At 69.8% G+C, this 114,661-nt stretch carries 102 protein-coding genes, 1 tRNA gene and 4 pseudogenes (2 of these 107 only partly in view); 52 read left to right on the plus strand and 55 right to left on the minus strand.

Going from position 1 to position 114,661, the window contains the following annotated elements:
* The 5 genes from mmsA to B5557_RS31250 form a co-directional block, all read right to left on the minus strand.
* On the minus strand, nt 1-1,260 hold the 5' portion of the coding sequence (mmsA, locus tag B5557_RS31230; RefSeq protein ID WP_079662579.1) for a multiple monosaccharide ABC transporter ATP-binding protein. It extends 291 nt beyond the left edge of the window; 1,260 of the gene's 1,551 nt are visible here — the first part of the coding sequence; its start codon is at nt 1,258-1,260; the stop codon falls past the left edge of the window.
* A gap of 30 nt (nt 1,261-1,290) precedes the next feature.
* A complete protein-coding gene (chvE, locus tag B5557_RS31235) occupies nt 1,291-2,397 on the minus strand; it encodes a multiple monosaccharide ABC transporter substrate-binding protein (RefSeq protein WP_079665107.1) in 1,107 nt (368 codons plus the stop codon).
* A gap of 144 nt (nt 2,398-2,541) precedes the next feature.
* Complete coding sequence (locus B5557_RS31240; RefSeq protein ID WP_079662580.1) at nt 2,542-3,513, minus strand: hypothetical protein; 972 nt, start codon at nt 3,511-3,513, stop codon at nt 2,542-2,544.
* A 136-nt stretch (nt 3,514-3,649) separates the two neighbouring features.
* Nucleotides 3,650-4,654 carry a zinc-dependent alcohol dehydrogenase gene (locus B5557_RS31245; protein ID WP_079662581.1) on the minus strand — a complete coding sequence of 335 codons (1,005 nt, stop codon included), beginning with the start codon at nt 4,652-4,654 and terminating at the stop codon, nt 3,650-3,652.
* Nucleotides 4,651-5,808, minus strand: a complete 1,158-nt coding sequence (locus tag B5557_RS31250; RefSeq protein WP_079662582.1) for a mandelate racemase/muconate lactonizing enzyme family protein — start codon at nt 5,806-5,808, stop codon at nt 4,651-4,653. Before B5557_RS31250 ends, B5557_RS31245 begins: the two co-directional genes overlap by 4 nt.
* A 257-nt stretch (nt 5,809-6,065) precedes the next feature.
* On the opposite strand from B5557_RS31250, the gene B5557_RS46360 reads away from it, so the two are divergent.
* Nucleotides 6,066-6,926 (plus strand): SCO2400 family protein, encoded by an 861-nt coding sequence (locus B5557_RS46360; RefSeq protein WP_079662583.1) that lies wholly within the window; start codon nt 6,066-6,068, stop codon nt 6,924-6,926.
* A 136-nt stretch (nt 6,927-7,062) separates the two neighbouring features.
* Here the strand turns inward: B5557_RS46360 and B5557_RS43960 are convergent, their stop codons facing one another.
* The gene (locus B5557_RS43960) at nt 7,063-7,230 is read right to left on the minus strand and encodes a hypothetical protein (protein ID WP_159424454.1); all 168 of its coding nucleotides are present in this window, start codon (nt 7,228-7,230) and stop codon (nt 7,063-7,065) included.
* Between the two features lie 402 nt (nt 7,231-7,632).
* On the opposite strand from B5557_RS43960, the gene B5557_RS31265 reads away from it, so the two are divergent.
* The 5 genes from B5557_RS31265 to yjfF all read left to right on the plus strand — a co-directional run bounded on the left by B5557_RS31265 (nt 7,633) and on the right by yjfF (nt 13,605).
* Complete coding sequence (locus tag B5557_RS31265; RefSeq protein WP_079662585.1) at nt 7,633-8,679, plus strand: LacI family DNA-binding transcriptional regulator; 1,047 nt, start codon at nt 7,633-7,635, stop codon at nt 8,677-8,679.
* A gap of 136 nt (nt 8,680-8,815) precedes the next feature.
* The gene (locus B5557_RS31270) at nt 8,816-9,823 is read left to right on the plus strand and encodes an ABC transporter substrate-binding protein (protein WP_079665108.1); all 1,008 of its coding nucleotides are present in this window, start codon (nt 8,816-8,818) and stop codon (nt 9,821-9,823) included.
* A 94-nt stretch (nt 9,824-9,917) separates the two neighbouring features.
* Nucleotides 9,918-11,462 carry a sugar ABC transporter ATP-binding protein gene (locus B5557_RS31275; RefSeq protein ID WP_079662586.1) on the plus strand — a complete coding sequence of 515 codons (1,545 nt, stop codon included), beginning with the start codon at nt 9,918-9,920 and terminating at the stop codon, nt 11,460-11,462.
* On the plus strand, nt 11,459-12,580 hold the full coding sequence (locus tag B5557_RS31280) for an ABC transporter permease (RefSeq protein ID WP_079662587.1): 1,122 nt from the start codon (nt 11,459-11,461) through the stop codon (nt 12,578-12,580). Before B5557_RS31275 ends, B5557_RS31280 begins: the two co-directional genes overlap by 4 nt.
* Nucleotides 12,580-13,605: a galactofuranose ABC transporter, permease protein YjfF gene (gene yjfF, locus B5557_RS31285; protein WP_079662588.1), complete on the plus strand. Its 1,026-nt coding sequence runs from the start codon at nt 12,580-12,582 to the stop codon at nt 13,603-13,605. The genes B5557_RS31280 and yjfF overlap by 1 nt, the downstream gene beginning before the upstream one ends.
* A gap of 68 nt (nt 13,606-13,673) precedes the next feature.
* On the opposite strand, the gene B5557_RS31290 is transcribed toward yjfF, so the two are convergent.
* Entirely contained in the window at nt 13,674-14,084 is a 411-nt protein-coding gene (locus B5557_RS31290) for an ATP-binding protein (protein ID WP_079662589.1), read from the minus strand.
* A gap of 182 nt (nt 14,085-14,266) precedes the next feature.
* Between B5557_RS31290 and B5557_RS31295 the strand changes: the two genes are divergently transcribed.
* Genes B5557_RS31295 through B5557_RS31305 form a run of 3 tightly spaced genes read left to right on the plus strand, consistent with a single transcriptional unit; the run spans nt 14,267 to nt 15,818 of the window.
* On the plus strand, nt 14,267-14,809 hold the full coding sequence (locus B5557_RS31295; RefSeq protein WP_079662590.1) for a GntR family transcriptional regulator: 543 nt from the start codon (nt 14,267-14,269) through the stop codon (nt 14,807-14,809).
* Nucleotides 14,806-15,600 (plus strand): GntR family transcriptional regulator, encoded by a 795-nt coding sequence (locus tag B5557_RS31300; RefSeq protein ID WP_079662591.1) that lies wholly within the window; start codon nt 14,806-14,808, stop codon nt 15,598-15,600. Before B5557_RS31295 ends, B5557_RS31300 begins: the two co-directional genes overlap by 4 nt.
* 2 nt (nt 15,601-15,602) lie before the next feature.
* Entirely contained in the window at nt 15,603-15,818 is a 216-nt protein-coding gene (locus B5557_RS31305; RefSeq protein WP_331716804.1) for a hypothetical protein, read from the plus strand.
* Between the two features lie 37 nt (nt 15,819-15,855).
* Here the strand turns inward: B5557_RS31305 and B5557_RS31310 are convergent, their stop codons facing one another.
* Nucleotides 15,856-16,302 carry a MarR family winged helix-turn-helix transcriptional regulator gene (locus B5557_RS31310; protein ID WP_079662593.1) on the minus strand — a complete coding sequence of 149 codons (447 nt, stop codon included), beginning with the start codon at nt 16,300-16,302 and terminating at the stop codon, nt 15,856-15,858.
* A 109-nt stretch (nt 16,303-16,411) separates the two neighbouring features.
* On the opposite strand from B5557_RS31310, the gene B5557_RS31315 reads away from it, so the two are divergent.
* Nucleotides 16,412-17,431 carry an NADP-dependent oxidoreductase gene (locus B5557_RS31315; RefSeq protein ID WP_079662594.1) on the plus strand — a complete coding sequence of 340 codons (1,020 nt, stop codon included), beginning with the start codon at nt 16,412-16,414 and terminating at the stop codon, nt 17,429-17,431.
* Between the two features lie 122 nt (nt 17,432-17,553).
* Here the strand turns inward: B5557_RS31315 and B5557_RS31320 are convergent, their stop codons facing one another.
* A complete protein-coding gene (locus tag B5557_RS31320) occupies nt 17,554-18,726 on the minus strand; it encodes a serine hydrolase domain-containing protein (RefSeq protein WP_079662595.1) in 1,173 nt (390 codons plus the stop codon).
* Complete coding sequence (locus B5557_RS31325; RefSeq protein ID WP_079662596.1) at nt 18,723-21,347, minus strand: M14 family zinc carboxypeptidase; 2,625 nt, start codon at nt 21,345-21,347, stop codon at nt 18,723-18,725. Before B5557_RS31325 ends, B5557_RS31320 begins: the two co-directional genes overlap by 4 nt.
* Nucleotides 21,348-21,570: 223 nt before the next feature.
* On the opposite strand from B5557_RS31325, the gene B5557_RS31330 reads away from it, so the two are divergent.
* Nucleotides 21,571-22,386, plus strand: coding sequence for an EI24 domain-containing protein (locus B5557_RS31330; protein ID WP_079662597.1), 816 nt, complete (start codon nt 21,571-21,573; stop codon nt 22,384-22,386).
* Here the strand turns inward: B5557_RS31330 and B5557_RS31335 are convergent.
* The gene (locus B5557_RS31335) at nt 22,364-23,620 is read right to left on the minus strand and encodes a pyroglutamyl peptidase (protein ID WP_079662598.1); all 1,257 of its coding nucleotides are present in this window, start codon (nt 23,618-23,620) and stop codon (nt 22,364-22,366) included. The two genes, B5557_RS31330 and B5557_RS31335, sit on opposite strands and share 23 nt — an antisense overlap.
* Nucleotides 23,621-23,740: 120 nt before the next feature.
* On the minus strand, nt 23,741-24,697 hold the full coding sequence (locus B5557_RS31340; RefSeq protein WP_079662599.1) for a LysR family transcriptional regulator: 957 nt from the start codon (nt 24,695-24,697) through the stop codon (nt 23,741-23,743).
* A gap of 49 nt (nt 24,698-24,746) precedes the next feature.
* On the opposite strand from B5557_RS31340, the gene B5557_RS31345 reads away from it, so the two are divergent.
* Both B5557_RS31345 and B5557_RS31350 read left to right on the plus strand, forming a co-directional pair.
* On the plus strand, nt 24,747-25,136 hold the full coding sequence (locus B5557_RS31345; RefSeq protein WP_079662600.1) for a RidA family protein: 390 nt from the start codon (nt 24,747-24,749) through the stop codon (nt 25,134-25,136).
* Between the two features lie 25 nt (nt 25,137-25,161).
* Nucleotides 25,162-25,500, plus strand: coding sequence for a YrdB family protein (locus B5557_RS31350; RefSeq protein WP_079662601.1), 339 nt, complete (start codon nt 25,162-25,164; stop codon nt 25,498-25,500).
* A 39-nt stretch (nt 25,501-25,539) separates the two neighbouring features.
* Here B5557_RS31350 and B5557_RS31355 read toward each other — a convergent pair whose 3' ends face one another.
* Nucleotides 25,540-26,121 carry a TetR/AcrR family transcriptional regulator gene (locus B5557_RS31355; RefSeq protein WP_079662602.1) on the minus strand — a complete coding sequence of 194 codons (582 nt, stop codon included), beginning with the start codon at nt 26,119-26,121 and terminating at the stop codon, nt 25,540-25,542.
* A gap of 107 nt (nt 26,122-26,228) precedes the next feature.
* Here B5557_RS31355 and B5557_RS31360 point away from each other — a divergent pair, with 107 nt between their 5' ends.
* The gene (locus tag B5557_RS31360; RefSeq protein ID WP_079662603.1) at nt 26,229-28,652 is read left to right on the plus strand and encodes a beta-glucosidase family protein; all 2,424 of its coding nucleotides are present in this window, start codon (nt 26,229-26,231) and stop codon (nt 28,650-28,652) included.
* A gap of 145 nt (nt 28,653-28,797) precedes the next feature.
* On the opposite strand, the gene B5557_RS31365 is transcribed toward B5557_RS31360, so the two are convergent.
* Together B5557_RS31365 and B5557_RS31370 are read right to left on the minus strand one after the other, a co-directional pair.
* Nucleotides 28,798-29,775, minus strand: coding sequence for an aldose epimerase family protein (locus B5557_RS31365; RefSeq protein WP_079662604.1), 978 nt, complete (start codon nt 29,773-29,775; stop codon nt 28,798-28,800).
* A gap of 37 nt (nt 29,776-29,812) precedes the next feature.
* Entirely contained in the window at nt 29,813-30,715 is a 903-nt protein-coding gene (locus tag B5557_RS31370; protein ID WP_079662605.1) for an SGNH/GDSL hydrolase family protein, read from the minus strand.
* 263 nt (nt 30,716-30,978) lie between these two features.
* Here B5557_RS31370 and B5557_RS31375 point away from each other — a divergent pair, with 263 nt between their 5' ends.
* Entirely contained in the window at nt 30,979-31,473 is a 495-nt protein-coding gene (locus B5557_RS31375) for a DUF3145 domain-containing protein (RefSeq protein ID WP_079662606.1), read from the plus strand.
* Nucleotides 31,474-31,542: 69 nt separating this feature from the next.
* Here the strand turns inward: B5557_RS31375 and B5557_RS31380 are convergent, their stop codons facing one another.
* The 5 genes from B5557_RS31380 to B5557_RS31400 form a co-directional block, all read right to left on the minus strand.
* Nucleotides 31,543-32,823, minus strand: coding sequence for a beta-ketoacyl-[acyl-carrier-protein] synthase family protein (locus tag B5557_RS31380; RefSeq protein ID WP_079665109.1), 1,281 nt, complete (start codon nt 32,821-32,823; stop codon nt 31,543-31,545).
* 79 nt (nt 32,824-32,902) lie between these two features.
* Nucleotides 32,903-33,151 (minus strand): acyl carrier protein, encoded by a 249-nt coding sequence (locus tag B5557_RS31385; protein WP_057583001.1) that lies wholly within the window; start codon nt 33,149-33,151, stop codon nt 32,903-32,905.
* Nucleotides 33,152-33,231: 80 nt separating this feature from the next.
* Nucleotides 33,232-34,233 (minus strand): ketoacyl-ACP synthase III, encoded by a 1,002-nt coding sequence (locus tag B5557_RS31390; protein ID WP_079662607.1) that lies wholly within the window; start codon nt 34,231-34,233, stop codon nt 33,232-33,234.
* Between the two features lie 9 nt (nt 34,234-34,242).
* Nucleotides 34,243-35,163, minus strand: a complete 921-nt coding sequence (locus B5557_RS31395) for an ACP S-malonyltransferase (protein WP_079662608.1) — start codon at nt 35,161-35,163, stop codon at nt 34,243-34,245.
* Nucleotides 35,164-35,252: 89 nt separating this feature from the next.
* Nucleotides 35,253-36,458, minus strand: coding sequence for a PucR family transcriptional regulator (locus B5557_RS31400; RefSeq protein WP_079662609.1), 1,206 nt, complete (start codon nt 36,456-36,458; stop codon nt 35,253-35,255).
* 105 nt (nt 36,459-36,563) lie between these two features.
* Here B5557_RS31400 and B5557_RS31405 point away from each other — a divergent pair, with 105 nt between their 5' ends.
* Entirely contained in the window at nt 36,564-37,217 is a 654-nt protein-coding gene (locus B5557_RS31405; RefSeq protein ID WP_079662610.1) for a pirin family protein, read from the plus strand.
* Here B5557_RS31405 and B5557_RS31410 read toward each other — a convergent pair whose 3' ends face one another.
* Both B5557_RS31410 and B5557_RS31415 read right to left on the minus strand, forming a co-directional pair.
* Nucleotides 37,218-38,042 (minus strand): serine hydrolase domain-containing protein, encoded by an 825-nt coding sequence (locus B5557_RS31410; RefSeq protein ID WP_079662611.1) that lies wholly within the window; start codon nt 38,040-38,042, stop codon nt 37,218-37,220.
* Between the two features lie 30 nt (nt 38,043-38,072).
* On the minus strand, nt 38,073-38,543 hold the full coding sequence (locus B5557_RS31415) for a GNAT family N-acetyltransferase (RefSeq protein WP_079662612.1): 471 nt from the start codon (nt 38,541-38,543) through the stop codon (nt 38,073-38,075).
* 97 nt (nt 38,544-38,640) lie between these two features.
* Between B5557_RS31415 and B5557_RS31420 the strand changes: the two genes are divergently transcribed.
* Nucleotides 38,641-39,105, plus strand: coding sequence for a MerR family transcriptional regulator (locus B5557_RS31420; RefSeq protein ID WP_079662613.1), 465 nt, complete (start codon nt 38,641-38,643; stop codon nt 39,103-39,105).
* Nucleotides 39,102-40,118 (plus strand): aldo/keto reductase, encoded by a 1,017-nt coding sequence (locus tag B5557_RS31425; protein ID WP_079662614.1) that lies wholly within the window; start codon nt 39,102-39,104, stop codon nt 40,116-40,118. The genes B5557_RS31420 and B5557_RS31425 overlap by 4 nt, the downstream gene beginning before the upstream one ends.
* Nucleotides 40,119-40,183: 65 nt before the next feature.
* On the opposite strand, the gene B5557_RS31430 is transcribed toward B5557_RS31425, so the two are convergent.
* The 3 genes from B5557_RS31430 to B5557_RS31440 form a co-directional block, all read right to left on the minus strand.
* A complete protein-coding gene (locus B5557_RS31430; RefSeq protein WP_079662615.1) occupies nt 40,184-41,038 on the minus strand; it encodes a DUF4429 domain-containing protein in 855 nt (284 codons plus the stop codon).
* 58 nt (nt 41,039-41,096) lie between these two features.
* Complete coding sequence (locus tag B5557_RS31435) at nt 41,097-42,314, minus strand: alpha/beta hydrolase (protein ID WP_079662616.1); 1,218 nt, start codon at nt 42,312-42,314, stop codon at nt 41,097-41,099.
* Between the two features lie 108 nt (nt 42,315-42,422).
* Nucleotides 42,423-43,049: a TetR family transcriptional regulator gene (locus B5557_RS31440; protein WP_079662617.1), complete on the minus strand. Its 627-nt coding sequence runs from the start codon at nt 43,047-43,049 to the stop codon at nt 42,423-42,425.
* Between the two features lie 66 nt (nt 43,050-43,115).
* Here B5557_RS31440 and B5557_RS31445 point away from each other — a divergent pair, with 66 nt between their 5' ends.
* Nucleotides 43,116-44,735 carry an MFS transporter gene (locus tag B5557_RS31445; protein WP_079662618.1) on the plus strand — a complete coding sequence of 540 codons (1,620 nt, stop codon included), beginning with the start codon at nt 43,116-43,118 and terminating at the stop codon, nt 44,733-44,735.
* A 227-nt stretch (nt 44,736-44,962) separates the two neighbouring features.
* Nucleotides 44,963-45,271 (plus strand): small hydrophobic protein, encoded by a 309-nt coding sequence (locus B5557_RS45430; RefSeq protein ID WP_079662619.1) that lies wholly within the window; start codon nt 44,963-44,965, stop codon nt 45,269-45,271.
* 9 nt (nt 45,272-45,280) lie between these two features.
* Here the strand turns inward: B5557_RS45430 and B5557_RS31455 are convergent.
* Nucleotides 45,281-45,997: pseudogene (locus B5557_RS31455) on the minus strand (potassium channel family protein); the annotation flags it as partial.
* 76 nt (nt 45,998-46,073) lie between these two features.
* The gene (gene aceE, locus B5557_RS31460; protein WP_079662620.1) at nt 46,074-48,821 is read right to left on the minus strand and encodes a pyruvate dehydrogenase (acetyl-transferring), homodimeric type; all 2,748 of its coding nucleotides are present in this window, start codon (nt 48,819-48,821) and stop codon (nt 46,074-46,076) included.
* 371 nt (nt 48,822-49,192) lie between these two features.
* On the opposite strand from aceE, the gene B5557_RS31470 reads away from it, so the two are divergent.
* The 6 genes from B5557_RS31470 to B5557_RS31495 all read left to right on the plus strand — a co-directional run bounded on the left by B5557_RS31470 (nt 49,193) and on the right by B5557_RS31495 (nt 53,812).
* On the plus strand, nt 49,193-49,630 hold the full coding sequence (locus B5557_RS31470) for a DUF3052 domain-containing protein (protein WP_057583034.1): 438 nt from the start codon (nt 49,193-49,195) through the stop codon (nt 49,628-49,630).
* Nucleotides 49,631-49,760: 130 nt separating this feature from the next.
* Nucleotides 49,761-50,219, plus strand: a complete 459-nt coding sequence (locus B5557_RS31475) for a peroxiredoxin (protein ID WP_079662622.1) — start codon at nt 49,761-49,763, stop codon at nt 50,217-50,219.
* Nucleotides 50,220-50,380: 161 nt separating this feature from the next.
* Complete coding sequence (locus B5557_RS31480; RefSeq protein ID WP_079662623.1) at nt 50,381-50,956, plus strand: TerD family protein; 576 nt, start codon at nt 50,381-50,383, stop codon at nt 50,954-50,956.
* 132 nt (nt 50,957-51,088) lie between these two features.
* Complete coding sequence (locus tag B5557_RS31485) at nt 51,089-51,664, plus strand: TerD family protein (protein ID WP_079662624.1); 576 nt, start codon at nt 51,089-51,091, stop codon at nt 51,662-51,664.
* A 127-nt stretch (nt 51,665-51,791) separates the two neighbouring features.
* A complete protein-coding gene (locus tag B5557_RS31490) occupies nt 51,792-52,940 on the plus strand; it encodes a DUF475 domain-containing protein (RefSeq protein WP_079662625.1) in 1,149 nt (382 codons plus the stop codon).
* A gap of 134 nt (nt 52,941-53,074) precedes the next feature.
* Nucleotides 53,075-53,812, plus strand: a complete 738-nt coding sequence (locus B5557_RS31495; RefSeq protein WP_079662626.1) for a TerD family protein — start codon at nt 53,075-53,077, stop codon at nt 53,810-53,812.
* A gap of 60 nt (nt 53,813-53,872) precedes the next feature.
* On the opposite strand, the gene B5557_RS31500 is transcribed toward B5557_RS31495, so the two are convergent.
* Entirely contained in the window at nt 53,873-54,616 is a 744-nt protein-coding gene (locus B5557_RS31500; protein ID WP_079662627.1) for a TerD family protein, read from the minus strand.
* A gap of 186 nt (nt 54,617-54,802) precedes the next feature.
* On the opposite strand from B5557_RS31500, the gene B5557_RS31505 reads away from it, so the two are divergent.
* Genes B5557_RS31505 through B5557_RS31515 form a run of 3 tightly spaced genes read left to right on the plus strand, consistent with a single transcriptional unit; the run spans nt 54,803 to nt 59,543 of the window.
* Complete coding sequence (locus B5557_RS31505; RefSeq protein ID WP_079662628.1) at nt 54,803-55,969, plus strand: HpcH/HpaI aldolase/citrate lyase family protein; 1,167 nt, start codon at nt 54,803-54,805, stop codon at nt 55,967-55,969.
* A 26-nt stretch (nt 55,970-55,995) separates the two neighbouring features.
* Nucleotides 55,996-58,743 (plus strand): phosphoribosyltransferase, encoded by a 2,748-nt coding sequence (locus B5557_RS31510; protein WP_079662629.1) that lies wholly within the window; start codon nt 55,996-55,998, stop codon nt 58,741-58,743.
* The gene (locus B5557_RS31515) at nt 58,743-59,543 is read left to right on the plus strand and encodes an HAD family hydrolase (RefSeq protein WP_079662630.1); all 801 of its coding nucleotides are present in this window, start codon (nt 58,743-58,745) and stop codon (nt 59,541-59,543) included. Before B5557_RS31510 ends, B5557_RS31515 begins: the two co-directional genes overlap by 1 nt.
* Nucleotides 59,544-59,564: 21 nt before the next feature.
* On the opposite strand, the gene B5557_RS31520 is transcribed toward B5557_RS31515, so the two are convergent.
* Nucleotides 59,565-59,789 carry an FmdB family zinc ribbon protein gene (locus B5557_RS31520; protein ID WP_079662631.1) on the minus strand — a complete coding sequence of 75 codons (225 nt, stop codon included), beginning with the start codon at nt 59,787-59,789 and terminating at the stop codon, nt 59,565-59,567.
* Nucleotides 59,790-60,026: 237 nt separating this feature from the next.
* Between B5557_RS31520 and B5557_RS31525 the strand changes: the two genes are divergently transcribed.
* From B5557_RS31525 to B5557_RS31535, 3 genes are all read left to right on the plus strand, one after another.
* Entirely contained in the window at nt 60,027-62,291 is a 2,265-nt protein-coding gene (locus B5557_RS31525; protein WP_443031289.1) for a transglycosylase domain-containing protein, read from the plus strand.
* A 50-nt stretch (nt 62,292-62,341) separates the two neighbouring features.
* Complete coding sequence (locus B5557_RS31530; protein WP_079662632.1) at nt 62,342-63,622, plus strand: hypothetical protein; 1,281 nt, start codon at nt 62,342-62,344, stop codon at nt 63,620-63,622.
* Nucleotides 63,623-63,745: 123 nt separating this feature from the next.
* A complete protein-coding gene (locus B5557_RS31535; protein ID WP_173877752.1) occupies nt 63,746-64,921 on the plus strand; it encodes an amidase domain-containing protein in 1,176 nt (391 codons plus the stop codon).
* Nucleotides 64,922-64,942: 21 nt separating this feature from the next.
* Here the strand turns inward: B5557_RS31535 and B5557_RS31540 are convergent, their stop codons facing one another.
* From B5557_RS31540 to B5557_RS31550, 3 genes are all read right to left on the minus strand, one after another.
* A complete protein-coding gene (locus B5557_RS31540) occupies nt 64,943-65,446 on the minus strand; it encodes a DUF4383 domain-containing protein (protein WP_079662634.1) in 504 nt (167 codons plus the stop codon).
* A gap of 106 nt (nt 65,447-65,552) precedes the next feature.
* Nucleotides 65,553-66,947, minus strand: a complete 1,395-nt coding sequence (locus B5557_RS31545) for a hypothetical protein (RefSeq protein ID WP_079662635.1) — start codon at nt 66,945-66,947, stop codon at nt 65,553-65,555.
* 74 nt (nt 66,948-67,021) lie between these two features.
* On the minus strand, nt 67,022-67,834 hold the full coding sequence (locus B5557_RS31550; RefSeq protein WP_107472657.1) for a DUF4097 family beta strand repeat-containing protein: 813 nt from the start codon (nt 67,832-67,834) through the stop codon (nt 67,022-67,024).
* 233 nt (nt 67,835-68,067) lie between these two features.
* Here B5557_RS31550 and B5557_RS31555 point away from each other — a divergent pair.
* Nucleotides 68,068-68,142: transfer RNA gene (locus B5557_RS31555), tRNA-Val, on the plus strand.
* Between the two features lie 39 nt (nt 68,143-68,181).
* On the opposite strand, the gene B5557_RS31560 is transcribed toward B5557_RS31555, so the two are convergent.
* Together B5557_RS31560 and B5557_RS31565 are read right to left on the minus strand one after the other, a co-directional pair.
* Nucleotides 68,182-68,511, minus strand: a complete 330-nt coding sequence (locus tag B5557_RS31560) for a hypothetical protein (protein ID WP_079662636.1) — start codon at nt 68,509-68,511, stop codon at nt 68,182-68,184.
* A gap of 108 nt (nt 68,512-68,619) precedes the next feature.
* Entirely contained in the window at nt 68,620-69,003 is a 384-nt protein-coding gene (locus tag B5557_RS31565) for a thiol-disulfide oxidoreductase DCC family protein (protein ID WP_079662637.1), read from the minus strand.
* Nucleotides 69,004-69,077: 74 nt separating this feature from the next.
* On the opposite strand from B5557_RS31565, the gene B5557_RS31570 reads away from it, so the two are divergent.
* On the plus strand, nt 69,078-69,620 hold the full coding sequence (locus tag B5557_RS31570; protein WP_079662638.1) for a GNAT family N-acetyltransferase: 543 nt from the start codon (nt 69,078-69,080) through the stop codon (nt 69,618-69,620).
* Here the strand turns inward: B5557_RS31570 and B5557_RS31575 are convergent.
* Nucleotides 69,610-70,515 carry a ketopantoate reductase family protein gene (locus B5557_RS31575; protein ID WP_079662639.1) on the minus strand — a complete coding sequence of 302 codons (906 nt, stop codon included), beginning with the start codon at nt 70,513-70,515 and terminating at the stop codon, nt 69,610-69,612. The two genes, B5557_RS31570 and B5557_RS31575, sit on opposite strands and share 11 nt — an antisense overlap.
* Before the next feature lie 97 nt (nt 70,516-70,612).
* Between B5557_RS31575 and B5557_RS31580 the strand changes: the two genes are divergently transcribed.
* Nucleotides 70,613-70,843 (plus strand): DUF2277 domain-containing protein, encoded by a 231-nt coding sequence (locus tag B5557_RS31580; RefSeq protein WP_079662640.1) that lies wholly within the window; start codon nt 70,613-70,615, stop codon nt 70,841-70,843.
* 61 nt (nt 70,844-70,904) lie between these two features.
* On the opposite strand, the gene B5557_RS31585 is transcribed toward B5557_RS31580, so the two are convergent.
* From B5557_RS31585 to B5557_RS31610, 6 genes and pseudogenes are all read right to left on the minus strand, one after another.
* Nucleotides 70,905-71,516, minus strand: coding sequence for a DedA family protein (locus B5557_RS31585; protein WP_079662641.1), 612 nt, complete (start codon nt 71,514-71,516; stop codon nt 70,905-70,907).
* A gap of 225 nt (nt 71,517-71,741) precedes the next feature.
* Nucleotides 71,742-72,197 (minus strand): DoxX family protein, encoded by a 456-nt coding sequence (locus B5557_RS31590; RefSeq protein WP_079662642.1) that lies wholly within the window; start codon nt 72,195-72,197, stop codon nt 71,742-71,744.
* A gap of 102 nt (nt 72,198-72,299) precedes the next feature.
* Complete coding sequence (locus tag B5557_RS31595) at nt 72,300-74,180, minus strand: FAD/NAD(P)-binding protein (protein ID WP_079662643.1); 1,881 nt, start codon at nt 74,178-74,180, stop codon at nt 72,300-72,302.
* Between the two features lie 164 nt (nt 74,181-74,344).
* Nucleotides 74,345-74,611 (minus strand): annotated as a pseudogene (locus B5557_RS31600) (alkaline phosphatase D family protein); the annotation flags it as partial.
* A gap of 13 nt (nt 74,612-74,624) precedes the next feature.
* Complete coding sequence (locus B5557_RS31605; protein WP_079665112.1) at nt 74,625-75,926, minus strand: RNA-guided endonuclease InsQ/TnpB family protein; 1,302 nt, start codon at nt 75,924-75,926, stop codon at nt 74,625-74,627.
* A gap of 130 nt (nt 75,927-76,056) precedes the next feature.
* Nucleotides 76,057-76,701 carry an HNH endonuclease family protein gene (locus B5557_RS31610; protein ID WP_079662644.1) on the minus strand — a complete coding sequence of 215 codons (645 nt, stop codon included), beginning with the start codon at nt 76,699-76,701 and terminating at the stop codon, nt 76,057-76,059.
* A 379-nt stretch (nt 76,702-77,080) separates the two neighbouring features.
* On the opposite strand from B5557_RS31610, the gene B5557_RS31615 reads away from it, so the two are divergent.
* Together B5557_RS31615 and B5557_RS31620 are read left to right on the plus strand one after the other, a co-directional pair.
* Nucleotides 77,081-77,662, plus strand: coding sequence for a TMEM165/GDT1 family protein (locus B5557_RS31615; RefSeq protein WP_079662645.1), 582 nt, complete (start codon nt 77,081-77,083; stop codon nt 77,660-77,662).
* A gap of 235 nt (nt 77,663-77,897) precedes the next feature.
* A complete protein-coding gene (locus B5557_RS31620) occupies nt 77,898-78,548 on the plus strand; it encodes an HAD family hydrolase (RefSeq protein ID WP_079665113.1) in 651 nt (216 codons plus the stop codon).
* A gap of 43 nt (nt 78,549-78,591) precedes the next feature.
* Here the strand turns inward: B5557_RS31620 and B5557_RS31625 are convergent, their stop codons facing one another.
* Entirely contained in the window at nt 78,592-79,725 is a 1,134-nt protein-coding gene (locus tag B5557_RS31625; protein WP_231976095.1) for a peptidoglycan-binding domain-containing protein, read from the minus strand.
* 181 nt (nt 79,726-79,906) lie between these two features.
* Here B5557_RS31625 and B5557_RS31630 point away from each other — a divergent pair, with 181 nt between their 5' ends.
* The gene (locus B5557_RS31630; protein ID WP_079662647.1) at nt 79,907-81,952 is read left to right on the plus strand and encodes an MFS transporter; all 2,046 of its coding nucleotides are present in this window, start codon (nt 79,907-79,909) and stop codon (nt 81,950-81,952) included.
* A 9-nt stretch (nt 81,953-81,961) separates the two neighbouring features.
* On the opposite strand, the gene B5557_RS31635 is transcribed toward B5557_RS31630, so the two are convergent.
* Together B5557_RS31635 and B5557_RS31640 are read right to left on the minus strand one after the other, a co-directional pair.
* A complete protein-coding gene (locus B5557_RS31635; protein ID WP_079662648.1) occupies nt 81,962-82,474 on the minus strand; it encodes a GNAT family N-acetyltransferase in 513 nt (170 codons plus the stop codon).
* Nucleotides 82,475-82,478: 4 nt separating this feature from the next.
* Entirely contained in the window at nt 82,479-82,862 is a 384-nt protein-coding gene (locus B5557_RS31640) for a dihydrofolate reductase family protein (protein ID WP_231976096.1), read from the minus strand.
* 113 nt (nt 82,863-82,975) lie between these two features.
* Here B5557_RS31640 and B5557_RS31645 point away from each other — a divergent pair, with 113 nt between their 5' ends.
* Nucleotides 82,976-83,692 carry a hypothetical protein gene (locus B5557_RS31645; RefSeq protein WP_079662649.1) on the plus strand — a complete coding sequence of 239 codons (717 nt, stop codon included), beginning with the start codon at nt 82,976-82,978 and terminating at the stop codon, nt 83,690-83,692.
* A 3-nt stretch (nt 83,693-83,695) separates the two neighbouring features.
* Nucleotides 83,696-84,379 carry a hypothetical protein gene (locus tag B5557_RS44540; protein ID WP_180291675.1) on the plus strand — a complete coding sequence of 228 codons (684 nt, stop codon included), beginning with the start codon at nt 83,696-83,698 and terminating at the stop codon, nt 84,377-84,379.
* Here B5557_RS44540 and B5557_RS31655 read toward each other — a convergent pair.
* Nucleotides 84,368-84,799 (minus strand): J-domain-containing protein, encoded by a 432-nt coding sequence (locus B5557_RS31655; protein ID WP_079662650.1) that lies wholly within the window; start codon nt 84,797-84,799, stop codon nt 84,368-84,370. The two genes, B5557_RS44540 and B5557_RS31655, sit on opposite strands and share 12 nt — an antisense overlap.
* A 117-nt stretch (nt 84,800-84,916) precedes the next feature.
* Between B5557_RS31655 and B5557_RS31660 the strand changes: the two genes are divergently transcribed.
* Complete coding sequence (locus B5557_RS31660; RefSeq protein ID WP_079662651.1) at nt 84,917-85,303, plus strand: hypothetical protein; 387 nt, start codon at nt 84,917-84,919, stop codon at nt 85,301-85,303.
* Between the two features lie 43 nt (nt 85,304-85,346).
* On the opposite strand, the gene B5557_RS31665 is transcribed toward B5557_RS31660, so the two are convergent.
* Nucleotides 85,347-86,018, minus strand: a complete 672-nt coding sequence (locus B5557_RS31665) for an O-methyltransferase (protein WP_079662652.1) — start codon at nt 86,016-86,018, stop codon at nt 85,347-85,349.
* Nucleotides 86,019-86,470: 452 nt separating this feature from the next.
* Here B5557_RS31665 and B5557_RS31670 point away from each other — a divergent pair, with 452 nt between their 5' ends.
* The gene (locus tag B5557_RS31670) at nt 86,471-88,570 is read left to right on the plus strand and encodes a bifunctional glycosyltransferase 87/phosphatase PAP2 family protein (protein ID WP_079665114.1); all 2,100 of its coding nucleotides are present in this window, start codon (nt 86,471-86,473) and stop codon (nt 88,568-88,570) included.
* A gap of 167 nt (nt 88,571-88,737) precedes the next feature.
* On the opposite strand, the gene B5557_RS31675 is transcribed toward B5557_RS31670, so the two are convergent.
* The 3 genes from B5557_RS31675 to B5557_RS43965 form a co-directional block, all read right to left on the minus strand.
* Nucleotides 88,738-89,913 carry an acyltransferase family protein gene (locus tag B5557_RS31675; RefSeq protein ID WP_231976097.1) on the minus strand — a complete coding sequence of 392 codons (1,176 nt, stop codon included), beginning with the start codon at nt 89,911-89,913 and terminating at the stop codon, nt 88,738-88,740.
* Nucleotides 89,914-89,978: 65 nt separating this feature from the next.
* Nucleotides 89,979-94,115: an FG-GAP-like repeat-containing protein gene (locus B5557_RS31680; RefSeq protein ID WP_079662653.1), complete on the minus strand. Its 4,137-nt coding sequence runs from the start codon at nt 94,113-94,115 to the stop codon at nt 89,979-89,981.
* On the minus strand, nt 94,099-94,389 hold the full coding sequence (locus B5557_RS43965; protein WP_143688260.1) for a hypothetical protein: 291 nt from the start codon (nt 94,387-94,389) through the stop codon (nt 94,099-94,101). Before B5557_RS43965 ends, B5557_RS31680 begins: the two co-directional genes overlap by 17 nt.
* Nucleotides 94,390-94,746: 357 nt before the next feature.
* Between B5557_RS43965 and B5557_RS31685 the strand changes: the two genes are divergently transcribed.
* Both B5557_RS31685 and B5557_RS46365 read left to right on the plus strand, forming a co-directional pair.
* The gene (locus B5557_RS31685) at nt 94,747-101,073 is read left to right on the plus strand and encodes an RHS repeat domain-containing protein (protein WP_231976098.1); all 6,327 of its coding nucleotides are present in this window, start codon (nt 94,747-94,749) and stop codon (nt 101,071-101,073) included.
* A 793-nt stretch (nt 101,074-101,866) separates the two neighbouring features.
* A complete protein-coding gene (locus B5557_RS46365; RefSeq protein WP_079662655.1) occupies nt 101,867-102,376 on the plus strand; it encodes an SMI1/KNR4 family protein in 510 nt (169 codons plus the stop codon).
* Nucleotides 102,377-103,256: 880 nt separating this feature from the next.
* On the opposite strand, the gene B5557_RS31695 is transcribed toward B5557_RS46365, so the two are convergent.
* Nucleotides 103,257-103,679, minus strand: coding sequence for an ATP-binding protein (locus B5557_RS31695; RefSeq protein ID WP_443031290.1), 423 nt, complete (start codon nt 103,677-103,679; stop codon nt 103,257-103,259).
* A 78-nt stretch (nt 103,680-103,757) separates the two neighbouring features.
* Between B5557_RS31695 and B5557_RS31700 the strand changes: the two genes are divergently transcribed.
* Nucleotides 103,758-104,585, plus strand: a complete 828-nt coding sequence (locus B5557_RS31700) for a helix-turn-helix domain-containing protein (protein ID WP_079662656.1) — start codon at nt 103,758-103,760, stop codon at nt 104,583-104,585.
* Nucleotides 104,566-104,760 carry a DUF397 domain-containing protein gene (locus B5557_RS31705; RefSeq protein ID WP_079662657.1) on the plus strand — a complete coding sequence of 65 codons (195 nt, stop codon included), beginning with the start codon at nt 104,566-104,568 and terminating at the stop codon, nt 104,758-104,760. Before B5557_RS31700 ends, B5557_RS31705 begins: the two co-directional genes overlap by 20 nt.
* Here B5557_RS31705 and B5557_RS31710 read toward each other — a convergent pair.
* The gene (locus B5557_RS31710; RefSeq protein WP_079662658.1) at nt 104,744-105,913 is read right to left on the minus strand and encodes a steroid 3-ketoacyl-CoA thiolase; all 1,170 of its coding nucleotides are present in this window, start codon (nt 105,911-105,913) and stop codon (nt 104,744-104,746) included. The two genes, B5557_RS31705 and B5557_RS31710, sit on opposite strands and share 17 nt — an antisense overlap.
* 174 nt (nt 105,914-106,087) lie before the next feature.
* On the opposite strand from B5557_RS31710, the gene B5557_RS31715 reads away from it, so the two are divergent.
* Nucleotides 106,088-107,323, plus strand: a complete 1,236-nt coding sequence (locus B5557_RS31715; protein ID WP_079662659.1) for a cytochrome P450 — start codon at nt 106,088-106,090, stop codon at nt 107,321-107,323.
* A 151-nt stretch (nt 107,324-107,474) separates the two neighbouring features.
* Here B5557_RS31715 and B5557_RS31720 read toward each other — a convergent pair whose 3' ends face one another.
* On the minus strand, nt 107,475-107,897 hold the full coding sequence (locus B5557_RS31720; RefSeq protein WP_079662660.1) for a transglycosylase SLT domain-containing protein: 423 nt from the start codon (nt 107,895-107,897) through the stop codon (nt 107,475-107,477).
* 327 nt (nt 107,898-108,224) lie between these two features.
* Nucleotides 108,225-108,755: pseudogene (locus B5557_RS31725) on the minus strand (ECF transporter S component); the annotation flags it as partial.
* 83 nt (nt 108,756-108,838) lie between these two features.
* On the opposite strand from B5557_RS31725, the pseudogene B5557_RS45435 reads away from it, so the two are divergent.
* A pseudogene (locus B5557_RS45435) lies at nt 108,839-109,039 on the plus strand (phosphotransferase); the annotation flags it as partial.
* A gap of 69 nt (nt 109,040-109,108) precedes the next feature.
* On the opposite strand, the gene B5557_RS31735 reads toward B5557_RS45435, so the two are convergent.
* Nucleotides 109,109-110,134 (minus strand): MBL fold metallo-hydrolase, encoded by a 1,026-nt coding sequence (locus B5557_RS31735; protein WP_079662661.1) that lies wholly within the window; start codon nt 110,132-110,134, stop codon nt 109,109-109,111.
* An 85-nt stretch (nt 110,135-110,219) separates the two neighbouring features.
* Between B5557_RS31735 and B5557_RS31740 the strand changes: the two genes are divergently transcribed.
* Together B5557_RS31740 and B5557_RS45440 are read left to right on the plus strand one after the other, a co-directional pair.
* A complete protein-coding gene (locus tag B5557_RS31740; protein WP_079662662.1) occupies nt 110,220-111,677 on the plus strand; it encodes an aldehyde dehydrogenase in 1,458 nt (485 codons plus the stop codon).
* A 132-nt stretch (nt 111,678-111,809) separates the two neighbouring features.
* Nucleotides 111,810-112,019, plus strand: coding sequence for a ferredoxin (locus B5557_RS45440; RefSeq protein WP_231976099.1), 210 nt, complete (start codon nt 111,810-111,812; stop codon nt 112,017-112,019).
* 238 nt (nt 112,020-112,257) lie between these two features.
* Here B5557_RS45440 and B5557_RS31750 read toward each other — a convergent pair whose 3' ends face one another.
* Nucleotides 112,258-112,914 carry a TetR family transcriptional regulator gene (locus B5557_RS31750; protein ID WP_079662664.1) on the minus strand — a complete coding sequence of 219 codons (657 nt, stop codon included), beginning with the start codon at nt 112,912-112,914 and terminating at the stop codon, nt 112,258-112,260.
* Between the two features lie 231 nt (nt 112,915-113,145).
* On the opposite strand from B5557_RS31750, the gene B5557_RS31755 reads away from it, so the two are divergent.
* Together B5557_RS31755 and B5557_RS31760 are read left to right on the plus strand one after the other, a co-directional pair.
* Nucleotides 113,146-114,618, plus strand: a complete 1,473-nt coding sequence (locus B5557_RS31755) for a glycosyltransferase family 4 protein (protein ID WP_079662665.1) — start codon at nt 113,146-113,148, stop codon at nt 114,616-114,618.
* Nucleotides 114,612-114,661 carry the 5' portion of a class I SAM-dependent methyltransferase gene (locus tag B5557_RS31760; protein ID WP_079662666.1) on the plus strand. It continues 694 nt past the right edge of the window, so only the first 50 of its 744 coding nucleotides appear in the window; the start codon lies at nt 114,612-114,614; its stop codon lies beyond the right edge, outside the window. Before B5557_RS31755 ends, B5557_RS31760 begins: the two co-directional genes overlap by 7 nt.

The following is a 114,661-nucleotide window of genomic DNA, read 5'->3' on the forward strand; positions in this document are numbered from 1 at the left end:
CTTCTGCTGGTTGCCGCCGGACAGCTTGCCCACCGGCTCGAAGACGGTCGGCGCCTTGATGTTCATGGACTTGCGGTAGCCCTCGGCGACCTGCCGCTCCTCCTGCTCGTCGACCACGCCCCGCTTGGCGACCTTTTTCAGGGCGGTCAGCGAGATGTTGCGGTTGATCGTGTCGATGAGGTTGAGGCCGTAGTGCTTGCGGTCCTCGGTGACGTACGCGATCCCGTGGCCGATCGCCTCGGCGACCGTCTTCGTGCGGATCTCCTTGCCGTCCTTGAGGACCGTCCCGCCCGCGTGCCGGCCGTAGGTGCGTCCGAAGACGCTCATGGCGAGCTCGGTGCGGCCGGCGCCCATGAGGCCGGCGATGCCGACGATCTCCCCGCGGCGCACCTGGATCGACACGTCGTCGACCACCTTGCGCTGCTGGTCGATCGGGTGGTGCACGGTCCAGTCGCGGATCTCCAGGGCCGGGGCCGCGTCCTTCTCCGCCTCGTGCGGGGTGCGCTCGGGGAAGCGGTGGTCGAGGTCGCGGCCGACCATGCCGCTGATGATCCGGTCCTCGGTCGTCTCCGCAGACTTCACGTCGAGCGTCTCGATGGTGTGCCCGTCGCGGATGATCGTCACCGCGTCCGCGACCTTGCGGATCTCGTTGAGCTTGTGGGAGATGATGATCGAGGTGATGCCCTGCTTCTTCAACTCCAGGATGAGGTCCAGGAGTTTGCCGCTGTCCTCGTCGTTCAGGGCCGCCGTCGGCTCATCCAGGATGAGCAGCTTCACCTTCTTCGACAGGGCCTTGGCGATCTCCACGAGCTGCTGCTTGCCCACGCCGATGTCGGCGACGCGGGTCTCCGGGTGGTCGCTGAGACCGACCCGGCGCAGCAGCTCCGTGGCGTGCCGCAGGGTCTCCCGCCAGTCGATGAACCCGCCCTTGGCGTGCTCGTTGCCGAGGAAGATGTTCTCCGCCAGGGAGAGATACGGCGACAGCGCCAGCTCCTGGTGGATGATGACGATGCCGTGCTGCTCGCTTGCCCGGATGTCCTTGAACTGGACGACCTCTCCCTCGAAGAGGATGTCGCCTTCATAGGTTCCGTGCGGATGGACGCCGGAGAGCACCTTCATCAAGGTGGACTTCCCGGCACCGTTCTCACCGCAAATGGCATGGACCTCGCCCTGACGGACGGTCAGTGTGACATCCGACAGCGCTTTGACGCCGGGAAAGGTCTTGACGATCGAGCGCATTTCCAGGACGGGTCCCGCCATGGTCGTGCCTTCCAATCCTTAAGGGTCGACTTACTTGAGCTGGTCCGCCGTGTAGTAGCCGCCCTGGACGAGCTCCTTCTCGTAGTTGGTCTTGTCGACGCCGACCGGCTGCAGCAGGTAGGCGGGGACGACCTTGGTGCCGTTGTCGTACGACTTGGTGTCGTTGATCTCGGGCTTCTTGCCGTTGAGGGAGGCGTCGACCATGTCCGTGGCGACCTGGGCGAGCTTGCGCAGGTCCTTGTAGACGGTCATCGACTGCTGGCCCGCGATGATCGACTTCACCGAGGCGAGCTCGGCGTCCTGGCCGGTGATGACCGGCAGCGGCTTGGCCGCGGTGCCGTAGCCGTCCGACTTCAGGGCGGCGATGATGCCGATGGAGATGCCGTCGTAGGGCGAGAGCACCGCGTCGACCCGGCCCTTGGTGTACGCCGAGGTGAGGTTGTCCTCCATGCGCTTCTGGGCGGTGGCGCCGTCCCAGCGCAGGGTGGTGACCTGGGTGAGCTTGGTCTGGCCGGACTTGACCACCAGCTTCTTGCTGTCGATGTACGGCTGGAGCACGCTCATCGCACCGTTGAAGAAGTACTTGGTGTTGTTGTCGTCGTTGGAGCCGGCGAAGAGCTCGATGTTGAACGGACCCTTGCCGCTCGCCAGGCCCAGCTTGTCGACGATGTACTGGCCCTGGAGCTTGCCGACCTTCTCGTTGTCGAAGGACGCGTAGTAGTCGACGTTCTTCGTGCCGAGGATCAGACGGTCGTAGGAGATGACCGGGATCTTGGCGTCGGCGGCCTGCTGGAGGACGTTGTTCAGGGACTTGTTGTCGATGGCGGCGACGATCAGCGCCTTGACGCCCTGGGTGATCAGGTTCTCGATCTGGGAGACCTGCTGGTCGGGGTCGTCCTCGCCGAAGACCAGCTTGGTCTTGTAGCCCTTGGCCTTCAGGTCCTTCTCGACGTTGGCGCCGTCGGTGATCCAGCGCTCGGAGGACTTGGTCGGCATCGCGATGCCGATGGTCCCGCCCTTGGAGTCGCCGGCCTTCTCGTCGCTCCCGCCCTCACCGGACTGCCCGCAGGCGGAGAGGGTGAGGGCGAGGGAGGCGGCTCCGGCTATGGCGGCGAGGGCGGCTCTGCGGTTACGCATGATCATCATCCTTGATGTGTGTGCAGGGGATCGGTCTCGCGGTGCCAAGGGCGCTCCCGGCGGTGAAGCCGGGAAGACCGAGAAGAAGATGTGTGGGATTCTGGGTGCCTGTGGTGGCTTCTGTGAAGCAAGGTTTCCGGAACGTTATGACTGGGCGTCGAACCTGTTCAGTTCGCCCGGCAGACGAGAGCCGAGAGGCGCCATGTCGCCGTCCGCTCCGTGCCGCGCGAGCAGGTCGAGGGCGAGCCGTCCGCGCCGCACCCGTTCCCGGGCGGTGGAGAGCGTCAGGTCCCGCATGTGGTGGCCGTACGGGTAGATCCCCGGGGCCTTGGACAGGCCGAACTTCAGGTAGAGCGGTGCGCCGCGCCGGATCAGCTCGGCGACCTCGTACATCCGGATGTAGCCGCCGAGATCGTCGGGGGCCTCGATGTACATGTCCATGGGGGCGGCCGACACCCGGCGGATCTCGGTGAGGTGATCCAGCGTCAGGTCGCTGGGCACGTTGATCGAGTCGCCGCCGAGCCCCTCGTACACCGCGTACGAGGCCGGGTTGACGGGGCCGATGAGCGCCGACACCTTCAGCGTGGTGTCGGCCGGGATGATGCCGGCCCGGCGGGCGCGGTGCAGCGTCCACAGCACGCCCTCGTCGGCGACGAGAAGGCACTTGACGCCCAACTCCGTGGCCCGGACGGCGTCTTCGACGCATCCGGCGACGGCGTCGTACCCGCGGGCTCTGAGGCCCCCGCCGCGCGAGTCGGTCCGGGTGGAGCCGCCGATGTCCCAGGTGCCACGCGGCCCGGTGAACAGGCAGAGCTCGATGTCGCGCTCGCCGGTGGCGTCGACCATCTCGGTGATCTCGGCGTCGGAGAGCATCCACACGCCGCTGCCCTGGCTGATCCGGTGGATCGGCACGTCGAGGCGGGAGGCTTCCTTGAGGATGACGGCCAGCGCTTCGGGACCCTCGCACGAGGGGACCTCGGTGCGCCAGCGGCCGCCGCCCGGGAAACTGTGGGCGGAGGCGTCGGCGGGGTCGAGTGCGGGCGCGCCCAGGCCGAGCGTGGTGAGCGCCTGCTCACCGGGTCGACGGGGGGCCGTGGCGGAGGCGTCGGTCGTCACAAGCTGTCCTTTGTGTTCGATATATCGGACGAGGTTCGCGGCTCAAGGCGTGCGGGGTGCGGGTGCGGGGTTGGGATGTACGCCGGTACGGGGGCCGTCAGATCACCCCCGTACCGGCGTACGGCTAGGGGGTGGCCTAAGGCCGGAGCAGCACCTTGCCCACCTTCGGATCGCCGGATCCCACCAGCTCGATGGCCTCGGAGAACGCGGCGAGCGGCAGCTCGTGGGTGACCAGCGGCAGCGGATCCAGCAGACCGGCCCCGAACACCCGAACGGTGTGCGACCAGGCGTCCGGCGGCGCCCCGAAGACGGTGTGCACCTCCAGCTGCCGTACCACCAGGTCCGTCGGGTCGAGCCCGTCGGCGCCCGCCGCCGGGATGCCCGTGAGGACCAGACGTCCGCCGCGCCGCAGCAGCGAGGCGGCCGTGCGGGCGGCGGAGGCCGAACCCGCGGTCTCGATGACGACGTCGAAGTCGTCGGGGAGCTCCTGGTGCCGGGTGCGGAAGTCGGTCGCCCCGAACTGCCGGGAAAGCGTCTCCCGGTCGTTTCGGGTGCCCACCACCAGCAGCTCGGCCGGCGAGCCCGCCTTCAGGAACTGGACGGCGAACATGCCCAGGGTGCCGGTGCCGACCACGGCCACCTTCTCGCCGGGCAGCGCGTGCGCCTTGATCGCGGCGGCCGCGATGCAGGCGGCGGGCTCCAGGAGCGCGGCGGCCGTGAGGTCGGCGTCCTCGGGGAGCACGTGCAGCAGCCGGGCCGGCAGGGTGAGGGTGGCGGCCATCGCCCCGGGCTGGGTGAAGCCCGTCTCCTCGTAGCCGTCCGTGCACAGCGTTGTCTCGCCCGCGTGGCAGCGGTCGCAGACCTGGCAGTTGCGGAAGCCCTCGCCCACCACCTTGCGGCCGACGAGCGACGCCGGGACCCCGGCGCCGACCGCCTCGACCGTCCCGGACCACTCGTGGCCCGGGGTCAGCGGGTAGCGGACGTACCCCTCCGGCCGGTTGCCCTGGTACACCTCACGGTCGCTGCCGCAGATGCCGGTGGCGTGCACACGCACCAGCGCCTCGCCGGGCTCCGGCTGCCGGGGCTCGTGCGGGACGAGCCGGTGCTCGCCCGGCGCCTCGACGACGACGGCGGTGCTCACTTGCCGGCCTTGGGCTTGCGCTGCTCCCAGCCCTCGGCCCACAGGTCGAAGCGGGCCTGCTGCTGCGGGAACTCGGCGGCGGCGTCCACGTCCAGCTCGACGCCGAGGCCGGGCTTGTCGGAGAGGTGGAAGTAGCCGTCGATCACCTCGGGCGCGCCCTTGACGACCTTCTTGATCTCCGCGTCCGCGAAGTCGTTGAAGTGCTCGAGGATCTTGAAGTTCGGGGCGGTGAACCCGACCTGGAGGGAGGCCGCGGTCAGGACCGGGCCGCCGACGTTGTGCGGGGCGACGAGCATGTAGTGCGTCTCGGCGGTCGCCGCGAGCTTGCGCGTCTCCCAGATGCCGCCGATGTGGCCGACGTCCGGCTGGATGATGTCCACGGCCTGGCTCTCGAAGAGCTCACGGAACTCGATCCGGTCGTGGATGCGCTCACCGGTGGCGACGGGGATGTCGACCTTGGCGGCGACCTTCTCCAGCGCCTTCAGGTTCTCCGGCGGGCAGGGCTCCTCCAGCCAGGCGGGCTTGAACGGCGCGAGCTCGTTCGCGAGCCGGACGGCGGTCGAGGGGGAGAAGCGGCCGTGCATCTCCAGCATCAGCTCGGCGTCCGGCCCGATGGCGTCGCGCACGGCCTCGATGAGGGAGACGGCGTACAGGGTCTGCTTGTGGTCCAGTTCGAAGTGGCCGGTGCCGAAGGGGTCGATCTTCAGCGCCTTGTAACCGCGCTCCATGACCCCCTGCGCGGCCTTGTGGTACGCCTCCGGCGTCCGCTCGGTGGTGTACCAGCCGTTGGCGTACGCCTTGACCTTGTCGGTGACCTTGCCGCCGAGCAGCTGCCAGACCGGCACCCCGAGGGCCTTGCCCTTGATGTCCCAGCAGGCCATCTCGACGACGGCGATGCCGGACATCACGATCTCGCCGGCGCGCCCGTAGTCGCCGTACTTCATCCGGCGGGTGAGGTCCTCGACAGCGAACGGGTCGGAGCCGAGAATGTGGTTGGCCTCGGCCTCCTTCAGGTAGCCGATCAGCGCGTCGGTGTGGCCCAGCATGCGGGTCTCGCCGACACCCGTGATGCCCTCGTCGGTGTGCACCAGGACGTAGGTCAGGTTGCGCCAGGGCGTCCCTACCACGTGAGTGCTGATTCCGGTGATGCGCACGGAAGTTACCCTTCGGCTGTTCGAGATTTCGTCACATGTTCGAAATGCTGGGCAGACAGTAAGTTTCGCGCGACGGGGGTGTCAATGGGTCGAACGAGTAACGGTTTCGACACTTTCGCGGGCCCTTGCGAAAGTCGAAGGGTCGACGGTGTGTGACAGCTCACTCAAGTCGCCGCGCCGGTATGGCCGGTTTCCCACACAACTTTCACAGCCGGGCCTGGGAACGTGACCGTCCGGGAACTTAGTCTTCCCGCGTCATGGACTACTGCCACCCGTGCCGAAGGCACCTCAACGGCGCCCTCGTCTGCCCGGGGTGCGGCGCACCTGCTCAGCAGCTACGCGCGTATCAGCCCACCGCGTACGAGCCCGAACCCGAGCCGTATGCGCCGGAACCGTACACGCAGGGGCCCGAGCCGTATCCGCTGGACGCGTCGGCGCACGAGGCGCCCGGCGGCCCGGACGGTCACGGTGATCATGAAGACCACGACGATGACGATCGCGACGATCATGACGATCGCGGAGTCGACGCCGGCGAGCCCCAGGGGCGCGCCGCGCGCCGCCGTGGGCAGGGCCGGGGTACCCGGCGGGGCCCTGAAGGCACGGCTGCCGCATCGGACGCGAGCCGTCGCGACCGCAAGGCCTCGGCCCACCGCCGGCGCCGCAAGCGCGTGGTGCTGATCACCGCCGGCTTCGTCCTGGCGGCGGGCGGCCTGAGCCTGGCCGAACTCGGCGTGGACGCACCGGGGTTCTCCTCGCCCCACAACCCCGAGGTGGCCGGGGGAGAGTCGTCCGAGGTCGACGGGGAGGCGGGGACGGTGCCGGAGCCGAGCGCGTCCGGGCGGCCGCTGGACGACAGGACGGACCCGGGCGAGGCCACCCCCTCCTCCTCGCCGAGCCCCTCCGCCTCCCCGTCGGCGTCGGAGTCCACGAAGGACGGCAAGGCCACGCGGTCCCCGGACAAGGAAGCCCAGTCGGCCACCCTCCCGGCCTCCTCCGGATCGACCACCCCGTCGGACCCGGACTCCGGCTCGAACCCCACACCGACCGCCGCCCCCACCGCGACCCCACAACCCTCCCCGACCGAAACATGCACCCGCTTCCTGTGGTGGTGCTCTTGAGCCCTCTCCTGCCCGAGGGCAGGAGATTCCGGTCCGTGCCACTACGCGGCACCTTCCCGCCCGTCCGGCGGTAGCTCCCACGACTCCGTTGTCGGACACGGCGATCTCGGCCATGCTGCTGCGCCCCTCCGGGCCGCTACGGGCAGGTGAGCCGTCGGGCGGATGCCGGCCCGGTTGGACGTTCGTCCAGGCCGGCGTTGCCGATGTCCAGGACGGGGTGGCCGATGTCCAGGACGGGGTGGTCGATGTCCAGGACGGGGTGGGGGATGTCCGGGAAGGGGGTTGATGTCCTGGGGTCGCGCACATCGGCTGGGCGTGGACTGAGGTCGCGTGCGTTGCCGTCGTGTGGGCCGTCGTCGGGGCGCTGCTTGGGGCGCTGCTCGGGGTGGGTGGCCCGATCGGGCCTTCAGGGCTCTGACCAGGGAAGATGCGCCATAGTTGTCATGCGCGTTATGGAACCGTGACGACCTTCCGGTGCAGCCCTCTTGACCGCCATGAATTGTTAGCGCTCACAATGACCTCCGCTTCACCAGTCAGCGTCCGACGCGAACACGGGAGTTACGAGCGGTGTGCCCCTAGTGTTTCAACTCGCCTTCATTCCCCGTGCCGTTGCACTCACCGGAACCTCGGCGTGACGTCGGCGGCGCGGGATCATCCAGCCCCATCACAGGACTTATCGGCAGACCGGCGCCAAGGAGGTGCGGCCGTGACACACACTCAGCTTCGGCCGCCCACCATGGCCGACGTGGCACGCCAGGCCGGTGTGTCCCACCAGACCGTGTCCCGCGTGCTGGGAGACCACCCCAACGTGCGGGACGAGACGCGGGCCCGGGTGCTGCGTGCGATCGAGGAGATGGGCTATCGCCGCAACTCCTCCGCACGGGCCCTGGTGACCCGGCGTACCCGGACACTGGGCGTGGTCGCCTCCGACACCACCCTCTACGGGCCGGCCAGCACACTGTTCGCGCTCGAGGAGGCGGCCCGCGCCGAGGGCTATCTCGTCTCCACGGTCAGTCTGCGCAAACTGACCATGGAGAGCCTGTCCGAGGCGCTCGACCACCTCAGCGAGGGCGGGGTGGAAGGCGTGGTCGCCATCGCCCCGCAGCGGTCGGCGGTGGACGCCCTGGCCGAACTCCGTCACCCGTTCCCCGTGGTGATCGTGGGCAGCGGTCCGGGAGTGGACATCCCCGGCGTCAGTGTGGACCAGCACCTCGGCGGGCGGCTGGCCACCGGCCACCTGCTGGCCGCGGGCCACCGCACGGTCTGGCACCTCGCCGGGCCCGAGGACTGGCAGGAGGCGGCCGACCGGGCCGCCGGCTGGCGGGCGACCCTCGAAGCGGAGGGCATCGAGCCGCCCATGCTGCTGCGGGGGGACTGGAGTCCGCTGTCGGGCTACCGGGCGGGCCAGGAACTGGCCGGCTGGGTGGGCCGCGGGCTGACCGCCGTCTTCGTCGCCAACGACCAGATGGCACTGGGGGTGTTGAGGGCCCTGCGGGAGGCGGGGGTCCGAACCCCCCAGGACGTCGCGGTGGTCGGCTTCGACGACATCCCGGAGTCGGAGTTCTTCGCTCCTCCGCTCACCACCGTCCGGCAGGACTTCGTGGCGGTGGGCAAGCAAGGCATCGCACTGCTCCTGGAGCTGATCGAGGGCCGCCCGCCCGCCACCCCCTCCAGGATCGCGATCGAACCCCAACTCGTGGTGCGCGCCAGTACGTTCCCGTACGCGGCCCAGTCGGAGCGCGCACCCCTTTGACCCCATCGGTCGGACACACCTGCCCAGCGGTGTGGCCGACATCTCGAACGATGATCGACAGGCTGGACGCAGTATGGCCGGTCCCATCGAGTACCAGCAGGTCCGTCCCCGGGCCGGCTCTTCAAAGGAGAAGAACATGCTCAGCAGAAGAAACTTCCTCACCGCGGCGGTCGGCGTGGCGGCCGTGGGCGGTCTGGCGGCCTGTGCCAAGAAGGACGACAGCTCCACCGGCTCCACCTCCGCGGGCGGCAGCAAGGCGATCACGCTCGGCTTCTCCCAGGTCGGCTCCGAGAGCGGCTGGCGCAGCGCCAACACCACCTCGGTGAAGGACGCGGCCAAGGAGGCGGGCTACAACCTCAAGTTCTCCGACGCCCAGCAGAAGCAGGAGAACCAGATCTCCGCGATCCGCAACTACATCGCGCAGAAGGTGGACGTGATCGCCTTCTCGCCGGTGGTCGTCACCGGCTGGGACGCGGTGCTCAAGGAGGCCAAGGCCGCGAAGATCCCGGTGGTCCTCACCGACCGCTCCGTGGAGACCTCCGACCAGTCCCTGTACGTCACGCTGGTCGGCTCCGACTTCACCGACGAAGGCCGCCGCGCCGCCAAGATCCTGGAGAAGGTCATCGCGAAGGCCGGGCTCAAGGCCCCGGTGAAGATCGCCCAGTTGGAGGGCACCACCGGTGCCGCCCCGGCGATCGAGCGCGCCAAGGGCTTCAAGGAGATCATGGACGCGGAGCACAAGGCCGACTGGAAGATCGTCGTCAGCCAGACCGGTGACTTCACCCGCGCCGGCGGCAAGCAGGTCATGGCGGCCTTCCTGCAGTCCAACCCGGACATCAACGTGCTCTTCGCGCACAACGACGACATGGCCATCGGCGCCATCCAGTCCATCGAGGCGGCCGGCAAGAAGCCCGGCAAGGACATCCTGATCGTCTCGATCGACGGCGTGAAGGACGGCTTCGTGGCCATGTCCGAGGGCAAGATCAACGCCATCGTCGAGTGCAACCCGCTCCTCGGCCCCCAGCTGATGGACGTCGTGAAGAAGGTCAAGGACGGCCAGACGGTTGAGCGCTGGATCAAGACCAAGGAGGGCGACTTCATGCAGGACCAGGCCAAGGCCGCGCTCCCGAGCCGCAAGTACTGACCGACGCACCCACCGGCAGGGAGCCTCCGGCCGACCGAGTGCCCTCGGTCCCGGGGCTCCCTGCGGGCCTGAACCAATCTCAAGGAGCACTGCCATGGCAGAGCCGCGGCCCGTCCTGGAAATGGCGGGCATAGTCAAAGAGTTTCCGGGGGTACGGGCTCTGTCGGACGTCGACTTCCGGCTCTTCCCCGGCGAGATCCACGCCCTGATGGGTGAGAACGGGGCGGGCAAGTCCACGCTGATCAAGGTGCTCACCGGCGTCTACTCCCTGGACGGCGGCACGATCACGCTGGATGGCCGGTCCGTACGGATCGCCAGCCCGCTGCAGGCCCAGCAGGCCGGTATCAGCACCGTCTACCAGGAGGTCAACCTCTGCCCGAACCTGTCGGTGGCGGAGAACATCTTCATCGGGCGTGAACCCACCCGCATGGGCCGCATCCAGTGGAAGCAGCTGCGCCGGCAGGCGGCGGAGCTGGTGGACCGCCTCGGACTCGACATCGACGTCAGCCTCCCGCTGTCCTCCTACCCGCTGGCCGTGCAGCAACTGGTCGCGATCGTCAGGTCGTTGGGCACCGGCGGCGGGGACGGCGACGGCGGGGGCCCGGCCACCAAGGTGCTGATCCTCGACGAGCCGACCTCCAGCCTCGACCGCGACGAGGTCCTCCAACTGTTCGCCCTGATGCGGCGGTTGAAGGACGAGGGCGTCGCGATCCTGTTCGTCTCGCACTTCCTCGACCAGATCTACGAGGTCTGCGACCGGATGACCGTCCTGCGCAACGGCACCCTGGTCGGCGAGCACATGGTGTCCGACCTCGACCAGGTCGGACTCGTCCAGCTCATGCTCGGCAAGGCCATGGGCCAGCTGGACGAGCTCCACGAACACCAGCTGCGTTCCGACGCGGGCGAGACGCTGGTCCAGGCGGACGGTCTCGGCAGGACCGGCGGCATCGCCCCGTTCGACCTGGAGATCAAGAAGGGCGAGGTGATCGGGCTGGCCGGCCTCCTCGGCTCGGGCCGTACCGAACTCGCCCGGCTGCTCTTCGGCGCCGACCAGCCGGACAGCGGCAAGGTGACCATCGAGGGCAAGCAGGTCTCGATGAGCGCCCCGAACGACGCGATCGGCGCCGGCGTCGCGTTCTGCTCCGAGAACCGCAAGAGCGAGGGCCTGGTGCCCGATCTGACGGTGCGGGAGAACATCATCCTGGCCCTGCAGGCCTCGCGCGGCTGGACCCGGCCCATCCCGGCCTCCCAGCGCGACGAACTCGTCGCCAAGTACATCAAGGCGCTGGACATCCGCCCCGCCAACCCCGAGGCCAGGGTCGGCCAGCTCAGCGGCGGCAACCAGCAGAAGGTGCTGCTGGCCCGCTGGCTGATCACCAGTCCGAAGCTGCTGATCCTGGACGAGCCGACGCGCGGCATCGACATCGGCGCGAAGGCGGAGATCCAGAAGCTCGTCGTCTCCCTCTCCGAGGACGGCATGTCCGTCCTGTACATCGCGGCCGAGCTGGAGGAGGTACTCCGGCTCAGTCACACCATCGGAGTGCTGCGCGACCGCCGGCTGGTGGCGCAGATCGCCAACGGGCCGGAGATCACCACCAGCCGGATCCTGGAGACCATCGCGAGCGGAGAGCACCAGTGACCACGTCGTCGACCCCCTCTTCCCGGTGGCGGGCGCTGACCCGCCACCACCTGTTCTGGCCGGTAGCGGTCCTCGTCCTCCTGCTGCTCATCAACGTTCCCTTCACACCCGACTTCTTCTCGATCAAGATGGCGGACGGCCACCTCTACGGCAGCCTCGTCTCGATCGTGCTGTTCGGCTCGCCCCTCATCCTGGTGGCGGTCGGCATGACCCTGGTGATCGCCACCGGCGGCATCGACCTCTCCGTGGGCGCCGTGGTCGCCATCACCGGAGCACTGGCCTGCTCGTACATCAGCGACCAGTCCGACCAGGGTGCTCTGTCCGGGGTGCTGCTCGCGATGGGCCTCGGGCTGCTGGCCGCCGTCGTCTGCGGCCTGTGGAACGGCTTCCTGGTCGCCCGGATGGGCATCCAGCCGATCATCGCCACCCTGATCATCATGGTTGCCGGCCGCGGTGTCGCCCAGCTGATCACCGACGGCCAGATCATCACCATCAACAGCGAGCCGTACAAGCTGATCGGCGGCGGCTACTGGCTGACGCTGCCGTTCTCGATCTTCGTGGTGGCCGCGGTCGTGGCCATCACCGTGGCGCTGACCCGCCGCACGGCGCTCGGCCTGCTGGTCGAGGCGGTCGGCGGCAACGCCGAGGCCAGCCGGCTGGTCGGCATCAGGTCCCGGCGCATCAAGATCATGGTCTATATGTTCTGCGCCCTGTGCGCGGGCATCGCGGGCCTGATGATCAGCTCCAACACCTCGGCCGCCGACGGCAACAACGCCGGCCTGTGGATCGAACTCGACGCGATCCTCGCCGTGGTGATCGGCGGCACCTCGCTCCTGGGCGGCCGGTTCTCCGTCGGCGGCACGGTGGTCGGCGCCCTCGTCATCCAGACGCTGACCACCACGATCTACACCATCGGCGTGCCGACCCAGACCAACCTGGTCTTCAAGGCCGCCGTCGTCATCGTGGTCTGTCTGCTGCAGTCCCCGAAGTTCCGCGCCAAGGTCTTCGGCGCCAAGTTCGCCGCCAGGTTCGGCGCGAAGGCGGGCGCCAAGCCGGCCGAGGCCAAGGCGGACACCGCCGCGGCGACCGAGGCCGCCCCCAAGATGGAGGTGTCGTGATGACCACGACCACCCAGAGCCCCCCGGCCGCCCCGGACAGCCGTACCCCGTCCAAGGCCGCGCGGCTGCTCGGCGACCGGCGGCTGCCCGTCGCGGTGACGGCCCTGCTCTTCCTGCTGATGTACGTCGGCGGTCTGGCCCGGTACCAGTACTACGGCTTCGGTGAACCGCAGGTCTTCCTGAACCTGTTCATCGACAACGGCTATCTGCTGGTCGCCGCGGTCGGCGTCACCTTCGTCATCCTGTCCGGCGGCATCGACCTGTCCGTCGGCTCGATGATCGGCTTCACGACGATGTTCACGGCCTGGCTGGTGGAACGTCAGGGACTGCCGCTTGTGCTGGTCGTCCCTATGGCGCTGGCCGTGGGAGCCTTCGGCGGCTTCCTCATGGGCTATGTGATCCACAACTTCGAGATCCAGCCGTTCATCGTGACCCTCGCCGGCCTGTTCCTGTTCCGCGGCCTGTGCCTGGTCATCAGCAAGGAGTCGATCTCCATCAGCGACTCCACGGTGAGCAGCATGGCGACGGCGCAGGTGTCGCTGGGGATGGGATTCCTGTCGATCGGCGCGATCGTCTCGCTGGTGGTCCTCGCCGTGGCGTTCTACGTCCTGCACTACACCCGCTTCGGGCGCCGGGTGTACGCCATCGGCGGCAACGAGCAGTCGGCCATGCTGATGGGTCTCCCGCAGGGCGGCACGAAGATCGCCGTGTACACGGTGAGCGGGTTCTGCTCGGCGCTGGCCGGACTGCTCTTCACCCTGTACATCCAGTCCGGTGACCCGTTGCACGCGACCGGCATGGAGCTCGACGCGATCGCCGCGGTCGTCATCGGCGGCACGCTGCTGACGGGCGGCTCCGGCTATGTCCTGGGCACCCTGTTCGGCGTTCTCGTCCTGGGCCTGATCAAGAGCATCATCCAGTTCGAGGGCACGCTCAGCTCCTGGTGGACGAAGATCGCCACCGGTGTGCTGCTGTGCGCGTTCATCCTGGTCCAGCGCTTCATGACGACCCGCAAGAAGACCTGAGCGAGAGAGAGGACCTGACCGAGCCAGCAGCGACGCGCCCGGCCCGACGGCCGGGCGTCGTCGCGCCGTCAGAACGTTCCGGGTCGGCTCTCCGACTTGTCCGACTTGAAGGCGACCCACACGGTCTTGCCGATGGCGTGCTCGGTGACACCCAGGTCGTCCGCCAGTTCGCGGACCAGATGCAGGCCCCGGCCCGAGCAGGCGTCCGGGTTCGGCGGGGGCGAGGGCGCGGGACGGTCTCCGGTGTCGCGCACCGACAGGCGGATCAGCGGGCCGTCGAGGGTGAGGGTCACGCAGTACTGCCGGCCCGGAGGGACGCCGTGCAGCAGGGCGTTCGTGGCGAGTTCCGACGCGCACAGCTTTATGTCGTCCAGCCGGTCCACGCGGCCCCAGTCGGTGAGGACCTGGTGGACGAAGGTGCGGGCGGCCCGTACCGAGGCGCGCGAGCGGGGAAAACGACGTTGCCGTGACAAGGGCACGGGGGCACCTCCGGTGGTTCTGGGGCGTCCTGCGGCGATACCTTACTGTTGTTCGCGAAAGGCGACAAGGTGGTGCAGGGTAGCTGAGGGTGGCTCGGGGTGGCGGTCTACGGATGAGGCGGGTCGCCTACCGTGTAGGGCGGCAGGGTCGGAAGAACGGTCGGCCGTAACAGGAGGACGTCGTGGGTGCGAGCGGTTGGGTCAGCACGTCGTTGCCGTATCTGACGCCGTGGGGGACGGGGCAGGGCGACCCCTGGGCGGCCGAGGCCGCGGCCCGGGGCCGGCGCGGCACCCAGCGCATCGTGCACGCCGGCGAGGTGCCCGCCCCCGCGGACGTGGCGGCGCTGTTCGACGTCCCGGAAGGCGAGCCGGTCGTCGTGCGCCGGCGTCTGATCCTCCTCGACGACGAGCCCAGCGAACTGACCGACACCTACTACCCGGTGGCCATAGCCGGCGGCACCCGGCTCGCCGGCACCGCCAAGATCCCCGGCGGTGCCCTCGCGCTGCTCGCCGAACTCGGCCACGTCGGCGTCCTCGTCCGGGAGGACGTGACGGCCGGGATGCCCGACGAACAGGAGCGCCAGGCCCTGGGCACCGCCCGCGAGGAGCCCGTCCTGCGGCTCGTCCGGCTCACGCTGGACCGCGACGACCGGCCGATCCAGGTCGACCGTATGGTGATGCCGGCCCTACGGCAGAGGCTGCGCTACCAGATCAGGATCGGATGACCGTGCCCAAGGCAGAACCGGAAGCCGTCGACCGCCGATCCCTGCACGAACGGATCGCGGCCGATCTGCGCGACGACATCATGAGCGGAGAGCTCGCCCCCGGCGCCAACCTGCCCACGACCGCCCAGCTCAAGGAACGCTTCGAGGCGTCCGGCGCGACGGTCCAGAAGGCCCTGCAACTCCTCAAGGACGAACGCCTGGTGGTCGGCAGGGCGGGCGCCGCGGTCACCGTCCGTGAGCATCGCCAGCGCACGGTCCGGCCGGCCGCGCTGATGATCCCGGGCGGTCCAGGAACGCCCTACCGCTGGCTCGCCGAGGCCGCCAAGCACGGCACGCACGCCCGTACCGAGCTCATCGACGTCACGGAGACCTGCCCGCCCGCCGACGTCCGCGCCGCCTTCGGCCTCCCGGCCGACGGCCTGGCCGTGCTGCGCGGTCAGATCCTCCTCGTGGACGACGAACCCGCCGAACTCGTCGAGTCCTACTACCCGTTGGACATCGCCCGCGGCACGCCCCTCGCCGAGCGCCGCCGCATCAAGGGCGGCACCCCCGCCCTGCTGACCGACCTCGGTCACCCGCCCCGCCGCAGCACGGACCGTGTCTCCGCCCGCGTCCCCACCCAGCGGCAGTACCGGGCCCTCCACCTCACCAGCAGCATGCCGGTGCTGCGTACACTGCGGGTCGTCCACAGCGACGACGACCGTCCCGTCGAGGTCACCGTGATGGTGAAGGCGGGTCATCTCTACGAGCTGCAGTACGAGTTCACCGGTGAAAGAGGGGGAGAGGCGTGATCGTGCTCGTTCTTGTGGGGGTGCTCGTGCTCGTCCTGGGCGGCTGCGCCTGCGTCTGGTGGACGGCCCGAGGTGACGCGCCGCGCTGGGCCCGCGTCGTGTCGGCGGCGACTCTCGCCATGGGCACCGTGGCCGGCGCGTTGACCAGCAAGAACCGCAAGTCGTCGAGCGGGAACACGGTCTCGGACTCGGGCGGGGACTCGGGCTCGGACAGCTGAGGCGCGGCCCACGGGCCGGGCCCGCGGCTCACGCCTCTTACGCCGCCAGCATCCGCTGGAGCATCCCCCGCAGCAGCACTCGCTCCTCCTCGCCCAGCCCCGCGAGCGGCTCCCGGGCGAACCGCAGCGATTCGCGCAGCCCCTTGGCGATCCGCCGGCCCTCATCCGTCGCCGCCGCCAGCTTCACGCGCCGGTCGGCCGGATCGGGACGCCGCTCGACCAGGCCGCGGGACTCCAGCCGGTCGACGATGCCGGTCACGTTGGACGGCTCGCACTTCAGCTTCTGCGCCAGCTTGCGCATGGGAAGCGGCTCCAGCGAGAGCAGACTCAGCAGCCGGGCCTGCGCGCCGGTGAGGGCGTGACCGGCGGCGGCTTCCTCGTAGTCCTCGTGGAAACGGGCCACGACCTCGCCGATCAGCTCGACGACCTCCATGGTCAGCGCGTCGGGACGGGGGCTCGGGGAAGTCGGATGCGAGGTGGCCATGGTTTCAGGGTACCCGGTTTACTTGACAACCTGAAATATTCATGGGCATGGTTGTTTCAGGTAGTGAAGCATCTGTAAGCGTGCGACATTTGTGAAAGGCAGCCCCCTCATGACCGACTCCGCCCTCCCCACCACCAGCCGCGAGTGGCGTCTGCTCAGCCGTCCCGTCGGCTGGCCGAAGCCCGAGGACTTCGAGCTGGCCGAGGCGGACATCCGGCAGCCCGGCCCGGGCGAGGTGCTGGTGCGCAACGCGTACGTCTCCGTCGACCCGTACATGCGCGGCCGCATGAGCAGCGCCAAGTCCTACGTCGCCCCCTTCGAGCTGGGCAAGGCCATGCAGGGCGGCGCGGTCGGCGAGGTCGTCGCCTCCGACGCCGACGGCATCGCGGCCGGCGACCACGTCCTGCACTTCGGCGGCTGGCGCGAGTACGCCACCATCGACGCCAAGCAGGCCGTCAAGGTCGACCCCGAGGCCGCGCCCCTGTCCACCTACCTCGGCGTCCTCGGCATGACAGGCCTCACCGCCTACGCCGGTCTGCTGCGCACCGCCTCCTTCAAGGAGGGCGACTCCGTCTTCGTGTCGGGCGCGGCCGGCGCCGTCGGCAGCCAGGTCGGCCAGATCGCCAAGCTCAAGGGCGCCTCCCGGGTCATCGGCTCGGCCGGCTCCGACGACAAGGTCAAGCTCCTCGTCGAGGAGTACGGCTTCGACGCCGCCTTCAACTACAAGAACGGCCCCGTCGCCGAGCAGCTGCGCACCGCCGCCCCCGACGGCATCGACGTCTACTTCGACAACGTCGGCGGCGACCACCTGGAGGCCGCCATCGGCTCCCTCAACGTGCACGGCCGGATCGCCATCTGCGGCATGATCTCCGTCTACAACAACACCGAGCCCGCCCCCGGCCCGAAGAACCTCGCCCGCCTCATCCAGACCCGCGGCCGCGTCGAGGGCCTCCTGGTCGGCGACCACTACGACCTCCAGCCGCAGTTCGTCCAGGAGGTCGGCGCCTGGGTCCGCTCCGGTGAGCTGAAGTACCGCGAGACGGTCGTCGAGGGCATCGAGAACAACCTGGAGGCGTTCCTCGGGGTCCTGCGCGGCGACAACACCGGAAAGATGATCGTCAAGCTCTGACCGTCTCCCGCGTCGCTCGCACCCGACGAGCCCGCACACGCCGAAGGCCGCACCCCTGAACGTGGGGTGCGGCCTTCACCGGTATCTCAGCGGGCTCATTGCCCGCGGTGCCCGCTCGGCGGTCAGTGCGCCGACGCCGCCCGGTGGACGGCCCCCGCAAGCCGGTCGTTCTCCGGCGCCGCCCCGCCAGGGAACGCGAACCGGCGCCGCGTGTAGCCGTAGGCGAGCCCGCTGCGCGGGTCCGCGAACGCCTGGCAGCCGCCCGCCCCGGAGTGCCCGAACGCCCCGGCGCCCAGAAACGGGTGCCAGACGTCCGCGGTGGCCTGGAAGCCCAGCCCGAACGCCTTGTGGGTGCGCGCCACCACGTCGTAGCCCACGGAATGCAGCTGCCCGAACTCCGCCGCCGTGTCCTCCTTCAGCAGCGGCGCCTTCCCGTCGACCTCGCTGATCGCCGCCGCGTACATCCCGGCCAGCCCGCGCGCCGAGGCGACCCCGCCCACCGAGGCCGGCCCCTTGGCTCGGATCAGCGGATCGTTCGGCAGGAGTTCCAGGTCGGTCGGCTCGGCGGGGTGACGGTTGAAGGCGATCGCGGCCAGGGTGTGCGGCCCGCCGGGCAGCGAGTCCAGCAGCGCCCGCTGCTCGGCGGTCGGCGCCATCGGCTGCGCGGTGCGGAAACGCGGCTCGTGCACCGCCGGCAGCCCCAGGAAGAAGTCCAGCCCGTACGCGACGCGCACCCGCTCCTCGTACACCTCCTGGAGCGTGCGGCCCGTGGCCCGCCGGACGACCTCGCCGGTGAGCGCCCCGATGACCAGCGCGTGGTAGCCGAAAGCGGTGCCCGGACGCCAGAACGGACGCTGGTCGGCGAGCCGTTCGGCGATCTGCCGGTCGTCGGCCAGCTCCTGCGGCGAGAACCCGCCGTCGGTGCCGATCACCCCGGCCCGGTGCGCCAGCAGCTCGCGCAGGGTCAGCGCGCCCTTGCCCTCGGCGGCGAACTCCGGCCAGTAGTAGGTGACCTTGCGGTCCAGCTCCAGGGTGCCCTCCTGCACCAGCAGCGCGACCACCAGATGGGCGGCGCCCTTGGTCGACGAGTAGACGCCGTAGAGGGACTCGGGGCCGGCACCGTCCCCGGGCACCCACAGGTCCACGACCCGCCTGCCGTGCACGTACGCGCACAACTGGCCTTCGTAGTCGGGCTGTTCCTCCGCGACGAACGCGGCGAACTCCTCCCGCACCGTTTCGTACCCGTCGGCGACGGTGCCGTGGATCTCCTTCGTCGTCCGATGCAACCGAGTCATCCGCTCTCCTCAACCGGCCCGCTGCTCGCGTGCGCCTGTGCCATGGTGATCAATGCCTGTGCGACCTGCGGAAACTCTCCCTTGGGATGGTCCCGGAAGAGAGGTTCCGTGCCGAACAGGACAGCGTGCGGCCCGCTCACGACCGACGCCTGCCCGGCCGCGGCGGCGGGCCCGCCCCAGCCGTCGGGCCGAGGCCGCCAGTGCCCGGAGACGAGCGGGTTCTGGGCGGCGTACGACTGCTCGACGCGCACCCCGGGGCCGAGACCGGTGAACCAGACCGGCGCGTAGACGAAGGAGTGGTCCGGGGCGGCGGCCGTGACCGGGCCGCCCCGGTTGACGACCCGCACCACGCCGTTGGCGTCCCCGTTGCCCGCGACGGCCGTCACCTCCAGCAGCCCGGACCCGGTACCGACCGCCGCCCCGTCGACACCCCGCCCGACCAGCCCGTGACCGGCGAGGAAGGCGTCGAGGGCGGTGCGCGCGGACGCGCCGAGGGCGGCCCGGTCGAGCCCGGCCGACACGAACAGCACATCCACCGACGACCAGTCGAAGCCCGCGTTCAGGACGGCCGTGGAGACCGGCGTGACCTCGAAGCCCATCTCCCGCAGCGCGAACAGCTCACCCGCGGTGACGGCGGCGGCGACCCGCACCGAGTGCAGGGCGGTCGTCGGCCCGGTCGTCGGGTCGGCGGTCGTCACCGCGGTGAAGGAGACGTCGTACGACCGTGCCGCCGCGACCGCCCGGCCGCGCGCCGACGCGGGCACGACGACACTCCCGTCCGCAGCCCGTCGTACCGAAACACCTTGCTTCAGAAGGGAGTTGAGGGCGGCGACCGCGTTCGGGTCGTCGAGCCGCAGCCGCAGATCGCCGCGCGGGGCGACCGTGCCGACCGGGGCCGCGGCGGTGACCGGGCGCAGGGCGAGCCCGGACAGCCCGCCGGCCGTCACCGGCACCACCTGCGCGCCCCACAACCGTCCCAGGCTCCAGCCCGAGATGTCGTACATCACCGACACCTTGTCGCTGATGTCCCGCCCGTCGGCGAGCAGCACGTTCGCCAGCCCCCGCTTGGGCTGATGCAGGTCGACGACGTACGAGCCCTGCGGATACGTCCGTCCGCCGAGCCGGAAGGCCCGCGCCGCGCGGGTGACGCGGACGTCGTTGGCGAGGAGATGACCGACGAGCCGGGCCGTGGCCGTGGCTCCCGCCCCGTTCCCCGTCCTCGCCGGCAGGACGTAGGCGCGCGGGAACGTGGTCGTGTAGACGTCCTCCGGTCCGATGCCCGGCACCCCGGGGACGGTCTGCGCCGACACCGGCACCTGTGCCGCGCCCGCGGCCCCGCGCCGGAAGACCTCGATCTGGTCGGCGATCAGCGAGGTGCGCCGGGTCCGCACGAAGTCCAGGGTGGCGCGCAGGGCGGCCCCGGCGACGTCGACGTTGACGGCGGACCGCCGGCGCAGCTCCGCCACCGGCAGCGAGTCGTAGGCGGCGTTGTTGACCGTCATCGGGATCTCCACCGTGTGCGCGGCGACCGTGCCGTGGAAGGCCGCGTACTGCGGGGTGAAGATCGGGGGCCAGTCGTCCCAGCCCTCCGCCTGGTCCCGGAACGGGATCTGGGCGGGCTGCACGCCGTCCTTGTCGGGCGTGTAGCCGAGGCCGTTGACGGCGGACTCCATGCCGAGCGCGTTGGCGTAGGTGTTCTTCAGGAAGAGGTCGTACTCGTAGTTCTCGCCGTGCGGCGGCGTGGTCGGCTCGATGAGGGTGCCGTTGACGTAGCCGTGCAGGTCCAGCATGACGGCGGGCTGTTTGTCGATCTCGATCCGCCGCATCGCGCGCGTCTCGGGCTGCGAGCCGGTGACGAAGTCCCGGTTGAGGTCGAAGCCGTTGGCGTTCGCCCGGGTGCCCGCGATCCGGCCGTCCGGGTTGGCCGTGATGTTGAAGTAGAGGCGGCTGTGGGCGAGGAGGTCCTTCGTCCTCGCGTCGTTCGCGGTGGCGAGCCGCTCGACGAGGGCGAGGGAGGCGTCCGTGCCCTCCCACTCGTTGCCGTGGATGTTGTTGTTGAAGAACACCGGCGTCTTGTAGCCGGCCTTGATCTCCGGGCTCCTGGCCGCTGTGGCGGGCGCGTTCTCGATCAGCTCGCGCATCCGCTCCTGGGCCCGCGCCTGACGAGCGGTCTCGGGGGCGGTCACGGTGACCAGGTAGAGCCGGTGCCCGCCCGCCGAACGACCCGTCACCTCGACGCTCACCCGGTCGCCGAGATTCTGGAGGGCGTTGAGTTTCGGGGCGATGGCGTGGTAGGGCGTGAGGCCGAGCTTGAGGGACTTGTCGGCGGGGTTCTCGGGGTCGGGGGCGAGGGCCTGTCTGCGCGGGTAGCCGCGGGTGGCGCCGGTCTTTTCCGCCGCGGAAGCGGCCGGGGTGCCCGGAGTGTCGGGGGCGGCCAGGGCGCGCAGGGCCGCACTCTTCGGTGCTGCGGCGGCCGTGCGGTCCAGGCCGGAACCCTCGCGGGTCACGGGCTTCGGATCGGCCCCTGCCGAGTGGGGGGTGAGCAGGAGTGAGCCCGTCGCGGTGAGCGCGAGGGCGGTGATCAGAACAGGTCGGGCAGGGTAGGTGCTCGTGGTGCGCACGTGTACCTCCTCTGGACTTGCCGAGATCGTTGCTTCCGGAGATCGGTACGGCGAGGTGTACCTGTTCGACTCAACTGCAACAAGAGGGCGTTGGTGTCACCGATACCCCGGATGGCCTAGGAGGGTCCGCAAGTCCCGCCGCCTGTCCGGCGGTTGGGGGCGGCGGCCCGTCGAGGACCGCGGCGGAGACCGGGCGCGGCGGCCCCGAGGTAAAGTTTCGGCCATGCGCGATCTCGGGGTGGGTTTCAAGTACCTCCTGGAGGGCCAGCGATGGGTGGCCCGGCACGGCAGGCAGTACGGGTGGGGGCTGGTCCCCGGCCTGATCACCCTCGTCCTCTACGCGGCGGCCCTGGTGGCGCTCGCCGTATGGGGCGAGGGCTTCGTGGGCTGGGCGACGCCCTTCGCCGACGACTGGTCCAGCCCCTGGCAGCGCCTCTTCCGGGGCTTCCTCACCGTCGTGCTGTTCGCCCTCGCCCTGCTCCTCGCCGTCCTCACCTTCACCGCCGTCACCCTCCTCGTCGGCCAGCCCTTCTACGAGAACCTCTCCGAGAAGGTCGACCAGGACGTCTCGCCCGACGGCACGTCCCCCGAGTCCGGGCTGCCGCTCTGGCGCGAACTGTGGATCTCCGCCCGCGACAGCACACGCATCCTGGTCCGCGCGCTGCTGTGGGGCGTACTGCTGTTCGCCCTCGGGTTCATTCCGGTCGCCGGACAGACGGTCGTCCCCGTGCTCGGGTTCTTCGTCACCGGCTTCTTCCTCACCGAGGAACTCACCGCCGTCGCCCTCCAGCGCCGAAACGTCGACCTGCGCGCCCGCCTCACCCTGCTCCGCTCCCGCAAAACCCTGGTCTGGGGCTTCGGCACCCCCCTGGGTCTGGCCTTCCTGGTCCCCTTCGTCGCGGTGTTCCTGATGCCGGGCGCGGTCGCGGGCGCGACGCTGCTGGCGCGGGAGCTGCTGGGCGAGGAGACCGACGACGGTGACGAGGACACCGCCGAGGACCCCGAAGGGCAGGACGTCACCCAGCGGTCGTGGCGTTGACCGCGACGGTCAGGATCGCCCGTACCTGAGTGATGATGTCCTGCCGGTTCTGCAGGAACTGCGGGTCCGTGACCGTCCCGGTCGCCGGGTCGGTGTTGCCCGTGCCGAACTGCAGCACCGGCGTGTGCACATGACCGCCGGGCAGGGTGTCGTGCAGCCCGAGACGGTCCCGCAGCAGGGTGGCCCGGTAGGCGATCTCGTTGGACAGGTAGTTCCCGCCGCCTCCGGCCCGCGCCGTGGAACCGGCCGTCGGCACGTCCGGCCGTACGACCGGATCGGTGGCGCCCGCCGGGATCTCGGTCACCTCGGTGTGGTCGTACACCGGGAAGCGTCCCGTGTTCGCGGCCACGATCTCCTGGTACGGCAGGGTGGCCGTCGTCCACTGCGGCTGTGAGGCGGGATCGGCGACGGGCACGGTCTCCGTCCGGCTGATGTTGTCGTTGTCGGGGAACCCGCCCCGCCAGGCCCCGTTGGTCCGCTCCACGTCGAACCGCCCGACCCGCCCCTGACTCACGGTCGTGAAGAGATCCACCTGCTTCAGATACGGCCGCAGCGCCCGCTCCACGGTGCCGTCCGCGAAGTCCTGCCAGCGCACAGGGAAGACGACGGTCTCGACCCGCGCGGGCCCCTTCGCCGTCTCGATCACCGTTCCGTCGAGCGCGAGCGCGCCGGCCCCGGAGGGATTGGAGATCCGGATGTCCCGGTCCAGCGTGAACGGGTCGAAGCCGGTGACGAGCACGCGCCTGAGGCCCTTGCCGTGCTGCGGGTAGCGGACGTCGGTCTGCCCGCGCGAGGTGCGCTCCAACGCATCGATCAGCGCGGCCCGCTGCTGATCGCTCAGCGCGAACTCCGGCTCCCAGGTGCGCACGTCACGGGTCATCCCGAGGCGCGCCCAGTACAGCGGCCGGTCGTCGTCCCGGGCCAGGTCCCCGCCCGCCGGCCCGCGCCCCTGCGCCCGGTCCACGGCCCGCCGCCACAGCGCCGACCCCTCCTGTACGACGATGCGGCGGGCCCGCGCATAGGAACGGGCCCCCTCCAGTGCGCGGGTGAGCCGTGGCGCCACGTCGTCGAACCCGGACCGTTCGAGGATCTCCTGCGGTACGGCCTTGTCGAGCCGCTGCTCCTCCACGGTGGGGGAGGGGGCGGTCCCGGCGGCGGTCGCCGTGGTGGGGGCCGCGAAACCGGCCAGCAGCGCCAGTCCGAGTACGCCGATCCGAACGCGTATGGAATTCAAGGGAGTTCAGGTCCTTCCGTCGCCGTCGTGGGGGAGCGTGGTGCGGACGGCCGCAGTATCGCCCGACGGAAGTGGTCTACGCCATGGGGCGGGTGTGCCAGGTGTGCATCGAGTGCGCACCTACCCGGGGACGGGGATACGAGCCACCGCCTCCCGCAGCGCCCCGACGAACGCCTCCACGGCGGGCGTCAGCGCCCGCCCCCGCGCCGTCGCCGCGTACACCGCGCGGGCCGGGGCTCCTTCGTCGAGGACCGGCAGCAGCGCGATGTCCGGGCGTACGGACTCGGCGGCCAGGGCGGGGACCAGAGTGACTCCGAGGCCTGCGGCGACGTACCCCTGCTTGGCGGTCCACTCGCCGACGACGTGCGTCACGCGCGGGCGGAAACCCTGGCGCAGGGCCGCGTCCAGGAGGGTGCCCTCGGGGCGGGAGCTGCCGGAGATCCAGTCGTCCTCGGCGAGTTGACCGAGCCGCACCGGGCCCTCACGGCCTGCGAGGGGGTGGTCGGCCGGGACGGCGACATACAGCGACTCGTCCAGGAGATGGTGGAGTTCGTACGACTCCAAGGGCGCACGGCCGGTCGTCGAGACGACCGCCAGGTCCAGATGGCCCGCGGCCAGCCGGTCCAGGAGGCCGGGCGTGAGGCCCTCCTCGCGGGAGAGCCGGACCCGGGGGTGGCGGGCCCGGAACGCCGCCAGCGCGTGCGGCACCAGCGCCGCGTCGGCCGTCGCGAACGCCCCGAACCGCAGCCGCCCGCCCGCCACTTCACGCAGGGCCGCCAGTTCGCGTGCGGCGCCGTGCAGCGTCTCGGTGACCGTCTCCGCGTGCGGGACGAGCAGCCGGCCGGCCTCCGTGAGCCGTACGCCGCGCGGCAGCCGGTCGAAGAGCAGGGCCCCGCCGAGCGCCGTCTCCAGCGAGGAGATCTGCCGTGACACCGCCGACTGCGTCCACCCGAGCGCCCGCGCGGCCACGGTGAACGAGCCGTGCCGGGCGACCACCAGGAACACCCGCAGCCAGACGGTGGAGAGGTCCGGTACCGGCGCGCCTGCTGTGGGATGCTGTTTCGGCATGGGAGCCATGCTAGACATTCGCTTGTCGCATCGCGGCCGGCAGGCTTAGCGTCATCCCGTGAAGGTGACCCTGGACAACCCGGCCGACGCCCCCCAACCCGCCAGCCCCTACTACTCCCAGGTCGCCCGCGTCGAACACGCCGACGGCAGTGCCCTGTTGTTCGTCTCCGGCCAGATCGCCGAGGGTGCCACCCTCGCCGAGCAGACGCGCGGCATCTTCGAGGCGCTCGACGCCCTGCTCCGCGCCCACGGCGCGGCGCTGTCGGACGTCATCAACATCCGCACCTACCTGACGGACATCACCAAGCTGCAGGAATACGGCGCCGTACGGCGGGAGTTCCTCACCGGGGCGCCGCCGACGAGCATGACCTTCGAGGCCTCGCGGCTGTTTCGGCCCGAGGCGCAGATCGAGATCGAGGTCGTCGCCGCCGTGCCCGCCCCGGAGTGATCCCTTCCGGGCGATACTGCAGCCCATGAAGGCAATCAAGGCAGCGAACCTCGGCGTCCTGTTCCTCATCGAACTCGGCGCCCTGGTGGCCGTCTCCTACTGGGGCTTCACCCGGGACGTGGCCGCCCCGCTCGCCTGGCTCCTCGGCCTCGGCGCCCCGGCCGTACTGATCGTGCTGTGGGCGCTGTTCGGCTCCCAGAAGGCGTCGTACAAGACACGAGGCGCGGTCCGCGTCGGCTTCGAACTGCTCTGGTTCGGGGCCGGTGTGGCCGCGCTGTTCGCGGCCGGAGCCATGGCCTGGGCGATCGCCTTCGCCGCCGTGTGCGCGGTGAGCAAGACGCTCGCCGTCATCTGGCGTCAGTAGCAGGGGAGTTCGGCGCCGGGGAGCTCGGAGCAGGGGAGTTCAGACCTCCTCGCCAAGGAGCGCCAGGAAATCCCGGAAAGCCCCCGGCATGTCCACCGACTCCGGGTCCAGCAGCCACTGGTACTGCAGACCGTCCATCACCGCGACGAGCAGCGGAGCCGTCCGTTCCGGGGTCAGCCCGTTCGGCAACCGCTCCCCGTACTCGGCCCGCAACACCGCCGCCATGCTCTCCCGTACCTGCCGATACCGCCCGGTGAAGTACGCCCGCGCCGGATGCCCCTCCGTCACGCTCTCGCCCAGCAGTGCCGAGAACGTCTGGATGATCCCGGGCCGCATCGCGTTGTACTCGACCAGCGAGGCCAGCAGATCCACCCGCCACTGCGTGGCCGGTACGGCATCCCACTGGTCGCGTTCCTGGAGCACCGCCACCAGCAGCGCGTCCTTCGTCGGGAAGTGGTGCAGCAACCCCTGCTGGGTCAGCCCGACCCGCTCGGCGACCGCCGCCAGGCTCGCTCCCCGGTAACCGCGCTCGGCGATCACCTCCAGGGCCGCCCGAACGATCTCGGCCCGCCGCTCCTCGCTCCTGGTCGTCCTGGCGCTCATGCCGTCACGGTACGGCATCCGGCCCAGAAGATATAACGACAGAATATCGAAACCTACCGTCCTACAGGTGACTCGTGCACGATGGGGCACGCAAGGAAAGCCGCGCGCAACGAGGAGGCCCCGCCATGGCGGAAACCGGAGCGGCCGTCGAGGCGGCCCTCGGCAAGCTCGACCTGGACGCCAAGGCCCGTCTGCTGTCCGGCCAGGACATGTGGTCCCTGCCCGCCCTGCCGGAGATCGGTCTGAAGTCGCTCGTCATGTCGGACGGACCGATCGGCGTCCGGGGGGTGCGCTGGACCGCCGACGACCCCTCCATCGCCCTGCCCTCCCCGACCGCCCTGGCCGCCACCTGGGACCCGGAACTCGCCCGCCGCGCCGGCACCCTGCTCGCGCAGGAGGCCCGCCGCAAGGGCGTCGACGTCCTGCTCGCCCCCACCGTCAACCTGCACCGCTCCCCGCTGGGCGGCCGGCACTTCGAGGCGTACAGCGAGGACCCGTACCTGACCGGCCGTATCGCCACCGGTTACGTGACGGGCGTGCAGGAAGGCGGCGTCGGCACCACCGTCAAGCACTTCGTCGCCAACGACGCCGAGACCGACCGCTTCACCGTGGACAACCTGGTCGGCGAGCGCGCCCTGCGCGAGCTGTATCTCGCCCCCTTCGAGGCCGTCGTCGAGAACGCCCGCCCGTGGGGCATCATGACCGCCTACAACACGGTCAACGGCACGACGATGACCGAGCACCACCGCCTCGTGAACGAGGTCCTGCGCGGCGAGTGGGGCTTCGACGGCTTCAACGTCTCCGACTGGATGGCCGCCCGCGACACGGTCGGCGCCCTGAAGGGCGGCCTCGACGTCGCCATGCCGGGCCCGCGGACCGTCTACGGCGAGGCCCTCGCCCAGGCCGTCCGCGACGGCCACGTCGAGGAGTCCGAGGTCGACGAGGCCGTACGCCGCGTCCTGCTGCTGGCCGCCCGCGTCGGCGCCCTCGCGGACGTCGCCCCGGCCGTCGCCGAGCCGCCCGCCCCCGTCGACGGCGAGGCCCTGGCGCGTGAACTGGCCCGCCGCTCCTTCGTCCTGGTCCGCAACGAGCACGAGGCGCTCCCGCTGCGGCCGACCGGCACCGTCGCCCTCATCGGCGCGGCCGCCCGCGACGCCCGGGTCCTCGGAGGCGGCTCCGCCACCGTCTTCCCCGCCCGCACCGTCTCCCCCCTCGACGGCCTCACCGCCGCCCTCCCCGACGGCGCACTCACCTACGCCGTCGGCGCCGACCCCACCACGGAACTCGCGGTCGCCGACAAGGGCTTCGCGCTACGGGCCGTCTGCCGGGACGTGGACGGAAACATCCTCGGGACCGGTTCCGCACCTAACGGCCAGATCCAGTGGATGGGCGCGGACCTCCCCGAGGGCGTCACCCACGAGCGCCTCCACACCGTCGAGCTGACCGGCACGTTCACCCCGCGCGACACCGGCCCGCACACCTTCGGCGTCAAGGGCACCGGCGCCTTCCGGCTCGCCGTCGCCGGAACGACGTACTTCGACGACGTCCAGCTCCCCGCCGACGACACCGACCCCTTCGAGGCGTTCTTTGGCTCCCCGGTGCCCCACGCACATCCCGAGCTGACCGCCGGCGAACCCGTCGAGGTCTCCCTCACCCATGTCTTCGCGGTTCCTGAGGAGTTCCCCTTCAAGGTCGTCGCCTTCGCGCTCGCCCATCTGGAGCCGCAGCGCGACGCCGACGAGTTGATCGCCGAGGCGGTCGAGGCGGCCAGGGCCGCGGACACCGCCGTCGTTGTGGTCGCCACCACCGACCGCGTCGAGTCCGAGGGCTTCGACCGCAAGGACCTGCGCCTGCCCGGCCGGCAGGACGACCTCGTCCGCGCCGTCGCCGCCGCCAACCCGAACACCGTCGTGGTCGTCAACGCCGGCTCCCCGGTGGAGCTGCCGTGGCGCGAGGACGTCGCGGCCGTCCTGCTCACCTGGTTCCCCGGCCAGGAGGGCGGCGCGGCCCTGGCGGACGTGCTGACCGGCGCCCACGAACCCGGCGGCCGGCTCCCCACCACCTGGGGCTCCCTCACCGACGCCCCCGTCACCCAGGTCACCCCGACGGACGGTGAACTCCCGTACACCGAGGGCGTCTTCATCGGCTACCGCGCCTGGGAGAAGGAGGGCAGGACCCCCTCGTACCCCTTCGGGCACGGTCTCGGCTACACCGACTGGACGTACGAGTCGGTCGACATCGCGGCCTCCACGGTCACGGTGCGTCTGCGCAACACCGGCCGGCGGCCGGGCCGGGAGGTCGTGCAGGTCTACCTCGCACCCACCGGCACGGCCCCCGCGCCCGACCGCCCGGCCCGCTGGCTGGCCGGCTTCGCCGCCGTGGAGGCCGGCCCGGGGGAGAGCACCGAGGTCACCGTGGACATCCGCGACCGTGCCTTCGAGGTGTGGGACGAGGCGGACCACCGGTGGTCCTTTGTGAAAGGTTCGTACGAAATCCAGGTGGGCCGCTCGATCGCGGACCGCAGGATCACCGCGACGATTACCGTGTGATCAGGCGCTCGTCGCCCCACGAACAGCCCCGGTCCAGGACCTGACCCCCGGACCGGGGCAACATCTTTTTCTACAACTTTTTCTGCATCGTTCTCTGCATCGTTCTGTGCATCTTGTTTTCTACGGGTTTTCTCTACCGGACTCTCTACCGGACCGAGAAGCCGTACACCGTCTCCGAGCGGTACACGTCCCCCGGCCGCAGCACCGTGCTCGGGAACTCCGGCCGGTTCGGCGAGTCGGGGAAGTGCTGGGTCTCCAGCGCCACACCCTCGCAGGGCACGAACGGCTCGCCGAGGTGGTCCGCGGTGTACACCTGAAGCCCCGGCTCGGTCGTCGATACCGTCAGCACCCGCCCGGTCGCCGGATCGTGCAGTTCGGCCACCTCCTCCGCCACGTCGGTGACGCCCTTGTCGAGCACGAAGTTGTGGTCGTAGCCGGACCCGGTCTTGCGGGCCGTGCGGAAGTCGTGGGGGCCGCCCTCGACCGGCGCGAGTTCCCCGGTCGGGATGAGGTCGGCGTCGACCGGCGTGTACCGGGAGGCCGCCAGCCGCAGTTCATGGCCGGTGGCGTCCCCGCTGCCCGGCCCACCCAGGTTGAAGTAGCTGTGGTTGGTCAGGTTCACCACCGTCGGCGCGTCCGTGACCGCCTCGTACACGAACCGCAGCGCCCCCGACGCGTCGAGGGTGTACGTCGCCGAGACCTCAAGACGGCCCGGGAAACCCTCCTCGCCGTGCGGGCTGACCCGGCTCAGCCGCAGCCCGTGCTCCACCGGCTCCACGTCCCACACCCGCTTGTCGAAGCCCCGTGCGCCGCCGTGCAGGGAGCCCGGCGCGTTGTTGGGCTCCAGCGCGTACGTCACCGCGTCCAGCGGGAAGCGGGCGTGCGCGATCCGGTTGGCGTACCGCCCGATCAGCGCGCCGAGATAGGGCTCCGGATGCGTGAGATAGCCGTCCAGGTCCGCGAAGCCCAACACCACGTTCGCCGTCCGGCCATCCCGGTCCGGAACGTCCACGGACTGCACGATTCCGCCGTACGACAGGACCCGCACCCGCGTGCCCGCCCGCTCCAGGGTCCAGCGGTGCACCGGAGTCCCGTCGGAAAGTGTCCCGAAGTGTTCGCTCATGAGCGAAACCCTAAGTCACCGGACCTCCGGACCCTCGTTACGAAGCCTTCGCCGTCACCCCGCGGTAGGCGATCTCCGCGAGCCGCGCCTGCCCGTTCTTGCTCGGATGGAACCAGTCCCAGTGGCTCAACTGATCCGTGCCGAACCGGTAGTCGTACACCGCGCCGCCGTCGAACCGGCACCGCACATCCTTCGCGCAGACCTCCTTCAGCACCGTGTTGTAGTCCTCCACCCGCTTCTGCACGGTGTCCCGCCGCAGTGTCGCCGCAGAGTCCAGCGCGTCCGCGTCGCCCAGCATCGACGGGCAGATGCCCAGCTTCCAGATCTGCTTGCCCAGCGCGTTCGTCCGCCCCTGCGACCACAGCCGCTTCAGGTTCGGCACGCTCGCCACATACACCTGCGTCTTCGGCAGTGCGCGGCGCAGCGTGCTCATCGCGTCCTCGAACTGGGTCCGGAAGTCGGCCACCGACGTCATCGCCGAGGTGGAGTCCCGGCAGGCGTCGTTCGCGCCCGCCATCACCGTCACCAACTGCGGCTTGTCGGCCGCCGCCTGCGTCATCTGAGCCGGCAGGTCCGCCATCCGCGCCCCGCTGGAGGCGTGGTTCCAGCTGTGCGTGGCCGCCTTCGCCGCGCCCAGCAGGCGTACGGCGAGACTGTTGACCTCGGTGCTGCTGCCGGTCGCCCAGGACACCTCGGGGCAGTCCGCGAGGACCGTACACGCGTCGAAGCCGCGGGTGACCGAGTCGCCCACCGCCGCGACCGAGTCGGGGCTGGAGTCCCACACCGAGGCCGGCGACGGCGACGGCTTCGCCTGCCGCGCCTGCGTGCCCGCGGCGGCGGGGCTGTCGCCGCCCCCCAGAGCGTCACATCCGGCCAGGCCCAGTACGGCCGCCGTGGTGCCCGCGAGCACGGCTCGCGTGTGCCGGTATCGCTTTCGCATCCGCTGGTGTTCCCCTCGCTCCTCGAACAACGCCCCCCTATGACAACGCGCGGGAGTTCCCGGCGAATCATCACCCACAAGATGGAACGCTTCCCGCCCGTACAGGCGTCCTGCCGAGTGAATGGCGGTGGTTTCACGGCACTGGGACCGACGGTACGTCACACTCCTTGCGCCGCCGCAGGGTAGCCTCGCCATCAACGCGGCTGTCCGCCACCGCCGCCACGCCAGCCTGCAAGACTGTCCCGCTCTGCCCGGAGGTCCCGGTGACGACACGTGGAGTTCTGTACGTGCACTCCGCGCCGCGCGCGCTGTGCCCGCACGTCGAGTGGGCGGTGGCCGGGGTGCTCGGCACGCGCGTCAGCCTCGACTGGATCCGGCAGCCCGCCGCGCCCGGCACCTGGCGCTCGGAGTTCTCCTTCAAGGGCGAGGCCGGCACGGCGTCCAAGCTGGCGTCGGCGCTGAGAGGCTGGCACCTGCTGCGCTTCGAGGTCACCGCCGAACCCTGCGCCACCGCCGAGGGCGAGCGCTACAGCTGCACCCCCGACCTCGGCATCTTCCACGCCGTCACCGGCATCCACGGCGACATCCTGATCCCGGAGGACCGGCTGCGCGCGGCCCTGCTGCGCAGCAGGCGCGGCGAGACGGACCTGGAGAGCGAACTCTCCAAACTCCTGGGCAAGCCGTGGGACGACGAACTCGAGCCGTTCAGGTACGCGGGCGAGGGAGCACCGGTGCGCTGGCTGCACCAGGTGGTCTGAGCCACGTTCCGGACACGTGAAGGGCCCCCACCGGCCGGTGGGGGCCCTTCAGTTGCGTACAGGCGTTTTTCAGACCGAGCGGAACGCCAGGACGACGTTGTGGCCGCCGAACCCGAACGAGTCGTTCAGGGCGGCGATACGGCCCTCGACGGGCAGCTTGCGGGCCTCGCCGCGCACGATGTCCGCGTTGGCCTCGGCCTCGGGGTCGAGGTTCTCGACGTTGATGGTCGGCGGGGCGACCCGGTGGTACAGCGCGAGGACCGTCGCGACGGACTCGACACCGCCCGCGCCGCCCAGCAGGTGACCCGTCATCGACTTGGTGGCGGAGACCGCCATGTGGTCGGCGTCGTCGCCGAACACCTTGCGCAGCGCCTTCAGTTCCGCCACGTCACCGGCCGGCGTCGACGTCGCGTGCGCGTTGACGTGCACGATCTCCGCCGGGTCCAGGTCGGTGTTGTCCAGCAGGTTCTGCAGGGCGTGCGAGATGCCGCGGCCCTCGGGCTCCGGCTGCACGATGTCGTGCGCATCGGCGGAGATGCCCTGGCCGACCGCCTCGGCGTACACCCGCGCACCGCGCCTGGCGGCGTGCTCGGCGGACTCCAGGACGATCACGCCGGCGCCCTCGCCGAGGACGAAGCCGTCACGGGCTACGTCGTAGGGACGCGAGGCGCCCTGCGGGTCGTCGTTGTTCTTGGACATCGCCATCATGTTGCCGAACGCGGCGATGGGCAGCGGGTGGATCGCCGCCTCCGTGCCGCCGGCGACGACGATGTCGGCGCGGCCGGTGCGGATCATCTCGATGGCGTAGCCGATGGCCTCCGCGCCCGAGGCGCACGCCGAGACCGGCGTGTGCACGCCCGCGCGGGCGCCCACGAGCAGACCCACGTTGGCGGAGGGGCTGTTCGGCATCAGCATGGGAACGGTGTGCGGGGAGACGCGGCGGACGCCCTTCTCCTTCAGCACGTCGTACTGGTCGAGGAGGGTGGTCACGCCACCGATGCCGGAGGCGATGACCGCGCCGAGCCGGTCGGCGTCGACGTCGCCCTCGCTGCCCGCCTCGCCGGCCTTGCCGACGAAACCGGCGTCCTTCCAGGCTTCCTGGGCCGCGATCAGCGCGAACTGCGCCGAGCGGTCCAGCTTGCGGGCCTGCGGCCGCGGAATGACCTCAAGAGGCTCCACCGCGACCGGGGCCGCGATACGGACGGCCTGCTCGGCCGCCCACTCCTGCTCCAGGGCCTTGACACCGGACTTGCCGGCGACCAGACCCTCCCAGGTCGAGGCTGCGTCGCCACCCAGCGGTGTGGTTGCGCCGATACCGGTGACGACCACGGTGCGATTGGTCGGGCTCACGGATTCTTTCTCCAACATTGCGAGGATTCAACGGCGCCACCGCCGGGTGGCGGGGCAGTTCAGCCCAGGGATCGGCTGATCAGGCCTGGTGCTTGAGGATGTAGCTCGTCGCGTCACCGACGGTCTTGAGGTTCTTGACGTCCTCGTCCGGGATCTTGACGTCGAAGCGCTCTTCGGCGGCGACGACGACCTCGACCATGGACAGCGAGTCGACGTCCAGGTCGTCGGTGAAGGACTTGTCCAGCTGGACGTCCTCAACCGGGATGCCGGCGATCTCGTTCACGATGTCGGCGAGACCGGCGACGATCTCTTCCTGAGTGGCGGCCATGTGGGCGCTCCTTCGTAGATATCCAGAGGGTGTGGCAGTGGTGCTTCCCGTACCGGACCAGGTGATCCGGCACGGAGTGCCTAGGGGAGGGTAACGACAGTGGCGGCGTAGACGAGACCCGCCCCGAATCCGATGACGAGCGCGGTGTCGCCGCTCTTCGCCTCGCCGGTCGCCAGAAGCCGCTCCATCGCGAGCGGGATCGAGGCGGCCGAGGTGTTGCCGGTGGTGCGCACGTCACGGGCGACGGTGACGGACTGCGGCAGCTTGAGAGTCTTCACCATCGAGTCGATGATCCGCTCGTTGGCCTGGTGCGGGATGAAGACGTCCAGTTCGTCGGCGGTGATGCCGGCGGCGTCCAGCGCCTCCTTGGCGACCTTCGCCATCTCGAACACCGCCCAGCGGAAGACCGCCTGGCCCTCCTGCGTGATCGCGGGGAACTTGGCGACCTCGCCGTCGCGGTAGTCCGTCCACGGCACGGTCTGCTTGATGGTGTCCGACTTGTCGCCCTCGGAGCCCCAGACCGTCGGGCCGATCGCCGGCTCCCTGGACGGGCCGACCACGACCGCGCCCGCACCGTCGCCGAACAGGAAGGCCGTCGCGCGGTCCTCCAGGTCGGTCAGGTCGGACAGCCGCTCGACACCGATGACCAGCACGTACTCGGCGGAACCCTCCACCACCATGCCCTTGGCGAGGGTCAGGCCGTAGCCGAAGCCCGCGCAGCCGGCCGAGATGTCGAACGCGGCGGCCTTGTCCGTGCCGAGCTTGTCGGCGATCTCGGTGGCCACGGCCGGAGTCTGCTTGAAGTGCGAGACGGTCGACACGACCACCGCGCCGATCTGCGCGGCGGTGATCCCGGCGTCGGCGATCGCCTTGCCGGACGCCTCGACCGACATGGCGGCGACGGTCTCCTCGTCGTTCGCCCAGTGCCGGGTCTCGATGCCGGAGCGCGAGCGGATCCACTCGTCGGAGGAGTCGATCGTCTCCAGGATGACCTCGTTGGGCACGACCCGGGTGGGCCGGTAGCCGCCCACGCCGAGGATGCGCGCGTACGGGGCGCCCTTGCTGGGCTTGATCTTCGCCATCAGGGCTCCTTAGGCGACGCCGAACTCGGCGATGAGCGCACGAGCGGCGTCCAGGTCGTCAGGGGTCTTCAGCGCCAGCGTCCGCACGCCGGGCAGGGCGCGCTTGGCGAGGCCGACCAGCGTGCCGCCGGGGGAGACCTCGATGATCGCGGACGCGCCGAGCTCCTTGAAGGTCTCCATGCACAGGTCCCAGCGGACCGGGTTGGCGACCTGGCCGACCAGCCGGTCCAGGATCTCGGCGCCGGTGGCGACGGCCTGACCGTCCTTGTTGGAGACGTAACGGAGCTTCGGGTCGGCGGGGGCGAGATCCGCGGCGGCTTTGGCGAGGGTCTCCACGGCCGGAGCCATGTGGTGCGTGTGGAAGGCGCCGGCGACCTTCAGCGGGACGACCTTGCGGACGCCCTCGGGCTTGTTCTCGTTCAGCGCGGCGAGCTGCTCCAGCGTGCCCGCGGCGACGATCTGGCCCGCGCCGTTGATGTTCGCCGGGGTCAGCCCCAGCGTCCGAAGATGCGCGACGGACACCTCGGGGTCGCCGCCGAGCAGCGCCGACATGCCGGTCTCGGTGATCGCGGCGGCGTCGGCCATGGCCAGGCCCCGCTTGCGGACGAGGGTCAGCGCGGCGGTGTCGTCGAGGACGCCGGCGAAGACGGCGGCGGTGAACTCGCCGACGCTGTGGCCCGCGACGGCGCCCGGCGTCACCTCGTCACCCAGGGCCGCTGCGGAAACGATTCCGGCGGCGACGAGCAGCGGCTGCGCGATCGCGGTGTCACGGATCTCGTCCGCATCGGCGTTCGTGCCGTAGTGCACCAGGTCGAGGTCGGCGGCCGCGGACAGCGCCGCGAGGCGGTCGGCGACACCGGGGAGGTCGAGCCAGGGAGTCAGGAAGCCGGGCGTCTGGGCGCCCTGGCCGGGAGCGACGAGTACGAGCACTCTCACACTCTCTCTTGGGGACGGCCAAAGCCGCCCGTGGGGACAGGGACGAAGAACGGCAGGGGGTTTTGTGGAGTTCGAACAAAAGCCTAGGTCTGAGGTTCGCCATCGACCAGACGCCCCAGGATCAGCGCGATCCGGAGCGTGAACGCGGAGCGTACATCCGAAGGCGACCAACCGGTGACGTCAGTCACACGTCGAAGCCGGTAGCGCACGGTGTTCGGATGAACGAAGAGCATCCGTGCGGCCCCTTCGAGGCTGGACGCCTGTTCGAGATAGACGGAGAGCGTCTCCAGGAGGGCGGACCCGGCCTCCTCGAGCGGTCTGTAGATCTCCTCCACCAACTGCTCACGCGCACCGGGATCTCCGGCGATCGCGCGCTCCGGAAGCAGATCGTCCGCCAGCACCGGCCGGGGCGCGTCCTGCCAGGCGGAACAGGCCTTGAGCCCGGCGGCGGCGGCCTGCGCGGACCGGGTCGCGGCCAGCAGGTCGGGCACGACCGGCCCGGCGACGACGGGACCGGCGGCATACGGCCCGATCAGCGACTTGGCGACGCCGAGCGGATTGTCGCTCCCGCCCGCGATCACCACGAGCCGGGAACCGAGCACCCCCGTCAGCACCTGGAGCTTGGCGTGTCGCGCCGCCCGCCGGATGGCCTCCACCGTCAGCTCGGAGTCCCCGTCGGGCGCGGTCCCGAGGAGCACGCACACATGCTCGGGCGCGTTCCACCCGAGGGCGGCGGCCCGGCTCACGGCCCCCTCGTCGGCCTCGCCGCTCAGCACGGCGTTCACGACGAGCGACTCCAGCCGGGCGTCCCAGGCGCCGCGCGCCTCGGCCGCCTGGGCGTAGACCTGGGCGGTGGCGAAGGCGATCTCCCGGGCGTACACCAGGAGCGCCTCGCGCAGCACGTTCTCGTCGCCGGGGGCCGCGACCTCGTCGATCGCGGACTCCATGACCTCGATGGTGGTCCGCACCATCTCGACGGTCTGCCGCAGCGTGATGGCCCGCGTCAGTTCACGCGGTGCCGTGCCGAACACATCGGTGGAGATCGCCTGCGGGGCGTCCGGGCGCCGGAACCACTCGGTGAAGGCGGCGATACCCGCCTGGGCGACCAGCCCGATCCAGGAACGGTTCTCCGGGGGCATCGCCCGGTACCACGGCAGTGTCTCGTCCATCCGCGCGATGGCCTGGGCGGCGAGACTTCCGGAGGACTTCTCCAGCCGTTTCAGCGTCGCGGGATGGGAGTGGACGGCGCGCGCCACGGTATCGGGGCGACTCGTTTCGGGTTCGGGCACGTGGACAAGACTGCCTTATCGCTGTGCTCGCCTGCGCCGGTGGGTCGTGTCGTCCTCGAACGCCGGACGGGCCGGTTTTCCACTCCCCGGGTCTACGGTGGTCCCGTGATGGACGTACGGCGCGCCGACGAGCGCTACCCGGGCGGGGACCAGGCCGCCGGCATCGAGTCGTGGCACGCCTTCTCCTTCGGCCCCCACTACGACCCCGACCACCTTCGCTTCGGCCCGCTGATCGCCTGCAACGAGGAGCGCCTCGCTCCCGGCGCCGGCTTCGACGAGCACCCCCACAGCCACACCGAGATCGTCACCTGGGTGGTCGAGGGCGAGCTCACCCACCGCGACTCGGCCGGCCACGAGACCCTGGTCCGCCCCGGGGACGTCCAGCGGCTCAGTGCGGCGGGCGGCGTCCGGCACGTGGAACGCAACGACGGCTCGACCCCCCTCACCTTCGTCCAGATGTGGCTGGCCCCCCTGGACCCCGGCGGCGACCCGTCCTACGAGATCGTCCACGGCATCGCGGACTCGACGCCGTACGCCGTCCCGGAGGCCGGTGCGATGCTCCACGTTCGGCGCCTGGCCGCGGGCGAGCGCACGGCCGTACCGGACGCGCCCTACGTCTACGCACACGTCGTACGCGGCGAAGTCCGGCTGGACGGCGTGAGGTTGGGCCCCGGCGACGCCGCGCGCATCGAGGACGCGAAGGACCTGGAGGCGCTGGGGGTGACGGAGGCGGAGCTGCTGGTGTGGGAGATGTCCTAGTTACCGGAGTTCCGCGAGCACCGCGTCCGTGAACGGCGGCCAGGCCTCGACCGCCCAGGGGCCGAAGGCGCGGTCGGTGAGGGCGACGCCCGCCGCCCCCGCGTCCGGGTCGATCCACAGGAACGTGCCGGACTGGCCGAAGTGGCCGAAGGTGCGGGGGGAGGACGAACTGCCCGTCCAGTGCGGGGACTTGGAGTCGCGGATCTCGAACCCGAGACCCCAGTCGTTGGGGTTCTGGTGGCCGTAGCCCGGCAGGACGCCCTTGGTGCCGGGGTACTGCACGGTCATCGCGGCGGCCACCGTGCGCGGGTCCAGCAGCCGGGGCGCCTGGACCTCCGCCGCGAACCGCAGCAGGTCCGTCACGGTCGACACCCCGTCCTTGGCCGGAGAGCCCGCGCCCTCCAGGGACGTGTCGGTCATCCCCAGCGGCTCCAGCACCGCCTGCCGCAGGTATTCGGCGAACGGGATGTCCGTCGCCTTCGCGAGATGGTCGCCGAGCTGCTCGAACCCGGCGTTGGAGTACAGCCGCCGCTCCCCGGGGGGCGCGGTCACCCGGTGCTCGTCGAAGGCCAGCCCGGAGGTGTGCGCGAGGAGGTGACGGACCGTGGACCCGGGCGGCCCGGCCGGCTCGTCCAGCTCGAGCGCCCCCTCCTCGTACGCGACGAGCGCGGCGTACGCGGCGAGCGGCTTGGTGACCGAGGCCAGCGGGAAACGCCGGCCGACGGGGCCATGGGTCCCCAGGACCGTACCGTCGGCCCGCACGACACCCGCCGCGGCGGAGGGAACCGGCCAGTTTTCGATCAACGCGAGGCTCTTCAACGACATGCCGACGAGCCTAGGGCCTGCCCGAGACGCTCACAGCAGCAGCTCCATCAGCGGGTCCGGCTTGGGCTTGAAACCGAGGGAAGCGTAGAGCGGCGCCGCGTCGGCGGAGGCCGTGAGGTGGACCTTCGACGCGCCCCGCGCGCGGAACCACTCCAGCAGCGCGTCCATGCAGGCGCGCGCGTACCCGCGGCGACGGGCGTCCGGATCGGTGGCGACACTGAAGACGTACCCGGTGATCCCGTGCGGGTCGCCGGCCCGCCCGATGCGGTACTCGATCGTTCCGACGACCAGCGCGGCCAGCGCCCCCGCCCGCTCCGGGTGCTCCACGACGAACGCCGCGAAGTCCCCGTCGGGCTCCGCCAGCCGCTCCCGCAACGTGGGCATCGACTCGACATGCCAGTCGGTGGACCCGTCCACGGGCCACATCGAGTCGATCATCACTTGACGCAGCCGCAGCAATTCGGCGGCGTCCTCGGGCAGGGCACGGCGTACGAGGCTCATGCCCCGCACGCTAACCAGTGTGATCAAGCGCCGTCCCCCGGTTTTCTTACCGTTTCCGCTTGCTTGGAGCGCACTCCAAGGCCATAGCGTTGGGGTCATGACGGTGATGGAGACCACGGGAACCAGGACCGACAGCTGCGCCGCCCCGCCGCACCCGCATCGGCGACCGGCAGGGCAGGACAGCTACACGATCAGTGAGGTCGTCGCCTTCACGGGCCTGACGGCGCACACCCTGCGCTGGTACGAGCGGATCGGCCTGATGCCGCACGTCGACCGCTCGCACACCGGTCAGCGCCGCTACAGCAACCGCGACCTGGACTGGCTCGACTTCGTCGGCAAGCTCCGGCTCACCGGCATGCCCGTCGCCGACATGGTGCGGTACGCGGAGCTGGTGCGCGAGGGCGACCACACGTTCACCGAGCGCTTCGAACTGCTCGAGTCGACCCGCCGCGACGTCCTGGCCCGGATCTCCGAACTGCAGGACACCCTCGCCGTACTGGACCGGAAAATCAGTTTCTATGCGGACGCCGGGCGCGTCTACGAGAAGGAGAAAGTCGGATGACCGACAGCACGATGCCGACGGCACGACTCGGCGCGGACGGCCCCGAGGTCGGCGTCCAGGGCCTGGGCTGCATGGGCATGAGCTTCGCGTACGGTCCCGCGGACGCCAAGGAGTCCCAGGCCACCCTGGAACGCGCCCTGGAACTCGGCGTCACCCTCTACGACACGGCCGACGCGTACGGCGCGGGCGAGAACGAGAAGTTCCTCTCCCCGTTCTTCAAGGCGCACCGCGACGAGGTCGTGATCGCCACCAAGTTCGCCCTGGCGGTCCACCCGGACGACCCGACCCGGCGGATCATCCGCAACGACGCTCCCTACCTGCGCAGTTGCGTCGAGGCGAGCCTGAAGCGGCTGGACGTCGACGTCATCGACCTCTACTACATGCACCGCCGCGATGTGAACGTGCCGATCGAGGAGACCGTCGGCGTGATGGCCGAACTGGTGCGCGAGGGCAAGGTGAAGCAGCTGGGGTTGAGCGAGGTGACGGCCGCCGAGCTGCGCGCCGCGCAGGACGTCCACCCCATCGCGGCCGTGCAGTCGGAGTGGTCGCTGTTCAGCCGGGACATCGAGGCCCACGTGGTGCCCGCGGCCCGCGAACTGGGCGTGACCCTGATCCCGTACTCCCCGCTCGGCCGGGGCTTCCTCACCGGCTCCTTCACCAACGCCGACCAGGACCTCACCGCCGACGACTTCCGCCGCCAGCAGCCCCGCTTCACCGGCGAGAACGCCGCCGCGAACGTGACGCTCCTGGACCCGATCCGCACGGTGGCGGAGGCCCACGACGCGACGATCGGACAGATCGCCCTGGCCTGGGTCCAGCAACAGTCCCAGGTCCACGGCCTGCCGGTGATCCCGATCCCGGGCACCCGCAAGCCGGGCCGGGTGGAGGAGAACGCGGCGGCGACCACCATCGAACTGACGCAGGAGGAACTGGCCCTGCTGGAGCCGATCGCAGGCAAGGTGGCAGGCGACCGCTACGCCGACATGAGGTTCACCTCCGCCGGACGCGAGTAGAGCTGCCTGGGGAAAGGGGCAAGCGGCAAGGGAGAGAAGGGGCAAGGGAGAGAAGGGTGCGGCCCCTAGAGCTCGGCCAACAGCTCGGCCTTCTTCGCGGAGAACTCCTCGTCCGTGACGAGCCCCGCGCTGTGCAGTTCCCCGAGATGCCGGATCCGTTCGGCGATGTCGCCAGGATCCCGGCGGGGCGCAGCCGCCGCCGGGATGGCCGCCGCAGTCCCGCGCCCGCGGACCGCGGCCAGGACCGCCGCCGCGAACGGCAGCGACTCGTGCACCGGCCCGTACCCCAGCCCGAAGACGACCGTCGCCGGATCCTGGTCGGCCTGCACCGGCGCGGGCTCCCCGTTCAGCAGCCGTAGATGCCCCTCGAACACCTCCGGCGACCGCCATTCGACCCCGCTCAGCTCGGAGACGGCGAAACTCTGGTCGCCCGCCTTCCACTTCGCCGACGACGCGCCCGTCCAGAACCACCGGAAGCGCACGGTACGCCCGTCGAACGAGGCCTTCCCGTCGTACGCCTTGAAGGACAGCGGCGCCTCGGGAGCGTCCACCAGGAAACGATCCGCCGGACCGGAGTCGGTCAGTCGTGACTTCAGCTCGTCCGCGTAGTACTCGGCGAGCGTCTCGCGTTCGGCGGGCAGTACCAGCCGGTACGGGTCGCACCCTTCCTTGAGCTGCCCCGCCGCGGCCTCCATCAACGGGTCGGCTCCCGGCCGCGGCTCCGCGTGCAGGACGACCGTCCCCCGCTTGCCGGGGGCCAGCGTCACCCGGCCGACGGCCGCCAGCGGAATCCGGCGCTCTCCCAGCGCCGACAGCAGCTTGGGCGTGCGCAGCCCCCGTTCGTAGCGGATGAGGACGGAGTCGGACTCGAACTCCCAGGCGGCATGAAATCCGGCCAGTACGTCACCCATGCGGCTCATCGTATGCGGGACACCCATTTCTCGTCCCCTCTCCGCGCGCGCCGTAATTCCTGTGTCTCTACGCGCGTCCGGCCTTTGTCGTGTCGGACAAACCCGTCGTGCAGGCATCGTCGTCGTGGGCGCACTCCACCGAGCGGTACGAGCCAGTGCCGATCTCGGCGAAGTTGCGCAGGCTGTCCGTACCCGGTTGGAAGTAGCCGCCGTGGCCCTTGGCGTCCCGTGCCGACAGCACCCGGGCGCCGAAGGCCTCCGCCATCGGGTCCTCCCCGTGCCCGAGGCCGCCGACCTCCAGGTGCGGAATGTCCTGGATCCAGTCGTCGGCGTCCCGCATCGCCCACACCCGGGCGTCGGTGTCCAGCTCGGCCGCCTTCTCCACCCGCATGCCGGGGCTGCCGGCCACCGCTATGTCGGCCACCCGGTCCGGCATGGCGTGCGCGGCGACCCCGCACACCACGGAGCCGTAGCTGTGGCAGAACATCGAGACGGGCGCGCTCCCGGGCAGGGCGTCCAGCAGGGCGTTCAGCCGGACGGCGCCGCTCTGGGCGCGCATCGCGGTGGCCGAGTCGATGCCCAGGCCGTCGGGGGAGGTGTAGTCGGCCCAGGCGATCACGGCCGTACGCGTCGAGGGGCTCGCCTCGCGCTCGGCCGCGTAGAGGGCCTGGGCCATGCCGACGGGCGCCGAGTACTTGCGGTTCGTGCGCTGGAAGGTGAGCAGGTCGGTGTCGACGCCGGGGACGACGACGGAGATCCGCTCGGCCTTGTCGAGGCTGCCGAACACCTCGGCGACCCGGCCGGAGCCGTCGGGGTCGAAGGCGAGGATCTGCCGGCCGGCCGCGCTCAGCGCCTCGTAGCGGTGCATGCGGCGGCCGGCCAACTGCTGCCCGGAGGGCGTGAGGCGGCTGTCGTGCATGCGGGTGCGCTCGAGGCGGATCTGCTGGAGCAGGGCGACCCGGTTGGCGCGGTAACGCAGTTCGGCGGGGGCGCCGTTCATGTTGCCGACCGCGAGCGGGTAGCCCTGCGCGAGCGCGGTGCGCTGCGGGTCGGTCAGCGAGGCGAAGAAGCGGGCGAGGCGGGCGGGGGCCGCGTCGAGATCCGGCAACTGGTGGCCCGCGAGCCGGCCGTGCTCCCACGCGGTGCGCGCGGCCTGGACGGCGGTGCTCTCCCGGTGCTGGCGGTTGGCGGTCCAGCCGGTGGTCGCCAGCATCACGAACACCACGGCCAGGGCGGCCAGGGCGCGCCAGACGCTGAGTTGAGGGGAGGTGTCGAAGGAAGTCACTGAAAGGACACACTAGGAGAACGGGAGGGTCTCGGGTGACCCAAGTGACGGGGATCACGTTTCATTCGGCGTGGGAATGGTCATAAAGCCCTTCAGGCCTTCGCGCTCTCAGGTCTCGCGCCAGCCGCCCAGCAGGGCCGGGCCCACCCCGTCCAGGTTCAGGGCCGTCAGCGCGCGCACCCCCTCCAGGCTGAAGTCGTCGCCGAGGGTCCACTGCCGCTCCGTCACCCGTATCACCCCGCTGAACACGGCCACCACCAGCCGCGGCCGCGGATCGGCGTCCACGTCGAGGCCCTCGCGTTCGCCGATCACCCGCGCCAGGGTCTCCTCGACCTCCGCCGACCGCCGCAGATGCGCGGCGAGCAGCACCGGCGTCGACTCGATCACCCGGTACAGCCGCAGATACGTCTCGACCGGTACGACGGACTCGACGACGTCATTGATCGCGTACCAGTCCTCCACGACGGCCTGGCGCAGGGCCTCCAGCGGCGCCTCGTGCGGAGGGCGTTCGCGCACCGCCGCCACGAACCGCGCCACCGTCATCTCCACCAGGGCCAGCGCGGCCTCCTCCTTGCCGGCGAAGTAGCGGAAGAAGGTGCGCTGTGACACGTCGACGGCCTCGGCGATCTCGTCGACGGTCGTCCGCTCGTATCCCTGCGAGGTGAACAGCTCCACCGCGGCCCGCAGCAGCGCCTCCCGCGTGCGCTGTTTCTTGCGTTCGCGCAGTGTTTCCATAGGTGTCAGTTACCGACTTGTGAACTCGTTTGTCAATTGTCAGTGGCTGTCACTAGCCTCGAACACATGACTAGTCAGACCACCATCGACTCGACGGGTCCGGGGGGCAAGGCGCCGGCAGACCCGTCGGAGGGGCCGCTCGCCAAGGGGCTGCGCGGCCACCCGTGGTTCACCCTCATCACCGTCGCCGTCGGCGTCATGATGGTGGCCCTCGACGGCACCATCGTGGCCATCGCCAACCCGGCCATCGCCAGCGACCTCGGCGCCACCTTCGCCGAGGTCCAGTGGATCACCAACGCGTATTTCCTCGCCCTGGCGGTCTCCCTGATCACCGCGGGCAAGCTCGGTGACCGCTTCGGCCACCGTCAGACGTTCCTGATAGGCGTCGTCGGCTTCGCCGCCGCGTCCGGTGCGATCGGCCTGTCCAGCAGCATCGGCGCGGTCGTCGCCTTCCGGGCACTGCAGGGCCTGTTCGGCGCGCTGCTGATGCCGGCGGCGCTCGGGCTGCTGCGCGCGACCTTCCCGGCCGAGAAGCTCAACATGGCGATCGGCCTGTGGGGCATGGTCATCGGAGCCTCGACCGCCGGCGGCCCGATCCTCGGCGGCGTCCTCGTCGAGCACGTCAACTGGCAGTCGGTGTTCTTCATCAACGTGCCGGTCGGCGCCATCGCGCTCGTCCTGGGTGTGCTGATCCTGCTCGACCACCGCGCCGAGAACGCCCCGCGCTCCTTCGACCTGCTCGGCATCGCCTTCCTCTCGGGTGCGATGTTCTGCCTGGTCTGGGCCCTCATCAAGGCCCCGACGTGGGGCTGGGGCGACGGCCTGACATGGGCGTTCATCGTCGGCTCGGTGGTCCTCTTCGCGGCCTTCGCCCTCTGGGAGACGAAGGTCAGGGAGCCGCTGATCCCGCTGGGGCTGTTCCGCTCCGTCCCGCTGTCGGCGGGCGTCGTCCTCATGGTCCTGATGGCGATCGCCTTCATGGGCGGTCTGTTCTTCGTGACGTTCTACCTGCAGAACGTGCACGGCATGAGCCCGATCGACGCGGGCCTGCACCTGCTCCCGCTCACCGGCATGATGATCGTCGGCTCCCCGCTCGCGGGCGCGGCGATCACCAAGCTCGGCCCGCGCATCCCGCTGGCCGGCGGCATGGCCGCCACCGCGATCGCCATGTACGGCATGTCCACGCTGGACACGGACACCGGCAGCGCTGTGATGTCGATCTGGTTCGCCCTGCTGGGCTTCGGCCTCGCACCGGTCATGGTCGGCGCGACGGAGGTCATCGTCGGCAACGCCCCGATGGAGCTGTCGGGCGTCGCGGGCGGACTGCAGCAGGCGGCCATGCAGATCGGCGGCAGCCTCGGCACGGCAGTGCTGGGCGCGGTGATGGCGTCCAAGGTGGATGGCGACCTGCCCGCCAACTGGAAGGGCGCGGGCCTGCCCGAGCTCACCCCGGCCCAGCTGGACCAGGCCTCCGAGGCCGTCCAGGTCGGCGTCGCGCCGGTGGCGAAGGGAACACCCGAGGCGGTCGCCGCGAAGATCACGGACGTCGCCCATGACACGTTCATCTCCGGCATGAGCCTCGCGTCGCTGGTCGCGGCCGGGGTGGCGGTCGTCGCCGTGTTCGTCGCGCTGCTCACCAAGCGCGGGGAGAACGCGGAGGCGGGCGCGGGCGTCGGTCATATCTGACGGGACTTCAAGAAGTTTCCCCTATCAGGGTGACAACGCTAAAGGTTCCTCGCATCCGGCACGCGTCGCAGGTCACAGTTAGTCAAGCCCTCCGGATGGGAGGGCGGTCAGGGCCGCGGCGCGCTGCCGGAGGGGGACAGCGCGCCGCGGCCCTGACCGGTTCGGCGGGCATGAACCGCGCGCCGTGGGTACCCGGCCATCGAAACATCCCCGGAACCAGGGAGTTGATGATGGCCGGCTTCGGACACGGCACGCGCAGGTACCCCCGCTCACGTGGCCGCATGGGGTCACGGACCGGGCCGGATCGCGCGACGCTCGGCCTTGTCGGCCTCGTCTGTGCGGTCGCCGGGTTCTTCGCGCTGGGGATCGTCCTCGGCCCCGCGGCGATCGTCTGCGGCTGGCTGGCCATGGGCCGCACCTGGGCGGGCTCCCGCCCGGTACCGGCCCTGGTCGCCGTCGTCCTCGGTGCGATCGACACACTGCTGGCGATCATCTGGCTGGCGGGCGCGGCGGGCACGGGCAACGGGCTGCTGTAGTGGACCGGGCTGCAGTGCCGCGACCTGCGCGCGCAGGGCCCGTACCTCCTCCGTCAGGGCCAGGATCGCCTCCGTCTGGGCGCGTTCCTCGACGTCGTCCTTCTCGAAGCGCTCGATGAACCACGCCGCGATGTTCGCGGTGACGACACCGAGCAACGCGATCCCGGACAGCATCAGCCCCACGGCGATGATCCGGCCCAGCCCGGTGGTCGGGGAGTGGTCCCCGTACCCCACCGTCGTCATCGTCGTGAACGACCACCACAGCGCGTCACCCAGGGTGCGGATGTTCCCGTCCGGCGAGTCCCGCTCCACCGACAGCACGGCGAGCGAGCCGAACATCAGCAGCCCGACGACCGCCCCCACGACATACGTCGTCATCCGGATCTGCGAGGCCATCCGCGCCCGCCGCCCCACCAGCAGCAGCGTCGCGACCAGCCGCAACAGCTTGAGCTGCTGCACCACCGGCAGCACCACCGCGCACAGGTCCATCCAGTGCGTACGGACGAACTGCCGCCGGTCGGACGCCAGCGCCAGCCGGATCACATAGTCCATGGCGAACGCCCCCCACACCACCCACTCGACCGTGGTGCACAGGTTCGTCAGCGTGTGGTCCGCCGAGGTGTCCACGATCGGGACGGCGTAGGCGACGGCGAACACCACGGCGAGGGCGAACAACGGCCGCTGGGTCCACAACTCCCACCGGCCCTGCGCCGATTGTTCTTGCATGCTCGCATCGTAAAGAACGAGTAAGGGCGGTGGAGCCACGAGCCCCACCGCCCCATCCCCGTGGTACGGCTACGCGCTACGCGTCGCCGCCCGCCGCCCCCGGGTCGGCCGCGGCGACGTCCAGCAGCTGGTAGCGGTCGATGGCCTGCTTCAGCAGGGACCGGTCGACCTTGCCCTCCCGGGCCAGCTCGGTCAGCACGCCCACCACCACCGACTCGGCGTCGATGTGGAAGAAACGGCGGGCCGCGCCCCGGGTGTCGGCGAAGCCGAAGCCGTCCGCGCCCAGCGACTGGTACGTGCCCGGCACCCACCGCGCGATCTGGTCCGGCACCGACCGCATCCAGTCCGAGACGGCCACGAACGGACCCTCGGCCCCGGTCAGCTTCCGCGTCACGTACGGCACCCGCTGCTCCTCCTCCGGGTGCAGCAGATTGTGCCGCTCGACCTCGACGGCCTCGCGCCGCAGCTCGTTCCAGGAGGTCGCCGACCAGACGTCCGCCTTGACGTTCCAGTCCTCGGCGAGGATCTTCTGCGCCTCCACCGCCCACGGGACGGCCACACCGGACGCGATGATCTGCGCCGGGATCTGGCCGGCCGTGCCCGCGCTGAAGCGGTGGATGCCCTTGAGGATGCCCTCGACGTCCACGTTCTCCGGTTCGGCCGGGTGCTGGATCGGCTCGTTGTAGACGGTGAGGTAGTAGAAGACGTCCTCGCCGTGCGGATGCTCGGCCGAGCTGCCGTACATGCGGCGCAGCCCGTCCTGCACGATGTGCGCGATCTCGAAGCCGTACGCCGGGTCGTAGGCGACACAGCCCGGGTTCGTCGAGGCCAGCAGCTGCGAGTGGCCGTCCGCGTGCTGGAGACCCTCACCCGTCAGGGTCGTACGGCCGGCGGTCGCGCCCAGGACGAAACCGCGCGCCAGCTGGTCCGACATCTGCCAGAACTGGTCGCCGGTGCGCTGGAAACCGAACATCGAGTAGAAGACGTAGACCGGGATGAGCGGCTCGCCGTGCGTGGCGTACGCCGAGCCCGCCGCGATCAGCGAGGCCGTGCAGCCCGCCTCCGAGATGCCGTCGTGCAGCATCTGGCCGGTCGGCGACTCCTTGTAAGCGAGCAGCAGGTCCCGGTCCACGGCCTCGTACTGCTGGCCGAGCGGGTTGTAGATCTTCGCGCTCGGGAAGAAGGAGTCCATGCCGAACGTGCGGTACTCGTCCGGCGCGATCAGCACGAACCGCTTGCCGAGCTCCTTGTCCCGCATGAGGTCCTTGAGCAGCCGTACGAACGCCATGGTCGTGGCGATCGACTGCTGACCCGAGCCCTTCTTCACACTCGCGTACGTCTTGTCCTCGGGCAGCACGAGCGGCTTCGAGCGGACGACGCGGGTCGGGACGTAACCGCCGAGGCCCTTGCGGCGGTCGTGCATGTACTGGATCTCCTCCGAGCCCCGGCCCGGGTGGAAGTACGGCGGCGCCCCGGACTCCAGCTCCTTGTCGGAGATCGGCAGGTGCAGCCGGTCACGGAAGCCCTTGAGGTCGGCGACCGTCAGCTTCTTCATCTGGTGCGTGGCGTTGCGGCCCTCGAAGTTCGGGCCCAGCGTCCAGCCCTTGACCGTCTTGGCCAGGATGACCGTCGGCTGGCCGGTGTGCTCCACGGCCGCCTTGAACGCCGCGTAGATCTTCTTGTGGTCGTGACCGCCGCGGCCCAGATGCAGGATCTGGTCGTCGCTCATGCCCTCGACCATCGCGCGCAGCCGCTGGTCGTCGCCGAAGAAGTGCTCGCGGATGTACGAGCCGGACTCGGTGGCGTAGGTCTGGAACTGGCCGTCCGGCGTCGTGTTCATCCGGTTGACGAGGATGCCGTCCCGGTCCTGCGCGAGCAGCGGGTCCCAGGAGCGGTCCCAGATCAGCTTGATCACGTTCCAGCCGGCGCCCCGGAACACCGACTCCAGCTCCTGGATGACCTTGCCGTTGCCGCGCACCGGCCCGTCCAGCCGCTGCAGGTTGCAGTTGACGACGAAGGTCAGGTTGTCCAGGCCCTCGCGGGCGGCGATGGTCAGCTGGCCGAGCGACTCCGGCTCGTCCATCTCGCCGTCGCCGAGGAACGCCCACACGTGTGACTTCGACGTGTCGGCGATCCCGCGCGCGTGCATGTAGCGGTTCATCCGCGCCTGGTAGATCGCGCCGATCGGGCCGAGGCCCATCGACACCGTCGGGAACTCCCAGAAGTCCGGCATCAGCCGCGGGTGCGGATACGAGGACAGACCGTGCGGCGCCTTGGACTTCTCCTGGCGGAACGCGTCCAGGTTGTCCTCGCTGAGCCGGTCCAGCAGGAACGCGCGCGCGTAGATGCCCGGGGAGGCGTGGCCTTGGAAGAAGACCTGGTCACCGCCGTCGCCCTCGTCCTTGCCGCGGAAGAAGTGGTTGAAGCCGACGTCGTAGAGGGACGCGGAGGAGGCGAAGGTGGCGATGTGGCCGCCCACGCCGATGCCCGGGCGCTGGGCCCTGGACACCATCACGGCCGCGTTCCAGCGGGTCGCGTTCAGGATCCGCCGCTCGATCTCCTCGTTGCCCGGGAAGAACGGCTCGGCCCTGGTGGGGATGGTGTTGACGTAGTCCGTGCTGCGCATCTCGGGCACGGCCACGCGCTTCTCGCGGGCCCGCTCGATCAGGCGCAGCATGAGGTAGCGGGCCCGCTCCCGGCCGCGCTCGTCGATCGCGGCGTCGAGGGAGTCGAGCCACTCCTGGGTTTCCTCGGGATCGAAGTCAGGAACCTGACTCGGAAGGCCGCCAATGATGATCGGGTTGCGATCGGATCCGGAAGCCACGCTGTTCCTTACCTGTCAGAGGGCTGTGTGGGGCTGGGTGGGGGAATGGGCGAGGGTGACCTGCACAGCCCCCATCGTGTACCTAGGGGCCGCAAACGTCATCTCTACCCCTAGGTAACCGGCACTCGTTCGAATCTCGTACCCTTGGATGGTTCTCAAATACGCAAACAGGGCAGATGGGTGTGGCGTATGTCACTTTCCGTCTGGATCTCATGCCTGGAGTTGCGTCGACACGGCCAGGATCGTCACCGTTTCGGCGGTCCGAACCGCCGGGTACTTGCGCGATCCGTCCCGCCCGTGTGGACTACGGCCAATGCTTCGCGCACGCGCGTGGCTGAGTTAGTTCCCGAATCATGATCAGGAGGCAACCCGTGAGCGCGACCGCGGACCACGCGGAGGAGCGGACGAGCCCTGCCGTCAGGCTGGGGTTCCAGCCCGAGCAGGTGGTCCAGGAGATCGGCTACGACGACGACGTCGACCAGGAGCTCCGCGAGTCCATTGAGGAAGTCATCGGCAGCGATCTGGTGGACGAGGACTACGACGACGTCGCCGACGCCGTAGTGCTCTGGTTCCGCGACGATGACGGAGACCTGACGGATGCGCTGGTGGACGCCACCACGTACATCGAAGAAGGCGGGTCGATCCTCCTCCTGACGCCGAAGACCGGCCGTACGGGGTACGTGGAGCCCAGCGACATCTCCGAAGCCGCGACGACTGCGGGTCTGTCGGCCAGCAAGAGCGTCAGCGTGGGCAAGGACTGGAGCGGCAGCCGGCTGGTGACGCCCAAGGCCGCCAAGTCCAAGAAGTGACCTCGTCGAGGTAATCCGGTCTGGAAACGGACGGGCCGACCGACTCCGGTCGGCCCGTCCGCCGTCCCGTGGGGCCCGCTGCGTAGGGTGTTCTCACCCAGACAGCCCCACCCGAAGGGACATCCACGCGATGGCGATCCAGGTCGGCGACAAGGCCCCCGACTTCGAGCTCAAGGACAACCACGGGGCGACCGTGAAGCTCTCCGACTTCCGGGGCAGCAAGAACGTCGTCCTCCTCTTCTACCCCTTCGCCTTCACCGGCGTCTGCACTGGTGAGCTGTGCGAGGTACGCGACAACCTGCCGAAGTTCGCAGACCGCGAGACCCAGGTGCTCGCCGTCTCCAACGACTCCATCCACACCCTGCGCGTCTTCGCCGAGCAGGAGGGCCTGGAGTACCCGCTGCTGAGCGACTTCTGGCCGCACGGCGAGGTCTCCCGCGCCTACGGCGTCTTCGCCGAGGACAAGGGCTGCGCGGTGCGCGGCACCTTCGTCATCGACAAGGAGGGCGTCGTGCGCTGGACGGTCGTCAACGCGCTGCCCGACGCGCGCGACCTCGCCGAGTACGTCACGGCACTCGACACCCTCTGATCCCCTCCGGTCCCGCCGCCTGCCCGGCCCGGCGCCGACACCCTGTGATTCTTCGGCTCCAAGGCCTGCGTGGGGCGGGAACCCGTCACTAGGATCGACTCGTTGATCCGATATCCAACGCACCACGGGGCTCCCCGCCCCAGGACACCAATGGAGGACTCGTGGGAGTCAGCCTCAGCAAGGGCGGCAACGTATCGCTGACCAAGGAGGCCCCGGGCCTGACCGCGGTCATCGTCGGTCTGGGGTGGGACGTCCGCACCACGACCGGCACCGACTTCGACCTGGACGCCAGCGCGCTGCTGCTGAACAACGCAGGCAAGGTCGGCAGCGACGCCAACTTCGTCTTCTTCAACAACCTCAAGAGCCCCGACGGCTCGGTCGAGCACACCGGTGACAACACCACCGGTGAGGGTGAGGGCGACGATGAGGCGATCAAGGTCAACCTCGCCACCGTCCCGGCCGACGTCGAGAAGATCGTCTTCCCGGTGTCGATCTACGACGCCGAGAACCGTCAGCAGTCCTTCGGCCAGGTCCGCAACGCGTTCATCCGCGTCGTGAACCAGGCCGGCGGCACCGAGATCGCCCGCTACGACCTGAGTGAGGACGCGTCGACCGAGACCGCGATGGTCTTCGGCGAGCTCTACCGGCACGGCGCGGAGTGGAAGTTCCGCGCCATCGGCCAGGGCTACGCGTCGGGGCTGCGCGGCATCGCGCAGGACTTCGGCGTCAACGTCTGATCGACCCGGAGGACCTGAGGTCACCGAAAGCCCGACCGTCCGGCGCCGCACCGTTTACGGGCGGCGCCTGGGGGTCCCCCTCTGGGGGAGTGCAGGACAACCGAAGAAGCAGTACCTAGGGGAGGACCAGCAATGGGCGTCACGCTCGCCAAGGGAGGCAACGTCTCCCTGTCCAAGGCCGCGCCGAACCTCACTCAGGTGATGGTCGGACTCGGCTGGGACGCGCGCTCCACCACCGGAGCCGACTTCGACCTCGACGCCAGCGCGCTGCTGTGCTCGAGCGGGCGGGTGATGGGGGACGAGTGGTTCGTCTTCTACAACCAGCTCACGAGTCCGGACGGCTCGGTGGAGCACACCGGCGACAATCTCACCGGCGAGGGCGACGGCGACGACGAGTCGCTGCTGGTCGACCTCTCCAAGGTGCCCGACCGGTGCGACAAGATCGTCTTCCCGGTCTCCATCCATATGGCGGACGAGCGCGGCCAGACCTTCGGTCAGGTCTCCAACGCCTTCATCCGCGTCGTCAACCAGGCCGACGGCCAGGAACTCGCCCGCTACGACCTGAGTGAGGACGCGTCGACCGAGACCGCGATGATCTTCGGCGAGCTCTACCGCTACGGCGGCGAGTGGAAGTTCAGGGCGGTGGGTCAGGGGTACGCGTCGGGTCTGCGAGGCATCGCCCTGGACTTCGGTGTGCACGTCTCCTAGCGCTTTATGAGCAAAAAGCCCTCCCCTGTGGGCTGCGAAGGGGGCGGGACTAGACTTCGGCTTCAAAGTTTCATAAAAAGCCGAGTACGGCGCGGGGGAGACCCGTACACACAGGATTGGGTAGCCAGTGCTTCTGAAAACCTTCGGCTGGTCGTTCGCGGTCACCGCGCTCGGCCTGGTCGCAGCGGTCTTCTACGGGGGGTGGGAAGCCTTCGGCATCGTGGCGATCCTCTCCATCCTCGAGATCTCGCTGTCGTTCGACAATGCGGTGGTCAACGCCGGAATCCTGAAGAAGATGAACGCCTTCTGGCAGAAGATCTTCCTCACCGTCGGTGTCCTCATCGCCGTCTTCGGCATGCGGCTGGTCTTCCCCGTCGTCATCGTGGCGATCAGCGCCAAGATCGGCCCGATCGACGCCGTCGATCTCGCGCTGAACGACAAGGACCACTACCAGCAGCTCGTCACCGACGCCCATCCGGCGATCGCCGCCTTCGGTGGCATGTTCCTGCTCATGATCTTCCTCGACTTCATCTTCGAGGACCGCGACATCCAGTGGCTGCGCTGGATCGAACGCCCGCTGGCCAAGCTCGGCAAGGTCGACATGCTGTCGGTCTGCATCGCCCTGATCGTCCTGCTGATCACCGCCTTCACTTTCGCCACCCACGCCCACCAGCATGGCGGCGCCCACGTCGACAAGGCGCAGACGGTGCTGATCTCCGGCATCGCCGGCCTGATCACCTACATGATCGTCGGCGGTCTCTCCGGCTACTTCGAGGACAAACTCGAAGAAGAGGAGGAACGCGAGCACGAGGAGGAGGAAGAGGCGGTGCGCAGCGGCAAGCAGCGCTCGCCCGTCGTGCTGGCCGGCCAGGCCGCGTTCTTCATGTTCCTCTACCTCGAGGTCCTCGACGCGTCCTTCTCCTTCGACGGCGTGATCGGCGCCTTCGCCATCACCAACGACATCGTCCTCATGGCCCTGGGCCTCGGCATCGGCGCCATGTACGTCCGTTCGCTGACCGTGTACCTGGTCCGCCAGGGCACCCTGGACGACTACGTCTACCTGGAGCACGGCGCCCACTACGCCATCGGCGCCCTCGCCGTGCTCCTCCTGGTCACCATCCAGCACCAGATCAACGAGGTCATCACCGGTCTCGTCGGCGTGGTCCTGATCGCCGCGTCCTTCTGGTCCTCCGTGCGCCGCAACAAGGCACTCGCGGCCGCCGAGGGAAAAGCTGAGGGCTCGGACGAGAAGACTGAGGTCTCGTCCGGGGTGTGATCACCTTCTGACTGAGGAACGCTCTGTGCGGGGCGGCCGGTGAGGAAACTGTCCTCCACGGCCGCCCCGCCGGCTTTGTGGCGGATCCTGGTGGCGGATCCTTGTGGCGAACGATGGGGAGGCAGGGGGCGGGAATGGGCTTCTTCGACGGAATTCTGGGCAGCCGAACGGCCGAGTTCGACTCGGGCAGCGCGGCCAGCAACGCGATCGAGCTGACCAAGCGGCATCATCAGGTCTCCCTCACCAAGCAGGGCGCCGCGACGGGGAACCTACGGGTCAACCTGACCTGGCGGATGCGGACGTCCGACATCGGCGGGCCGCAGCGCGAGAGCCTGCTGCGCCACCCCTTCAAGGCGCTGCGGCCTCCGGAGGTCATCGGACACAGCCAGAGCATGGTCAACGTCGACCTCGACCTCGGCTGCCTGTACGAGCTGGCCGACGGCACCAAGGGCGTCGTCCAGCCGCTGGGCGGGCTCCTGGGGGACGTGAACGCGGCGCCGTACGTGAAGCTGAGCGGCGACGACCGGTTCGGATCGGCGTCCGGCGAGACGATGTACGTCAACCTCGACCACCGGGACGAGATCAAGCGGCTGCTGGTCTTCGTCTACATCTACGACCAGACGCCGGCGTTCGACCGCACCCACGCCATCGTCACGCTCTACCCGAGCAACGGGCCGCGGATCGAGATAGGGCTCGACGAGCGGCATCCGCAGGCCCGGTCCTGCGCGGTGGTCATGATCGAGAACGTGAAGGGTGAGTTGATGGTCCGGCGCGAGGTGCGGTTCGTGTACGGATTCCAGGCGGAGCTGGACCGGCTGTACGGGTGGGGGCTGCAGTGGGGGCGGGGCTACAAGACGAAGGTGGAGAAGTAGCGCTCAGGGCCCCGAGGTCCCCGCGATCCCACGGCCCTGCGGTCCCGCGCCACCTCGTCCTCACCGTCCGACGAACTGCGGTCCCTGCGGCGGCAGCCGGAAGGAGCCGTCCGGGTAGCCGTAGCCGTGGGTCGGAAGGCTGGACGGGTAGCCGTACGCCGGCTGTTGCTGCTGTTGCGGGACGGCTGAGGTCGGCTGCTCCGGAGGCAGGGGCTGGGAGAGGCTCGGGGTCGACTGGGCGGGCGTCGGATCGGACGCCTCCTCGGACTCGTCCACCGAGATGCCGAAGTCGGTGGCCAGGCCCTTGAGGCCGTTGGAGTAGCCCTCGCCCAGGGCGCGGAACTTCCAGCCGTCGCCGCGCCGGTACAGCTCGCCGCAGATCAGGGCCGTCTCCTCGCCCGTCTCGGGACGGATGTCGAAGGTGGCCAGCGGCTCGCCGTCGCTCTTCGCGTCGTACAGCAGAATGCTGAGGGAACGTACGCGGTCGAACGGGACGCCGTCCGCCGAAGCGACCAGCAGAATCTGGCCGACGCCGGACTCGACACCGGAGAGATCTGTCTGGATGGTGTCGGTAAGGCCTTCGGCGACCCGCTTCTTGCCGAGCCGCCACACCTTCCCGGAAGGGTGCCGGGGCTGGTTGTAGAAGACGAAGTCCTCGTCGGAACGCACACGCCCGTCGAGGCCGAGGAGCAGCGCCGAGGCGTCGACGTCCGGGACCCCCTGCCCGGGGGTCCAGCGCAGCACGGCACGTACCGTGGTGGTTTTCAGCGGGACGTTCGACCCCTTCAGCATCGCGTGCGTCATGCGGTCATCCTGCCTTCTCGGTCCTGCTCACGACAACGCGGGGTGCATGGCGGGTCCGGACAAGTCTCACGGGCGAGTTACCTGAAGTTCATGCCCGGCGGGAACCCCAGACATGGATCCCTACGTACTATTACCGGCCACCTCTTGCCGAATCCACCGCCTTACCTTGCACCACGGGGGAGTTTTATGCGTCATTTCGGGCACCTCGCCCCTGAGGTGCGGCAGCGCCTCTTCTACCGGGAGCCGTGCGTCTTCGACAGGGACTCCCCGGCCAGACTGCTCTCCGCGGCCCTGGGCGCCACGCTCTACAGCCCGGCCACCCGGCCCCGGCTGGCCGACGACATCGTCAAGCAGACCGGCCGCGGTGTGGTGTCGATGGTGCTGTGCCTGGAGGACTCCATCGGCGACGAGGACGTCGCGGCCGGCGAGGAGAACCTCGTCCGGCAGTTCGCCGACCTGGCGGCGCGCACGGAGCCGGAGCCGCCGCTGCTCTTCATCCGGGTGCGGACGCCCGAGCAGATACCCGACCTGGTCCGGCGGCTCGGGGCCGACGCGGAGCTGCTGAGCGGGTTCGTGTTCCCGAAGTTCACCGAGGAGCGGGGCATCCCCTTCCTGGAGGCGCTCTCGGGCGCCGAGGCGGCGAGCGGACGCAGGCTGTTCGGCATGCCCGTGCTGGAGACGCCCGAGCTGATGTACCGCGAGTCCCGGGTGGACGCGCTGGAGGGCATCGCCCGCGCCGTGGAGAAGTACCGCAGCCGGGTCCTCGCCCTGCGCCTCGGCGTGACCGACTTCTGCTCGTCCTACGGCCTGCGTCGCGCCCCCGACATGACCGCCTACGACGTCCAGATCGTCGCCTCCGTGATCGCCGACGTGGTGAACATGCTGGGGCGGGCCGACGGCACCGGCTTCACGGTCACGGGCCCGGTGTGGGAGTACTTCCGGGTCCCCGAGCGCATGTTCAAGCCGATGCTGCGACACAGCCCCTTCCTGGAGGGGCAGGCCGTGGAACTGCGCGAGAGACTGATCGAGCACGCGATGGACGGGCTGCTGCGTGAGATCTCCCTCGACCACGCCAACGGCCTGCTGGGCAAGACCTGCATCCACCCCTCGCACGTGCCCGCCGTGCACGCGCTGTCCGTCGTCAGTCACGAGGAGTACAGCGACGCGGCGGACATCCTGCGGCCGGAACGCGGCGGTGGGGGTGTGCTGCGGTCGCAGTACACGAACAAGATGAACGAGGTGAAACCGCACCGCGCCTGGGCCGAGCGCACGATGCTCCGCGCGGAGGTCTTCGGCGTCGCGCACGAGGACGTCAGCTTCGTCGACCTGCTCGCCGCCGGCATACCCGGCTGAACCACCACCTCACTCACAAGGGACGCATGAACAACGCAGTGAACAACGGGGACGACCGCGACCGCCGGGACACCCGGGACAGCCGGGTCTGGTCCGGCACGTGGGTCGCCGAGCGGCTCGGGGTCGAGCTCGTGGGCGACGGCACGCTGACGGACATGCTGGGCCTGGCCCTGCGCCGCAACCCCAAGCGGGCGCACCTGCTGGTGTCCAACGTGCTGGGCAAGCACGTCCCGCAGTCCCCGTCCCTCGTACACGGACACGGCTTCGACCTCGGCCGCCGGGTGCGCGAGTTGCTCGGCGCGCAGGAGGCGGCCGAGGCGGTCGTCCTGGGCTACGCGGAGACCGCCACCGGCCTTGGCCACTCCGTCGCCGACGGTCTCGGCACCGCCCCCTACCTGCACTCCACCCGCCGCCCGGTGGCGGGCGTCCCGACGGCGGGCGGCTTCGAGGAGTCCCACTCCCACGCCACGTCCCACCTCCTCCTGCCGGAGGATCCCGCGCTGCTGGCCGGGGACGGCCCGCTGGTCCTGGTCGACGACGAGTTCTCCACCGGCAACACCGTCCTGAACACCATCCGCGCGCTGCACGAGCGGTATCCGCGGAAGCGGTACGTCGTCGTCGCCCTCGTCGACATGCGCTCGGCGGCCGACGCGGGCCGCCTGGACGACTTCGCCCACGAGATCGGCGCCCGCGTCGACCTGGTGGCGGCGGCCTCCGGCACGGTGCGGCTCCCTCCGGGGGTGCTGGAGAAGGGGCAGGAGCTGGTGGCACGGTACGAGTCGGAGAGTGCCGCGGCGGGTCGTGGGTCGGCTGCGTCGTGGCCGGTCGCGCCCCGCGGCGGAGCCGCACATCGACACAGCCCCGCGCCCCTAAAGCCTGTTGCAGAGGCCGTGTCCGAAGAGCCGCCGCCCCTTCCCGCGCAGAGCCTTACAGCCGACGTGAGGCCCACCCCCCCAGGGGCGCGGGGCGCTGTTGAATGTGCGCCTACCGCCGCGCGGGCGCGACCGGCCACGACGGACCCGGACCCGGACGAAAACCGCACCCGGCAGACGCGGCACCGCGGCCACATCACCCGCGTAGAACTCGGCTGGCCCCGCGGCCTCCCCGACGGCGGCCGCCACGGCTTCACCCCCGAGCACCTAATACGCCTCGACGCCGCCCTCCCCGCCATGACAGCCCGCCTGGCAGAGGCGATACCCGAAGACGCCGCACGCGTCCTGGTGCTCGGCTTCGAGGAGCTGATGTACACGCCCCTCCGCCTCGCCCAGCAGCTGGAGCGGAGCGTCCCCGCAGAGGTGCGCTACTCGACCACCACCCGCTCACCCGTCCTCGCGGTCGACGACCCCGGCTACGCGATACGCAGCCGAATCGTTTTCCCTGCGCATGACGACCCGGCCGACGGCCCCGGCGAGCGCTACGCCTACAACATCGCGGGCGGCGGCTTCGACGCCGTGGTCGCCGTCGTGGACTCCGTGGCCGACACCGCGGCCCTGCACGCGCCCGACGGGCTGCTCGCCCGGCTGGCCGCGCATACCCCGCATGTCGTCCTCGCGGTCGTACCGTCGTACGTCCCCGAGCCGCTGTCCGCAGCCGCCCTGTCGGAAGAGAGACCCGCCATGCTGCCCGAGCCCCTTCGCGGCCCCGCCTTCTCCTCGTACGCGCCCGAGGAGGTCGGCTGGCTGCTCCAGGACCTCTCCGACGTGACGCTGGAGGCGCCGACCGAGGAGCGGGAGGAGGCCATCCAGAGCGGCGGCGCGCACTACGCCGAGTCGCTGCCCGTCGAGTACCAGCCCAGCGAGCAGTACCAGGAACTGTTCCACGCGGCCCTGGAGACCTCCGCGGCGCGGCTCGCGCAGGCCGTCGGCGTCGTCACGGAGACCGTGATCGCCGAGCGGTCGCCGCGGCCCGTCCTGGTCTCGCTCGCCCGCGCCGGTACCCCGGTGGGGGTGCTGATGCGGCGCTGGGCGCGGTTCCGGCACGGGCTCGACGTGCCGCACTACGCCGTGTCCATCGTGCGCGGCCGGGGCATCGACGCCAACGCGCTGCGCTGGCTGGCCGCCCATCACGACCCGCGGGACGTCGTCTTCGTCGACGGCTGGACCGGCAAGGGCGCGATCACCCGGGAGCTGGCCGCGGCGATCGAGGAGTTCGAGGCGGGCGGTGGAGCGGCCGGCTTCGACGCGGAGATCGCGGTGCTGGCCGACCCGGGCTCGTGCGTGCGGACGTACGGCACCCGGGAGGACTTCCTGATCCCGTCCGCCTGTCTCAACTCGACCGTGTCGGGGCTGATCTCGCGGACCGTCCTGCGCGCCGACCTCGTCGGCCCGGACGACTTCCACGGCGCGAAGTTCTACCGGGAGCTCGCCGGCGCGGACGTCTCGGTGGCCTTCCTGGACGTCGTCGCCGCCCGCTTCCCGGAGGTCGCGGACGCCGTCGACGGCGCGGCGAAGGAGCTCCTGGCCGGTGACCGCACGCCGAGCTGGGAGGGCTGGGCCGCCGTCGAGCGGATCAGCGAGGAGTACGGCATCCACGACGTGAACCTGGTCAAGCCCGGCGTCGGCGAGACCACCCGGGTGCTGCTGCGCCGGGTGCCCTGGAAGATCCTCGCGCGGGCCGGGGCGGGCGCCGACCTGGACCACGTGCGGCTGCTCGCCGGGCAGCGCGGGGTGCCCGTCGAGGAGGTCGACGACCTGCCGTACACCTGCGTGGGGCTGATCCACCCGCAGTTCACGCGCGGGGCGACCGGCGCCGACGGCAGGGCGGTGACGGTCTGATGCCGGTTCTGGTGGCGAGCGACCTCGACCGTACGCTCATCTACTCGGCGGCCGCCCTGGCGCTGACCATGCCGGACGCCCGCGCGCCGCGCCTGCTGTGCGTGGAGGTCCACGAGGCGAGGCCACTGTCGTTCATGACCGAGACGGCGGCGCAGCTGCTCACCGACCTCGGTGACACGGCAGTGTTCGTGCCGACGACGACCCGGACGCGCAAGCAGTACCAGCGCATCAACCTTCCGGGCCCGCAGCCGGCGTACGCGATCTGCGCGAACGGCGGTCATCTGCTGGTCGACGGGGCGACCGACCAGGACTGGCACGGGTCCGTGCTCGCCCGGCTGGCCGACGAGTGCGCGCCGCTCGCCGAGGTGCAGGAGCACCTGACGAAGACGGCGGACCCGCTCTGGCTGCGCAAACAGCGCATCGCCGAGGACCTGTTCGCCTACCTCGTCGTCGAGCGCGAGCTGCTGCCCGAGGAGTGGGTGAAGGAGCTCGCGGCCTGGGCGGAGAACCGCGGCTGGACCGTGTCGCTGCAGGGTCGCAAGATCTATGCCGTGCCGAAGCCGCTGACCAAGAGCGCGGCCGTGCGCGAGGTGGCCCGCCGCACCGGCGCCGAACTGACGCTGGCCGCGGGCGACTCGCTGCTCGACGCCGACCTGCTGCTGGCCGCCGACCGGGGCTGGCGCCCGGGGCACGGCGAACTGGCCGACGCGGCCTGGACGGCCCCGGCGATCACCGCCCTGCCCGAGCGGGGCGTGCTGGCCGGCGAGCGCATCCTGCGGGAGTTTCTGAAGAACTCCTGAGAACGCGCCCTGGGCCGGACGTCAGCCGCAGCAGCCGCCGCCGCAACAACCGCCTCCGCCTCCGCCCCCGCCGCCCGCTCCGGGCGCGGGGGCGGAGGCGGTGCCGCCCACGGCCACGGTTGAGAGAAGCTTCACTGTGTCGTCATGACCCGCGGGGCAGGACGCGGGATCGGCGGACCGGGCCATCGGCCGGCTCAGTTCGAAGGTGTCGCCGCAGGTCCGGCAGCGGTACTCGTAGCGAGGCATGGCCCCAGATTAGGGCCTTATGCTCGGACGGTGCGTCAGCAGTTTGACCATTGTTCACTTCTGGCGTTTCCTTATGTGGAGAATTTGCGAAGGGCGCTGGTAATTTGAGAGCGCCGCACGAACCCCGAGGTCGGAAGGGTTCACGCTTTGCGGCCGCGTCAACGGCAACCATGTCAGGCCCTCGTAAGTCTGTACGTCTGCCTGCGAGCAATACGGAGTGCGGGAGGGAGACGCGTCGTGACCCAGGCGGGGCAGGGGGAGGAGCCCCAAGAGCCAGATGCCACCATGCAGTTGAAGGTCCCTGCCTCTTTCCGGGCGGACGAGACCATGCAACTGCGGGTATCGGATATACCGGCCTTGCCGGACATATCCGAGGGCGGCGGTGAAGGCGGTGGCGACAAGAAAGCGCGTTCGTCGAAAAACCGGCGGAAAGCCCCCCGCCCTTCCGTGTTTGCCCGAATATCCGCGGCTCTGGGTCCCCGGCTGACCCCGTTTCTCGCGGCACTGGCCCCGTATGTGGCTCGTGTCACGCCGTACGCCCGCAAGCTGCGCCCGCAGTACCCGCGCCCGGGCCGTACCGGCTGGCGGCGCTGGATACCCTCCTGGCGGCAGTGGCTCGGCGGCTTCCTTGCGTCGATGGGCCTGAGCAGCCTGCTGCTGGTCGTCGCCTACGCGGCCACCGACATACCGGACAACATCAACTCGTACGCCACCCAGCAGGACAACGTGTACTTCTGGGCCGACGGGACGCCGATGGCCCGCACCGGCTGGGTGCAGCGACAGGCGATGCCGCTGAAGGACATCCCCGAGGACGTCCGCTGGGCGGTCCTCGCGGCCGAGAACGCGAGCTTCTACAGCGACCCCGGCATCTCCTTCAAGGGCATCACCCGCGCCCTGTTCCGCACGATCGGCCAGGGCGACACCCAGGGCGGCTCCACGATCACCCAGCAGTACGTCAAGAACGTCTATCTGAACCAGAACCAGACGGTCAGCCGCAAGTTCACCGAGGCGATGATCTCCCTCAAGCTCGACGACCAGATGAGCAAGGACGACATCCTCGAGGGCTACCTCAACACCAGCTGGTTCGGCCGCGGCACCTACGGCATCCAGCGTGCCGCCCAGGCCTACTACGGCAAGGACGTCAGTCAACTCAACGCCAGCGAGGCCGCGTTCCTGGCCTCCCTCCTCAGGGGCGCGGGCCTCTACGACCCGACCCTGAGCTCCGCCAACCGCGCCCGTGCCGTCGAGCGCTGGTCGTGGACCCTGGACCGGATGGTCGAGATCGGCAAGCTGTCGAAGGCCGAGCGCGCCAAGTACACGAAGTTCCCCGAGCCGCTCAAGGCCAACCCGCTGTACGACACCGGTGAGCAGAGCGACTACCTGGTCGAACTCGCCTCCCAGTACGCCAAGAAGGCCGGGAACATCTCCGACAAGGACTTCGACCTGGGCGGCTACCAGATCTACACGACCTTCGACAAGAAGCGCGAGACCCAGCTCACCGACGCCGTCACCAAGGCCCGCAAGAAGGCCCAGAAGGACGACCCGAAGGACGCCGCGGCCGCGCACTACGGCGCCTCCTCGGTGGCCGCCGACGGGCGGATCCTCGCCGTCTACGGCGGCCCCGACCACCGGACGCAGGGCTACAACGAGTCCAACGCCACCACCGTCCCCGCCGGGTCGGCCTTCCAGCCGTTCGTGTACGCGGCCGGCCTGGAGCACGGCATCCACAAGACCCGTGACGGGGAGACCACCGAGATCACCGGCGACTCGCTCTACGACGGCAACAACAAGGCGCTGTTGACCACCCCCGAGGGCTACTACTGGGACCGCAACGGCAAGCGGGTCGTCTCCGAGAACGACGGCGGCAAGTCCTACGGGCAGATCTCCCTGCACCGGGCTCTGGCCCGGTCGGTGAACACGCCGTTCATGCAGCTCGGCATGGACACCGGCCTGGACGTGGTGCGCTCCACCGCTGAGAAGTCCGGGCTGCTGTCCTCCAGCTTCGGGGCGCAGGTGCCCGCGCTGTCCACGGGCAGTGCCACGCCCAGCGCGATCCGCATGGCCAGCGGCTACGCCACCTTCGCCGCGGGCGGCAAGCACACCGAGCCGTACTCGGTGCGCATGATCACCAAGAACGGCACCAAGGTCGTCCTGGAGACCCCGGCCACCGACCGCGCGTTCGGCGCCGATGTGGCCGAGGAGGTCAACTCCGCGCTCGCGGACTCCTTCAGCCTCGCCCACCCGGACGACGTGCCCTCCTCGCAGCAGCAGGCCGCCCGGTCCGGCTCGCTCGGCCGGGTGACCGGGAAGGCGGGCACCACCCAGGACGACACCGCCGCCTGGTACGTCGGCTCCGCCAAGGCCGTGTCCACCGCCGTCGTCGTCTACCGCATCGACCTCACCAAGAGCCTCGAACCGCTTCCACTGAAGGGCATCGCCGGCACGACCCACGACAGCGTTCCGTACGGCATCTGGTCAGGTGCCATGAGCCCGCTCGGCTGACCACCGACCCCGGGCACCCGCGCCCCCGAATCCGGAGAAATGATCCGCACATGAAGTCACCGTCGGGCCGCCGCCGCAAGGCCCCGGCATCCACGCGCCGCCCCGTCGCCACCCACCCGGGGTTCCTGACACTGGCGGCGCTCCTCGTCGTCGCCTCCCTGATGGCCGGCTACCTGGTGCTCCACCGCACGGACGACACCCAGCCGACGGCGTCCTCGGGGGACAGCAGGAAGGCGTCGTCGGAGGCCACCAAGGAGCCGGTGTGGGACGGCAAGACCCACGTCCTGGGGGACGGCTCCACCTCGTACACCGGGCCGCAGACGGGCCAGTTGAAGCCGGTCCCGCTCAAGCCCGGTGAAAAGCCACCGCAGTTCGTCGTCTTCTCCTGGGACGGCGCGCTGATGGGCGACGACGGCCTCTTCGAGCACTACCGGAAGCTGGGCGAGAAGTACAACGCCAACATGACCTTCTTCCTCACCGGCATCTACCTGCTGCCCAAGAGCAAGAAGGACCTGTACTCCCCGCCGCAGCACCCCAGGGGCTCGGCCGCGATCAGCTACGCCACCGACGAACACATCCGCACCACCCTGGAGCAGCTCTCCGAGGCATGGAAGGAGGGCAACGAGATCGGCACCCACTTCAACGGCCACTTCTGCGGCGCCAAGGGCGGCAAGGACTGGAGCGTCGCGGAGTGGAAGAGCGAGATCGACCAGTTCTACAAGTTCGTGGAGAACTGGAAGACCAACACCGGCTACAAGGACATCCCCCCGCTGCCCTTCGACTTCAGGAAGGAGGTCACCGGCGGCCGGGCGCCCTGCCTGGAGGGCCAGCCGAACCTCCTGAAGGCCGCCAAGGGCTACGGCTGGCGCTACGACGCCTCCAACCCGGGCGGCTTCCAGATCTGGCCGACGAAGAAGAACGGCCTCTGGGACTTCCCGCTCCAGGCGCTCCCGAACGGCGACGTGCAGTCCCTGTCCATGGACTTCAACTTCCTGGCCAACCAGTCCGACGGCCAGCCCGACGGCGACCCCGCCAAGTACACGCAGTGGGAGCAGGAGACCCTCGACTCCTACATGGCCGGCTTCAACCGGGTGTACTACGGCAGCCGGGCCCCGCTGTTCATCGGCAACCACTTCGAGCAGTGGAACGGCGGCATCTACATGAAGGCCGTCGACCAGGTCATCGAGAACGTGTGCACCAAGAAGGACGTCAAGTGCGTGTCCTTCAGGGAGTTGGCCGACTGGATGGACGTGCAGTCGCCCGCGACGCTGGAGCGGATGCGCACCCTGGACCCGGCGCAGAATCCGGACTGGTCGACCGTCGTGAAGTGACGGCCGGATTCCGGGTACGGCGTAACCAAACCTCAACCGCAACCCTCTTCACACGAGCTGCACATGTCATGCAAAGATGCCCCTGCCCGGCATCCCCCCGCCGGGTCAAGAGGGGAAACATCAGTGAAGTCAAGGAAATTGAGCGGGACGCGCCGCCGCGTCACGATACTCGGGGCAGCGGCGACCTCGGTCGTCGCCGGAGTCGCGCTGCTGCCCAACTGGTCCGCAGGCGCCGCGGTCGTCGACGACCCCACGGTCGACGCCAAGACCAAGGCCACCTTCCAGCGGCTGGCGGACGCGGTCTTCACCGACCGTACGGACGCCCTCGTCACGGGCGCCCAGGGCGACCGCGCGAAGCCGCTGACCAACGGCTTCTCCGGTAACGTCAAGCTGTCCTCCGGCACCGCCCGCAGCGAGGGCGCCACGGTGTCCTCCCTGGAGCAGCGCAAGGACAAGCTCGCGAAGGCCGGCGAGAAGTACAGCAAGGCCGCCACCACCGTCACCCTGAACGCCACGCGCGTGACGGGCCGCACGGCCAAGGCCGCGGTCACCGAGACCACGACCCTGACCTACGCGCAGGCCCGCGGAGACGCGCCGAAGACCACCGGGTTCCAGGCCAGGCACGAGCTGACGTTCAAGGCCGACCAGCAGGGCAACTGGCAGCTCACCGGCATCACGGACACCGACCAGGGTGGCCTCGCCGTGAACACGCTGTCCAAGCCGACGTCCGTCAAGGTGAACACCGCGGCCGACGACAACCCGATGCCGAACGCCCCGCGCGCGGCGACCAGCTGGAACCCGCCCGCTGTCCCGAAGACCGGTACCACGTACGACTACAAGGCCATGGCGGCCTACGCCGAGAAGTACTGGAACGTCTACAACAAGGACTACCCGGACTTCAACAACCACACCGCCGGCGGCGACTGCACCAACTTCGTCAGCCAGTCTCTGAAGGCGGGCGGCTGGAAGCACGTCCCCGGCTACGTGTACGACTACACGAAGTGGTTCGGCAACGCCGACATCCAGTCGGACTCGTTCGTCGGCGTCAACGAGTGGTCCTGGTTCGCCCAGAACTCCAAGCGGACCACCCCGCTCGCCAACGTGTACCAGCTCGAGGTCGGCGACGTCCTCCAGATGGACTTCGACCGGGACGGGTCCAAGGACCACACGATGATCGTCACGTACAAGGCCAACGGCATGCCGTACCTGACGTACCACTCGAACAACACGCTGCGCAGGTCGCTGTCGAGCATCCTCGCGTCGTACCCGAACACGTACTACTACGCCTACCGCACCTGATCCGGCCGGCCCGTCGCCCCGTCACTCCTCGGGATGACGGGCCCGCCAGTACGGGTTGTCGTGCGGCAGGGCGGATCCCACCCTGCCGTACATCCCGAAGACCATCAGCAGGATCCCGATCACGAAGCTGAGCATGCAGTTCTGGATCTTGAAGGCCAGGAAGTTGTAGTCCGTCTCCAGCAGCGCCATGTTCAGGAAGCCGCTGAGGATGAACAGGACGCCGAGGGTCATGTTCAGCGTCGACGCGAAGTTCCCGCCGATCACCATGCCCACGAAGAGCAGCAGTCCGACACCGACCGACAGCCAGCTCAGCGCACCGTTGGTGTTCAGGCTCCACACCTCGTCCCCGCCGGTGTCGAAGAAGCCGATTTTGTCGATGATCCCGAAGATCCCGAAGACGACGAGACCCAGGCCCATCAGCCCGGCGCCGATCCGGTAGACCAGGTTCAGGCGATGGTCGACGGGCAGGTGGTCGTTGAGTCTGATCCGCCGTCCGGACCGGCCGTGCAGTACGTGTGTGGCCATCTCCGCCTCCCTGGGGGTGGACGTGCCGACGGGGGCCGTACGTACTCTCAATATCCGCCCGCCGCCCGCCGAGGGCAATGTCGGGGCGTCAGGGGCGTCAGGGGCGTCACTGCCCGGTGCCGCGCTCCTCGCGGATCCGGGCCACCGTGTCCGCCACCGCCCGCCGCACCGCCTCCGTCTCGGTCAGGAAGTGCCAGTAGTCGGGGTGCCGGCCCTCCAGCGTGGCGATCGCCCGCTCCAGCCGGGCCACCGAGTCGTCCAGCGGGCGCGCATGCCGCGGATCGGGCGTGTTGCGGCCCGACATGGCCAGCCGCTGCGCGTCCCGGATCGCGAACCGGGTCCGGTCGATCTCCGCCTGCGGATCCTTCTGCACGGCGTTCAGCCTGCTCAGCCGGTCACCGGCCGCCGACACCGCCTCGTCCGTGCCGTTCAGCAGCGCCCGCACCGTCGACAGCAGCGCGGTGGCGTCCGCCCAGCGCTGCGCGTCCCGCGCGGCCTGCGCCTCCTTCAGCTTCGCCTCCGCCTGCCGGACGTTCTCCCCGGCCTGCTCGGGGACGTGCTGGAGGTCCTGCCAGCAGGCCGCCGAGAACCGCCGCCGCAGCTCGCTCAGGATCGGCTCCACCTGCCCCGAGCGGGTCTCCAGCGCCTGCGCGCGCGTACGCAGCGACACCAGCCGGTGGTCGATCTCGGCGGCCCGCTCCGGCAGCCGCTCCGCCTCCACGCGGACCGCCTCGGCCTCCCGCGACACCCGCTCAGCCCGCTCCAAGGTCTGCGGCACCCCGTGCTGCCCCGCGCCCTGGTTCAGCATCGTCAGCTCGGGCGCGAGCGCCGCCAGCCGCGCCGCGAGATCGTCCGCCCGCAGACCGCTCTCCCGTACGGCGTCCAGGGCCTGGGAAGCGGCCAGCAGTGCCTGCCGGGCCCGCTCCACGGCGGGCGCGAGCCGGGCCAGCTGCGTCTCGGCCTTGCCGAGCAGGGGGCCCAGCCCGTCGGCGAACCGGTCCAGCTCCTGCTTGACGCGCCCCAACTCGTCCTTCGCACGGGTCAGCTCGGTGCGCGCCCGGGCGGCCACCGACGCCTCCAGGTCGTCCCGGTCGAGATCGTGGGCGTCGACGGCGTTGATGTACTGGCTGCTGGCCTCGTCGATGCGTCGGCCGACGGCCTCGAAGTCGGAGACCGCGCGCCGGGCGGCCGGCGTGTCGTCCACCGCCATGATCGTCTCGATGGAGATCCGCAGCTCGCGCTGGGCGGTGTCCAGTTCGTAGAACGCGGCCGCCGCGGCGTCCTTCGCGGCCTGCGCCTCGGCCCGCTGACCCTCCGCCCGCCCGCCGAACCAGCGCCGGGTGCCGCCGCCCGCGAACGCGGCGGGCAGCGCGAGGGCGACCACGAGAGGAAGGGCGACCAGCGTGACGGTGTCCTGGAGCGCTGAACGCAACGCCTTTCGCGCGGAACGCCGTGCGCGCGGCACCAACGGCGAGTACGGCTGCGCTGGTGTCGCCGTCACATCCCTCTCCCGTGCTGTGATCCGCCCTGCCCGGTCTCATTCTCCCACCGGTTAAGGACGAACACACGGGCCCGTTAGTTCGCGTTCTTGACGGTGACTTCGCCGTCGGCGCTGCGCGCGTCCACGACATGCGCGCTGGACTCGTCGCGCGGGACGGACACATGCACCCCGCCGTCGTCGGTCTTCGTGGTCACCCGGTACGTCGCCGCGGGCAGCGCGATCGTCAGCGAGCCGTCGTCGCTGACCGACTCCACCCGGTCCGGTACGGCGCTCAGGGTCAGGTGCACCGAGCCGTCCTTCGTGTGCGCGTTCACCGTGCGCGAGGCGACCTCGGCGCGTACGGAGCCGTCGTCGCTGCGCAGCTCCAGCGGCCCGCTGGAGTCGGTGACGCGTACGGAACCGTCCTTGGTACGCACGCTCAGCGCGTCCCGGAAGCCCTGCGCCCGCACGCTGCCGTCGTCGCTGTCGATCTTCACGGCGACGCCCCGGGGCACCACGACGCGGTGCTTGGCGGCGCAGTCGGCGACCAGGCCGGAGCAGTGCATGCGCAGCGTCAGCCGGTCGTCCTTCATCGACCAGGTCACCTTCGGGCTGCTGCCGACGGTGACCGACCCCTGGAACCACCGGGTGACGTCGACCGTGCCCGCCTTGGCCGTGTCCGAGGCGACGACCTCGAGCGCCGAGTCGTCGGAGTCGATCGTGAGCGTGCTGCCCTGCAGGCCGAAGGACCGGTGGTCGGGATGCTCGTCGTCGTCGGCGGAGGCGCAGGCGGTCGCTCCCGCGGCGAGGACCACGACGACGGCGGCGAGCGCCCTACGGGTCGAACGGCGCGTTCGGGCCGTGCCGGTCGTACGGGTCGTGCCGGTCGTACGGGTCGTACGGGCCATGTCGGTCTCCCCCTGGGCTGCTGCCTGACGGTGCACTGATGCGTACTGATGCGCACTGACGACCGTAGGCGTCCGCGGGCGGGCGGACGATCCGGTGGGCTCCCGCATCCGGGGTGGGGCTAACCCCCGGGGGGAATCCTCGGGGAATGCTCCGGGGAGCTTCGGGGGAGTCTTCGGGCGGATACGGGTTTGCAGGACACAGGCACCGGCAATGTAGGCTGTCGACTCGTCCTGGGTGCGTAGCTCAGGGGTAGAGCGCCTGCCTTACAAGCAGGATGTCGGCGGTTCGAAACCGTCCGCGCCCACCAGGAGAGCGAGAGGGCCCCCGGAGCGATCCGGGGGCCTTTTCACGTGTCGGGATGCGCGTGCTTGAGGCTCATACGGGCCTCGACCCGGTCCGCCTCGGCGACCTCCGCCCAGAAGCGGTGGCAGCTCACGAACACCGCCAGCTCGTGCTCCCGGCGCCGGAGCTTCTCCACCTCGGCCTGTTCGTCGGCCGTCCAGCCGGGGGAGGCGGGGCGCTCGACCTTGCGCCAGCCCCCGTCGTCACTGAAGCCGTCCAGCGGCTCGACGGACCAGGGCAGCCGCTTCAGCAGGGCCGCCAGCTCGGCCCGGACCTGATGCAGCTCCTCCTGACCGGCGCGCAGGTCGCTGGGAAAGTCATAGGTCTTAGCCACACGGCAATGGTACGCCTGTTCGAATTTGAGTGGCGAGCTCCTTTGGAGTGTCCGTGTGAACGTGCGTTCGAGTGGGGTTGCGGGGACTCACAGCACCGCTCGTCCGGATCAGCGCGGCGGCACCGCGCAGGCGGGAGTGCCGCCGGGCAGCCGGTACCGGTTGCGGGACACCCATCGGTAGACCACGCGGGCGCCGGCCCGGATGCCGGGCAGCCGTACGACGGCCGCGAGCACGCGGTACACGCCGGACGGCGAGGTGCCCACCCAGCGGGCCAGCGCGTCCGCCCCGCCCGCGAGAACCGTGCCGCCGTGCAGCAACAGCACCTCCTGGTCGAGCCGTTCGAGGTGCGGTGCGGTCTCCTCGGCGGGCAGAAACTGCCAGGGCACCGCCTCCAGCGTCGGCGCTGCGAGCGCCCGGACGCGGTCGACGGAGCTCTGGCAGAAGCCGCAGTCCCCGTCGTAGGCGAGAACGGGGGGTGCGGAGCCGGGCATGGGTGTTCCCTTCCGTCAGGGCAACCGTTCCGAAGGACCGGCCCGTTGTCAGACCCTCGTTCTACGGTTGCCGTATGGATCACAGTGGTGTGGAGCAGGTGCGGCTGGTGCCATGGTCGCAGGGCGACTTCTGGCTGTTGCAGCGGTCCAACAGCCCCGAGATGACCGCGCATCTCGGCGGGCCGGAGAGCGAGGAGAAGCTCGCCGACCGACACCGCCGCTACCTCGCGGTGGCCCCGGGCGGTATGTACCGCGTCGAGCTGGCGGACAGCGGGGAGACGATCGGGTCGATCGGCTACTGGGAGACCCAGGTGCGGGGCGGCACGGTGTGGGAGACCGGGTGGGCGACCCTGCCCGAGTTCCAGGGCAGAGGCCTCGCCGTGCGGGCCGCCCGAGCGCTCATGGAGGTCGCGGGACAGGCGGCCGGTCACGGCGGCCACCCGTCCCTGCACGCCTTCCCCAAGGTCGATCACGCGGCGTCCAACGGAGTGTGCCGCAAGGCCGGTTTCACCCTGCTCGGGCAGATCGACCTCGAGTACCCGAAGGGGAACCCGATCCGGTCCAACGACTGGTACGTCAATCTGCGGAGCAGCGGCACGGCGCTGCCTAGCGTGTAGCGGCCGCCAACTCCCGTACCAGACGCGTCGTCACCGGCGCCGGTATGCCGTGCCGCTCGGCCGCCCGCAGCAACGCCCCGCCGATCGCGTCGAGTTCGAGAGGGCGGCCCGCCTCGGCGTCGCGCTGCATGGAGGACTTGGCGGTGGGTGCGAAAGCGTCGTAGCGGGCGAGTGCCTGGGCCGGGTCGGCGGGGGCGCCGCAGGCGCCGCTGACGGCCGCGGTCTCCTCGACGAGGGCGATCAGCTCCTCGCGGTGCCGGGTGCGGACCTCGCCGAGGGGCAGGCCGTACCGGGTGGTGAGCAGGGCGAACGGCGCGAGGAACGCCATCTTCGCCCACAGTGCGGCCGTCTCGTCCGGCAGGACACGGACGGTCGGGCCGGCCGCCGTCAGCGTCCGCGCGAGTGCGTCGAGGCGGGGCCGCGGCACGGCGTCGCCGGCCAGGTCGATCTCCGTGAAGGGGCTCGCGTGCTCGATCACGCCCCGCGCGACCCGGGTCGACTCGACGCGGATCACGGCCGGGGCCACCCGGTCCGGGCGGTGGAGGGCGCGCAGCACGTCCGGGTGCTCGACGCCGTTCAGGAACGGTACGAGGAGGGCGTCGTCGCCGAGTGCCGGGCCGGGGATGCGGGTCAGGGCCGCGTCGAGGGCGGTGTGCTTGACGGCGATCAGGACCGCGTCGACCGGGACGCGCAGCTCGGTGTCCGCGTCGACGCGGGCCGTGAAGTCGCCGAACTGCGTGCTGTGGACGCGGATGCCGTCGGTGCGCAGGGCGGCGGCCGTGTCCTCGCCGGCCAGGCAGGTCACCCGGTGTCCGGCCCGGGACAGCAGGGCCGCGAGCAGGCCGCCCACCCCGCCGGGGCCGAGCACGGCAACGCGCAGAGTGTCGTTCGTCATGGTGATGTCGTCCTCTCGTCGGTCGGCCCCGCGGGTGCGGTGGCCGCCTCGGACGTGATCATGGCACGCGGGCGGGGGCCCGGGGCAGACTGGGCACATGTGCCGGAGTATCAAGACGCTGCGTCCCCCCGCCCTGCCCGAGGAGGCCACGGAGGACGAGATTCGCGCCGCAGCCCTGCAGTACGTACGCAAGGTGTCCGGCTTCCGGGCGCCGGCCGAGCACAACCGGGAGGTGTTCGAGAGAGCGGTCGAGGTCATCGCCGCGGCCACCGCGGAACTGCTGGACAACCTGGAGGTGCGCGGGTCGCACCGCCCGACGGCGGCATGACGTCGACGTACGCGCGCGGGCGCGAGGGCTGAAAGCTGCCCGCGGGCCGGGAACGGCCCGGTTACGCCGGCTGCCGTCGCATCACGTATGCCGCGCCCGCGCCCGCGCCGAACAGCGCGAGCAGCGACACCCCCGTCGCCAGCCAGGTCGTGCCCAGCCAGTGCGCGCCGAAGTAGCCGAGGGCGGCGCTGTAGCCCGCCCAGGACAGGCCGGCCAGCGCGGACCAGGGGAGGAACTCGCGCGGGCGGCGATGGGCGGCGCCCGCGATGAGGGAGACGACGGAACGGCCGGCCGGGGCGAAGCGGGCCAGCACGACCAGGGCGCCGCCGCCCCGGGCGAGCGCGTCGCCGAGACGTTCCTGCGCGGTGGTCAGCCGGCGGGAGCGGGAGATCGCCCGGTCCAGTCGCTCACCGCCGCGCCAGGCCAGCCGGTAGGCGACCAGGTCGCCCAGGACCGAGGCGGTCGCCGCGGAGAGGATCAGGACCATGATGTCGGGGACGTCGTTCGGCACTTGGCCGGTGGCCGCGCCCGAGCCCGCCGCCGCGGCCGTCGCCGCGGTGATGACGAGCACTCCGCTGGGCAGCACCGGCAGGAACACGTCGAGGAGGACCGACAGGCCCACCACCGCGTAGATCCAGGGGCTGCCGAGCAAAGCCCCCACACTCTCGAACACCGCAGACTCCCCGTGTCTCCCCCGTGACAGCCGACCGTGCCGCTGTGTCGCGGGGGAGCGGCAGGTGCGGCCAATGACAGCCATACAGCGTACGCGTGGGGTGTGACAGCGGATTCACGGGGGGCTCGTGTGTTCGGCACAGCACGTTCACCTGCGCCGCGACCGACGCCTTGCTCCGCGGCAGGGTCCAGGCCGCGGAGCAAGGGTGCCGTTCGGCCGGGACGGTCAGGCGGCGACCGTCGCCTGCTGCTCCGCGGGCTCCCGCTCGGTGGCCGTGCGGCGCGCGATCAGGCGGTCCAGGCCGAGTGCGCCGGAACCGGTGAAGACCAGCAGCAGGAAGGCCCAGCAGAACATCGCCGAGGCCTCGCCGCCGTTCTCGATGGGCCACAGGGCGGCCGACTGGTGCACGTCGAAGTAGGCGTACGCCATGGAGCCCGAGGCCAGGAACGCGGCGGCCCTGGTGCCGAGGCCGAGCAGCACCAGGCTGCCGCAGACGAGCTGGATGACGGCCGCGTACCAGCCGGGCCAGGTGCCGGAGTCGATGGTGCCGCCATCGGTGCCCGGGACGCCACCGAGGACGCCCAGGAGGGAGGACGCGCCGTGGCAGGCGAAGAGCAGGCCTACGACGATGCGGAAGAGGCCGACGGCGTAGGGCTGTGCGGTGTTGAGACGAGCGGACATGGGGGGTGCTCCTTCGGTGTCGGTCAGGGCCGGTCCCGTACAAGGGGAGATGACGGGCCGTTGGGGCGGCGGTACCGAATGAGCGACTCACGTTAGGTGGACCTAATAGATACTTTCAAGTTCAACTTTTGGCCACGACTTGGGCTCCGTTTGGGGCTCCGTTTCCGCCTTCGCGGCACGTAGAACGGCTCTCGCCACCGCGTCCGCGTCCGAAAGTGTGACCGAATCCACCCCCGGGCGGGCGCCCGCCGCGGTGACCCAGTGCACGCCCTCCGTGGGTACCCCGAAGGCGAACCGCCTTACGTGCGACCGTCCCTGACGGTCAATCAGGTGGTGGGGGCGCTGTGTCACATCCAGTCCTCCGGTCACGTAACCGTCCACCGTGTGGGCACGGCACTGTCCGGTCCTCAGCAGCCGGGCCAGCAGGGTGTCGGCGGTGCGGCGCACGTCCGTCTCCGGCAGCCGGGCCTCTATGAGGGTTCTCACGCGGACGGCCGAGCCCGGCACCTGCGGCGAGTGCGCCCGCCAGGCCCCGTCCTCCTCCCGCACCTCCAGCCGGGGCCCGAGCACCTCCACCACCCCCGCCTCCACCAGGGCGGCCAGCTCCTCGACGCGGCGGCGGGGCGGTCCGATCGACAGGAAGGCGTTCAGCGGGGTGTACCAGCGATCCAGGTGGTCCCGGCGGGAGGCGCCGGCCAGCCCCGCGTGGTCGACGATCAGCCGAAGCTCGTTGCGCAGGTCGCGCAGCACGTCCAGGGCCGCCTTCGAGGGGCCGTCGACATTGCCCCGGGCGGCTTCCGCCGCGTCCCTGCGCAGATACGCCAGCAGCCAGTCCCGCCACTGCCCCGGATGCGCGAACCGGTGTTCCCCATACGGCCGGGAGATCCGCTCCCAGCTCCAGCGGGCTGCCTCGGGCACCCCGAACTCGTCGAGTATCAGGGCCTCTTGGGGAGCGCGGTGCGGGACGGCGAGGAACCGGTCCAGGAACGCCGCACGCCGTACGAGGGCCGCGTAGTACACCGTCTCCACCTCCTTCGCCACCAACGGCCATATCTCGGCGAGGAAGTCGGGCGCCTCACCGGAGTCCGCGCGCTTGCGGAAGCCCGCGATCACCTCCGGGGTCAGCACGCGCGGGGTGTGACGCCCGTACGGCCCCTTGGCGTTGTCGCCGCGCGCCTGGTAGGGGATGCCGCGCCGGGAGCCGGCGTACAGGCGCGGCTCGTGGCCGGAGGGCAGGTAGCGCAGGCCGTGCGGGACGGGGACGTAGCGGCCGCCCCGGCCGGTGGTCAGCAGGGCCATGTGGTCGAAGAAGTTCAGGCCCAGGCCGCGCAGCAGGACCGGTTCACCGGGGGCGAGCGCGCCGAGGTCGACGTCGGCCGGATTGCCGGGCGGGACATGGCGCAGGCCGTGCCGTTCGGCGTGGGCGGCGTGGCGCTGCCGGGCGGCGTCGGCGACCACGGGCAGATGCCCCTGGGCGAGGGCGACGGCGGACAGGCCGGGCAGGACACGGCCGTCGTCCAGGGTGAGGACCTGACGGCCGTCGGCGGCGTCGTCGAGCCGGACCGCGCTCGCCGCGTGCGTCTCGACGCGCACCGAGGGCGGGGCCTCGCGCACGGTCCGCGCGAACACCCACTCCAGGTAGCGGCCGTAGTGCGCGCGGGTCGGGTACTCGTCCGGTCCCAGCTCGCCGCCCGCCCACGCGTGCAGACTCGGGCCCGGGCGGATCGGGCCCGCGCAGTCCACGCTGTCGTCGGTGAACAGGGTCACCTGCGAGGCCACGGTGTTCATCAGCAGCTCCGGCGACTGCGCGGTCCGCCACACGCGCCCCGGTCCCGGTGGGGCGGGATCGACGACATGGACGGTCAGCCGCACCCCGGGCGGCAACAGCTCGGGCGCTGAGGCACAGAGACGTTCCAGGACGCTGGTGCCGCGCGGGCCGGCGCCCACGAGGGCGACGGCGAGATCGGCGTTCACTGAGGGCAACGGGGTGACTCCCGGGCGTGTGGGGCGCGATGGAGCAGGTCGCCCGCGAGGCCCTGACGGAAGCGGACGGTCCGCCTCATCATGCCCCTCGAACTCTTCGAGAACGGGGGACCCCCGCCGTCACGGAAGCCAACGCGGGCCCCACCCGCCCCCGTTGTCCCGCATCAGGAGGTGAGCTCGGACTCCTCCACAGCGGTCAGCGCGCTGTTGCCCCGCGCCTGCTCCAGCCGCAGCCGGGCCGAACGGCCGTTCAGCGTCAGGGACATGAGCTGGTTGCCGAACCACGGCCCGCCGGTCCTGCGCCAGTCGACGGGCGGCCGCGGACAGCGCCCGTGCCGGCGGAAGCGCCGCCCGAGCGCACGGGCCACGGCGCTCCAGCCGAAGCGGAAGCCCACCCGTATCGATCGATCGACAGGGGGATGGAGTTTTGACATCCTCTCCCTCTTAGAAGAGGGGGATTTCAACCGGTTTGGGTTGAGGTTCACGGACGTTCTTCGACCGCGTGGGCGGTGTCGTCCCTCCGGCACCGGCTGTCTGCCGGGGGCGGGGGATCCCGCCCTGTCCTGCCGCGACGTTGTGGCTTGCGTTGGTGTCCGCGTTGCAGGTGAAGCCGCAGGACGAACAGACGAACTCGGCTTGGCTCTTGCGCGAGTTCTTGTCGATCCACCCGCAGGCACTGCACCGCAGACTCGTGTACGGGGCGGGAACGTCCTCGACCCGGCCGGGGGCCTTGTGCCCGGTGCGCTGCCGGAGCAGGCCCCAGCCCTGGGCGAGGATCGACCGGTTGAGGCCGGACTTCTGCGCCACGTTCTTGCCGGGCTGCTCCACGGTTCCCTTCGCGGAGCGGGTCATGTTCTTGATGTTCAGCTTCTCGAAGCGGATCAGGTCGTAGGTGCGGGCGAGCATGGTGCTGGTCTTCTCGCACCAGTCCTTGCGCCGGTTCGCCTCGCGGGCCTTCAGCTTCGCGGCCTTCGCGTGCCCGGCAGCCTTGGCTTCGCTGCCCTTGGGGGCGCGTGCGGCGCGCCGTTGGTGCTTGCGGATCTGCGCCCGCTCCCTGACGGTGAGCTGCGGGCAGTTCAGCCTGCGGCCGTCGGAGAGAGCGGCGGTGACGATCACGCCGCGGTCGATGCCGACGGTTCCGCCGGTGCCGGGCGCGGGCACCGGCTCGGGGACGACGGCGAACGCGGCGTGCCACTGCCCGTTGCGGTAGGTGACGCGGAACGTCTTCGCGTCGGGCAGCTTCGCGCCCTTGCCCCGGGCGCTGAGGCGGAAGCGGACCCAGCCGCAGCCGGGCACCTTGACCTGAGCCCATCGCCGGTTCAGCTTCTGCACGACGACCGAGCGGCCCATGACCTGCCTGCCGGTCTTCGCGTTCAGCTTCGGCGAGCCGTCCGCGCCGTGCTCGGGGACGCGGTCGGTGCCGATGACGCGGAAGCCCTCGTGCAGGTGCTTCCTGCGCCAGGTCGGCTCACCGAACCCGGACGTGAAACGCGCGTTCTTGGCCTGGGCGAAGTCCTTCAGCGCCTGCTGCTGCACGTCCGCGTTCCCGGCACCCAGCCACTCGTTGTCGCGCCGGGCCTCGGTGAGCTGACGGCACTGCTCCGCGAAACCGGGCGCGGACCTGCGACCCTTCCGCCAGTGCGCATGCTGCTCCACGGCAAGATTCCAGACGTACCTGGCGTGCGCGCAGTGCAGCAGCATCTGCCGCTCCTGCTCGCCCGTCGGGTACATCCGAAACCGTGCCATGCCGTGAACGTAGACCACACGTTCCCCGTCCGCGCACCTCATCGATCACTGTCACCCGTGCGAGTGACAGCCCCGGCCGGCCGCCGGCGCCAGGACCCTCGACTCCCCGGCGTCAACGCGGCGAGCGGGTTCAGCAGTTGGCGAGGTAGCTCGTCAGGGCGCTCTTCTCGGCGGAGTCGACCGAGAGGTCGTAGTAGTACTTCACCTGCACCCAGGCGCGGACGTACGTGCAGCGGTACGAGGTGAGCGACGGCATCCACTCGGCCGGGTCCTGGTCGCTCTTCTGCTGGTTCACGTTGTCCGTGACGGCGATCAGCTGCGGGCGGGTGACGTCGTTGGCGAAGGCCTGGCGCTGGGCGGTGGTCCAGTTGCGGGCGCCGGAGTCCCAGGCCTCGGCGAGCGGGACGAGGTGGTCGATGTCGAGGTCCGAGGCGGCGGTCCAGGTGGCGCCGTCGTAGGGGGAGTACCAGCTGCCGCTGGTGGCGGTGCAGGCGGAGTTGGTGACGACGTTCGTACCGTCCCGCTTGAGGATGTACTCACGGGTGTTGCAGGTGCCGCTGATGGTGATCCAGGTCGGGAACAGGTCCCGGCTGTAGCCGGTCCTGACCTCGCTCGCGACGGTGAGGGAGGCGAGGTAGCTGCGCGCGGTGGCGGCGCTGACCGGGGTGGGGAGAGCGGCGGAGGCGGTCGGGGAGGTGAACAGCCCGACCGAGGCTATGAGGCCCGTGAGGGCGGCGAGTATGCTCAGCCGTCCACGCGCGTAGAACTTCGACATGCGAACTCCCTTGGGGAGGCGGGGGTGTTGGAGCGCGAGCGTTGGAATGCTCGCCGTGTCGCATTGCGGGGAGGTGTGCGTCCGGTTAGAAGTTAGTGACGTGCTCATGACACGACAAGGTTTATCGCAGAACGATCTCGTACAATGGGATGCGCAGAAGGGGAGTAGCTCTTCGCCGGACCGTCGACATACTGCTCAGCTCGTCTGAGCCGGCGCCCGGAGGCGGACCCGTCGTGGCGGGTCGGCCAGCGAGACCTTCGGCAAGCAGTGCACATCCGTGCCGTACGGCACGGGTGATACGTGTGCTGCCGTGCCGAGGTGTCTCATTCCCGAGGAGTCGGGACTCTCGGTGGGGCGGCCCCCGACCGATTGAGGAACCTTGATCAGCATCACCGTGACGGCACTCGTCTTCGGCGTCGTCTTCCTGGCCGAGCTGCCCGACAAGACCGCACTCGCCGGCCTCGTCCTCGGCACCCGCTACCGCGCCTCGTACGTGTTCGCCGGCGTGGCCGCCGCCTTCGCGCTGCATGTCGCGCTGGCCGTCGCGGCGGGCAGCGTGCTGACCCTGCTCCCGCAGCAACTCGTGCACGCGCTGACGGGCGTGCTGTTCCTGGGCGGCGCGGCCGTGCTGCTGCTGAAGAAGGACGAGGACGACGAGGAGATCCGGCGACCGGAGAACCAGTCCTTCTGGAAGGTCGCCGGCGCGGGCTTCATGCTGATCCTCGTCGCCGAGTTCGGCGACCTCACCCAGATCATGACGGCCAACCTCGCCGCCCGCTACGACGACCCCCTCTCCGTCGGCCTCGGCGCGGTGCTGGCGCTGTGGGCGGTCGCCGGCCTGGGCATCGTCGGCGGAAAGGCCCTGATGAAGCGGGTCCCGCTGCAACTGATCACCCGGCTCGCGGCACTCCTGATGCTGACACTCGGCGCATGGAGCCTGTGGGAGGCGATCACCGGCTGAACCGGGGCCGGGGAGCGGGATCGCTGGGCCGGGGGAGTCGGGGGTGGGATCGCTGAGCCGGGGAGGGGAGTCGGGGTTGGTGGGCTGAACGGTTGGTGAACGGTTGCTGGAGGTTTCTGCGGGGGGTGGCGGTGGGCGGTGATTATTTTGTACCGTGGGGAAACAAAGTGGCTCCCGCCCGTTTTCCCTGACCGGCGGGCGGGGCCGCCTTGTTTCTACGTACCTGGAGCTGATGATGCCGGTCCTCACCGCCCGCGCCCTCCTGCTCGACATGGACGGCACCCTCGTGAACTCCGACGCCGTCGTCGAGCGCATCTGGCGCCGCTGGGCCGATGTGCACGGGCTCGACGGGGACGAGGTCATGAAGGTGGTCCACGGCCGTCAGGGATACGCCTCGATGGCCGTACTGCTGCCCGGCCGTCCGATGCATCTGAACCTGGCGGACAACGCGCGGATGCTCGCGGAGGAGACCGCCGACCTGGACGGCGTCGTGCCGGTGCCCGGCGCACCGGAGTTCCTCGCCTCCCTGCGGGGCGTCCCGCACGCGCTGGTCACCTCGGCGGACGTCCCCCTGTCGACCGCCCGGATGGCCGCGGCGGGACTGGAACTCCCCGACGTGCGTGTCACCGCGGAATCGGTGGGCGCGAGCAAGCCGGACCCCGAGGGCTTCCTGAAGGGCGCGGCCGAGCTCGGCGTCGCCCCGGCGGACTGCGTGGTCTTCGAGGACTCGGGCGCGGGCATCGCGGCGGGGCGCTCCGCGGGGATGCGCGTCGTGGGCGTGGGGCCACGGGCGGCCGTGCACGGCCCGGACGTGGTGGTGGGGGATCTGCGGCAGGTGCGGGTGGAGGCCGTGGCGGACGGGGTGCGGCTGTCCTTCAGCTCGTAGGGGTCCCCAAGGGTCCCCCGCGCGGGACGCCCCACCTCCCGCGTCACGGTTCCGTCGTCTCGGACTCCAGCTTCGTCCGCGTCGCCACCCCGTACACGCCCAGCCCGTCCGCCGTCGTCCCTCTGGACCACTGGTAGTTGCGCAGCGCCTCCTCGACCTCGCTGCCGAAGGTGCCGTCGGCATCGCCGTTGTAGAAGAACACCTGCCGTAGCCGCAACTGGAGTTCGGTCACCTCGGCGCCGGTGTCGCCGCGCCGCAGGACCGTGCCCTCGGAGATCGGCGCGCTCTTGTCGGCCCCGTTCCCGGGCCTCGCGGAGACGCTGACGTGGGCGGTCGGCGTCGCCTGGCTCGCGGCCGTCGCCGCCGACGACGGGGACGCCGAGGGTGAGGCGCTCTCCTTCGCCGCGGAGGGCGACGGAGTACCTCTCTCGGACGGGGACACCGACGCCTCGGAGGCCGACGGGGGCGCGGACGGGCTCGCCGACGGCGTCCCGGAGGACGCGCTCGTCGAGGGGACCGGCACGGCCGCCCGTACGTCCTTCGGAGCAGCCCCGTCGCGCGTCGGCTTGTCGTAGGAGAACAGCCCGCTCGCGAACCCGGCCGCGGCCACCACGGCCACGACGGCGGCGGCCGTCGCGACCAGCAGCGTCCGGCGACGGTGCGGGCTTCGCGGTTCCTCGTCGTCGGGGTGCGCGGCTCCGGCGGCCGCCGCCTCGAACAGGCTCAGGTCGCCGGCGCCGGGCTCGGCGGCGAGCGCAGCCGGCGGGGCGAACGGCGCCGCCGTCGTGTGCGGCGGTGGCCCGGCGGGATCCACCGCGCGCAACCGCATGGTCGCGTCGGCCGGAACCGCAGGCAGCGGCATGGTCAGCTCACCGTCCGGTGAAACCGCGGCCCACGCCGCACCCCCGGCCGTACCCGAGCCGCCTTCCGCGGGCGTACCCCCGCCCCCCTCCGTGGGCGGCTGCTGTCCCTCCAGTTCCACGTACGGCCGTATCCGCAGTGGATCGAAGTCCTCCGCCGCGGCCGCCTCCGCCGTGCGCGTGTCGCGCAGGGACTCGGCGGCGCGCTGGGCGCACGAGCAGGACGGGGTGTTGTCGGGCGCGCGGAGCGCTCCGCACTGCGGGCAGGGCAGCCCCCGCTGCCCCGATGGCCCCTGTCGCCCCGTCGGATCGATCACGTGTTCGTCCCTCCCCATCCAAACTTCAAGGATTATGCAGATCCTCCACACAGCGGGCCGCCCGCGCCCCCCGGAATGTCGTATTCCGCCAGGAATCAAGGGGGCTTACGAGGACTCAAGAGGCCATAACGGGTCACACCGATCACGATGGAAAGGGTCACCAGAGCCTCAGGAGGCATCCATGGCCTTGGACGCGCACAGCAGGACGGCGGATCCACGTCAGGAACACGTGTCCGGAAACGTCCTCGTCTCGATCGGCGCCCTGCTGCTCGGCATGCTCCTCGCCGCCCTAGACCAGACGATCGTGTCGACCGCCCTGCCCACCATCGTCAGTGACCTGGGTGGTATGGAGCACCTGTCGTGGGTGGTCACGGCCTACATGCTGGCGTCGACGGCCGCGACCCCGCTGTGGGGCAAACTGGGCGACCAGTACGGGCGCAAGAGGCTGTTCCAGATCGCGATCGTCCTCTTCCTGATCGGTTCGGCGCTGTGCGGAATGGCGCAAAACATGCCGCAGCTGATCGCCTACCGGGCCGTCCAGGGCCTGGGCGGCGGCGGTTTGATGGTGCTGTCGATGGCACTCGTCGGCGACCTCGTCCCGCCACGCGACCGCGGCCGCTACCAGGGCCTGTTCGGCGCGGTGTTCGGCACCACGAGCGTCCTCGGCCCACTGCTGGGCGGCCTGTTCACCGAACACCTCAGCTGGCGCTGGGTGTTCTACGTCAACCTGCCCGTGGGCGTCGTCGCCCTCGCCGTCATCGCGGCGGTCCTGCACATCCCGCTCAGGCCGACCAAGCACGTCATCGACTACCTCGGCACCTTCCTCATCGCCTCCGTCGCCACCTGCCTGGTCCTGGTGGCCTCCCTCGGCGGCACCACCTGGGACTGGGGCTCGCCGCAGATCGTCGCACTGACGGTCCTGGGCGTGCTGCTGGCCTTCGCGTTCGTGTCGGTGGAGCGGCGGGCGGCCGAACCCGTCCTCCCCCTCAAGCTGTTCCGCATCCGCACCTTCACCCTCTCCGCCGTGATCAGCTTCATCGTCGGCTTCGCGATGTTCGGCGCGATGACCTACCTGCCGACCTTCCTCCAGGTGGTGCAGGGCGTCTCGCCGACCATGTCCGGCGTCCACATGCTGCCGATGGTGGCCGGCATGCTCCTGTCGTCCACGGGCTCCGGGCAGATCGTCAGCCGCACCGGCCGCTGGAAGGTGTTCCCGGTCACGGGCACCGCCGTCACCGCCTTCGGCCTGCTCCTCCTGCACCGGCTCGACGAGCACAGCTCCACCGGCGAGATGAGCGCCTACTTCTTCGTCTTCGGCCTCGGACTGGGCCTGGTCATGCAGGTGCTGGTGCTGATCGTGCAGAACGCGGTCGCCTACGAGGATCTCGGCGTCGCCACCTCCGGCGCGACCTTCTTCCGCTCCATCGGCGCCTCCTTCGGCGTCGCCATCTTCGGCACCGTCTTCGCGAGCCGCCTCGGCGACAAGCTCGCCGACGCCCTCCGGGGCGTCCCGCTCCCGCCCGGGGTCTCGCCGGGCGCGCTGGAGGCCGACCCGCGCGGCATCGCCGACCTGCCGTCCGCGCTGCGGCCGCGCGTCCTGCACGCCTACGCCTCCTCCATCACCGATGTCTTCCTGTACGCGGCGCCGGTCGCGCTCCTCGGCTTCGTCCTGGCGTGGTTCCTCAAGGAGGACCCGCTGCGCGGCTCGGTCACCGCCCCCGACGTGACGGAGACCCTGGCCAGCAACCCGGTGGAGCGGTCGTCGTACGACGAGGTGTGCCGCGCGCTGTCCGTCCTCGGCACCCGCGATGGCCGCCGCGAGATCTATGTGAAGATCACCGCGCGGGCCGGCCACGACCTCCTCCCGGCCGCGAGCTGGCTGCTCCTGCGGATCAAGCGGTACGGCAGTGTCGAGCCGGGCGTGCTCGCCGAGCGCAGCACCGTCCCGCTCCCGGTGATCATCGAGGGGGCCCGGCAGGTCGAGGAGCGCCGGCTCGCCGTACGCGAGGGGCTCGACATGGTGCTGACCGACGAGGGCCACGAGGTCGCCGAACGTCTCGCGCGGGCCCGCGAGGAGTCGCTGGCCGAACTGCTCGGCGACTGGTGGGGCCCGGACCGGCCCACCGACCTCGTCCAACTGGTCAAGGAACTGAACGACGAACTGTGCGGCTCGGACCGTGAACAGCCGTACGGCGGACGGGTGGTGACCGACCATCGTCTCCCCTGAGGGACTTGCTCATCCGGGGCCCTGGCCGAGCGACTTGGCGAACCAGTGCTCGGCGTACGGCTCGTCGTTGTACGGCTCGGTCTCCGCGTAGCCCAGCCGGGCGTACAGAGCGCGGGCCTCGACGAGGTCACCCCGGGTGTCCAGGACCATCCGTGCGGCGCCGAGAGCGACGGCGGCGTCCTCGGCGGCCCGGACGAGGAGCGCAGCGCCGCCCTTCCCGCGCAGCCCCTCCCGCACGAACACCCGCTTCAGCTCGGCCGTCGTCGCGTCCAGCAGCCGCACGCCCGCACAGCCGCCCGGCTCACCGTCGTACCGCCCGACCAGCAACTGCCCACCGGGCGGGGTGAGTTCGGCCCAGCTCTGGGCGGCGATCTCCCGCTCCAGCTCGTCCGGATCGGTCCGCCGGCCCTCGTGCAGCAGGTACCAGCGGTCGCTGACCTCCGTGTAGTACTCCCGCCAGAGCGCGCCGGCGACGGGGGAGTCGTAGGGTTCGGGGGCTATGGTCCAGGACGTCAGCGTCATCCGGTCATTCTGCGGCGACGGTGTGCGGGGCACGCAACCGGATATGCGTCGCCCCCGGCGAGTCCAGCACCTGCGTCTTCTGCCACTCGATGTGCCGGTGGCCGGAGCCGCTGGAGCCGCCGAGGTCGTCGAGGTCGTCGAGGTTGTCGAACAGGCGTCGGCCGCCGCAGGCCAGCACCGGCACGACGTGCAGGAGGAGCTCGCCCAGCCAGCCGTTGCGGATGAACTGCTGCACCAGGTCGGCGCCGCCCGCCAGCGACACGTCCTTGCCGCCCGCCGCCTCCCGGGCCAGCTCCAGCGCCCGCTCCGGGTCCCGACTCCGGGCGCTCCTTGCTTCCGCCTTTGCGTCGGTCGGTCCGCCGCCGAATCGACACGCTGCTCGCGTCAATTCCGAGGATCACGGGCGCCGTGCGCCGCGCGCCGCTCGCCGTTTGGGAGGCGCCGTCCGGGCAACCCGCAACGGGAACCGGCCCGTGGGGCCGACACACCGGAAGGCAAGGCATGTCCACAGGAGTGATCATCGCTCTGATCGTGATCGTGGCGGCCGTCGTCGCCGTCGCGGCCGTCCTGGCCGTACGGGCCCGCGGCTCGCACGGCGGACGGGGCCTCAAGCAGCGCTTCGGACCCGAGTACGACCGGGCGGTGGCCCGGCACGACGGGGACGTCAAGGCCGCCGAGCGGGAACTGGAGGCTCTCGTGCAGCGGCACGGCGGGCTGCACGAGCGGCCGTTGGAGCCCGCCGAACGCGATCGGTTCACGGCCCGCTGGACGGCCGCGCAGGAGCGCTTCGTCGACTCGCCCCGGGAGGCGGTCGCCGAGGCGGACCACCTGATCGCGGAGGTGGCGGGCGCCCGGGGCTTCCCGGAGGGCGCCCAGTACGACGAGCAGCTCGCCGCCCTCTCCGTCCACCACGCCCGCCACGTCCACGGCTACCGACGCGTCCACAGCGTCGCACGCGTCCACATGACCGGCGCGGACGGTAGGGGTGGTGCGACCGGGGTGGCTGGTGCAGGTGGTGTGGACGACGGTCGCGCGCCCGGCACGGAGGACATGCGGGCCGCCATGGTCGAGGCCCGCGCGCTCTTCGACGACCTGGTCGGCCCGGCCCACCGCGACTCCGGCCGGCACCGCGCCCGGCAGCCCGCACGACAGGACCGCTCCCGCTCCGGCCACCACCTGCCGTGGGGCTTCCACCGCCACCAGGCGAAGGAGGGCTGAACCATGCCGGACACGACACCGAACGTCACACCCGACCCGGGCACGGGCCGCGGCACGGGCGTGGGCACGGGCGTGGGCACGGGCGCGGGGAACGGCCGCAGGCCGGACGACCCGATGCGGCCCCCCGCCCCGGCTCCGACCCCGGCCCCTACCCCGCCGCCGCCCCCACCCCCGGCCGGGACCGTGGCGCCGGGCGGGACCGTGCCGCCCGGCGAGGGCGTCCTGCCGGACGGGCCGGGCGGGCCGGCCGAGGGCGAGCCCCGCGGGCGCACGACGGCCGGTTCCAGGGCTCCTCTCGCTTCCGGGACAGCCGCGGCCACCCCCGCCGCCACCGCGACCGCGCCCCCCGCCGACGCTCAAGGGGCGCATCTCCTCCCCGAGGACGAGTGCGACCGGATCGCCTCTCGGATGCGGCACGCGGTCGTACGGTTCGTCGACGGCCCCCGGGACGCCGTGGAGGAGGCCGACCAGGTGCTGGAAGAACTCGCCGCCCGCCTCACCGACGCCGTGGACCGGCGCCGCCGTACCCTGCGCGGGTCCTGGCAGGAGTCGGCGAAGGGCAAGGGTGACGGCGGCAAGGACCGGGCGGCGACGGCGGCCACGTCCGCGCCGACCGTCGACACCGAGCAACTCCGCCTGGCCCTGCGGGACTACCGCGCCCTGACGGAGCGACTGCTACACCTGTGACGTCCCGGACTCCCCGGCCGTCGCCCGGCGCTCCCGCCACTCCCGTACGACCGCTTCGACGTCGTACGGCTTCATGCCCAGCGGGGGGCCGGGCGGCGGCTTGAACATCATGTCGCGGAGCTTGACGTTGACGTCCGTGATGATCTTCCGGACGATGCGTTCCGAGGGCGCCGCGTACGCCGCCGCGAGCGCGTCCTCCGCCTCCTTGCGCAGGGCGAGCGTCGGCGGCAGGACGGAGAGGCCCTCGCGGGCCATCTTGCGTTTGATCCACCAGAGTTCGTCGTACGTGGTGTCCGTGCCTGGTGGCAACGGCTTGCCCGCGCCCGGGAGTTGGTCGAACTCGCCGCGCCGCTCCGCGTCACGGATCTGCTTGTCGACCCAGGACTCGAACGGGACACCCGGTGGCTTTCGCTCGGTCATGCGTCCATTGTGCCGGACGCGGTGGGGCCGGGCGATTTATCATGCGGCGGCTGCACAAGCACACTTAGGACCCAGGACGCCGACAGGCATGTCACAGACATCTCAAGGGGAGCGCACGTGCTCGAACTGACCATGGCCACCGTCTCCGGCACGGAAGAGGGCGCCACGGCCGGCATGCTGATGGCCGACTCGCCCAGCGATCCGGGCGCCGTGCTGCGGGTGGGCCGGGACAAGTCCGTGTGCCGTCTCGCGACCCCGGACGACTGGCTGTTCGTCTCCCGCGTGCACCTGGAGTTCCTGTGCGGCCCCGAGGGCACCTGGCAGGTGACCTGGCTGCGCGGTTCGCAGGACGAGCCGTCCTCCGAGGTGCGACTGGTGATCGGGGAGTACGCGCAGCAGCTCGCGTACGGCGGGACCGTGCCGCTGGCGGGCTCCGGCGAGATCATCGTTTTCGACCGCACCGGGCCGCGCAGCGTCAACGTGGGGTTCTACCACGAGGCGTGACGGCTGTGGGCTTCCGTCCCAGCTCCCCGTTCCCGCTTGCCGGCTACGCCAGGACGCGCGCCAGCGCGAAACCGTCGTAGCCCTTCGCTCCGACCGTCTGGATGGCCGTGCCGCTGAGCCTCGGGTGCGAGGCGATCAGCTCGATCGCGGCGCGGGTGCCGAGCACGTCCCCGGCCTCGCTGCCCGCGTCGATGACCCGGCCACCCCGTACGACGTTGTCGAGGACGATCAGGCTGCCCGCGCTCGTGAGCTTCAGCGCCCACTCCAGGTAGTGGGCGTTGTTGGCCTTGTCGGCGTCGATGAAGACGAGGTCGAACGGGGGCGGGTTCTCGTCGGCCAGCAGCGGCAGCGACTCCAGGGCCGGCCCGACCCGCACCTCGACCACCTTGTCGAGGCCCGCGCGGGCGATGTTGCGGGTGGCGACCTCCGCGTGCCGGGGGTCGTACTCCAGCGAGATCAGACGGCCGTCGGCGGGGAGCGCACGGGCCAGCCAGATCGTGCTGTAACCGGCGAGCGTGCCGATCTCCAGGATCGCCCGCGCGCCCTGCATCGCGGCGAACAGCTGGAGCAGCTTGCCCTGGTTCGCCGTGACGTTGATGGGCGGCAGCTCGGCGGCCTCGCTTTCGCGCAGCGCGGCGGCCGTCACCTCGTCGTCCGGGGCGAGTAGGTCGGTGAAGTAGGCGTCGACGGCGTCCCAGACCTGCGACTCGCTCATGCGCTCTGCCTCTCGTGTGCCTGATCGTGTACTTGATCGTGTGCCTGATCGTGTGCCTGACATATGGTCCGGCATGCCTCGTTAGGAATGCTAACTAGAACAGGTCAACGCCACCCGCCGCGCACGGTTTTCCCTCCCGCCGCGTGCCACGGCCCCCCGCCCGAGGAATTCAGCCGTTCGGCGCACGGAAGCGAGAGCCGCTGCGCAACCGAGGGTGCGACGGGGCTGTCGCCGGTCGCACACCTGCCGTCCTGATCCAGCCATCGAGCCGTCCCCGCGGCGGCGGGCCCGCCGTAGGAGCACTATCGTCTTCCGGACAAAAGGAGAGCGGACGTCAGGTGAATCAGGGGTGGCCTGCGTCTCTGTCCGGGGGAGTCTCGGCTCCTCGTAAGGTGCGTTCAGGAACCCGCGCACGAGACATGTGGGACGAACGGGGCGGAGGCCGACCGGTCGTGGCGAATGCGGAGCACAGCGGGCGGCCGGCGGAGGCCTTCGGGTCGACGGCGGTCGACACGACGAGAGCGCGGCTGCGCGCGGCCCGCCTCGGCCTCTGGCTGGTGGCGGCGGTCCTCGCCGTACGCCAGGTGGCCGTCGTCCTCGGCACCCCACGCGGAGAGAGACTGACGGACCTGGAGACCTGGGTCGGACCCAACGGTGTGCTGCACGTCAACGGCTCGCTCTACGACTCCACACGCTTCACGGGCACCCCCTTCGGCGGACTCGTCCTCAAGCCCCTGACCCGGGCGGCCGAACAGGCCCTCGGGTGGGGCTGGACCTTCAGCACCCTGCTGCTCGTCGCCGCCCTCGGTCTGGTCGCCGCCCGCGCCCTGCCCCAGCCGGTCAACAGACGGACGTCCCTGCTGGCGGCGCCGGTCGCCAGCAGCCTGCTGATGCTGTCGCTGCCGGTGCGCAACGCGCTCTGGCTCGGCCAGACCAGCATCCTCCCCGTCCTCCTCGTCCTCCTCGGCTGTTTCGTCGCCCGGGACTGGCGGGCGGCCGGCGCCCTGATCGGCGTGGCCGCGGCCCTCCAGCCCACGCTCCTGCTCTTCGCCGCCCTGCTCTGGTTCACCGGCCGCCGCCGCGCCGCGGCCGCCACCGGCGCCGCCTTCGCCGCAGTCACGGCGCTCGCCTGGGCGGCGATGCCGCACGACTCGTACACCTACTGGGTGCACCACATGGCGGGCGTCGGCCTCGGCGGTGAGGCGGACGCGCTGGCCAACCAGTCCCTGCACGGAGCGCTGCTGCGCCTCGGCGTCACCGGCCCGCTGGAGATCGGCCTGTTCCTGTCGCTGGGCGCGGCCGTGGCCGTCCTCGGCATCCGCCGCGCCGTCCGCTACGCCCGCGACGGACAGCTGCTGCTGGCGGTGGCCCTGACCGGCTGCGCGGCGATCGTCGTCTCCCCGGCGTCCTGGCAGCACCAGCTCCTGTGGGTGCTGCTGGCGGTGGTCGGCAGGGCCGGCAAGCGCGCCTCCGACCGCTATGTCTGGCCGGTGGCGGTCATCCTCGTGATGACCCTCCCGGCGAAGATGCTGCTGCCGAACATGGCGACCCTGTACCCCCTGCGCGACAACGCTGTCCTGCTGGCCGCGCTCGCCGCCGCCACGGTCGTCCCCTTCCTCCCACGCACCTCCCCGCACTACCGGACCCCGATCCCCACGGAGCACGCGGCCCCGATCCCGACGCGCTGGCAGCACGTGCCGCTGCTGCCGTTCATGAGGCGCGTCCTGACCCGCCCGAACCTGCTCCTGGAACTCCTGCTCATCCGGGTGACGTACGCGGCGTACCAGCAGGTCCGGCTGGCGGCGACGGGCGGCACGAACTCCGGCGGGCGGGCCCGCGCGGAGGCCCACGGCCAGCAGATCCTCGACATCGAGCGCTTCTTGCACATCGACATCGAGCACTGGGCCAACCACGCGGTGGTCAAGGTCGGTTGGCTGCGTGACTTCTTCGACTTCTACTACGAATCCTTCCACTTCGTGGTGCCGCTGTCGGTCCTCGCCGTCCTGTACTGGCGCCGCCCGGTCGACTACCGCTGGGCCCGCTCGTCGCTCGGCTTCGCGACCCTGCTGGCCCTCCTCGGCTTCTGGCTCTACCCGCTGGCCCCGCCCCGCCTGATGCCGAACCTGGGCGTCATCGACACCGTCCACGGCGTCCAGGACTTCTCCAAGCCGGAGTACGGCACGCTGACGGCCCTCACCAACCAGTACGCGGCGATGCCGTCCCTGCACTTCGGCTGGTCCCTGTGGTGCGGCCTGGTCATCGCGATCGTCGCCCCCAAGTGGTGGATGAAGGCACTGGGCCTGCTCCACCCCTTCTTCACGGTCTCGGCGATCGTGGCCACCGGCAACCACTGGGTCCTGGACGCGGTCGGCGGCGCGGCGGTGGTGGGCGGCGGCTTCGGCCTGTCGTACTTGCTGATGGGCCCGAGAGCGCGGCTGGCGACGGCGACGGCAGCGGCGACGGGAGCGGCGAAGGGCGCGAAGGGCGCTACGGAGGCGAAGGCGAGCGCCGAACTACTGCCGGAAGAGAAGCAACGCACCCCGAGCGGTTGACGGGGCAGGCGGCGACGGCCGTTGTTCGAGTTTCTGCTCTCGGTGCTGCCCCGCGCCGGGCTCCCCTTCATCTGGCTTTGGGGAGCGTTCTCCGGCGGCCTGGATCCGGAGAAGACCTGTCGACTGGTGACTGGTGACTGGTGATTGGTGAAAGGCCTGTCTGGCACTCATCGCCGTGGGGAGTCTGATCGCGGCCGTCGCGCTGACGGTTGCGCGTTACTGGCCGCGTGAACGGCCGACGGACGGCCCACCCGGCCTCGCAGCCACCGCTCCGCAGGACGCTCCACCCACTGATACGCCAGCGCCGCGAGGGTGAGGCTGACGACCAGCACCCCCGCCCAGAACAAGAGCGTCTCGCCACTGCCAGGGCCGGGCTTGCCCCACTTGAAGACGGCCGCGCGGATCACCACCTCATGGATGAGATACCAGGCGAACGACCAGTGGCCCAGCCTGATCATCCAGGCCCCGCCCAGCCCGGTCCGCCTGCCGTCCAGGTCGGCGCGGGCGGCGGCGCAGATCAGGGCCGCGAAAAGGGGCGCGGAGAGCAACTGCGAGGCGGAGTAAGGGCTGTACCAGAGGGCGTCCGGCACCCGGTTCGACCAAGGAATCAGGACGAGATGCCAGCCGACGACGAGCCCGATGGCCACTGGCAGCGACACCGGAGGCCGCCACCCGCGCTTCAGCGCGAGCCCGGCGACCACCCCGAGCACGAACTGCAGGAACCGGGTCAGCGGCAGATAGTCGAGTGCCCAGGTCCGGTCGGTGGGCGACAGCCCGGACAGCGCGGGCCACAGCAGGAGGCCGGCACAGCTGACCGCGACGGCCGTCCAGCCCCAGACCCTGGCCCGCCGCCCGGCGAGCAGGGCCAGCAGTACAGGAAAGCTCAGGTAGAAAAACGCCTCATCGCTGAGTGACCAGGCAGCCGGATTGCCGCCGGTGAAAATGACCGGCTGCGGAAACCACGCATGCACCAGCAGCAACGTCGCGACGACGGCCTTGAGCGACACGGCACGATCCATGACGCCCCACACAGCGACGGACCCCACGACGCTGACGGCAAGCATCGGCCAGATACGGGCGAACCGCCGCCACAGGAACACCCGGGCGGGGACGCCGGCGCCGTCGTAGGTCCAGGCGAGAACGGCGCCCGACAACACGAAGAAGAACGTGACCCCACTACGCCCGTACCAGACGGCGTCACTGACCCCCGGCACGGTCCCCACCTGCCGCGACAGGTGATACAGCACGACAAGCAGCGCCGCCCAGAAACGCAGCCCGGTCAGGGAAGGCAGCCGGTCGCGGCCGGGGGCGGGTATGGAGGTCATCGAGGTCATCGAGGTCATCGAGTGGAGAGCGTACGGGGCACACGGAGGTACCGCATGCCCCGCCCTGCGTTGCTGTGTTGACGTCAGTTGTAGGGGGTGACGAGCTTCATGGGTTCGTAGGGATAGGTGCTGGTGGGAGCGGTCCAGCCGGCGAGGCCGCCCTTGAAGGTCGAGTCCGCGGCAGACCAGTTCCAGGTCCAGGTCTGGATGCTGGAGTCCTGCTTGCGCAGGGCGGCCAGATCGTCGTATCCGTCACCGTTGAAGTCGCCGGTGGCGAGCTGCGTCGCGTTGATGTCCCAGCTCTTCTTTCCGTCAAGGGTGACCTTGGCCGAGCCGAACTGGTTGCCCTTGAGGGACTCGGCGAACATGGTGGAGACCTTGTCGCTGCCGTCGGCGTAGTCGTACCAGATCATGATGTCGTCGCGGCCGTCGCCGCTGAAGTCACCCGCGTGCGGGGTGGCCTGGTCCCAGTCGAGGGAAGACGTGTACCACCAGGACGTCGGCTTCTCGAAGCCTCCCGTGACGTTGGCGAGGAAGGTGTACGTGCGGATCGTGTCGTCGTCCTGGCCGTAGAAGACGGCGATGTCGTCGCGGCCGTCCGCGTTGAAGTCGCCGGTGGTGAACTTGCAGCGGCTGCGCAGCCAGGTGCCGGAGGGTGCCGACCAGGACTCGAAGTGGTTGTTGAAACCGCCGCGGACGTTGGCCGTGAGGGTGAACAGCTTGGTGGTGCCGTCGGGATAGGCGTACCAGATCGCGACGTCGTCCCGGCCGTCGCCGTTGAAGTCACCGGCCTCCGGGGTCATGTAGGTGGCGTGCATGACGTTCTTCCCGACGTTCCAGGAGGAGAACGGTGCGGCGAAGCCGCCGTTGGCCTGCCCGAGGAACGTCAGCATCTTGATGCTGGTGTCGCTCTGCGGGTGCAGGGCCGCGATGTCGCCGCGCCCGTCGCCGTTGAAGTCGCCGGTCACGAACTTCATGTACCTGGCCTCGTACAGGCCGGCCGCGGCGGCGTAGGACTTCAGCGGTTCCTTGAAGGTGCCGTCGGAGTTGGCCAGCAGGCTGTAGGCGGCGTCGGTGCCGGCGTCGAAGTCGTTCCACCAGGCCAGGTCGCTGCGGCCGTCGCCGTTGTAGTCGTGACGCACCCCCGAGCCGTTGGACCACAGGGCCTGGCTCTTGGCGTTGTAGACGACCAGGTTGCCCTTGTCCTGGAGCAGGACGTAGCCCTCGCCGGTGAGGTTGGGGGTGTTCATGGCGGTCAGCCCCGTACTCCAGAGCGGGTTCTTACCGTCGGAGCTGTAGACAGCGAGGTTTCCGTCCGCCTCGACGCGGGCGGTGGCGTTCGGGTTGCCCGAGGTCTTGGACGACCAGATGACGGTCCCCGCCTTGGACGTGACCGTGAGGTTGCCGTCGCTCTTCATGGTGAGGGTGGCGGAGTTGGACGTGACGGACTGCCCGGAGGTGAGCTGGGTGCCGGCCGCGATGCGGGCGCCGCCGGTGATGCCGTCGATGTTGAACGCGGTGCTGAGGCCCGTGAGCTGACCGTTGGTGGCCTTGCCGGGCCAGCCGGTCATCGTGTTGTCGGCCTTACGGGTCCAGAGGTCGAGGACGCCGTCACCGGTGAGGTCACCGGAGGTGCCGAGGGTGGGGTAGTCGGCTTTTTTGAAGCCGGTGGCGATTTGGGTGAGTGAGGCTCCCCAGGAGGCGAGGTTGAGCTTGCCGGTGTCGGGATTCTTCGTTCCGTAGGAGCGGAAGACCTTGCCGGTGGCGTCCTCGCGGAGGATCAGATCGGGGACGGCGTCGGCATTCAGGTCACCGGGGGCGACCACGGTGTACTTGCTCCAGTCGGCTCCGCCGGCGAGGGGTGGGTGGAGTTCCACCTGGTCGAGGCGCCCGTTGCGGCTGCCGTAGTAAACCCAGAGGTTTCCGCTCTGCCTGACCAGGATGTCGGGGCGGCCGTCGCCGTTGAGATCACCGCCAGCGGTGACCTGCTCGGCGTTATACCAGTGATCGTCGCTGCCTGAGATCACCTTCAGCTTCTGCGGTAGCTTCCGGTCGATGCTTCCCTGGCCGTTGTTGGGGTAGACGCGCAGCGTGTTCCTCTGGTCGCTCTCCTCGTACTCAAGGGAGACGAGGTCGTTGTAGCCGTCTTGACCCCAGTCGCCGGAGAGACCGACCTGTCGGCCGGGGAAGGTGCCGCCCGCGTTGGTGGCGGCGTAGAAGTGGCCGCCCTCCTGGCCGGCGTGGGTGAGGAGAGTGCCGTTCGCGTCGGTGCTCCAGATGTCCTTGAACTTGTCTCCGTTCAGGTCACCGGGCTCGTCGCGGTCCGTGGCGCGCGTGGCGTAGTACAGGTAGACGGCGGTGTCGGAGCGGTTGCCGGCCGAGTCCACACTGTATGCGTACACCAGGTGCGGACCGTAGGAAGGAACCGTGAACTGCGCCCAGGCGGCGTCCGGCGGTACGTCCTCGAGATCAGGCTTGGTGTCCGTCCACCAGAAGTAGGCCTTCACGTCCGTCACGCCGTTGGGGGCGAGCTGGAAGCGTGCGGTGGCACGGGCCGGACCGGTCAGCTCCGGCCAGCCCTGGTCTCCTGAGGGGTACTTGTTGTCCTGGGAGGTGATGACGGGCGGTTTGCTGGGACGGACGCGGTCGATAGTGAACGTGCAGGTCTTGCTGTACGGCGACAACGCGCCGTCCGAGTCCTTGGCCCGGACCTTCCAGGTGTACGTCCCGCTCGGGGTCTTGTCCGCAGGCAGTACGACCGTGGGGACGCGTCCGCGCACCGCCGGGACGCTGCTTTGGTAGACAGGGGTGGTTGAACCGGCCGCGAAGAGCTGGAACTCGGCGGTCAGGTTTCCGGGGTCGGGGTCGTCGACTTTCGCGTGCAGGCTGACCGACGTGTTGCCGATGGTGCCGCCCGCGGCGCAACTGGTACTCGGGTAGGTGCCCAGTTCGGTCGGGGTCTTGGGCGGGTTGTTGTAGACGATCTCCAGGACTGCGGTCTTGGGGTCGAACTTCTTCCAGCCGAAGGTGTCGGCCTCGTTGGCGGCGTACATGCCCAGGGTGACGTTGGCGGCGTCGTTGGCAGCTGCCTTGCGGACGACGCTGGTGGCGTTGAACTCCAGGTTGCCGGCCGGGCAGTCACTGCTCCAGCCCTTGGCGGCGTTGACGGTGTCCAGCGGCGCCGAGCCGACCTTGCCGGGCTGGTTCTTCCACGTGGTCTTGTCGGAGATGCCACCGACCTCGAACAACTGGACCTCGCGGGCCTGGCAGGACCAGGACCAGGTGTTGCGGATCCGGAAGGTCGCGGACTTGACCTGCGCCCCTTGAGCGGCGCTGGTGTCCATCTGGAAGAAGGAGCGCGATATGCGGTCGCGGCCGCCGGTCTCGGCCTCGTAGCCGACGCGTACCACCTCCTTGGCATCCCAGAACGACGTGTTGGGGTAGGCCTGGTAGACCCTCGTCCAGTGGGTACGGACGTTGCTGGACCAGGTGGGGTCGATGTAGACGGGGTAAGTGGTCCCGGCACCGGTCAGCAGCCCCTGCTCCGGGGTGATCGTCAGTGTGTCGCCGCTCACGGCCGTAGCCATGGCCGCGTCCTTGGTCCCGGCTCCGGGGTCGAAGGCGGCCTGGGTGGTGGACGCGGTCGCGCTGAATGAGGAGATCAGCTGCTTGGCCTGGGCGGTGGTGGGCCGGCTTGAGTCCCACATCATCGGGGTGGGGCTGGTGAACACCGTCTGACCCGCCGGGTCGGTCGCCTCCAGGGCCCCGGTCTCGCTGTCCTTGGACACTCCGAGGCCCACCGTGCCGATAATGAACTGGAGTTGGGCCAGCTCCGGGTTCTTCGCGGCCTCGGCGTTCTTGACCACCAGCAGCTGGGAGAACCCCTCGACCTCCGCCTTCAGCTGCAGGTCGACGCCGGGTAGGACCTCCGCATAGGTGGCGACGTTCCCTGACAGCGTGGGCTTGGGCAACGCCTTGGGCCAGGTCAGCGACAGTGTGCGGCCGTCACGGTTCCCGGTGAGCATGGGACCGGTGCCACCGCCCGAGAACCGGACCGAGACCGCGGCAGCCTTGGGCACCACGGAACCGTCGGAGGCGAACACCAGAGTTGGGTCGGTCCCGACCCATGCCCCGTTCCGCCATACCCGCACGGCACTGCCGTACTGCTGCACCGACACCGAACCGTCCGGCTTGGCCCACGTGTCACTCGGCCTGCGCATCGGCGAGGGCCTTGTCCTCCTCGGTCATCGAACCGTCGGCGACCGGGTCGGACGCTGCGGTAAGCGCCTTGGAGGTCAGCGCCGGTGCAGCTGCGGACGAATTGGCAGGCAGTATCGCCACCAGAATACCGGCGGTCAGGATTCCGGCCGGCAAGCGGAATCTACGCCTTCGGAAAAGTGCCCCACCCTCGTGTTCTCTGGACACGACTTCAATCCCCAATCCCTGCGCCCTGATTTCGCGCAACTCTATCGGCGGCGCGTGCGGGTATTTCACACGGCTGCACGGTCCGGCAGCAACAGGAAAACATGGAGAACGTGCGTATTCGATGTGAAGGTGGGCAAACCGCTGCCATGGCCAAAACCTGCTTCAGTGGCCTGAACTGCAACTTTACCGATTCATAGAAAACTCACATCTAGCTCAAATGTGACGTCAGGTGGTCGTGATTTCTAGTTGTTTCGGTGCACATCAAGGCGGGAAACCTATTTCGCGCGGCCGATCTTCCTGTTACCTTCTGGGGGCTTTGTTTACCTTCACGAGGGGTGGGGCGTGAGCCGGTACGGCGCGCGTAGATGGGGCGGCCTTATTTCTGCTGCCCTCATACTGGGAATGCTTCCTGCGAACAGCGTGGCAGTGACATCGTCCGGTAAGGGAGCCAGCGTTCCCGAGCCGAAGCAGCCGCCGACCGTGGCGGTGAAGCCGATGGCTGTCGGCGGCACGGACCATCGGCCTGACGACGTGCGCCCCTGGAAGACGCCGAAGGTCGCCTGGCCCGAACCTGGCTCGGCCACAGTGCAGTTGAACTCCGTGGCCGCCAAGTCCGGTGCGAAAAAGGCGGGTTCGCTTCCTCTCGCCCTGACGGCTCCTCTCGTCAAGCAGCGGACTGCTGCCACGACACCCACCAAGGCGACCGTCACGCTCACCGACCAGAAGACCGCCCGCAGGGCCGGCGTTGACGGCCTGCTGTTCTCCTTGGCCCGCGCGGACGGCAACACTGCCGCGGGCACCGCCTCGGTGCAGGTGGACTACAACTCCTTCAGGGGCGCCTACGGCGGCGACTGGGCGTCCCGCCTGCGCCTGGTGCAGCTGCCCGCCTGCGCGCTGACCACCCCGGACAAGCCTGCCTGTCGCGTCGGCAAGCCCCTGCCCACGACGAACAACACCAAGACCGGCACTTTGACCGCGAACGCCACGCTGCCCGCGGCCTCGAGAACGTCCACGAGTACGTCTACGGCCACCAAGTCGGCGGGCCTGTCCGCGGCGACGGTGTTGGCGGCCACCGCCAAGGCGTCAGGCGCCAGCGGTGACTACAAGGCGACCTCCTTGCAGGCCTCCGGCTCCTGGACGGCGGGCGGTTCGACCGGCGGTTTCTCCTGGTCGTACCCGATCGACACACCGGCCGTACCGGGCGGCCTGAAGCCCAACGTGTCGCTGGGCTACGACTCCAAGGCCGTCGACGGCCGCACCTCGGCCTCCAACAACCAGCCCTCCTGGATCGGCGACGGCTGGGACTGGCAGCCCGGCTATGTCGAGCGCCGCTACAAGTCATGCGAGGACGACAAGGCCAAGGCCGGCGCCACCAACACCACGAAGGTCGGCGACCAGTGCTGGTACAACGACAACGCCGTCATGTCCCTGGGCGGCAAGACCATCGACCTCGTCAACGACAAGGACGAAGGCTGGCACGCGGTCTCGGACGACGGTGAGAAGATCGAGAAGCTCACCGGCGCCGCGAACGGCGACGACGGCACGGACGGCGTCGACGGCAAGGGCGAGTACTGGAAGGTCACCACGGCCGACGGCACCCAGTACTTCTTCGGCCGCAACAAGCTCCCGGGCTGGAGCGACAACGGCACCGCCGCCGACGACCCGGTGACCAACTCGACCTGGACGGCGCCGGTCTTCGGCAACCACTCGGGCGAGCCCTGCTACAACGCCTCCTTCGCCTCCGCCTGGTGCCAGCAGGCCTGGCGTTGGCAGCTGGACTACGTCGTCGACCCGCGTGGCAACGCGATGGCCTACTACTGGTCCAAGGAGTCCAACAACTACGGCCGCAACGTCTCCGAGACCACCGGCAAGGCCACCGTCACCCCCTACGTGCGCGGCGGCTGGCTGGAGCGCATCGACTACGGCCTGCGCGACGACAAGGTGTACTCGGGCAAGGCCGCGGGGCAGGTCCAGTTCGGCGTGACCTCCCGTTGCCTGACGAACTGCACCTTCGACGACGCCAACGCCGCCAACTGGCCGGACGTCCCCTACGACCGGTACTGCAAGGACGGCTCCACCGAGTGCAAGGACAAGTACTCCCCGACGTTCTGGTCCCAGAAGCGCCTGACCTCCATCACCACCAAGATCCTGACCGGCGGCGCCTACAAGGACGTCGACACCTGGACTCTCGACCAGAACTTCCCGGCCTCCGGTGATGGCATCTCCACCCCGATGTGGCTGAAGTCGATCCAGCACACGGGTAAGTCCGGGGCTGCGGTAGCCCTGCCCGCGGTCACGTTCGAGGGCGTGCAGAAGCCGAACCGGGTCGACAAGCTCTACGACAGCCTGGCCCCGTTCGTCCGGCTGCGCATGTCGAAGATCCGCACCGAGACCGGCGGCGCCATCGGCGTCGACTACCTCGCCCCCGACTGCACCGCCACCACCCTGCCGCCGGGCGACGGAACCAACACCACCCGTTGCTACCAGGTCAAGTGGCCTTTCGAGGGTGAGGACGCCAAGAAGGACTGGTTCATCACTTACCCGGTCAAGCGCGTCATCGAGGACGACAACCTCGTCGAGTCTCCCGACACCGTCACCGAGTACACGTACCTCGGCGGCGCCAAGTGGGCCAAGAGCACTGACGAGTTCACCAAGGCCAAGGACCGCACCTACTCCGTCTCCCGCGGTTACGAGCGCGTGCAGACCCGCAAGGGCGCCGGCGCGGACGCCAGAACCCTGACCGAGAGCCGCTACTTCCGGGGCATCGACGGCGTCGAGGTGAAGGACTCGACGGGCGTCGCCGTCACCGACCGGGAACAGTTCGCCGGGGCGGTCCGCGAGAACGCGACGTACAACGGCGACGGAGGCGCGCTGGTCTCGGCCACCTCCTACACGCCGTGGCGTTCGGCCGTGGTCGCCACCCGGAGCCGAGGCGAGGCGGACCTGCCGGCCTTGGAGGCCTACCACACAGGCACCGCGGCGGAAGAGACCCGCACCACTGTCACCGGCGGCACCCGCACCACGAAGACCACCCGTGGCTTCGACGACTACGGCATGGTCACCCAGGTCTCCGAACACGGCGACACCGACAAGACCGGAAGCGCCACCACGGTCGGTGACGAGAAGTGCACCACCACGACGTACCTTCGCAACACCACGGCCTGGATCCTCAACACCGTGTCCCGCGCCGAGACCGTCGCCGCTCTCTGCAACTCCACGGTCAACCGCCCCGAGGACGTCATCGACGACGTCCGCACCTCCTACGACGGCGCTGCCTTCGGGGTCGCCCCCACCAAGGGCTTGGTCACCAAGACCGAGCGGATCAACGGCGCCGGCACGGGTTACGAGACCACCAGCTCCGTCCCCAGCACCTGCGGCACGGCCAAGAACCAGCTCTGCTACGACCAGTACGGCCGGGGATTGGCAGCGGCGGACGCGTACGGCCAGGTCACGTCCACGGTGTACACCCCCGCCACAGGCGAGAACCCGACCGCCACGACGGTGACGAACCCGCGCGGCCACACCGCCAAGACCGTGCTGGATCCGCTCCGCGGCCAGCCGACCGACGCCACCGACGCCAACGGCCTGGTCACGTCCACCGCCTACGACGGCCTCGGCCGGACCACGAAGGTATGGCTGCCGACCCGCTCAGCAGCCCAGTTCCCCAACGCGCCCAACTACTCCTACGCCTACCAGATCCGCACCGACGGCCCGGCCGTCGTGACCGCCAAACACCTCGACCACAACTCGAGGTACCAGACCGGCTACGCCTTCTACGACGGCCTTCTGCGAGACCGTCAGACGCAGGCGGTCTCCCCGGACCTGGCCGGACGCCTGGTGACGGAGACGTTCTACAACACGCGCGGTGAGGCCTGGCGCACCTCGGGCACCTTCTTCGCTACGGGCGCGCCGGAGGCCGTCCTGGTGACCGGCCAGGACACCAAGTACCCGTCGTCCACCGAGACCGTCTTCGACGGCGCGGGCCGGCCCACGACCGTGATCGCCAAGAAGTTCGGGGACGAGACCAAGCGCACCGTCACCAGCTACACGGGCGACACCACGACGGTGATCCCGCCCAGGGGCGGCGTCGCGACGACCACGGTGGTGGACGCGCTGGGCCGCACGGCGGAGGTCAAGCAGTACACGAACGCCGACCGCACGGCTTCGCAGTCCATGCGCTACCGCTACGACAAGCTCGGTCGCCTCGACCAGATCACAGACGCCTCCGGCGCCAAGTGGACATACGCCTACGACGTCCGCGGCCGTAAGACCGACGTCACCGACCCGGACACGGGCAAGACACACACCGCGTACGACCAGGGCGACCGGGTCACCGACGTCACCGACGCCCGGGGCATCACGCTTCACACCGACTACGACGCGCTGGGCCGCCGGACCGCGGTCAAGAAGGACACGGCCACGCTCTCGGCCTGGACCTACGACACCGTCTTCAAGGGACAGCCCGCCTCGGCCACCCGCTACATCGACGGCAAGGCCTACGTCACCGAGACCACCGGCTACAACGCCTACAACCAGCCGACCGGAACCAAGGTGACGATCCCGTCCGGCCTCGGCGTGCCCGCCGGCAGCTACGAGTGGTCCTACTTCTATGAGGAGCACACCGGTCTGCTCACCGACGCAGAACAGCCCGCACTCGGCGGTCTGCCTGCCGAAGTCGTCACTACCAGCTACGACGGCGGCGGCCTGCTGTGGACCATGTACGCGGAGAACGACCCACTGATCTCGGACACCAAGTACGACCACTACGGCCGTAACACGGTCTTTGAGTACGGCGAGTTCGGCCAGCACATGAGGACCACGAGCGTCTACGACGATCACACCGGCAAGCTGACCGACGCCTACACCGACCGGGACAAGGCCCCCCAGCGGATCGAGGACAACCACTACACGTACGACCCGGCCGGGAACATCACGCAGATCGCGACCAACTACGGTCAGGACGCGGCCCGCACCACGGACACCCAGTGCTTCGCCCTGGACGGGCTCGCTCGGATCACCGAGGCGTGGACGAACACGGGCAGCACGTGCGCCGCCGCGCCCTCCGACGCGGTGGTCGGAGGCCAGGATCCGTACTGGACGACGTACGCCTACGACGCGCTCGGCAACCGTAAGACGGAAACCCAGCACAAGACGGCGGGCGGGCCTGCCGCCGACACGGTCCGCGCGTATGCCGCGCCGGAGGCGGGCACGCACAACCTGCCGGGCGTCACCCAGACCGGCACCGACCCGCACACGGAGACGTACACCTACACGGCGGGCAACACCCAGACCCGCACGTTCAAGCAGGGCAGCACGACCACTCTCGGCCAGGACCTGGACTGGGACGACGAGGGCCACCTCAAGTCCGTGACCGGCAACGGCCAGACCACCAGCTACACCTACGACGTCGACGGGCAGCGTCTGACCCGCACCGACTCGGCGGGCACGACGCTCTACCTCCCCGGCGGCAACGAGCTCCAGGTCGACAAGGCCGGCAAGGCCACGGGCACCCGCTACTACAGCACCGGCACCCAGACGGTCGCCATGCGCACCGGCGGCAAGCTGACCTTCTTGCTCGCCGACCACCACGGCACGACCACGACCCAGGTCACCGCGGACGCCGCCCAGGCTGTCACCCGCCGCAAGACAGGCATCTTCGGCACCCCGCGCGGCGCCCAGGTCGGCCCGTGGGCCGGCGACAAGGGCTTCATCGGCGGCACGAAGGACGCCGACACAGGCCTGACCCACCTCGGCGCCCGCGAATACGACCCCGCGATCGGCCGCTTCATCAGCGTCGACCCCATCCTCGACCTGAACGACCCCCAATCCGTCAACGGCTACAGCTACTCCGGCAACAACCCGGTCTCTTACAGCGACCCGACCGGCACCATCAAGATGAACTCCGACGGGACGCAGTGCAGTGGCGGCTGGAAGAAGTGCGGGACGGGGGGCAGCAGCCTTAGCGGCTCGGGGTCGGACGGTGGCGGCGGCAGCGACGATGGTGGCGGTGGCGGTGGCGGTGGCGGTGGCGGGAGGCCCATGTGCGGTGTTGTTCCCCTCGCTCCGTGCGGGCCATCTCCCGGACCCACCGTCGGTCCTGAACCAACGTACCTTCCGTATGTCCCGCTGGCGCTTCCTGAGTACCAGAAGGCCCGGACGTGTGCCGCAGTCCCCGTGTTGCTCAGCTGCAATCCTGAGGATGCTGTTCTAGGGGGCGGTGACCGGAGTTACCTCGAGACTGGTCTTCTCTGGGCCAACGGTTCGCTGCCCTACACCACAACCTACGGGGAGGACAGCAAGATCGCTCAGCAGACGATGATGAGCGACCTCACTGCCGCACGGCGAAAGCAGATTATCGAGAGGTGGCACAGGGGTGAAACTGAGGGTGATCTGGAACCCTATTCCATAGGCAAAATGTCCAAAGTGGAGCGGTTTGTGCAGTTCTTGCAAGACCAGGCAGAGATAGTCACGTCTGGCACTCAAGCATCGACTGCAGTATTGGGATCTCATACTGCAAAATTTAAGATATTGAGAGCTAATTCCACCGGTATCCAAGCCCGAATCACGATCGAAAATGACATGACGATCTCGTCCTTTTCGCACATTGTGACAGGGTACGGTAATCCTGTAGACCGCTGGATGCAGCGGACGTGGGACGCTGACGGTGCAATCGGATTGAGCGGCCGGGGCCATCTGCATAACATGAAGATCGTTTTCAGGGTAGTCATCGGAAGCGGGGTGATGGGGGAGTGATTGTAGGCGCGACCATCGAAGGTCAGGCGGCTCCGCGCTGATTATCGAGGGCGGTGGCCGGATGCGGGTCGGATGGGGTCTCTCTTCGAGGCGTATCATTCGACCCGTAGGGTTCTATTAAGTATTTGGAGAGAATGATGCCTGGTCGAGGTGGCGGCAAAAAGCGCGCTGTCACGGGTGCGTGGACAGCGGCTTTGATGCTCGCCTCTTCCTTGTTTGGGGTCGCGTGTGCGGGGACGTATGATACTGGAGGATTTCCCGAAGCTTCATTTGTGCAGGAGAGTCTGCTTGTTCGGGAGTGGAAAGCTGGTGATTCCAGCATAGGATTAGAAGCTGCGGGAAAGTTCTCTAGTGCATCTCTTCGATTGGAGTACTTTAGCTGCTCTTCGAATGGTGTACGGGAGAAAAGTGGAAGTGGGACTTGGGAGTCTAGTGCAGGCGAGCAAAGAACCGAGGTGTTCTTGAAATTTGATGACGGGTGCTCGGCTACTCTGTGGGCAGGGAAATCTGGTGATCGTACAGTGCTGTGGGGGCAGCTCGGCGATAGCGGGATCGTTATTCTGCGCTGACGTTCGGTGGTCTTCGAGTTGCCAACGTTTTCCGGGGATAGTCGATTCGACGATGTGCGGTCCATCAGTCTGTTCTCTGCTTGCGCCAGTGGAATCCCGAGCTGCCCGACACTGGCAGCGACGTCTCTGCAGCCCTCGGGAACGTGGAGCTCGGGAGGCTCGACCGGTGCCTTCTGGACTAGGGGTATCCTGACAATCCACACCAACTATGAAGCCTGTGGGTCATGAAGTTCCTTCGGAGGAACCCTCCGCGCCCCACATTTCCTAACGGAGCATTCTGGACCGTTTATTCTCGGCTGGTCGACGAGGGGCTTATCGATCACCGTGAGTCTCGAGGGGTTTCGGGGGACGTGTTGGAGGAGATCTCACGCGCCCAAGGCGTCCGCTTGGACTCGGAATATGCAGATTTCCTTGGATGTATGGGTGCCGGTTCGGGGCGCACGCTGTCCTCTGAGGTAATTTTCTATCCCGCTACCCTCGGAATGCGGTCGAGTGCGGAATCCATGTGTGCGGAGTTCGGCATAGCGTGCGACCTGACGGATGCCCTAATGGTGGCCTCGCATCAAGGCTACATCTATTACTACGTGAGCCTGAGCGAAGACGGGGCTGTCTATTGCGTCACTGAGGACTCCACCTCGCCGATCCGCGTGGCAGACTCCTTCAGTGAATTCCTATACGAGTACGTGAAATCGGGAACGACCTCGGTCAGTAATTCGGGAGGGCGGCTAGGGTGAGGTCTGAGTATAAGCGCCTCGGAGGCTGTCTGATGGCCCTGTTGATTGCTGCATCGACTGGGGCGTGTGGGGCTAGGCAAACCGCTTCAGAGGTAAATGGATCTTCTGGGCCAGAATGTCTGGTTCGGAAGGAAACGGCACAAATTGTAAACAGATTTGACGAGTTTGGGAGAATTGCATCCGCGTCCTGGTGTGGGGTTGTCCTTAACTCGGGAAAGTCGCGGCTTCCGGCCCCTTCTGACGTTCGCCTGGTCGGAATTTTGACGCCGCAAGAAGCTGATGTCGTTCGCGCAATTTCCAGCGATCCCGCATTTGACTTCCGGAACGCATCACTCCCGAGCCTCCCGGTCAAAATCAAGCAACTACTGCCTCCGGGCGCAAAGTGGATCGCGAGTGACAACTTTAATTCGAAGGTAACCCAAGGTGAGTATGTGGGATCATTCTATTTCGATTCGGCGGCATCTCGTATCCTTTTTGATTGCCTGAGTCCTCCCGTGAAGAGTGATGGAAATTAGGGTGTTTATATCTGCCATCCATTTGGGATTCTGTCCTTACGCCCTGGGGTCTTCGTTGACTTGAAGCACGACGTCTTCCCGCCCTTGGATGCCGACGACGCGCCCCCACTTGCCGACCCTCGCGCCGAGGTTGCACGGGCTGCGCCCGCGCTGCGGGCGCAACTTGGCTGTGGTCGGGCAGAGTCGTGAGCAAGCACCTGGCGCAAGTGGACGCAGGGCGTTCCGGGTGGGTGGGTCGACCTCCGTGCTCGTTCGTTTTAGTAGCGGTTGTTCCGGCACTCTGTGTGCTGGCGAGTCCGACGGTAAAGCGGTCCTTTGGAGTGCGGGCAAGGATGGGCCAGAAGGTCTCGTCCTTGAGTGACGAATCAGGCTGAGCCTTCGCACTCGAACCACACCGTCTTTCCACCCCCGGGTGCCGGCGTCACGCCCCACTTGTCGACCAGCGCGTCCAGGAGGAACAGGCCGCGCCCGCCTTCCGAGTCCGGCTGCAACTCCGTTGGAATGGGGAGGAGTTGGCCGTAGGCGTCCGTTACCTCGACCCTGACTCCCGTCGGCTGCCTCAGCAAGAGCAGTGTGCAGCGGCGGTCCGGGACGTGGCGGACCACGTTGGCGATCAGTTCCGTTACCGCCAGTTCGACCGTGTCTGTCAGGGGCTCCAGGTTCCAGTCCGTCAGGAATCTGCGGGCGATTCGGCGGATGTGGCGGGCTGAGTGGGCGCCGGCTGTGAGGGTCATGCGGTACTGGGTGGGGGTGGGGGAGGCGTACGTGGAGGGGAAGTTTCCGTTCACGGTACGAGGGTGACCTGGTCCAACTACTCTGGGCTACAGTCTGAATGCAACGCGTGCTTGCGTGAGAGGGGACTCCTCGTGACCCACATCAACGTCCTCGACCCCGGTGCTTCGCCGCTCGACTACTACGGCTTCGAGCTGCGTCGGTTGCGGGAGGCGGCTGGACTTACGCAGCGGCAGCTCGGGGACATCCTCAACTACACCGGGTCGCTGGTTGGGCAAGTTGAGACCGCCCGGAAGGTTCCCACCCCTGAGTTCAGTGAGCGGGTGGATGCCGCCCTCGGCACCGGTGGGTTGTTCTCGCGGCTCGTCGAGCTTGTGCTGCGATCTCAACTTCCGGCGTGGTTCCAGCAGGTGGCTGAGCTGCAAGCAAGGGCTGTCGAAATCTGCTCGTTCGAAACGCACATGATCCTCGGTCTCCTCCAGACCGCCGCGTATGCCCGTGCGGTGCTCGGCGCTCTGGATCGGCGCAACCTCGACGACCGCACCGCGGTGAGGATGGCCCGCCAGCGCATCTTCGAGAAGAAGGAGCCGCCTGTCTTTTGGGCAGTTCTCAGCGAGGCCGCACTTCATCAGGAGATCGGCGGCCGGGATGTCATGCGAGGCCAACTGACGCACCTGTTGACCTTCGAGGACGACCCCCGGGTCAACATCCAGATCCTGCCGTTCACATCTGGAGCGCACGCGGGACTACAAGGCTCGTTCGACATCTACCGCTTCGTCGGCGACCCGACCATCGTCTACACAGAGGGCTACGGCAGCGGGCATCCCACCGCCAACCCGGACACCGTAAAAGACTGCTCGCTCCGTTACGATCATCTTCGGGCCGCTGCCCTCTCCCTCAGGGACTCGGCGGAGCTGATCCGGCGTGTAATGGAGGAACGTTATGGAGAACAACTGGCGTAAGTCCAGCTACAGCGGCGACCAGGGCGGCAACTGCGTCGAGATCGCCGAGACGCTCACCGCCACCATCGCCATCCGCGACTCCAAGAACCCGGCGGGCCCGATCCTCACGCTCAAGCCCGCCGCGTTCTCGACCTTCCTGTCCTGGACGGCGGAGGCTGCTACAGCCGCTGGATGATCGTGCCCGTTGCCAGTGCGCCGCCCGCGCACATGGTGATCAGGGCGAACTCCTTGTCCGTGCGCTCCAGTTCGTGAAGGGCCGTCGTGATCAGGCGGGCGCCCGTCGCTCCGACCGGGTGGCCCAGGGCGATTGCGCCGCCGTTCACGTTGACCTTGTCCAAGGTCTGGTCGAAGACCTTCGCCCAGCTCAACACCACTGACGCGAACGCCTCGTTGATCTCGACGACGTCGATGTCCTTCAACGTCATCCCCGCCTTGCCCAGGACCGCACGCGTCGCGTCGATCGGGCCGTCCAGGTGGAAGTGCGGGTTCGCGCCCACCAGGGCCTGGGCCACGATCCTCGCCCTCGGCTTCAGCTTCAGGGCCCTTGCCATCCTTTTCGACGACCACATGATCGCCGCCGCGCCATCGCTGATCTGGGACGAGTTGCCGGCCGTGTGCATTGCCGTCGGCATGACCGGCTTCAGGCGTGCCAGGGCCTCCGGTGAGGTGTCGCGTAGGCCCTCGTCCCGGTCGACCAGGCGCCACATGCCCTGGCCTGCCGACTGTTCGTCCTCCGTCGTCGGGACCTGGACGGCGAAGGTCTCGCGTTTGAAGCGTTCCTCCGACCAGGCCACCGCCGCTCGTTCCTGGGAGAGCAGGCCGAGTCCGTCCACTTCCTCCCTCGTCAGGCCGCGGTTGCGCGCTATGCGTTCCGCCGCCTCGAACTGGTTGGGGAGGTCGACGTTCCATTCCTCCGGGAACGGTTTCCCGGGGCCGTGCTTCGAGCCCGAGCCGAGCGGGACACGGCTCATCGCCTCGACGCCGCAGCTGATGCCGACGTCTATGACGCCCGCCGCGATCATGTTCGCCGTCATGTGGCTGGCCTGTTGCGAGGAGCCGCACTGGCAGTCGACCGTCGTGGCCGCCGTTTCGTACGGGAGGCCCATCGTCAGCCAGGCGGTGCGGGCGGGGTTCATGGACTGTTCGCCGGCATGGGTCACCGTGCCGCCGACTATTTGCTCGACCGCGTCGGCGGGGATACCGGTGCGGCCGAGGAGTTCGCGGTAGGTCTCGCCCAGGAGGTAGGCGGGGTGCAGGTTGGCCAGCGCGCCGCCGCGCTTGCCGATGGGGGTGCGGACTGCTTCCACGATCACGGGTTCGGCGGCCATGGGTGCGGATCCCTTCGGAACTAGTACGTGTTCTAGTTCTCTGCTGTGTGCAGTCTGCTGACGTGATGTGCGTCACCGCAAGGGTCTTGCAGGCTCAAGGCTCCTGAACTACCTTCTCGGCAATCTATTTCTGATGAACCGTCAGATTGCATCGCCAGATGGCTGGAGCCGCCGATGCCCTGTCCAGCGATTCCCGACGGGTTCGACTTCACCGATCCCGACCTGCTGCAACACCATGTGCCGCTCCCGGAGTTCGCCGAGCTGCGGCTCGCCGAACCGGTCCGCTGGATCCCTCAGACGGGCAACGTCGCCGGGTTCCAGGACGAGGGGTACTGGGCGGTGACCCGGCACGCCGACGTGCGGTACGTCTCCACCCACCCCGAGATCTTCTCCTCCTACCTCAACACCGCGATCATCCGGTTCAACGAGCACATCCAGCGCGACTCGATCGACGCCCAGCGGCTGATCATGCTGAACATGGATCCGCCCGAGCACACCCGGGTGCGGCAGATCGTGCAGCGCGGGTTCACGCCGCGGGCCATCCGTGGGCTGGAGGAGCGGCTGCGCAACCGCGCCACCGCCATCGTCGAGAGTGCCCGTGCGCAGGGCGGTTCCTTCGACTTCGTCACGTCCGTCGCCTCGGAGCTGCCCCTCCAGGCCATCGCCGAGCTCATCGGCATACCCCAGGACGATCGCGCCAAGATCTTCGACTGGTCCAACAAGATGATCGCGTACGACGATCCCGAGTACGCCATCACCGCCGAGGTCGGCCAGCAGTCCGCCGCCGAGATCCTCGCGTACGCCATGAACGTGGCCGCCGAGCGGAAGCAGTGCCCTGCTCACGACATCGTCTCGACGCTCGTCGCCGCCGAGGACGAGGGCAACCTCAGCTCCGACGAGTTCGGTTTCTTCGTGCTCATGCTCGCCGTCGCCGGGAACGAGACCACCCGGAACGCCACCACCCACGGCATGCACGCCTTCCTGACCCACCCCGAGCAGTGGGAGCTCTACAAGGCGCAGCGGCCCGGCACCGCCGCCGAGGAGATCGTGCGGTGGGCCACGCCCGTCGTCGCCTTCCAGCGGACCGCCACCCAGGACACCGAGCTCGGCGGGAAGCGGATCAGGAAGGGGGACCGGGTCGGGATCTTCTACGCCTCCGCGAACCGCGACCCCGAGGTGTTCGAGAATCCCGACTCCTTCGACGTCACCCGGGATCCGAACCCCCACCTCGGGTTCGGCGGGGGCGGTCCCCACTTCTGCCTCGGCAAGTCGCTCGCCGTGCTGGAGATCAACCTCATCTTCAACGCCATCGCCGACGCCATGCCCGACCTACGGCTCGTGGGCGATCCGCGTCGGCTGCGGTCCGCATGGATCAACGGGGTGAAGGAGTTGAGAGTCAGCGCGGCGTGAGTGACGGTGCGCCGACGCACGCTCCTTGCGGATACGCGGACGCGGACGCTGACGCGGTCGAAACGCCGAAAGCGGCGGCCCCGGGGATCGGGGGCCGCCGCCTTCGTCGCGCGGAACGCGCGTTCTTGGGGGGTGTGGCTCGGGGTGTGGCTCAGTACCAGCCGTTCGCCTGCCAGAAGGACCAGGCGGCGAGGGGGCTGCCGTAGCGCGAGTTCATGTAGTCCAGGCCCCACTTGATCTGGGTCTTGGCGTTGGTCTTCCAGTCGGAACCGGCCGAGGCCATCTTGTTGCCGGGGAGGGCCTGGACGAGGCCGTAGGCGCCGGAGGAGGCGTTGGTGGCGTTGACGTCCCAGCCGCTCTCGTGCTTCACGATGTTGGAGAAGGCGTTGTACTGAGCCGTGTTCGGGATCATCTTGTGCGCGATCGCCTGGGCCTGGGAGGCGGAGCTCACGGATGACGTCGCGGCGTGGGCGGGGGCCGCGGCCAGTGCCATGCCGGCGGTGGCGGCGGCCACGGCGACGGTGGTGAGGGCCTTCTTCGGGCTGGCGATGCGACGGATGACGGAGACGGACACGGAGAACCTTTTTCTTCGGGGACAGAGTCGGTCGCTGCATGCCGGAGTCACGCGGTGCGTGGCCGCACCGCGTGGTGTGCGGTGGGTGGCTGCATGCGTCGGCGCCGGGCCCGGGGGCTTGTCGGCGCCGTGCGACGTCATCCAGAGAAGCAGGATCGGGAGCCGCCCGCAAAGACCCCTTTTGCTAGTTGTCGTCGTATTCGGGAGGGTCGTCGGTTGTGTGAGCTGGCTCTCAATGCGCAGGTCAGAGGCTATGATGGCGTGGACATGGCGTCCGAATTGCCCGACTAGGGCAGGTAGTAGGTGATGTGGGTCATGTGGGGTGCTTCACCGGGCAACGGTCTTCTGGGGCCCTTTCCCCGTCCCCTCGGGGGCCTCGAATGTGACCGCGGCCTCGAAGGCCGCCCGGCGGGTCGCTCTGCGGAGCGCCTTGAGCGCTGTCGGGCCGAGGGTGAGCGTCAGGACGACCGTGACGAGCGCCCTGCCCAGGTCCCAGCCCAGCGAGGTCGCCACGCAGTACGCGACGAAGCGGGCCAGGTTCGACGGGACCGACCCGTCCGGGTCGAAGGCGACGCCCGAGGCCAGCGCACCCATGAAGGGCCACCCGGCCAGGTTCATCACCGTGCCGTAGGCGAAGGTGGCCAGGAAGCCGTAGAGGGACAGCAGGGCCAGCTCCATACGGCCCCGTAGGCCGCGTACGCGATCCGCGCCCGGCAGCAGGCCCGCGTCCGGCAGCACGCCCGCGTCCGGCAGCAGGCCCGCGCCCATCGTGAACCAGCCCATCGCCAGCATCTGGAACGGCATCCACGGGCCCACCCCGCCCGTGAGCAGCGCGGACGCGAACATCGTCAATCTACCGGCAGGTAGGGAACGGCCTGAGGGGTGGCTGTGGACAGGGTGGACAGGGACGGGCGGAGGTGGACGGAGGTAGGTTCATGTTCATGCCAGTAACGGGGAGACTGCTCGGCTCGGGGCGTACGGCCGACGTGTACGAGATCGACGAGGCGTGGGTGCTGCGCCGGGACCGGGACGGGTGGGGCGACGCCGCCGCCGAGGGCGCGGTGATGGCGCACGTACGGGAGTACGGCTACCCCGCGCCCGCCGTACGACCCCCGTCCGACGGCTCGCGCACCGACCTGGTGGGGGTCCGAGGGGTCCAAGGGTTCCATGCGGCCGTTGGTATCAGGTGGCCCTCCCGCACCGCGAGCGCATTACACCGCCACGTACGTCACCGGCTCACTGCCCGCCACCGCCTCCGCGCGGCCCTGTTTCACGAGTCGGCGGAGGTGGGCCTCGGCCTCGGAGACCGCGATGGTCCTCGAACCGTAGGGGATCTGCTGCCAGGGGCGGTTCCACTCCATGCGTTCGGCGAGCTGCCAGGGGGTGAGGGGTTCGGCCAGGAGTGACGACAGGTCCGTGAGACGGTCCTCGTGGTGGGTGAGCAACTCCCGTACCCGGGAGGGGGCGTCGGTGAAGGCGTGCTGGTGGGCGGGGAGGATCTCGGCGGGGGCGAGACGGCCGACGCGTTCCAGCGAGTCGAGGTAGTCGCCGAGGGGATCGGTGACCGTCGCGTCGTCGGGGTCCTCGTAGAGACCGATGTGCGGGCTGATCCCCGGGAGCAGATGGTCGCCGGAGAACAGACGGCCGTGGCCCGGGAGTCCGGCCGGGTGGCTCTCCTCCAGGTGGAGGCAGACATGGCCCGGGGTGTGGCCCGGCGTCCAGATCGCGCGCAGCCGACGGCCGGGCAGGTCCAGGAGTTCGCCGGGGACGATCTCTCGGTCGGGAAGCGCGGGGGAGAACCCGGGCGGCGTCCGGCGGCGGGCCGTGCGCAGCGGGGCCAGGTGCTCGTCGGGGGCGCCGGCGGCGGCCAGCTTGTCGGCCATGTACGTGTACCAGCGCTCGGGGCGGGTCTCCCGCGTCCGCCGCACGATCGACGCGTCCGCCGCGTGCATCGCCACCCACGCCCCGGACGCCTCCCGCGCCTTGGCCGACAGACCGTGGTGGTCGGGGTGGTGGTGGGTGATGACGACACCGTGGAGTTCGGCGACATCCGTACCGCAGGCCGCGAGCCCCGCGGTGAGGGCGTCCCAGGAGGCGGGATCATCCCATCCGGCGTCGATCAGCACCGGCCCGCGGTCGGTGTCGACGACGTAGACGAGCGTGTGCCCCAGCGGGTTGTCCGGGATGGGCACCCGAAGCGACCGCACACCCCCGCCATGATCGAACGCTTTCGTCATCTGCCCTCCGTCTCACGACCATTGCCCACTATAACTAGAACTGGTATCAGTTTCTGAAACACCGTCAGAAACGAAGGCAGTGGCCATGGCCGAGCTCGTGGAACACGGACAGCTGTTCATCGGCGGGGAATTGACCGACCCGCTGGGCAAGGACGTCATCGAGGTGGTCTCGCCGCACACCGAGGAGGTCATCGGGCGGGTCCCGCACGCGTCCACGGCCGATGTGGACCGGGCCGTCGCCGCGGCGCGGCGGGCCTTCGACGAGGGGCCCTGGGCGCGGCTGTCGCTCGACGAGCGGATCGCCGTGGTCACCCGCATCAAGGACGGCATCGCCCTGCGTCATGAGGAGATCGCCCGCGTGATCTCCTCCGAGAACGGCTCCCCGTACTCCTGGAGTGTCCTCGCGCAGGCCCTCGGCGCGATGATGGTGTGGGACGCGGCGATCAAGGTGGCCCGGGACTTCACGTACGAGGAGCGCCGCGACGGTGTGCTCGGGAAGATCCTCGTGCGGCGCGAGCCGGTGGGCGTGGTCGCGGCCGTCGTTCCCTGGAACGTCCCGCAGTTCGTGGCCGCCGCCAAGCTCGCGCCCGCGCTGCTCACCGGCTGCTCGGTGGTGCTGAAGCCGTCCCCGGAGTCGCCGCTGGACGCGTATCTGCTGGCCGAGATCACGCGGGAGGCCGGGCTGCCGGAGGGCGTGCTGTCGATCCTGCCCGCGGACCGCGAGGTCAGCGAGTACCTGGTCGGGCATCCGGGCGTCGACAAGGTCGCGTTCACGGGCTCGGTCGCGGCCGGGAAGCGGGTCATGGAGGTGGCCGCCCGCAATCTCACGCGCGTGACCCTGGAACTCGGCGGCAAGTCGGCGGCGGTCGTGCTGCCCGACGCGGACCTTGCCACGGCCGTCCCCGGGATCGTCTCGGCCGCCTTCATGAACAACGGGCAGGCCTGTGTGGCCCAGACCCGCATCCTCCTGCCGCGCTCGCGCTACGACGAGTTCGCGGACGCCTTCGCCGCGGCGGCGGCCGCGCTGGTCGTCGGCGACCCGATGGACCCGGCGACCCAGGTCGGGCCGCTGGTCGCCGAGCGGCAGCAGCGTCGGAACCTCGACTACATCCGGATCGGGCAGGAGGAGGGCGCGAAGATCCTCACCGGTGGCGGGCGTCCGGCGGGTCTGGAGCGCGGCTGGTATGTGGAGCCGACCCTCTTCGGCGACGTCGACAACTCCATGCGGATCGCCCGCGAGGAGATCTTCGGACCGGTGATCTGCCTCCTGCCCTACGGCGACGAGTCCGAGGCCGTGAAGATCGCGAACGACTCCGACTACGGGCTGAGCGGCAGCGTCTGGACGGCCGACGTTGGGCACGGTATCGAGGTCGCACGCCAGGTCCGTACGGGGACGTACTCCGTGAACACCTTCAGCCTGGACATGCTCGGCCCGTTCGGCGGCTACAAGAACTCCGGGCTGGGGCGGGAGTTCGGGCCCGAGGGCTTCGGCGAGTACCTGGAGCACAAGATGATCCATCTGCCGGCCGGCTGGGAGGGCTGAGGGATGGAGGTACCTCTCGCGCGAACGGATTCGAGCGCGGGCCCGAGTGCGGGGGCGGGGACGAGCGCGGGGGCGGGGACGAGCGCGGGGGCGGGGGCGAGCGCGGGGGCGGGCGACCGGTGGCACGTCGACGTGGACCGTTCGCTGTGCATCGGTTCCGCGCAGTGCCTCCATCGAGCGCCCGAGGGCTTCCGGCTGGACGCCGCGCGCCAGTCCCATCCGGTCGACCCCGACACGGACGCGAACGAGCAGGTGCTGGCGGCGGCGGAGAACTGCCCGGTGGAGGCGATCGTGATCACACTGATGGGGAGCGGGGAGGCGGTCTTCCCGCCGGAGGAGTAAAAATTTCCCTTTTGGGGTGTTCCATACCGCTTCAGGTGTTCTATTCTGTTAGTGGCCTACGGGGCGAGTGAGGGAGTTCGACCGGAGTAGCCGACTTGGGCGCGACGCCGAGAGGTACGGGCATCCGCTGAGGCCGACGTCGACGGTCGGACTGAGGGACCTGAAGGTTGCATGACAGGGCCTGAAGGCGACCCCCGATCGTCTCGTAGGTCCTTTCTGTGCGCGTGGGTCCGTCGCGTCATGCGTGCGGGCGCGGGTCCGTCACGTCGATCAGGCGGCACACCGTCTCGATGTCGATTCGGACCTGGGCGATGGAGGCGCGGCCCGACAGCCAGGTGATCAGCGCGGAGTGCCAGGTGTGCTCGATGACGCGGACCGCGGAGAGCTGCTCGGGGGTCGGATCGGTGAGGCCCATCGCGTCCAGGATGATCGCCGTCGTCTGACGCGAGACCTGGTCGACCTCCGGAGAGACGCTTCGGTCGGCGAAGGTCAGCGCGCGCACCATCGCGTCCGCCAGGTGCGGCTCGCGCTGCAGTGCGCGAAAGGCCCGCATCAGCGTCTCCGCGACCCGCTCGGCCGCCCGCTCGCCCGTCGGCGGCTTCTTTCGCAGCGTGCCGTGCATGTGCTCCAGCTGGTCCTGCATCGTGGCGACCAGCAGATGCACCTTGGACGGGAAGTACCGGTAGAGGGTGCCGAGGGCGACCTGCGACGACTCCGCGACCTCCCGCATCTGCACCGCGTCGAACCCACCCCGGCTGGCCAACTGCGCGCTCGCGTGCAGGATGCGGCGGCGGCGCGCCTCCTGCCGCTCGGTGAGGGGCGAGGACTGCGCCTTGCTCCCCTTGGCTTCCGCGTTCCCCTTGGCTTCCGCGGGCGTGGCTGGCGTGGGTGGCATGGGTCTCGTTCCGGTCCGTTCCGTGACAGTCCTGGTGACAGTCGGTGAGGGGCGGTGATCATGCGGTTCGGCAGAGCGGTCGGTCGTGGCGTGAATCACCTGATCCACTGCTCCCAGCGCTCTTACCTGCCGGTAGATTCAGAGCCTCCCGGACGATCAAGTCTGAAACTTGTTCTAGATTAGCGTCCCGTCGTAGTCTCGCGGGACCATGCAGGCAGAAGGGGGCCCGGAGTGACCGCTGAGGCCAGTCAGGCGGGGTCTCGGCATGACCTCGCGGCCGACGGCAAGCGACCGCTCAACATCGCGCTCCTCACCTATAAGGGGAACCCGTTCTGCGGGGGCCAGGGCGTCTACGTACGGCATCTCTCGCGTGAGCTCGTCCGCCTCGGTCACCGCGTCGAGGTGATCGGCTCCCAGCCCTATCCGGTGCTGGACCCGGTGGACCCGGCCCATGACGACCGCCTCTCGCTCACCGAGCTGCCCAGCCTCGACCTGTACCGCCAGCCGGACCCCTTCCGCACCCCGAAGCGCGGTGAGTACCGCGACTGGATCGACGCCCTCGAGGTGGCGACGATGTGGACCGGCGGGTTCCCCGAGCCGCGGACCTTCGCCCTGCGTGCCCGCCGTCATCTGCGCGCCCGGCGCGGGGAGTTCGACGTCGTGCACGACAACCAGACCCTCGGCTACGGCCTGTTGGGGGACCTCGGCGCACCCCTGGTCACCACCATCCACCACCCCATCACCGTCGACCGGCAGTTGGAGCTGGACGCCGCCGAGGGATGGCGCCGGCGCTACTCCGTGCGCCGCTGGTACGCGTTCACCCGCATGCAGAAGCGCGTCGCGCGCCGGCTGCCGTCCGTGCTCACCGTCTCCGGCACCTCCCGCCAGGAGATCGTCGACCACCTCGGCGTCCGCGACGACCGCATCCACGTCGTCCACATCGGCGCCGACACCGACCTGTTCTCGCCGAACCCGGCCGTGCCGCAGATACCCGGCCGGATCGTGACGACGTCCAGCGCGGACGTCCCCCTCAAGGGTCTGGTCTTCCTCGTCGAGGCGCTGGCGAAGGTGCGCACCGAGCACCCGCGCGCCCACCTCGTCGTCGTCGGCAAGCGCCCGCACGAAGGGCCGGTCGCCCAGGCGATCGAGCGGTACGGCCTCGAAGGCGCCGTCGAGTTCGTCAAGGGCATCTCCGACGCCGAACTGGTCGACCTGGTGCGCTCGGCGGAGGTCGCCTGCGTGCCGTCGCTGTACGAGGGCTTCTCCCTGCCGGCCGCCGAGGCCATGGCCACAGGCACCCCGCTGCTCGCCACGACCGGCGGGGCGATCCCCGAGGTCGCCGGGCGCGACGGGGAGACCTGCCTGGCCGTGCCGCCGGGCGACGCAGGCGCGCTGGCCGCGGGCCTGAGCCGGCTCCTGGGCGACCCCGCGCTGCGGGCCCGGCTGGGTGCGGCCGGGCGGGAACGGGTGCTGGACCGTTTCACCTGGGCGCGGGCCGCTGAGGGAACCGTGGCCCGCTACCGCGAGGCGATAGCCGACGGCCGCCGCGCAGGTACTGCCGTGGCTCCCGCCGCCCCCGAAGCCGCCGTCGTCGAAACCGCCGAGGCCGTTGCCGCCGGTCGTGGTGTCGACGCCGTTGACGCCGTTGACGCCGACGGCGTCGTATCCGAAGCATCCGATCGCGAAAGCAGGGCCACGTGCTGACCGTCGACTTCTCCCGGTTCCCGCTCGCCCCGGGCGACCGAGT

This window comes from Streptomyces sp. 3214.6 (genome assembly GCF_900129855.1).
Taxonomy (GTDB): Bacteria; Actinomycetota; Actinomycetes; order Streptomycetales; family Streptomycetaceae; genus Streptomyces; species Streptomyces soliscabiei.

Coding starts and splice junctions, on each gene's coding strand:
- B5557_RS31635 (WP_079662648.1), bottom strand. CDS start 82,474: ATGACGCTGACGTCCTGGACCATAGCCCCCGAACCCTACGACTCCCCC.
- B5557_RS31655 (WP_079662650.1), bottom strand. CDS start 84,799: ATGACCGAGCGAAAGCCACCGGGTGTCCCGTTCGAGTCCTGGGTCGAC.
- B5557_RS31440 (WP_079662617.1), bottom strand. CDS start 43,049: ATGGAAACACTGCGCGAACGCAAGAAACAGCGCACGCGGGAGGCGCTG.
- B5557_RS31515 (WP_079662630.1), top strand. CDS start 58,743: ATGCCGGTTCTGGTGGCGAGCGACCTCGACCGTACGCTCATCTACTCG.
- B5557_RS31550 (WP_107472657.1), bottom strand. CDS start 67,834: ATGGCCCGTACGACCCGTACGACCGGCACGACCCGTACGACCGGCACG.
- B5557_RS31630 (WP_079662647.1), top strand. CDS start 79,907: ATGGCCTTGGACGCGCACAGCAGGACGGCGGATCCACGTCAGGAACAC.
- B5557_RS31530 (WP_079662632.1), top strand. CDS start 62,342: ATGAAGTCACCGTCGGGCCGCCGCCGCAAGGCCCCGGCATCCACGCGC.
- B5557_RS31715 (WP_079662659.1), top strand. CDS start 106,088: ATGCCCTGTCCAGCGATTCCCGACGGGTTCGACTTCACCGATCCCGAC.
- B5557_RS31390 (WP_079662607.1), bottom strand. CDS start 34,233: ATGGCGAAGATCAAGCCCAGCAAGGGCGCCCCGTACGCGCGCATCCTC.
- B5557_RS31485 (WP_079662624.1), top strand. CDS start 51,089: ATGGGCGTCACGCTCGCCAAGGGAGGCAACGTCTCCCTGTCCAAGGCC.
- B5557_RS31540 (WP_079662634.1), bottom strand. CDS start 65,446: ATGGCCACACACGTACTGCACGGCCGGTCCGGACGGCGGATCAGACTC.
- chvE (WP_079665107.1), bottom strand. CDS start 2,397: ATGCGTAACCGCAGAGCCGCCCTCGCCGCCATAGCCGGAGCCGCCTCC.
- B5557_RS31365 (WP_079662604.1), bottom strand. CDS start 29,775: ATGAGCGAACACTTCGGGACACTTTCCGACGGGACTCCGGTGCACCGC.
- B5557_RS31310 (WP_079662593.1), bottom strand. CDS start 16,302: ATGGCCACCTCGCATCCGACTTCCCCGAGCCCCCGTCCCGACGCGCTG.
- B5557_RS31350 (WP_079662601.1), top strand. CDS start 25,162: ATGAAGGCAATCAAGGCAGCGAACCTCGGCGTCCTGTTCCTCATCGAA.
- B5557_RS31605 (WP_079665112.1), bottom strand. CDS start 75,926: ATGGCACGGTTTCGGATGTACCCGACGGGCGAGCAGGAGCGGCAGATG.
- B5557_RS31740 (WP_079662662.1), top strand. CDS start 110,220: ATGGCCGAGCTCGTGGAACACGGACAGCTGTTCATCGGCGGGGAATTG.
- B5557_RS31425 (WP_079662614.1), top strand. CDS start 39,102: ATGACCGACAGCACGATGCCGACGGCACGACTCGGCGCGGACGGCCCC.
- B5557_RS31410 (WP_079662611.1), bottom strand. CDS start 38,042: ATGTCGTTGAAGAGCCTCGCGTTGATCGAAAACTGGCCGGTTCCCTCC.
- B5557_RS31735 (WP_079662661.1), bottom strand. CDS start 110,134: ATGACGAAAGCGTTCGATCATGGCGGGGGTGTGCGGTCGCTTCGGGTG.
- B5557_RS31565 (WP_079662637.1), bottom strand. CDS start 69,003: ATGCCCGGCTCCGCACCCCCCGTTCTCGCCTACGACGGGGACTGCGGC.
- B5557_RS31620 (WP_079665113.1), top strand. CDS start 77,898: ATGCCGGTCCTCACCGCCCGCGCCCTCCTGCTCGACATGGACGGCACC.
- B5557_RS45430 (WP_079662619.1), top strand. CDS start 44,963: ATGATGGCCGGCTTCGGACACGGCACGCGCAGGTACCCCCGCTCACGT.
- B5557_RS31315 (WP_079662594.1), top strand. CDS start 16,412: ATGACCGACTCCGCCCTCCCCACCACCAGCCGCGAGTGGCGTCTGCTC.
- B5557_RS31420 (WP_079662613.1), top strand. CDS start 38,641: ATGACGGTGATGGAGACCACGGGAACCAGGACCGACAGCTGCGCCGCC.
- B5557_RS31430 (WP_079662615.1), bottom strand. CDS start 41,038: ATGAGCCGCATGGGTGACGTACTGGCCGGATTTCATGCCGCCTGGGAG.
- B5557_RS31300 (WP_079662591.1), top strand. CDS start 14,806: ATGACCGTGCCCAAGGCAGAACCGGAAGCCGTCGACCGCCGATCCCTG.
- B5557_RS46360 (WP_079662583.1), top strand. CDS start 6,066: ATGGACTACTGCCACCCGTGCCGAAGGCACCTCAACGGCGCCCTCGTC.
- B5557_RS31495 (WP_079662626.1), top strand. CDS start 53,075: ATGGGCTTCTTCGACGGAATTCTGGGCAGCCGAACGGCCGAGTTCGAC.
- B5557_RS31750 (WP_079662664.1), bottom strand. CDS start 112,914: ATGCCACCCACGCCAGCCACGCCCGCGGAAGCCAAGGGGAACGCGGAA.
- B5557_RS31705 (WP_079662657.1), top strand. CDS start 104,566: ATGGAGAACAACTGGCGTAAGTCCAGCTACAGCGGCGACCAGGGCGGC.
- B5557_RS31360 (WP_079662603.1), top strand. CDS start 26,229: ATGGCGGAAACCGGAGCGGCCGTCGAGGCGGCCCTCGGCAAGCTCGAC.
- B5557_RS46365 (WP_079662655.1), top strand. CDS start 101,867: ATGAAGTTCCTTCGGAGGAACCCTCCGCGCCCCACATTTCCTAACGGA.
- B5557_RS31330 (WP_079662597.1), top strand. CDS start 21,571: ATGCGCGATCTCGGGGTGGGTTTCAAGTACCTCCTGGAGGGCCAGCGA.
- B5557_RS31275 (WP_079662586.1), top strand. CDS start 9,918: ATGGCAGAGCCGCGGCCCGTCCTGGAAATGGCGGGCATAGTCAAAGAG.
- B5557_RS31645 (WP_079662649.1), top strand. CDS start 82,976: ATGTCCACAGGAGTGATCATCGCTCTGATCGTGATCGTGGCGGCCGTC.
- B5557_RS31665 (WP_079662652.1), bottom strand. CDS start 86,018: ATGAGCGAGTCGCAGGTCTGGGACGCCGTCGACGCCTACTTCACCGAC.
- B5557_RS31320 (WP_079662595.1), bottom strand. CDS start 18,726: ATGACTCGGTTGCATCGGACGACGAAGGAGATCCACGGCACCGTCGCC.
- B5557_RS31475 (WP_079662622.1), top strand. CDS start 49,761: ATGGCGATCCAGGTCGGCGACAAGGCCCCCGACTTCGAGCTCAAGGAC.
- B5557_RS31505 (WP_079662628.1), top strand. CDS start 54,803: ATGCGTCATTTCGGGCACCTCGCCCCTGAGGTGCGGCAGCGCCTCTTC.
- B5557_RS31370 (WP_079662605.1), bottom strand. CDS start 30,715: ATGCGAAAGCGATACCGGCACACGCGAGCCGTGCTCGCGGGCACCACG.
- B5557_RS31575 (WP_079662639.1), bottom strand. CDS start 70,515: ATGACGAACGACACTCTGCGCGTTGCCGTGCTCGGCCCCGGCGGGGTG.
- B5557_RS31355 (WP_079662602.1), bottom strand. CDS start 26,121: ATGCCGTACCGTGACGGCATGAGCGCCAGGACGACCAGGAGCGAGGAG.
- B5557_RS31510 (WP_079662629.1), top strand. CDS start 55,996: ATGAACAACGCAGTGAACAACGGGGACGACCGCGACCGCCGGGACACC.
- B5557_RS31590 (WP_079662642.1), bottom strand. CDS start 72,197: ATGTCCGCTCGTCTCAACACCGCACAGCCCTACGCCGTCGGCCTCTTC.
- B5557_RS31520 (WP_079662631.1), bottom strand. CDS start 59,789: ATGCCTCGCTACGAGTACCGCTGCCGGACCTGCGGCGACACCTTCGAA.
- B5557_RS31385 (WP_057583001.1), bottom strand. CDS start 33,151: ATGGCCGCCACTCAGGAAGAGATCGTCGCCGGTCTCGCCGACATCGTG.
- B5557_RS31675 (WP_231976097.1), bottom strand. CDS start 89,913: ATGACCTCGATGACCTCGATGACCTCCATACCCGCCCCCGGCCGCGAC.
- B5557_RS31680 (WP_079662653.1), bottom strand. CDS start 94,115: ATGCGCAGGCCGAGTGACACGTGGGCCAAGCCGGACGGTTCGGTGTCG.
- B5557_RS31445 (WP_079662618.1), top strand. CDS start 43,116: ATGACTAGTCAGACCACCATCGACTCGACGGGTCCGGGGGGCAAGGCG.
- B5557_RS31580 (WP_079662640.1), top strand. CDS start 70,613: ATGTGCCGGAGTATCAAGACGCTGCGTCCCCCCGCCCTGCCCGAGGAG.
- B5557_RS31500 (WP_079662627.1), bottom strand. CDS start 54,616: ATGACGCACGCGATGCTGAAGGGGTCGAACGTCCCGCTGAAAACCACC.
- B5557_RS31340 (WP_079662599.1), bottom strand. CDS start 24,697: ATGGCTCCCATGCCGAAACAGCATCCCACAGCAGGCGCGCCGGTACCG.
- B5557_RS31415 (WP_079662612.1), bottom strand. CDS start 38,543: ATGAGCCTCGTACGCCGTGCCCTGCCCGAGGACGCCGCCGAATTGCTG.
- B5557_RS31270 (WP_079665108.1), top strand. CDS start 8,816: ATGCTCAGCAGAAGAAACTTCCTCACCGCGGCGGTCGGCGTGGCGGCC.
- yjfF (WP_079662588.1), top strand. CDS start 12,580: ATGACCACGACCACCCAGAGCCCCCCGGCCGCCCCGGACAGCCGTACC.
- B5557_RS31710 (WP_079662658.1), bottom strand. CDS start 105,913: ATGGCCGCCGAACCCGTGATCGTGGAAGCAGTCCGCACCCCCATCGGC.
- B5557_RS31570 (WP_079662638.1), top strand. CDS start 69,078: ATGGATCACAGTGGTGTGGAGCAGGTGCGGCTGGTGCCATGGTCGCAG.
- B5557_RS31610 (WP_079662644.1), bottom strand. CDS start 76,701: ATGTCGAAGTTCTACGCGCGTGGACGGCTGAGCATACTCGCCGCCCTC.
- B5557_RS44540 (WP_180291675.1), top strand. CDS start 83,696: ATGCCGGACACGACACCGAACGTCACACCCGACCCGGGCACGGGCCGC.